The organism is Agromyces sp. NPDC058484 (assembly GCF_042720415.1).
In the GTDB taxonomy this organism is placed as follows: domain Bacteria; phylum Actinomycetota; class Actinomycetes; order Actinomycetales; family Microbacteriaceae; genus Agromyces.
The window spans coordinates 1-111,208 of sequence record NZ_JBHXMP010000009.1 but is presented as its reverse complement, the minus strand read 5'-3'; the positions used below and the strand labels follow the sequence as shown (position 1 = coordinate 111,208).

Annotated in this window: 110 protein-coding genes, 1 tRNA gene and 3 pseudogenes (1 of these 114 cut by a window edge); 57 read left to right on the top strand and 57 right to left on the bottom strand. The window is 68.8% G+C overall.

Annotation, left to right across the window (positions count from 1 at the left end; genetic code table 11):
* From ACFWN7_RS09470 to ACFWN7_RS09460, 3 genes are all read right to left on the bottom strand, one after another.
* Positions 1-142: the start of a CHRD domain-containing protein gene (locus tag ACFWN7_RS09470; protein ID WP_376938561.1), read on the bottom strand. The gene continues 284 nt to the left of window position 1, outside the view; 142 of the gene's 426 nt are visible here — the first part of the coding sequence; its start codon is at positions 140-142; its stop codon lies off the left edge, out of view.
* Positions 143-393: 251 nt separating this feature from the next.
* Positions 394-681 carry a DUF1905 domain-containing protein gene (locus ACFWN7_RS09465; protein WP_376938560.1) on the bottom strand — a complete coding sequence of 96 codons (288 nt, stop codon included), beginning with the start codon at positions 679-681 and terminating at the stop codon, positions 394-396.
* 28 nt (positions 682-709) lie between these two features.
* Positions 710-1,087: a DUF1761 family protein gene (locus ACFWN7_RS09460; protein WP_376938559.1), complete on the bottom strand. Its 378-nt coding sequence runs from the start codon at positions 1,085-1,087 to the stop codon at positions 710-712.
* 80 nt (positions 1,088-1,167) lie between these two features.
* Here ACFWN7_RS09460 and ACFWN7_RS09455 point away from each other — a divergent pair, with 80 nt between their 5' ends.
* The 4 genes from ACFWN7_RS09455 (at position 1,168) to ACFWN7_RS09440 (ending at position 3,354) form a co-directional block, all read left to right on the top strand.
* The gene (locus ACFWN7_RS09455; RefSeq protein WP_376938558.1) at positions 1,168-1,857 is read left to right on the top strand and encodes a TetR/AcrR family transcriptional regulator; all 690 of its coding nucleotides are present in this window, start codon (positions 1,168-1,170) and stop codon (positions 1,855-1,857) included.
* Between the two features lie 77 nt (positions 1,858-1,934).
* Complete coding sequence (locus tag ACFWN7_RS09450) at positions 1,935-2,273, top strand: ArsR/SmtB family transcription factor (protein WP_376938557.1); 339 nt, start codon at positions 1,935-1,937, stop codon at positions 2,271-2,273.
* Positions 2,270-2,794: an SRPBCC domain-containing protein gene (locus tag ACFWN7_RS09445; RefSeq protein ID WP_376938556.1), complete on the top strand. Its 525-nt coding sequence runs from the start codon at positions 2,270-2,272 to the stop codon at positions 2,792-2,794. The genes ACFWN7_RS09450 and ACFWN7_RS09445 overlap by 4 nt, the downstream gene beginning before the upstream one ends.
* Positions 2,794-3,354 (top strand): dihydrofolate reductase family protein, encoded by a 561-nt coding sequence (locus ACFWN7_RS09440; protein ID WP_376938555.1) that lies wholly within the window; start codon positions 2,794-2,796, stop codon positions 3,352-3,354. Before ACFWN7_RS09445 ends, ACFWN7_RS09440 begins: the two co-directional genes overlap by 1 nt.
* 57 nt (positions 3,355-3,411) lie before the next feature.
* On the opposite strand, the gene ACFWN7_RS09435 is transcribed toward ACFWN7_RS09440, so the two are convergent.
* The gene (locus ACFWN7_RS09435; protein WP_376938554.1) at positions 3,412-4,815 is read right to left on the bottom strand and encodes an MFS transporter; all 1,404 of its coding nucleotides are present in this window, start codon (positions 4,813-4,815) and stop codon (positions 3,412-3,414) included.
* A 189-nt stretch (positions 4,816-5,004) separates the two neighbouring features.
* On the opposite strand from ACFWN7_RS09435, the gene ACFWN7_RS09430 reads away from it, so the two are divergent.
* The 7 genes from ACFWN7_RS09430 to ACFWN7_RS09400 all read left to right on the top strand — a co-directional run bounded on the left by ACFWN7_RS09430 (position 5,005) and on the right by ACFWN7_RS09400 (position 10,412).
* Positions 5,005-5,667, top strand: a complete 663-nt coding sequence (locus ACFWN7_RS09430; RefSeq protein WP_376938553.1) for an ArsR/SmtB family transcription factor — start codon at positions 5,005-5,007, stop codon at positions 5,665-5,667.
* Positions 5,664-5,876: a hypothetical protein gene (locus ACFWN7_RS09425; protein ID WP_376938552.1), complete on the top strand. Its 213-nt coding sequence runs from the start codon at positions 5,664-5,666 to the stop codon at positions 5,874-5,876. Before ACFWN7_RS09430 ends, ACFWN7_RS09425 begins: the two co-directional genes overlap by 4 nt.
* A gap of 38 nt (positions 5,877-5,914) precedes the next feature.
* A complete protein-coding gene (locus ACFWN7_RS09420) occupies positions 5,915-6,313 on the top strand; it encodes a dihydrofolate reductase family protein (protein ID WP_376938551.1) in 399 nt (132 codons plus the stop codon).
* Positions 6,310-6,930 (top strand): TetR/AcrR family transcriptional regulator, encoded by a 621-nt coding sequence (locus ACFWN7_RS09415; protein WP_376938550.1) that lies wholly within the window; start codon positions 6,310-6,312, stop codon positions 6,928-6,930. The genes ACFWN7_RS09420 and ACFWN7_RS09415 overlap by 4 nt, the downstream gene beginning before the upstream one ends.
* Before the next feature lie 89 nt (positions 6,931-7,019).
* Positions 7,020-7,904, top strand: coding sequence for an ABC transporter ATP-binding protein (locus ACFWN7_RS09410; RefSeq protein ID WP_376938549.1), 885 nt, complete (start codon positions 7,020-7,022; stop codon positions 7,902-7,904).
* Positions 7,901-9,112, top strand: a complete 1,212-nt coding sequence (locus tag ACFWN7_RS09405) for an ABC transporter permease (protein ID WP_376938548.1) — start codon at positions 7,901-7,903, stop codon at positions 9,110-9,112. The genes ACFWN7_RS09410 and ACFWN7_RS09405 overlap by 4 nt, the downstream gene beginning before the upstream one ends.
* Positions 9,113-9,323: 211 nt before the next feature.
* On the top strand, positions 9,324-10,412 hold the full coding sequence (locus tag ACFWN7_RS09400) for a threonine aldolase family protein (RefSeq protein WP_376938547.1): 1,089 nt from the start codon (positions 9,324-9,326) through the stop codon (positions 10,410-10,412).
* A gap of 41 nt (positions 10,413-10,453) precedes the next feature.
* On the opposite strand, the gene ACFWN7_RS09395 is transcribed toward ACFWN7_RS09400, so the two are convergent.
* The gene (locus ACFWN7_RS09395; protein ID WP_376938546.1) at positions 10,454-11,503 is read right to left on the bottom strand and encodes a zinc-dependent alcohol dehydrogenase family protein; all 1,050 of its coding nucleotides are present in this window, start codon (positions 11,501-11,503) and stop codon (positions 10,454-10,456) included.
* A gap of 118 nt (positions 11,504-11,621) precedes the next feature.
* Between ACFWN7_RS09395 and ACFWN7_RS09390 the strand changes: the two genes are divergently transcribed.
* The gene (locus ACFWN7_RS09390; protein ID WP_376938545.1) at positions 11,622-12,884 is read left to right on the top strand and encodes an MFS transporter; all 1,263 of its coding nucleotides are present in this window, start codon (positions 11,622-11,624) and stop codon (positions 12,882-12,884) included.
* 30 nt (positions 12,885-12,914) lie between these two features.
* Here ACFWN7_RS09390 and ACFWN7_RS09385 read toward each other — a convergent pair whose 3' ends face one another.
* Positions 12,915-13,121: a hypothetical protein gene (locus ACFWN7_RS09385; protein ID WP_376938544.1), complete on the bottom strand. Its 207-nt coding sequence runs from the start codon at positions 13,119-13,121 to the stop codon at positions 12,915-12,917.
* Positions 13,122-13,135: 14 nt separating this feature from the next.
* Here ACFWN7_RS09385 and ACFWN7_RS09380 point away from each other — a divergent pair, with 14 nt between their 5' ends.
* From ACFWN7_RS09380 to ACFWN7_RS09370, 3 genes are all read left to right on the top strand, one after another.
* Positions 13,136-13,771 carry a Fic family protein gene (locus tag ACFWN7_RS09380; protein WP_376938543.1) on the top strand — a complete coding sequence of 212 codons (636 nt, stop codon included), beginning with the start codon at positions 13,136-13,138 and terminating at the stop codon, positions 13,769-13,771.
* A 164-nt stretch (positions 13,772-13,935) separates the two neighbouring features.
* Positions 13,936-14,217 (top strand): type II toxin-antitoxin system Phd/YefM family antitoxin, encoded by a 282-nt coding sequence (locus ACFWN7_RS09375; RefSeq protein WP_376938542.1) that lies wholly within the window; start codon positions 13,936-13,938, stop codon positions 14,215-14,217.
* Positions 14,214-14,612 carry a type II toxin-antitoxin system VapC family toxin gene (locus ACFWN7_RS09370; protein ID WP_376938540.1) on the top strand — a complete coding sequence of 133 codons (399 nt, stop codon included), beginning with the start codon at positions 14,214-14,216 and terminating at the stop codon, positions 14,610-14,612. The genes ACFWN7_RS09375 and ACFWN7_RS09370 overlap by 4 nt, the downstream gene beginning before the upstream one ends.
* A 43-nt stretch (positions 14,613-14,655) precedes the next feature.
* Here ACFWN7_RS09370 and ACFWN7_RS09365 read toward each other — a convergent pair whose 3' ends face one another.
* Positions 14,656-16,896 (bottom strand): ATP-dependent Clp protease ATP-binding subunit, encoded by a 2,241-nt coding sequence (locus tag ACFWN7_RS09365; RefSeq protein WP_376938594.1) that lies wholly within the window; start codon positions 16,894-16,896, stop codon positions 14,656-14,658.
* A 165-nt stretch (positions 16,897-17,061) separates the two neighbouring features.
* Here ACFWN7_RS09365 and ACFWN7_RS09360 point away from each other — a divergent pair, with 165 nt between their 5' ends.
* On the top strand, positions 17,062-17,769 hold the full coding sequence (locus ACFWN7_RS09360; protein WP_376938539.1) for a YceI family protein: 708 nt from the start codon (positions 17,062-17,064) through the stop codon (positions 17,767-17,769).
* 101 nt (positions 17,770-17,870) lie between these two features.
* Positions 17,871-18,311 (top strand): nitroreductase family deazaflavin-dependent oxidoreductase, encoded by a 441-nt coding sequence (locus ACFWN7_RS09355; protein WP_376938538.1) that lies wholly within the window; start codon positions 17,871-17,873, stop codon positions 18,309-18,311.
* Between the two features lie 73 nt (positions 18,312-18,384).
* Here ACFWN7_RS09355 and ACFWN7_RS09350 read toward each other — a convergent pair whose 3' ends face one another.
* The 6 genes from ACFWN7_RS09350 to ACFWN7_RS09325 all read right to left on the bottom strand — a co-directional run bounded on the left by ACFWN7_RS09350 (position 18,385) and on the right by ACFWN7_RS09325 (position 24,863).
* Positions 18,385-19,542, bottom strand: coding sequence for an FAD-dependent oxidoreductase (locus tag ACFWN7_RS09350; protein ID WP_376938537.1), 1,158 nt, complete (start codon positions 19,540-19,542; stop codon positions 18,385-18,387).
* A gap of 107 nt (positions 19,543-19,649) precedes the next feature.
* Positions 19,650-20,363: a methyltransferase domain-containing protein gene (locus ACFWN7_RS09345; RefSeq protein WP_376938536.1), complete on the bottom strand. Its 714-nt coding sequence runs from the start codon at positions 20,361-20,363 to the stop codon at positions 19,650-19,652.
* A 54-nt stretch (positions 20,364-20,417) separates the two neighbouring features.
* Entirely contained in the window at positions 20,418-21,560 is a 1,143-nt protein-coding gene (locus tag ACFWN7_RS09340) for a type III polyketide synthase (protein ID WP_376938535.1), read from the bottom strand.
* Between the two features lie 91 nt (positions 21,561-21,651).
* Positions 21,652-22,026, bottom strand: coding sequence for an SHOCT domain-containing protein (locus tag ACFWN7_RS09335; RefSeq protein WP_376938534.1), 375 nt, complete (start codon positions 22,024-22,026; stop codon positions 21,652-21,654).
* Positions 22,027-22,030: 4 nt separating this feature from the next.
* On the bottom strand, positions 22,031-22,459 hold the full coding sequence (locus ACFWN7_RS09330; RefSeq protein WP_376938533.1) for a DUF6325 family protein: 429 nt from the start codon (positions 22,457-22,459) through the stop codon (positions 22,031-22,033).
* 37 nt (positions 22,460-22,496) lie between these two features.
* On the bottom strand, positions 22,497-24,863 hold the full coding sequence (locus ACFWN7_RS09325; RefSeq protein WP_376938532.1) for a sulfatase-like hydrolase/transferase: 2,367 nt from the start codon (positions 24,861-24,863) through the stop codon (positions 22,497-22,499).
* Positions 24,864-25,088: 225 nt separating this feature from the next.
* Between ACFWN7_RS09325 and ACFWN7_RS09320 the strand changes: the two genes are divergently transcribed.
* The gene (locus ACFWN7_RS09320; protein ID WP_376938531.1) at positions 25,089-25,307 is read left to right on the top strand and encodes a hypothetical protein; all 219 of its coding nucleotides are present in this window, start codon (positions 25,089-25,091) and stop codon (positions 25,305-25,307) included.
* On the opposite strand, the gene ACFWN7_RS09315 is transcribed toward ACFWN7_RS09320, so the two are convergent.
* Entirely contained in the window at positions 25,279-27,912 is a 2,634-nt protein-coding gene (locus tag ACFWN7_RS09315; protein ID WP_376938530.1) for a LuxR C-terminal-related transcriptional regulator, read from the bottom strand. The genes ACFWN7_RS09320 and ACFWN7_RS09315 overlap by 29 nt on opposite strands.
* Before the next feature lie 210 nt (positions 27,913-28,122).
* On the opposite strand from ACFWN7_RS09315, the gene ACFWN7_RS09310 reads away from it, so the two are divergent.
* The 3 genes from ACFWN7_RS09310 to ACFWN7_RS09300 all read left to right on the top strand — a co-directional run bounded on the left by ACFWN7_RS09310 (position 28,123) and on the right by ACFWN7_RS09300 (position 31,439).
* Positions 28,123-28,515 carry an SHOCT domain-containing protein gene (locus ACFWN7_RS09310; protein WP_376938529.1) on the top strand — a complete coding sequence of 131 codons (393 nt, stop codon included), beginning with the start codon at positions 28,123-28,125 and terminating at the stop codon, positions 28,513-28,515.
* A gap of 72 nt (positions 28,516-28,587) precedes the next feature.
* Positions 28,588-29,742, top strand: a complete 1,155-nt coding sequence (locus ACFWN7_RS09305) for an AI-2E family transporter (protein ID WP_376938528.1) — start codon at positions 28,588-28,590, stop codon at positions 29,740-29,742.
* Between the two features lie 53 nt (positions 29,743-29,795).
* A complete protein-coding gene (locus tag ACFWN7_RS09300) occupies positions 29,796-31,439 on the top strand; it encodes an MFS transporter (protein ID WP_376938527.1) in 1,644 nt (547 codons plus the stop codon).
* A 52-nt stretch (positions 31,440-31,491) separates the two neighbouring features.
* Here the strand turns inward: ACFWN7_RS09300 and ACFWN7_RS09295 are convergent, their stop codons facing one another.
* The 5 genes from ACFWN7_RS09295 to ACFWN7_RS09275 all read right to left on the bottom strand — a co-directional run bounded on the left by ACFWN7_RS09295 (position 31,492) and on the right by ACFWN7_RS09275 (position 38,281).
* Complete coding sequence (locus ACFWN7_RS09295) at positions 31,492-32,586, bottom strand: AI-2E family transporter (RefSeq protein ID WP_376938526.1); 1,095 nt, start codon at positions 32,584-32,586, stop codon at positions 31,492-31,494.
* Position 32,587: 1 nt separating this feature from the next.
* Complete coding sequence (locus ACFWN7_RS09290) at positions 32,588-33,259, bottom strand: GAP family protein (RefSeq protein WP_376938525.1); 672 nt, start codon at positions 33,257-33,259, stop codon at positions 32,588-32,590.
* A gap of 4 nt (positions 33,260-33,263) precedes the next feature.
* Positions 33,264-34,940, bottom strand: a complete 1,677-nt coding sequence (locus ACFWN7_RS09285) for a SulP family inorganic anion transporter (RefSeq protein WP_376938524.1) — start codon at positions 34,938-34,940, stop codon at positions 33,264-33,266.
* A 70-nt stretch (positions 34,941-35,010) separates the two neighbouring features.
* Positions 35,011-36,879, bottom strand: a complete 1,869-nt coding sequence (locus ACFWN7_RS09280) for an alkyl/aryl-sulfatase (RefSeq protein WP_376938523.1) — start codon at positions 36,877-36,879, stop codon at positions 35,011-35,013.
* Positions 36,880-36,970: 91 nt separating this feature from the next.
* Positions 36,971-38,281, bottom strand: coding sequence for an ion channel protein (locus ACFWN7_RS09275; RefSeq protein ID WP_376938522.1), 1,311 nt, complete (start codon positions 38,279-38,281; stop codon positions 36,971-36,973).
* Between the two features lie 177 nt (positions 38,282-38,458).
* Here ACFWN7_RS09275 and ACFWN7_RS09270 point away from each other — a divergent pair, with 177 nt between their 5' ends.
* The gene (locus tag ACFWN7_RS09270) at positions 38,459-38,875 is read left to right on the top strand and encodes an SHOCT domain-containing protein (protein ID WP_376938521.1); all 417 of its coding nucleotides are present in this window, start codon (positions 38,459-38,461) and stop codon (positions 38,873-38,875) included.
* A gap of 499 nt (positions 38,876-39,374) precedes the next feature.
* Here ACFWN7_RS09270 and ACFWN7_RS09265 read toward each other — a convergent pair whose 3' ends face one another.
* Genes ACFWN7_RS09265 through ACFWN7_RS09255 form a run of 3 tightly spaced genes read right to left on the bottom strand, consistent with a single transcriptional unit; the run spans position 39,375 to position 41,008 of the window.
* Entirely contained in the window at positions 39,375-39,869 is a 495-nt protein-coding gene (locus ACFWN7_RS09265; RefSeq protein WP_376938520.1) for a DUF2017 family protein, read from the bottom strand.
* Positions 39,866-40,156 (bottom strand): ATP-dependent Clp protease adapter ClpS, encoded by a 291-nt coding sequence (gene clpS, locus ACFWN7_RS09260; protein WP_376938519.1) that lies wholly within the window; start codon positions 40,154-40,156, stop codon positions 39,866-39,868. The genes ACFWN7_RS09265 and clpS overlap by 4 nt, the downstream gene beginning before the upstream one ends.
* A 57-nt stretch (positions 40,157-40,213) precedes the next feature.
* Positions 40,214-41,008, bottom strand: a complete 795-nt coding sequence (locus ACFWN7_RS09255) for a methyltransferase domain-containing protein (RefSeq protein ID WP_376938518.1) — start codon at positions 41,006-41,008, stop codon at positions 40,214-40,216.
* Between the two features lie 109 nt (positions 41,009-41,117).
* Here ACFWN7_RS09255 and ACFWN7_RS09250 point away from each other — a divergent pair, with 109 nt between their 5' ends.
* Entirely contained in the window at positions 41,118-42,773 is a 1,656-nt protein-coding gene (locus ACFWN7_RS09250; RefSeq protein WP_376938517.1) for a LuxR C-terminal-related transcriptional regulator, read from the top strand.
* Positions 42,774-42,824: 51 nt separating this feature from the next.
* Here ACFWN7_RS09250 and ACFWN7_RS09245 read toward each other — a convergent pair whose 3' ends face one another.
* Genes ACFWN7_RS09245 through ACFWN7_RS09235 form a run of 3 tightly spaced genes read right to left on the bottom strand, consistent with a single transcriptional unit; the run spans position 42,825 to position 44,702 of the window.
* Positions 42,825-43,229, bottom strand: coding sequence for a PIN domain-containing protein (locus ACFWN7_RS09245; protein WP_376938516.1), 405 nt, complete (start codon positions 43,227-43,229; stop codon positions 42,825-42,827).
* Positions 43,226-43,426, bottom strand: a complete 201-nt coding sequence (locus ACFWN7_RS09240) for a type II toxin-antitoxin system VapB family antitoxin (protein WP_376938515.1) — start codon at positions 43,424-43,426, stop codon at positions 43,226-43,228. The genes ACFWN7_RS09245 and ACFWN7_RS09240 overlap by 4 nt, the downstream gene beginning before the upstream one ends.
* A 22-nt stretch (positions 43,427-43,448) precedes the next feature.
* Entirely contained in the window at positions 43,449-44,702 is a 1,254-nt protein-coding gene (locus tag ACFWN7_RS09235) for a class I SAM-dependent methyltransferase (protein ID WP_376938514.1), read from the bottom strand.
* Between the two features lie 185 nt (positions 44,703-44,887).
* Here ACFWN7_RS09235 and ACFWN7_RS09230 point away from each other — a divergent pair, with 185 nt between their 5' ends.
* Entirely contained in the window at positions 44,888-45,622 is a 735-nt protein-coding gene (locus tag ACFWN7_RS09230; RefSeq protein WP_376938513.1) for a hypothetical protein, read from the top strand.
* A gap of 78 nt (positions 45,623-45,700) precedes the next feature.
* Here the strand turns inward: ACFWN7_RS09230 and uraH are convergent, their stop codons facing one another.
* The 6 genes from uraH to ACFWN7_RS09200 all read right to left on the bottom strand — a co-directional run bounded on the left by uraH (position 45,701) and on the right by ACFWN7_RS09200 (position 49,792).
* Positions 45,701-46,027, bottom strand: coding sequence for a hydroxyisourate hydrolase (uraH, locus tag ACFWN7_RS09225; protein WP_376938512.1), 327 nt, complete (start codon positions 46,025-46,027; stop codon positions 45,701-45,703).
* On the bottom strand, positions 46,024-46,518 hold the full coding sequence (gene uraD / locus ACFWN7_RS09220) for a 2-oxo-4-hydroxy-4-carboxy-5-ureidoimidazoline decarboxylase (RefSeq protein ID WP_376938511.1): 495 nt from the start codon (positions 46,516-46,518) through the stop codon (positions 46,024-46,026). The genes uraH and uraD overlap by 4 nt, the downstream gene beginning before the upstream one ends.
* Positions 46,515-46,967, bottom strand: a complete 453-nt coding sequence (locus ACFWN7_RS09215; RefSeq protein WP_376938510.1) for a type II toxin-antitoxin system VapC family toxin — start codon at positions 46,965-46,967, stop codon at positions 46,515-46,517. The genes uraD and ACFWN7_RS09215 overlap by 4 nt, the downstream gene beginning before the upstream one ends.
* Positions 46,964-47,188 (bottom strand): hypothetical protein, encoded by a 225-nt coding sequence (locus ACFWN7_RS09210; RefSeq protein WP_376938509.1) that lies wholly within the window; start codon positions 47,186-47,188, stop codon positions 46,964-46,966. The genes ACFWN7_RS09215 and ACFWN7_RS09210 overlap by 4 nt, the downstream gene beginning before the upstream one ends.
* Positions 47,189-47,250: 62 nt before the next feature.
* A complete protein-coding gene (gene allB, locus ACFWN7_RS09205) occupies positions 47,251-48,618 on the bottom strand; it encodes an allantoinase AllB (protein WP_376938508.1) in 1,368 nt (455 codons plus the stop codon).
* Between the two features lie 34 nt (positions 48,619-48,652).
* Positions 48,653-49,792, bottom strand: coding sequence for a glycerate kinase (locus ACFWN7_RS09200; protein WP_376938507.1), 1,140 nt, complete (start codon positions 49,790-49,792; stop codon positions 48,653-48,655).
* Positions 49,793-50,025: 233 nt separating this feature from the next.
* Here ACFWN7_RS09200 and ACFWN7_RS09195 point away from each other — a divergent pair, with 233 nt between their 5' ends.
* From ACFWN7_RS09195 to ACFWN7_RS09185, 3 genes are all read left to right on the top strand, one after another.
* Complete coding sequence (locus ACFWN7_RS09195; protein WP_376938506.1) at positions 50,026-51,714, top strand: GAF domain-containing protein; 1,689 nt, start codon at positions 50,026-50,028, stop codon at positions 51,712-51,714.
* Positions 51,715-51,724: 10 nt separating this feature from the next.
* Entirely contained in the window at positions 51,725-52,372 is a 648-nt protein-coding gene (locus tag ACFWN7_RS09190; RefSeq protein WP_376938505.1) for a response regulator, read from the top strand.
* A 189-nt stretch (positions 52,373-52,561) separates the two neighbouring features.
* The gene (locus ACFWN7_RS09185; protein WP_376938504.1) at positions 52,562-52,822 is read left to right on the top strand and encodes a hypothetical protein; all 261 of its coding nucleotides are present in this window, start codon (positions 52,562-52,564) and stop codon (positions 52,820-52,822) included.
* A gap of 27 nt (positions 52,823-52,849) precedes the next feature.
* On the opposite strand, the gene ACFWN7_RS09180 is transcribed toward ACFWN7_RS09185, so the two are convergent.
* From ACFWN7_RS09180 to ACFWN7_RS09160, 5 genes are all read right to left on the bottom strand, one after another.
* Complete coding sequence (locus tag ACFWN7_RS09180; RefSeq protein ID WP_376938503.1) at positions 52,850-53,266, bottom strand: heat shock protein transcriptional repressor HspR; 417 nt, start codon at positions 53,264-53,266, stop codon at positions 52,850-52,852.
* A 4-nt stretch (positions 53,267-53,270) separates the two neighbouring features.
* Positions 53,271-54,266 carry a DnaJ C-terminal domain-containing protein gene (locus ACFWN7_RS09175; RefSeq protein ID WP_376938502.1) on the bottom strand — a complete coding sequence of 332 codons (996 nt, stop codon included), beginning with the start codon at positions 54,264-54,266 and terminating at the stop codon, positions 53,271-53,273.
* 80 nt (positions 54,267-54,346) lie between these two features.
* A complete protein-coding gene (locus ACFWN7_RS09170; protein ID WP_376938501.1) occupies positions 54,347-55,024 on the bottom strand; it encodes a nucleotide exchange factor GrpE in 678 nt (225 codons plus the stop codon).
* A 3-nt stretch (positions 55,025-55,027) separates the two neighbouring features.
* Complete coding sequence (gene dnaK, locus ACFWN7_RS09165) at positions 55,028-56,914, bottom strand: molecular chaperone DnaK (protein WP_376938500.1); 1,887 nt, start codon at positions 56,912-56,914, stop codon at positions 55,028-55,030.
* A gap of 286 nt (positions 56,915-57,200) precedes the next feature.
* Positions 57,201-57,629, bottom strand: a complete 429-nt coding sequence (locus tag ACFWN7_RS09160; protein WP_376938499.1) for a MarR family winged helix-turn-helix transcriptional regulator — start codon at positions 57,627-57,629, stop codon at positions 57,201-57,203.
* Between the two features lie 95 nt (positions 57,630-57,724).
* Here ACFWN7_RS09160 and ACFWN7_RS09155 point away from each other — a divergent pair, with 95 nt between their 5' ends.
* Positions 57,725-58,174: a DUF6069 family protein gene (locus ACFWN7_RS09155; RefSeq protein WP_376938498.1), complete on the top strand. Its 450-nt coding sequence runs from the start codon at positions 57,725-57,727 to the stop codon at positions 58,172-58,174.
* Between the two features lie 36 nt (positions 58,175-58,210).
* On the opposite strand, the gene ACFWN7_RS09150 is transcribed toward ACFWN7_RS09155, so the two are convergent.
* On the bottom strand, positions 58,211-59,617 hold the full coding sequence (locus tag ACFWN7_RS09150; protein ID WP_376938497.1) for an MFS transporter: 1,407 nt from the start codon (positions 59,615-59,617) through the stop codon (positions 58,211-58,213).
* Positions 59,618-59,765: 148 nt separating this feature from the next.
* On the opposite strand from ACFWN7_RS09150, the gene ACFWN7_RS09145 reads away from it, so the two are divergent.
* The 3 genes from ACFWN7_RS09145 to ACFWN7_RS09135 all read left to right on the top strand — a co-directional run bounded on the left by ACFWN7_RS09145 (position 59,766) and on the right by ACFWN7_RS09135 (position 62,177).
* Entirely contained in the window at positions 59,766-60,272 is a 507-nt protein-coding gene (locus ACFWN7_RS09145) for a MarR family winged helix-turn-helix transcriptional regulator (RefSeq protein WP_376938496.1), read from the top strand.
* Between the two features lie 277 nt (positions 60,273-60,549).
* Positions 60,550-61,380 carry a serine protein kinase RIO gene (locus ACFWN7_RS09140; protein ID WP_376938495.1) on the top strand — a complete coding sequence of 277 codons (831 nt, stop codon included), beginning with the start codon at positions 60,550-60,552 and terminating at the stop codon, positions 61,378-61,380.
* A gap of 182 nt (positions 61,381-61,562) precedes the next feature.
* Positions 61,563-62,177 carry a DUF2165 domain-containing protein gene (locus ACFWN7_RS09135; RefSeq protein ID WP_376938494.1) on the top strand — a complete coding sequence of 205 codons (615 nt, stop codon included), beginning with the start codon at positions 61,563-61,565 and terminating at the stop codon, positions 62,175-62,177.
* A 271-nt stretch (positions 62,178-62,448) separates the two neighbouring features.
* Here the strand turns inward: ACFWN7_RS09135 and ACFWN7_RS09130 are convergent, their stop codons facing one another.
* From ACFWN7_RS09130 to ACFWN7_RS09120, 3 genes are read right to left on the bottom strand one after another with little or no spacing between them, the layout of a single operon-like run.
* Positions 62,449-62,811 carry a nuclear transport factor 2 family protein gene (locus ACFWN7_RS09130; protein ID WP_376938493.1) on the bottom strand — a complete coding sequence of 121 codons (363 nt, stop codon included), beginning with the start codon at positions 62,809-62,811 and terminating at the stop codon, positions 62,449-62,451.
* 23 nt (positions 62,812-62,834) lie between these two features.
* The gene (locus tag ACFWN7_RS09125) at positions 62,835-63,266 is read right to left on the bottom strand and encodes an SRPBCC domain-containing protein (protein WP_376938492.1); all 432 of its coding nucleotides are present in this window, start codon (positions 63,264-63,266) and stop codon (positions 62,835-62,837) included.
* Positions 63,259-63,594 carry an ArsR/SmtB family transcription factor gene (locus ACFWN7_RS09120; protein ID WP_376938491.1) on the bottom strand — a complete coding sequence of 112 codons (336 nt, stop codon included), beginning with the start codon at positions 63,592-63,594 and terminating at the stop codon, positions 63,259-63,261. Before ACFWN7_RS09120 ends, ACFWN7_RS09125 begins: the two co-directional genes overlap by 8 nt.
* 221 nt (positions 63,595-63,815) lie before the next feature.
* On the opposite strand from ACFWN7_RS09120, the gene ACFWN7_RS09115 reads away from it, so the two are divergent.
* Entirely contained in the window at positions 63,816-65,147 is a 1,332-nt protein-coding gene (locus ACFWN7_RS09115; protein WP_376938490.1) for an MFS transporter, read from the top strand.
* An 8-nt stretch (positions 65,148-65,155) separates the two neighbouring features.
* Here ACFWN7_RS09115 and ACFWN7_RS09110 read toward each other — a convergent pair whose 3' ends face one another.
* The 3 genes from ACFWN7_RS09110 to ACFWN7_RS09100 all read right to left on the bottom strand — a co-directional run bounded on the left by ACFWN7_RS09110 (position 65,156) and on the right by ACFWN7_RS09100 (position 70,722).
* Positions 65,156-66,721 (bottom strand): PQQ-binding-like beta-propeller repeat protein, encoded by a 1,566-nt coding sequence (locus tag ACFWN7_RS09110; RefSeq protein ID WP_376938489.1) that lies wholly within the window; start codon positions 66,719-66,721, stop codon positions 65,156-65,158.
* A 149-nt stretch (positions 66,722-66,870) separates the two neighbouring features.
* On the bottom strand, positions 66,871-67,464 hold the full coding sequence (locus ACFWN7_RS09105; RefSeq protein ID WP_376938488.1) for a nucleoside deaminase: 594 nt from the start codon (positions 67,462-67,464) through the stop codon (positions 66,871-66,873).
* 33 nt (positions 67,465-67,497) lie between these two features.
* Entirely contained in the window at positions 67,498-70,722 is a 3,225-nt protein-coding gene (locus ACFWN7_RS09100; RefSeq protein ID WP_376938487.1) for an ExeM/NucH family extracellular endonuclease, read from the bottom strand.
* A 279-nt stretch (positions 70,723-71,001) separates the two neighbouring features.
* Between ACFWN7_RS09100 and ACFWN7_RS09095 the strand changes: the two genes are divergently transcribed.
* Both ACFWN7_RS09095 and ACFWN7_RS09090 read left to right on the top strand, forming a co-directional pair.
* Positions 71,002-71,556 (top strand): hypothetical protein, encoded by a 555-nt coding sequence (locus tag ACFWN7_RS09095; RefSeq protein ID WP_376938486.1) that lies wholly within the window; start codon positions 71,002-71,004, stop codon positions 71,554-71,556.
* 54 nt (positions 71,557-71,610) lie between these two features.
* Positions 71,611-73,512 (top strand): substrate-binding domain-containing protein, encoded by a 1,902-nt coding sequence (locus ACFWN7_RS09090; RefSeq protein WP_376938485.1) that lies wholly within the window; start codon positions 71,611-71,613, stop codon positions 73,510-73,512.
* A 43-nt stretch (positions 73,513-73,555) separates the two neighbouring features.
* Here the strand turns inward: ACFWN7_RS09090 and ACFWN7_RS09085 are convergent, their stop codons facing one another.
* Positions 73,556-74,206, bottom strand: coding sequence for a TetR/AcrR family transcriptional regulator (locus tag ACFWN7_RS09085; RefSeq protein WP_376938484.1), 651 nt, complete (start codon positions 74,204-74,206; stop codon positions 73,556-73,558).
* Between the two features lie 125 nt (positions 74,207-74,331).
* Here ACFWN7_RS09085 and ACFWN7_RS09080 point away from each other — a divergent pair, with 125 nt between their 5' ends.
* From ACFWN7_RS09080 to fdxA, 12 genes are all read left to right on the top strand, one after another.
* The gene (locus tag ACFWN7_RS09080; protein ID WP_376938483.1) at positions 74,332-75,270 is read left to right on the top strand and encodes an alpha/beta hydrolase family protein; all 939 of its coding nucleotides are present in this window, start codon (positions 74,332-74,334) and stop codon (positions 75,268-75,270) included.
* A gap of 4 nt (positions 75,271-75,274) precedes the next feature.
* Entirely contained in the window at positions 75,275-76,024 is a 750-nt protein-coding gene (locus tag ACFWN7_RS09075; protein ID WP_376938482.1) for a sirohydrochlorin chelatase, read from the top strand.
* Between the two features lie 380 nt (positions 76,025-76,404).
* Positions 76,405-78,375 (top strand): nitrite/sulfite reductase, encoded by a 1,971-nt coding sequence (locus ACFWN7_RS09070; protein ID WP_376938481.1) that lies wholly within the window; start codon positions 76,405-76,407, stop codon positions 78,373-78,375.
* Positions 78,372-79,091 carry a phosphoadenylyl-sulfate reductase gene (locus tag ACFWN7_RS09065; protein ID WP_376938480.1) on the top strand — a complete coding sequence of 240 codons (720 nt, stop codon included), beginning with the start codon at positions 78,372-78,374 and terminating at the stop codon, positions 79,089-79,091. Before ACFWN7_RS09070 ends, ACFWN7_RS09065 begins: the two co-directional genes overlap by 4 nt.
* On the top strand, positions 79,088-80,011 hold the full coding sequence (gene cysD / locus ACFWN7_RS09060; RefSeq protein ID WP_376938479.1) for a sulfate adenylyltransferase subunit CysD: 924 nt from the start codon (positions 79,088-79,090) through the stop codon (positions 80,009-80,011). The genes ACFWN7_RS09065 and cysD overlap by 4 nt, the downstream gene beginning before the upstream one ends.
* On the top strand, positions 80,011-81,366 hold the full coding sequence (locus ACFWN7_RS09055) for a sulfate adenylyltransferase subunit 1 (protein WP_376938478.1): 1,356 nt from the start codon (positions 80,011-80,013) through the stop codon (positions 81,364-81,366). Before cysD ends, ACFWN7_RS09055 begins: the two co-directional genes overlap by 1 nt.
* Entirely contained in the window at positions 81,363-82,487 is a 1,125-nt protein-coding gene (locus tag ACFWN7_RS09050) for an ABC transporter substrate-binding protein (protein ID WP_376938477.1), read from the top strand. The genes ACFWN7_RS09055 and ACFWN7_RS09050 overlap by 4 nt, the downstream gene beginning before the upstream one ends.
* Before the next feature lie 8 nt (positions 82,488-82,495).
* Positions 82,496-83,239, top strand: a complete 744-nt coding sequence (locus tag ACFWN7_RS09045; protein WP_376938476.1) for an ABC transporter ATP-binding protein — start codon at positions 82,496-82,498, stop codon at positions 83,237-83,239.
* Entirely contained in the window at positions 83,229-84,176 is a 948-nt protein-coding gene (locus tag ACFWN7_RS09040) for an ABC transporter permease (RefSeq protein ID WP_376938475.1), read from the top strand. The genes ACFWN7_RS09045 and ACFWN7_RS09040 overlap by 11 nt, the downstream gene beginning before the upstream one ends.
* Positions 84,173-85,021 carry a uroporphyrinogen-III C-methyltransferase gene (gene cobA, locus ACFWN7_RS09035; RefSeq protein ID WP_376938474.1) on the top strand — a complete coding sequence of 283 codons (849 nt, stop codon included), beginning with the start codon at positions 84,173-84,175 and terminating at the stop codon, positions 85,019-85,021. The genes ACFWN7_RS09040 and cobA overlap by 4 nt, the downstream gene beginning before the upstream one ends.
* A complete protein-coding gene (locus ACFWN7_RS09030) occupies positions 85,018-86,490 on the top strand; it encodes an FAD-dependent oxidoreductase (protein WP_376938473.1) in 1,473 nt (490 codons plus the stop codon). The genes cobA and ACFWN7_RS09030 overlap by 4 nt, the downstream gene beginning before the upstream one ends.
* Complete coding sequence (fdxA, locus tag ACFWN7_RS09025) at positions 86,487-86,837, top strand: ferredoxin (protein WP_376938472.1); 351 nt, start codon at positions 86,487-86,489, stop codon at positions 86,835-86,837. The genes ACFWN7_RS09030 and fdxA overlap by 4 nt, the downstream gene beginning before the upstream one ends.
* A gap of 61 nt (positions 86,838-86,898) precedes the next feature.
* Here the strand turns inward: fdxA and ACFWN7_RS09020 are convergent, their stop codons facing one another.
* Positions 86,899-87,636 (bottom strand): hypothetical protein, encoded by a 738-nt coding sequence (locus ACFWN7_RS09020; protein ID WP_376938471.1) that lies wholly within the window; start codon positions 87,634-87,636, stop codon positions 86,899-86,901.
* A gap of 327 nt (positions 87,637-87,963) precedes the next feature.
* Positions 87,964-88,569 carry a dCTP deaminase gene (gene dcd / locus ACFWN7_RS09015; RefSeq protein WP_376938470.1) on the bottom strand — a complete coding sequence of 202 codons (606 nt, stop codon included), beginning with the start codon at positions 88,567-88,569 and terminating at the stop codon, positions 87,964-87,966.
* 73 nt (positions 88,570-88,642) lie between these two features.
* Here dcd and ACFWN7_RS09010 point away from each other — a divergent pair.
* A tRNA-Gly gene (locus ACFWN7_RS09010) sits at positions 88,643-88,713 on the top strand.
* Positions 88,714-88,855: 142 nt separating this feature from the next.
* On the opposite strand, the pseudogene ACFWN7_RS09005 reads toward ACFWN7_RS09010, so the two are convergent.
* The 9 genes and pseudogenes from ACFWN7_RS09005 to ACFWN7_RS08965 all read right to left on the bottom strand — a co-directional run.
* Positions 88,856-89,316 (bottom strand): annotated as a pseudogene (locus ACFWN7_RS09005) (IS5/IS1182 family transposase); the annotation flags it as partial.
* Between the two features lie 274 nt (positions 89,317-89,590).
* Positions 89,591-90,418 carry a carbohydrate ABC transporter permease gene (locus ACFWN7_RS09000; RefSeq protein ID WP_376938469.1) on the bottom strand — a complete coding sequence of 276 codons (828 nt, stop codon included), beginning with the start codon at positions 90,416-90,418 and terminating at the stop codon, positions 89,591-89,593.
* A complete protein-coding gene (locus ACFWN7_RS08995) occupies positions 90,415-91,191 on the bottom strand; it encodes a carbohydrate ABC transporter permease (protein ID WP_376938468.1) in 777 nt (258 codons plus the stop codon). Before ACFWN7_RS08995 ends, ACFWN7_RS09000 begins: the two co-directional genes overlap by 4 nt.
* A gap of 142 nt (positions 91,192-91,333) precedes the next feature.
* Complete coding sequence (locus ACFWN7_RS08990; protein ID WP_376938467.1) at positions 91,334-92,614, bottom strand: extracellular solute-binding protein; 1,281 nt, start codon at positions 92,612-92,614, stop codon at positions 91,334-91,336.
* A 167-nt stretch (positions 92,615-92,781) separates the two neighbouring features.
* Complete coding sequence (locus ACFWN7_RS08985; protein WP_376938593.1) at positions 92,782-93,546, bottom strand: Gfo/Idh/MocA family oxidoreductase; 765 nt, start codon at positions 93,544-93,546, stop codon at positions 92,782-92,784.
* A 208-nt stretch (positions 93,547-93,754) separates the two neighbouring features.
* The gene (locus ACFWN7_RS08980; protein WP_376938466.1) at positions 93,755-95,203 is read right to left on the bottom strand and encodes an NAD(P)/FAD-dependent oxidoreductase; all 1,449 of its coding nucleotides are present in this window, start codon (positions 95,201-95,203) and stop codon (positions 93,755-93,757) included.
* Positions 95,204-95,292: 89 nt separating this feature from the next.
* Positions 95,293-95,988 (bottom strand): aldehyde dehydrogenase family protein, encoded by a 696-nt coding sequence (locus ACFWN7_RS08975; RefSeq protein WP_376938465.1) that lies wholly within the window; start codon positions 95,986-95,988, stop codon positions 95,293-95,295.
* A 97-nt stretch (positions 95,989-96,085) separates the two neighbouring features.
* Positions 96,086-96,775: pseudogene (locus ACFWN7_RS08970) on the bottom strand (aldehyde dehydrogenase family protein); the annotation flags it as partial.
* Complete coding sequence (locus ACFWN7_RS08965; RefSeq protein WP_376938592.1) at positions 96,772-97,779, bottom strand: glycosyltransferase; 1,008 nt, start codon at positions 97,777-97,779, stop codon at positions 96,772-96,774. The gene ACFWN7_RS08965 and the pseudogene ACFWN7_RS08970, both read right to left, overlap by 4 nt.
* Positions 97,780-98,212: 433 nt before the next feature.
* On the opposite strand from ACFWN7_RS08965, the gene ACFWN7_RS08960 reads away from it, so the two are divergent.
* From ACFWN7_RS08960 to ACFWN7_RS08915, 10 genes and pseudogenes are all read left to right on the top strand, one after another.
* Complete coding sequence (locus ACFWN7_RS08960; RefSeq protein WP_376938464.1) at positions 98,213-98,845, top strand: TetR/AcrR family transcriptional regulator; 633 nt, start codon at positions 98,213-98,215, stop codon at positions 98,843-98,845.
* Positions 98,846-98,990: 145 nt separating this feature from the next.
* Positions 98,991-100,214, top strand: a complete 1,224-nt coding sequence (locus tag ACFWN7_RS08955; protein WP_376938463.1) for a hypothetical protein — start codon at positions 98,991-98,993, stop codon at positions 100,212-100,214.
* Positions 100,184-101,230 (top strand): SIS domain-containing protein, encoded by a 1,047-nt coding sequence (locus ACFWN7_RS08950; RefSeq protein ID WP_376938462.1) that lies wholly within the window; start codon positions 100,184-100,186, stop codon positions 101,228-101,230. The genes ACFWN7_RS08955 and ACFWN7_RS08950 overlap by 31 nt, the downstream gene beginning before the upstream one ends.
* Before the next feature lie 4 nt (positions 101,231-101,234).
* Entirely contained in the window at positions 101,235-101,840 is a 606-nt protein-coding gene (locus ACFWN7_RS08945; RefSeq protein WP_376938461.1) for a hypothetical protein, read from the top strand.
* Positions 101,837-103,339, top strand: coding sequence for an aldehyde dehydrogenase family protein (locus ACFWN7_RS08940; protein ID WP_376938460.1), 1,503 nt, complete (start codon positions 101,837-101,839; stop codon positions 103,337-103,339). The genes ACFWN7_RS08945 and ACFWN7_RS08940 overlap by 4 nt, the downstream gene beginning before the upstream one ends.
* Complete coding sequence (locus ACFWN7_RS08935) at positions 103,294-104,490, top strand: CaiB/BaiF CoA transferase family protein (RefSeq protein ID WP_376938459.1); 1,197 nt, start codon at positions 103,294-103,296, stop codon at positions 104,488-104,490. Before ACFWN7_RS08940 ends, ACFWN7_RS08935 begins: the two co-directional genes overlap by 46 nt.
* Entirely contained in the window at positions 104,487-105,683 is a 1,197-nt protein-coding gene (locus ACFWN7_RS08930; RefSeq protein ID WP_376938458.1) for an acyl-CoA dehydrogenase family protein, read from the top strand. The genes ACFWN7_RS08935 and ACFWN7_RS08930 overlap by 4 nt, the downstream gene beginning before the upstream one ends.
* Before the next feature lie 141 nt (positions 105,684-105,824).
* Positions 105,825-106,217 (top strand): annotated as a pseudogene (locus ACFWN7_RS08925) (IS1595 family transposase); the annotation flags it as partial.
* A gap of 360 nt (positions 106,218-106,577) precedes the next feature.
* Positions 106,578-107,534, top strand: a complete 957-nt coding sequence (gene galU, locus ACFWN7_RS08920; RefSeq protein WP_376938457.1) for a UTP--glucose-1-phosphate uridylyltransferase GalU — start codon at positions 106,578-106,580, stop codon at positions 107,532-107,534.
* Positions 107,535-107,578: 44 nt separating this feature from the next.
* Positions 107,579-108,829, top strand: a complete 1,251-nt coding sequence (locus tag ACFWN7_RS08915; protein WP_376938456.1) for a nitrate/nitrite transporter — start codon at positions 107,579-107,581, stop codon at positions 108,827-108,829.
* Positions 108,830-108,911: 82 nt separating this feature from the next.
* Here ACFWN7_RS08915 and ACFWN7_RS08910 read toward each other — a convergent pair whose 3' ends face one another.
* Positions 108,912-109,271: a hypothetical protein gene (locus tag ACFWN7_RS08910; RefSeq protein WP_376938455.1), complete on the bottom strand. Its 360-nt coding sequence runs from the start codon at positions 109,269-109,271 to the stop codon at positions 108,912-108,914.
* A 1,281-nt stretch (positions 109,272-110,552) separates the two neighbouring features.
* Complete coding sequence (locus ACFWN7_RS08905) at positions 110,553-111,023, bottom strand: hypothetical protein (protein WP_376938454.1); 471 nt, start codon at positions 111,021-111,023, stop codon at positions 110,553-110,555.
* Positions 111,024-111,208 lie beyond the last annotated feature (185 nt).

Below are 111,208 nucleotides of genomic sequence, written 5' to 3'. Positions count from 1 at the left end.
GCCCGTCCGGGTCGCCGGGTCCCGGCACCTCTGCGGCACCGGTCAGGCGAGTGAACGAGAAGGGCACGAAGTCCGTCGACGAGTGGGCGCCCGCGGCGGTCGGGACCGCCAGCACCGCCACCACACCGAGTGAAGCTGCCATTGCTGCCAGAGAGCGTGTACGCATGTCAGTCCCTTTCCGTATGTTCTTGTGTTGATGGGTGTTCGGAGCGCGAACGGCGCCGGATGGGTCCGATCCGTGTACGCAGGAAATGCGGGTTCACCACAGCTGCTACGGATTGTGCCCACGACGACGGAGTCGCGCGGAACTCCCCTAGGACCTGTGCTACACCCGTACCGCAGCAGCGTCAACCGCTCGGCGAACTCAGGGCGTGATCTCCCCTGAACGACCGCTCAGGTCAGCCGGCGCTGCAGGTGCACGACCACGTCGTCGCCGTCGGCCTTGCCGATCTTCTTCCGAACAGCCGCGGTGATGGGGAGTTTGTGCGTGCCGTCGCCGAGCGCCATGAAGGCGCCGTGGAAGGGCTCGCCATCGACGGTGCCTTCGACCTTGACCAGGCCGCGGGTGCCGAAGATCTCTGCCGAGTCGGGGAGCTGCACGCAGGTCCAGGTGTCACCGTCGCGCACCTTGCCGAGGGTGGCGGTGAAGCTGATGTCGAGGGGACGGGTCTTGTCGGTCATGTGCGCATCCCTTTCTTGATGGAGCGATTCAGAGGAACCAGCCGACGACGGCGCCGACGATGACGAGCTTGAGGAGCCAGTCGAGCAGGTGGGTCGCCGCGACGGGGACAGGAGTGCCTTCGTGGACCACCGCGCCGAGCAGCAGCACTGCGGGCAGGACCGTCAGCGCGAGGCCCAGCAGGGCGCCCGGACCGGCGCCGTGCCAGTCCGCAACGGCCATCAACCCGGCCACGAGCACCGCGGTGATGAGGCTTCGCAGCGCGACCGACAGCATCTGCACGGTTGCCGGCACTCCGGGGCGAGGTGTGCTTTCGCGCGTGATCAGCCGGGAGATGGGCGGAAGCGAGTACAGCCCTGCACTGATGAGGAATGATGCGGCCGTCGCCAGGACGATGCCGAGAACCATGATGAGCCTCTTTCAGTACTAGTCCGTACTCATTACGGTAGAACGATCATTGAGTCCTGTCAAGTACTAAACTCAACGACATGGACGATCATCACGTGCCCCGCCGTCGCGGACGACCCGCCGGCATGTCCGGGAGGGAGCTGCTCGCGGTCGCTCGGGAGGTTCTGCTCGAGCGCGGTTATGCGGGAACCACGATGGATGAGGTCGCGGCCCGAGCGCGCGTCTCGAAGGCTTCCCTGTACCGCGCTCACCCTTCCAAGGCGGAGCTCTACGCCGCCGTGGTCTCCGACTGGGCGGCATCGGGCCGAGATTCCATGCGCCCTGCGCTGCAGCGCCTCACCGAGGGATCGGACGTTCGGAGCGACCTGCTGCGGCTGACGACCACGATGCGGGATGGCATCCTCGGCCCTGACGTGTTCAGGATGCGACGACTGGTCACCGCGGAAGCGGCGACACACGCGCAGGTCGCTGCTTCCTATCTTGCCGACAGCTGGAACCGCAACATCGACGCCTTGGCCGACGCCCTCGCCGATCTCGACCGGCAGGGCCGTCTCGACATCACGGAACCGCGGGTTGCGGCCGATCAACTCACCTGGCTGACCGTCGGCGCCCCGCTCAATGCGCAGTTGCTCACCGACGGCGGCAACACGACACCAGACGAGCAGGCGCTCAGCGCCGCCGTCGATCTCTTCCTCGCCGGCTACGCTGCCGACCGCGGCCCGGGAGACGACGCAGGCCCAGGAGTCGGCAGGCGTTCCGCCGCTCGCTGACCTCATCGGGCGACACCCTTGACGCGGCATCCGCTTCGCCGTAAAGTAAGCGAATCGTTACATAAGGAGTTGCTTACATGCCGCAGGCGGCCGACGAGCTCAGCCTCGTCTTCCAGGCACTCGCCGACCCGACCAGGCGCGCCATCCTCTCGCGCCTGCACAGCGGGCCGACGACCGTTGGAGAACTGGCCGAGCCGTTCGCGATGAGCCGGCCCGCCATCTCGCAGCACCTCAACGTGCTCGAGCGCGCGGGGCTCATCGAGCGCACGGCCAACGCGCAGTGGCGCACGTGCACCCTCCGCACCGAGCCCCTCGACGAGGCATCCGCCTGGGTCGACCGGCATCGCGGCGAGTGGAGCGAGCGGTTCGATCTGCTCGACGAGCATCTCCGCACGATGAAGGAGAGAACGAAGTGAACGAGCAACGAGCATCCATGGCCGAGGCCACGACCGGTGCGAGCACGAACGACCAGGCCCCGCCCCAGTTCACCATCACCCGCATCTTCGACGCCCCTCGCGAGCTGGTCTGGCAGGCCTGGACCGAGGAGGCGGATGCCGCGGAGTGGTGGCACCCGCGCGGCATCTCGATCAAGCCCGGCAGCGTCGCGATCGACGTGCGCGTCGGCGGGCGCTACGCCTACACCATGGTCGACGACGCCACGGGCGACGAGTACCCGACGGCGGGCGTCTACCGCGAGATCGTCGCCCCTGAGCGGCTCGTGTACACGTGGAGGTCTCCCGGCGACGACGACGCCATCGCGCCCGTCATCACCGTGACCCTGCGCGAGCTCGGCGGCGACCGCACCGAGATGCAGTTCCACCTGCGCGGCATCGCGGCCCGGCCCGGCGACGAGAACGTCTACGACGGGTGGGACTCCGCGTTCGACCTGCTCGCGGAGCACCTCGCGAGCCGCGGCACGGACGGGGGCGACCGCTGATGGGCCGCCTCATCGTCGAGCAGATCGTGAGCGTCGACGGGTACGCGGCCGACGCCGAGGGCGGCATCGGGTTCATCGAAGCCGCCGAGGCGGGCAACCCCGACGACGCCGACCAGCTCGAGTTCCTCGAGCACGTCGATGCGATCCTCCTCGGCGCGAACACATACCGGATGTTCGCCGACTACTGGCCGCACGCCGACCCTTCGGTCGAAGTCGTCGCCGAGCCGATCAACCGCCTGCCGAAGTTCGTCGTGTCGAACTCGCTGACGGATGCCCCGTGGGGCGACGGCTCCGTCGAGATCCTCAGTGGCGACGGGGCCGAAGCGGCCGCAGCGCTCAAAGGGCGCTTCGAGGGCATCGTCGTGTGGGGGAGCCTCACTCTCGCCGACGCGCTGCTCGAGGCGGGACTCGTCGATGAGTTGCGACTGCGCGTCGTGCCCGTGCTCATCGGCGCCGGCCGCTCGTTCACGCCGGCAAGCCTCGGCGAACGCCGCCTCGCGCTCGACCACGTCGCGTCGCACCCGAGTGGGCATGTCGGCCTGACGTACCGGGTGGGCTGACTGGCGCCGCCGCACGACGGAGCCGCACATTCCGTCGCGTAACGGATGCCCCGGGCACTACTCAGCGGCCGCGGAGTCGTGAGGCACGCCTGCTTGCACCTCCGACGGCTCGTCGCCCTGGTATTCCGCGGACAGCACCCGGTACGAACGCGTCGTGAACGCGAGCAGCGCGAGCACGGCCAACACGAGCCCGCTGAAGAAGAACACCAGCGCGATGCCGCGGGCATCGCCTTCGCCGAGCAGCCAGCCCCACGTCGTCCGCCCGTCGTCGGAGTCGACGTAGGGGATGATCCAGAATTCCGCGATGGGGGCGATGAGGAAGGCGGTGATCGGCGCGGCCGCCGCCTCGAACGCCTGCGCGAAACCGAACACGCGACCTTGACGCCGGAACGGCACCACCTTCTGGATCACCGTCTGCTCCGCCGCCTCGACCGCGGGGATGAGCGCCATGTAGAGCCAGATCCCGGCCGCGTACAGCCACCACCACTCGCGGATCGTGAAGAACGCGCCCAGAAGTCCCATCACGACGACCACGAGCAGCATCGTGCGGATCGGGTTGCGGCCGAGGCCCCATTTCGCGATCGCGATGCCGCCGAGGATGAACCCCGTCGACGCGATGCCGAACACGACTCCCCACGCCTCAACCGGGAACAGGGTGAGGCCGTACGGGTCCATCAGCGCGATGTACACGCCGCCGATGAGATTGTTCAGCGTCGTGAACAGGATGAGCGCGAACAGGCCCGGAGCTGCCCGGATCGCGGCGACGCTGCCCCGAAGATCCACCGCGGGCGGACGCCCCCCTTCGGCGACGGGCTTCGCCTCGGGGATACGGATGAAGAGCAGATGCACGAGCGCGACGAGCGTCGCCGCAATGGCGATCGCGAGCGTCCACCCCATGCCGACGAGGCCGATCGCCAGACCGCTGAGCACACTGGTGACGACGAACGCCAGGCCCTGTACCGTGCCCACCATGCCGTTGGCGTTCGCGTGCCGCTCGACCGGCACGAGCAGCGTCACCGTGGTCGACAGCGCGATGTTGCGCATGTTCTCGACGACCGAGCCGAACAGGATCACGCCGGCGAACACCCAGAACCACGGCCCTCCCAAGTCGAGCAGCGTCGCCTCGGGCTGCGTGAGATACATCAGCCCGCCCGCGACGAACGATGCCAGGGTGACCACGCTGGAGAGCACCATCACCTGGTGCTTGCGGTGCCGGTCGACGATGGTGCCGAACACGATGCCGAACACGGCGATGAGCAGCATGTAGGCGCCGCCGATGATGCCGGTCGCGAGCACCGACCGCGTCTCGAGGTACACCCAGAAGGTGAGCGCGAACCAGAGGAAGCTCGTCGTGACGTTCGCGATCATCGTGTTCGCGAGCACGTGCACGAACGTGCGCGCGCCTCCCGGCGGAGGTGCCGCGTCGGGAACCGATGGTCTCGGCGCCGGGACGGTGCTCATCGAATCCTCCTCGAACTTAAGGCTGTGCGATTCATGTCACATCGTCAACGACACAGCTGCTTCTTCTAATCCGAACGGTGATGTTCGAGTTATTGACTCGACAGTACCGGTTCGAACTCCTCGAGGGAAGGAGTGGGCGGCTGCAAAGACATCCTTGCAAAGCACTCTTTGCAGCGGTATCTTTGCATCATGGCCACGATGAACCCGGACGACCTCGAAGCCCAACCGAGCAGCTCCCGCCACCCCGGCATCGATCACGTGCTGCCGAGTGCGAGCCTGAAGTCCCTCGCCCACCCGTTGCGTGTGCGCATCTACGACGAGCTCTCGGCCTACGGCCCGCTCACCGCGACCGGACTCGCCGACCGCCTCGGCGAATCGAGCGGGGCGACGAGCTACCACCTGCGGCAGCTCGAACGCGCCGGGCTCGTGCGCGAAGACACGACGCGCGGAAAGGGTCGCGAACGATGGTGGGAGCGCCCACCGGGCTCGGTCGCGATCCCCGATGCGCGCTCCCTGCCACCGGGGAGCGCCGAGCGCCTCGCGGTCAGGCTCGTCGAAGACGAGTGGCTCCGCTCCCGCGAGCAGAACTTCCACGAGTTCATCGCCGAGGGTGATCAGGTGTTCGGCCCCGAGTGGCTCGACATCGCCACGAGCGACACGATCAATCTGCGCCTCACCCCCGAGCAGCTGAGCGCGCTCGTCGCCGACCTCGACATCGTGTTCAAGAAGTACATCGACGCACACAAGCGCACCCCGTCGCCGGCCTCGCGTCCGGTGCAGATCCACCTCAACGCATTCCCCCTCGTTCGAGGGGAACCCACTGACGACACCTCTCCGAAGGAGCAACGATGAACACCGCGACCCTCTCGTCCGGATCCGGCATCCTCGCCGACTGGGCCGTGCGCGGCGGTCTCAGCCTGGCCGGCTGGGGCCTGCAGCGCGCGACACGCCGGAACGACCGCGACCGCCAGCTCGGCCGCCTCGATGCACGCGCCGCCGCCGAAGCTGCCCTGGAAGAACGAGACGCGCTGATCCGAAGGGCCGGATACCTCCCGCTCTGACGACGTGTGCCGGCGAGGCGTACTGTTGTTGAACATACATGTTCGAGTTATGGTTGGACCACCGATCGAACCTGCGCCGTGGACTGGCCCGGGCAATGCGCCGGCCTTCATCGGCGACAGAAGGGAGCGAACACGATGAGCAACGTGATCGTCGGTGCCGTACTGATGGGCCGTCGCTCCTACGATCTGGCCGAGGGCGAAGGCGGATGGGGCGATGCCGGCCCGGTCGGCACGGTGCCAGCGCCGCCCAGCAGTGTCTGGCCGCCGGGCTCATGGACGAGGTCCAGATCCATCTCGCACCCGTCTTGCTCGGAGACGGCACGCGACTGTTCGAGCACCTCGGCGGCCCGATCGCCCTCGAGCGCACGGACGCCGTCGCGACTCCGAACGCAACGCATCTGAGATTCAGGGTGCTCACCCGGGAAGGTGACACGTGACGAACACGACTCATGCACCCGCCAAACGTGCCGACGCGCGGCGGAACATCGCGTCGATCCTGGACGCCGCGGCGATCTGCCTGAGCAGAGACCCGAATGCCAGCATCGGGGAGATCGCCGAGGCGGCCGGAGTCGGCCGGGTGACCCTGTACGGGCACTTCTCCTCGCGTGCCGAGCTCATCGATGCCGTGGTCGCCCGCGCGATCGACGAGGGCAACGAGTCGCTCGAGGCGGTCGACCTGAGCGGGGATCCGCGTGCTGCGCTCGTGCGCCTGATTGATCCGAGTTGGCTGTCGATCGTCCGGATCGGCGCACTCATGACCGCTGCCGGCGCGGTGCTGTCGCCCGAGCGGATGCTCGAGCTGCACGAACGGCCGGCGTCGCGAGTCGAGCGGCTCGTCGAACGAGGCCGGTCCGAGGGGGTGTTCCGAGTCGACCTGCCCACATCGTGGCTGGTCGGCATCCTCCACCGGGTGATGCACGGAGCCGCCGCCGAGATCGATGCCGGCCGTCTCAGCTCAGATGACGCGGCCGCGGTGATCGCCGCGACCGTCCTGGCGGCCTACACCCCGCCCGGACACACGGTGCCGCGGGCAGACACGCGGGTGCGGCAATAACGGTCGCAACGCCTCCCCCGCGCGACGGAGCCGCACAACCAGTCGCACGACGGATGCCCCGGGCCCCGCGGCATCCGTAGCCTGAGGCCATGTTCGAACTCAGCGGAATCACCAAACGCTACGGCGAACGCCTCGCCCTCGACGACGTGGGCTTCACCGTCGGCGACGGACGTCTCACCGGCTTCGTCGGCGCCAACGGCGCGGGGAAGACCACCGCCATGCGGATCATCCTCGGCCTGCTCACCGCCGACGCCGGCACGGTGACCCTGAACGGCGCGTCGCTGAACGCGGTCGATCGGCGCCGGTTCGGCTACATGCCGGAGGAGCGCGGCCTCTATCCGAAGATGCGCGTGCTCGAGCAGACCGTCTACCTCGCGCGCCTGCACGGCTGGTCGCCCGCGGCCGCACACCGCAACGCCGTCGACCTGCTCGACCGGCTGGGCCTCGGCGAGCGCGCGAACGACACCATCGAGTCGCTCTCGCTCGGCAACCAGCAGCGCGCGCAGATCGCGGCCGCCCTCGTTCACCGGCCCGAGGTGCTGGTGCTCGACGAGCCGTTCTCGGGGCTCGACCCGATGGCCGTCGAGACGGTGCAGTCGGTGCTCGCCGAGGCCGCGGCATCCGGCGCCCCCGTGCTCTTCTCCTCGCACCAGCTCGACGTCGTCGAGCGGCTGTGCGACGACCTCGTGATCATCGCCGACGGTCGCATCCGTGCGGCCGGCAGCAGCGACGCGCTGCGCACGGAGCACGCCACCGAGCGGTGGGAGCTGCTCATGTCGGGCGACGCCGGATGGCTGCGTCAGGAGCCCGGCATCCGGGTCGACGAGTTCGACGGCGGCTGGGCGGTGTTCGAGGCGGAGTCGGATGCCGCGAGGCAGGCCGTGCTCGCAGAGGCCGTCTCCCGGGGCGAGGTCGTCACGTTCACCCGCGAGCGCACGTCGCTCGCCCAGATCTTCAAGGAGGTCGTGCGATGAGCAGCACATCTTCGGTCCCTGAGCCCGTCGAAGGGACGACGCGCGCTTCGACAGGCTCAGCGAGCGGCTCGAACTCGGCGACCGCTTCGACAGGCTCAGCGAGCGGAACGAGCTCAGCGACCGAACGCACCGCCCCCCGGTTCATCGACAGCGTCGCGCTCGTCGCGCGCCGCGAGATCAGCATGCGGATGCGCAGCAAGGCGTTCCTCTGGTCGACTGCGATCCTGATGCTCGCCGTGCTCGCCTCGGTGATGTTGGGCAGCATCTTCGGCGGGCAGTCCGAGCCGGCGAAGGTGGCCGTCGTGGCCGGGGCATCCGCCGTCGTCGACGGCAACGAGGCACTCGACCCGGTCGCGGCATCCGATCTCGACGAGGCCGAGGGGATGCTCCGTGCCGGCGACGTCGACGCGATCGTCGTGCCCGCGGCATCCAATCCGCTCGGCATCACCGTGATCGGGCTGGACTCGCCGCCGAACTCGGTGGTGCAGGCGCTCTCGGTGCAGCCCACCGTCGAACTGCTCGATCCCGCGGCGGTCCCGCCCGGGCTGGCGTACCTCGTCGCGATCGGGTTCGGGCTCGTGTTCTTCATGTCGGCGCTCACGTTCGGGCAGACGATCGCGCAGTCGGTCGTCGAGGAGAAGCAGACCCGCGTGGTCGAGATCCTGCTGTCCACGGTGACGTCACGGGCGCTGCTGACCGGCAAGGTGATCGGCAACAGCGTGATGGCTCTCGGGCAGATCGTGGCCATCGCGGTGCTGGCGATCCTCGGGTTGATCCTCACCGGGCAGCAGGTGCTGATCGGCGGGCTCGGGACATCCGTCATCTGGTTCGTCGTGTTCTTCGCGATCGGGTTCGTGATGCTCGCGGCGCTCTACGCGGCGACGGCCGCGCTCGTCTCGCGCGCGGAGGACATCGGCTCGGTCACGTCGCCGGTGATGATGCTCGTGATGATCCCGTACTTCCTGGTGATCTTCTTCTGGAACGATCCGACCGTGCTCGCGATCATGAGCTACGTGCCGTTCTCGGCACCGGTGGGCATGCCGATGCGGATCTTCCTCGGCGAGGCGGCGTGGTGGGAGCCGGTGCTCTCGCTCGCGATCCTCGTCGCGACCACGGCGCTCGCGATCGTCGTCGGCGAGCGGGTCTACCGCAACTCGCTGCTGAAGACGGGCTCGCGGGTGAAGGTAGGCGAGGCGCTGCGCGGCTGAGCGGATGCCGCGAACGCGTCATCCTGCGCCACGCGGTCACGTCGTGTCGCATTGCGTCATGGGCGTCTCGTTCCGCAAACACCGAACGGGCGCCCGGTCTCATGTTCCGTTCGGCTCGTGTGAGATGCGCCTCACGTGCGGCGCATCTCACACGACGAGAACGGATGACGGCTTGGGCGTGCCGGCCTGCCGGGTCTGGGAGAATCGTCCGGTGACCCACGAGTTCCAGCCCCTCCACGACGCCGCCACCCGCGGCTTCGCCTCCGACAACTACTCCGGCGTGCACCCCGAGGTGCTCGCCGCGATCGCCGCCGCCAACGGCGGCCACCAGGTGGCCTACGGCGAGGACGTCTACACCGAGCGTCTGCACCAGGTGTTCGCGGGGCACTTCGGCGAGGGCGCCGAGGTGTTCCCGGTGTTCAACGGCACCGGCGCGAACGTGACCGGCCTGCAGTCGATGCTCCCCCGCTGGGGCGCGGTGATCTCGGCGTCGACCGCCCACATCAATGCCGACGAGGGCGGCGCGCCCGAGCGCGTCGGCGGCATCAAGCTGCTCACCGTGCCGACGCCCGACGGCAAGCTCACACCCGAGCTCATCGACCGCGAGGCATGGGGCTGGGGCGACGAGCACCGCGCGCAGCCGCTCGTCGTCTCGATCACGCAGGCCACCGAGCTGGGCACCGCGTACACGGCCGACGAGATCCGCACCATCGCCGACCACGTGCACGAGCGCGGCATGAGGCTGCACCTCGACGGCGCACGCCTCGCGAACGCGGCCGCGACGCTCCGCCTCCCCTTCCGCGCCTTCACCCGCGACGCGGGCGTCGACGTGCTGAGTCTCGGCGGCACCAAGAACGGTGCGCTCGGCGCGGAGGCGATCGTGGTGCTGAACCCCGAGGCATCCGAGGGCCTGAAGTACCTGCGCAAGTTCAACATGCAGCTCGCCTCGAAGATGCGGTTCGTCTCGGCGCAGCTCATCGCGCTGTACGAGGGCGATCTGTGGCTGCGCAGCGCGTCGCACGCGAACGCGATGGCCCGGCGCCTCCGCGACGCGCTCGACGCCGGCATCGCCGCGGGCGACCTGCCGGGGCTCGGCTTCACGCAGCAGACGCAGTCGAACGGCGTGTTCGCCACGCTGCCTGCGGGCGTCGCCGACCGGCTGCGCGAGCGCGGGTTCCGGTTCTACGACTGGGATGCCTCGCGGGGCGAGGTGCGCTGGATGTGCTCGTTCGACACCAGCGAGGCCGACATCGACGCGTTCGTGGCGGGGATCCGCGAGGAGCTGCACGCGACGGCGTAGGGTGCCCGTGGTGCGTCGGAGTACCGCGCTCCCGGCCGCATTCAGGGCCGCAGCAGCACCTTGACCGCACGACGCTCGTCCATCGCGGCGTACGCCTCGGCGGCCTCGCGCAGCGGCAGCTCGAGGTCGAACACGCGGCCGGGCTCGATCGCGCCCGAGAGGACGTCGGGCAACAGCTCCTCGATGTAGCCGCGCACCGGCGCGACGCCGCCGTTCACGCCGACGTTGCGGTCGAAGAGCGGGCGCACCGGCAACTCGGGCCCGCCGTTCGGCGCGCCCACGTAGCCGACCATGCCGCCGGGCCGGGTGGAGCGAATCGCCTGGTCCATCGACTCCCTCGTGCCGACGCACTCGAGCACACGGTCGGCGCCGATGCCATGGGTGATCTCCTGCACAGCCTTGATGCCGACGGCGCCGCGCTCGGCGACGAGGTGCGTCGCACCGAACACCCGGGCGAGCTCCTGGCGTTCCGGATGCCGCGACATCGCGACGATCGTCGTCGCCCCGAGCCGGCGCGCCGCGATGATCGCGCAGAGCCCGACCGCGCCGTCGCCGACGACCGCGACCGAGTCGCCTGCCTGAACGCCCGCAGACACGGCGGCATGGTGCCCGGTGCCCATCACGTCGGACAGCGTGAGCAGCCCCGGCACCTGCTCGTCGGAGACCGGGCCCGGAACCGGAACCAGGGTGCCGTCGGCGAGCGGCACGCGCACCCGCTCGCCCTGGCCGCCGTCGGCGAATCCGCCGAGCCGGTCGTCGCCGCCCCACCACCCGCCGTGCAGGCACGAGGTGCTCACGCCGTTGCGGCAGTTGACGCACGTGTTGTCGCAGACGTAGAACGGCGCGATCACGAAGTCGCCGACCTCGATGCGCGAAACCTGGTCGCCGACCGCCTCGACCACGCCGACGAACTCGTGCCCGATGCGATGCGGCTCATGCGTCGGGGTGACGCCGCGGTACGGCCACAGGTCGGACCCGCAGACGCAGGCTGCGACGACGCGCACGATCGCATCGCCTCCGGTCGACAGCACAGGGTCGGGCACGGTTTCGACGCGGATGTCGCGGGGCGCGTGGATGATCGTCGCAAGCATGGTTCCAGTCTGCCGTGAACGGCGCGACGACGCCCGAGTCGGAGTCCGTCGAGACGGCCCGGCGCCGAACGGAAGGCGTCGCGTGCCCGATGTCGGTGGAGTTCGGCAGAATACTCAGGTGATCGGCATCAGGACGTTCTGGAGCGCGCTCCCCACCGAGGGTCGGTGGCTGCTGTCGACGGTTGCGATCCAGACGCTCGGCCGCGGCCTGACGCTGCCGTTCACGATCATCTACCTGCACGAGGTGCGAGGCTTCGATCTCGACCTCTCGGGCCTGCTGATGAGCCTGATCGCCATCGTCGGGCTGGTCGTGACCGGCCCGGGCGGCACGCTCATCGACCGATTCGGCGCCCGAATCGTGCTGCTCTTCGGGCTCGCGGCGATGATCGCCGGTTGCACCCTGCTCGCGTTCGCGACCCACCCGGCCATCGCGGCCGTCGGCCTGGTGCTCATCGGCGTGAACTTCGGCGTCTCCTGGCCGGGCTTCAACGCCCTGATCGCAGCGGTGGTCGACGGCGACCTGCGACAGCAGTACTTCGGCGTCAACTTCGCCCTCATCAATCTCGGCATCGGAGTGGGCGGCATCATCGGCGGGTTCTACGTCGACGTCGACTCCCCCGCCACGTTCACCGTGATCTTCCTCGTCGACGCGATCAGCTGCCTCATCCCGGTGGCCCTGCTGCTCGGCCCGCTCCGGCATGTTCGCACGCAGGCCGAACCGACGGGCGAGACCACGCCGGCCGGCGGCTACCGCGAGATCCTCCGGCAGCCGGCGGTGATCTGGCTCTCCCTGCTCACCTTCCTCGCGATGTTCATCGGCTACGGCCAGATGGAGGCCGGCTTCCCCGCCTACGCACGCCAGGTGGCCGAGGTCTCCACGCGCGTGATCGGCTTCGCGTTCGCGGTCAACACCGCGGTGATCGTGCTGCTGCAGTTCGCCGTGCTCGCGCGCATCAGCGGACGACGCCGTACCCGGGTGATGTGGGTGATGGCCCTGGTGTGGGCGGGTTCGTGGCTGATCCTGGGTGCCGCCGGGCTGCTGCCCGATTCGTTGGCGGCGGCGATCGGCGTCCTGGCGTTCATGGGGGTGTTCGCATTCGGCGAGACCCTGCTGCAGCCGACGGTTCCGGCGATCTACAACGACCTCGCATCCGATCACAACCGCGGCCGCTACAACGCGATCAATTCTGCGGCATTCCAGGGTGGTGCGATCGCCGGGCCGATCGCCGCGGGCCTGCTGCTCGACCGGGGCCTGACCGTGGTGTACATCGCCATCATGGTCGTCGGATGCCTCGGCATCGGCGTGCTGGCCACCGCGCTCGAGCGGCGCATCCCGGCGAGCGTGAACGGCGTGCGCGAGCCCGAGTCGGTCGGCGGCTGAGGCGGTGCCCCGAGACCGATGGAACCGACCTCAGGCCGCGTCATCCTGGTGCCGGTAGAGCAACCGCCCGATGATCTCGACGAAGCGCGCGAGCTTCTGATCGCTGCCCAGCAACTCGTCGTTCGATGCCTGACAGAAATGACAAGTCGATTGACATGTCAATGTCACGTAGCAAATTTCGACCGATTTCTTTCCGTGTCGGGCAGACATGCCGATCGACCAGGCGGCGCAGCGCATCCCCAACCCGGTACATGGAACGTCGACCGCTCTCCGCGAACACGGCGATCGAAGTCTGCTCGCTCATCCACGGCCGCGAGGTGGGTGTGCGCCTCGACCCGTTGATTCGGATGGCCATCGCGCATTACCAGTTCGAGGCGATTCATCCGTTCACAGACGGCAATGGTCGCACGGGCCGCATCATGAACGTGCTGTTGCTCATCGAAGCAGGACTGATCCGCCAGCCGATCCTGTACCTCTCGCGCTACTTCATCGAGCACCGCAACGACTACTACCGTCTGCTTCTCGACGTCACCGCAACGGAGGCTTGGGAGCAATGGATCCTCTATGTTCTCGAAGGGGTGGGGCGCACAGCAGCGTCAACGGTCGCCAAGATCGACGCGATCTCCGAGCTCCAGCAGTCGGTGACGCGGGCGATTCGCAACACCAAGGCCGGAGCGAATGCCGACTTGCTCGCCGTGCTTTTCGAGCAGCCATACAGCCGCATCTCCAACGTGATGGACCGATGCGACGTGTCGCGACCGACGGCTGCCTCGTGGCTGAACGCCTTGATCGACGCTGGAATTCTCTTCGACGTGCGGGTGGGCCGCGAGCGTCAGTTCATCAACTCGGCGTTCGTGGATCTGTTGATGCGCGACGAGATCATCTGAGAACCAGCGTCGGCTCCCAGGCCGCCCGTCCACGCCCCTCGACGAGTTCCACGTGCGGGGTGCACGCTGTCGAGTTCGAGGCCCCAGTACTCGAAGCCGGAGATGTTCGTCGTGCAGCGTCCACATGTGTAGACGCGCGTCTACACAACTGGGACAATGGGCAGATGCGAACCATCACCTCTCGCGAACTGAAGCAGAATCCCGCCGAGGTGTACCGGCGCGTGCTCGACAGCGGCGAAGAGCACGTGATCACCTCCCACGGCAGGAGCGTCGGGGTCAAGCTCGTGCCTGCAATTCCAGGCGACCCGCAGCGCTGGGTACCGGCATCCGTGCTCGCGGCAGCACTCCCCAGGCTGCCGCGAGAGAACGTCGATGACCTCCTGCGCGACCTCGACACGCTCCGCGACGCCGAACCACTTCGCGACCCCTGGGAGGACGCACGATGATCCTCCTCGACACCGACACGCTCATCGACATGCCCGGCGACGGCGTGCTCGGCGATGAGACGCTCGGGGCCAGCATCCTCAGCCGTGCCGAGCTCGAGTTCGGCATCCGCATCGCGCGAACCGACGCGATCGCCTATGCCCGTTCCGACTATCTCGCGACCCTCGACACGCTCATCGATTGGCTGCCATTCGATCTGCGTGCGACCCGGGCGTACGGTTTCCTGGCCGCGACGATGCACCGCGATGGGGCCAAGGGTCGCGCGCGGAAGACCGACACCTTCATTGCGGCACAGGCCTACGAACTCGGTGTGCCATTGGTCACCCGCAACGTCGGCGACTTCGATCGCATTGCGCATCTCGTGCGGATCATCGACCCTGGCCCTCCGGGTTCATAGGGCACCACGGCTCAGCGATGAGAGCGGATGCCGCGCCATCCGCCTACTCGATGATCTCGGCGTCGATCACCTCGTCGTCGTCGGGGCCGCCCACGTCGCCACCGCCGGCGACGACGGGGACATCCGCCCGCTCCACCGTGAGCGTCTCCCCATCGGAGTCGAGCCCCACCACGACGTTGTCGCCATCGCGGACCTCGCCGGTGAGCAGCGCCCGCGCGAGCCGGTCGTCGATCTCGTGTTGCATCAGCCTGCGCAGCGGCCGCGCGCCGTAGAGCGGGTCGTAGCCGCGCTCGGCGAGCCACGCCCGCGCGTCAGGCGTGACGCCCAGCTCGAGGCGCCGGTCGTGCAGCCGGGCCGTCAGCCGGTCGATGTACAGGTTCACGATCTCGCCGAGCTCCTCCTCGGAGAGGGAGGAGAACACGACGATGTCGTCGAGCCGGTTCACGAACTCGGGCTTGAACGCCTGCCGCACGGTCTGCAGCACCGCCGCCTCCTTCTCGGGCCACGACAGCGACGGGTCGATGAGGTATTGCGACCCGAGGTTCGATGTGAGGATGAGGATCGTGTTGCGGAAGTCGACGGTGCGGCCCTGGCCGTCGGTCAGGCGTCCGTCGTCGAGCACCTGCAGCAGCACGTCGAACACCTCGGGATGCGCCTTCTCGACCTCGTCGAACAGGATCACCGAGTACGGGCGCCGCCGCACGGCCTCGGTGAGCTGGCCGCCCTGGTCGTACCCGACATAGCCGGGAGGCGCGCCGACGAGCCGCGACACCGAGAACTTCTCGCCGTACTCCGACATGTCGATGCGCACCATCGCGTGCTCGTCGTCGAAGAGGAACTCCGCCAGCGCCTTCGCCAGCTCGGTCTTGCCGACGCCGGTCGGCCCGAGGAACAGGAACGAGCCGGTCGGCCGGTTCGGGTCGCTGATGCCGGCACGCGAGCGGCGCACGGCATCGGCGACGGATGCCACGGCTCGCTTCTGGCCGATGAGGCGCTTGCCGAGCTCCGTCTCGAGGTGCAGCAGCTTCTCGGTCTCGCCCTGCAGCAGCTTGCCGACGGGGATGCCCGTCCACTGCGCGATGACCTGCGCGATGTCCTCCTCGGTGACCTGCTCGTTCACCATGCGACCTTCGTTCGCTGAGCCTGTCGAAGCGAGCGAAGCATCCGCCTGCTCCGCAGCCTCGAGGTCGCGCTCGAGCTGCTTGATCGTCTCGTACTCGAGCTTCGACGCCCGCGCGTAGTCGGCCTCGCGCATCGCGCGATCGCGCTCGGTGACCGCCTCATCAAGCTTCTTCTTCAGCTCACCGACACGGTTCAGGCCCATGCGCTCGCGCGCCCACCGCTCCTCGAGGGCGGCGAGCTCACGCTCGTGCTCGGTGAGCGTCTCGCGCAGCTTCGCGAGCCGCCCCTTCGACGCGTCGTCCTTCTCCTTCTTGAGGGCGAGCTCCTCGATCCTCATGCGGTCGACCTGGCGCTTCAGCTGATCGATCTCCACGGGGCTCGAGTCGATCTCCATCTTCAGGCGGCTCATGGCCTCGTCGATGAGGTCGATCGCCTTGTCGGGCAGCTGCCGGGCCGTGATGTAGCGATTGGAGAGGGATGCCGCGGCGACGAGCGCGGCATCCGAGATCGTGACCCCGTGGTGCGCCTCGTACCGCCCCTTCAGCCCACGGAGGATCGCGATGGTGTCTTCGACCGACGGCTCACCGACGTACACCTGCTGGAAACGGCGCTCGAGCGCGGCATCCTTCTCGATGTACTCGCGGTACTCGTCGAGCGTGGTCGCGCCGATGAGATGCAGCTCGCCGCGCGCGAGCATGGGCTTCAGCATGTTGGATGCCGCGACCGAGCCCTCGCCGCCGCCGGCCCCCATGAGCAGGTGCAGCTCGTCGACGAACGTGATGATCTCGCCCTCGGAGTCGTTGATCTCCTTGAGCACGGCCTTCAGCCGCTCCTCGAACTGGCCCCGGTACATGGCGCCGGCGACGAGCGCCGAGATGTCGAGCGCCACGAGCTGCTTGTGCTTCAGCGACTCGGCGACATCCCCCTCGACGATGCGCTGCGCGAGCCCCTCGACGACGGCCGTCTTGCCGACGCCGGCCTCGCCGATGAGCACCGGGTTGTTCTTCGTGCGCCGGGTCAACACCTGGCTGACCCGCCGGATCTCGGAGTCGCGACCGATCACCGGGTCGAGCTTGCCGGCCTTCGCGAGGTCGGTCAGGTTCACGCCGAACTGTTCCAGCGCCGACTTCTGCTCCTCTTGCGAGCCCGGCGCACCCTGCATGTTGGCCACGACATCCCTTCCTTCCCCCACCGATCACGCTAGACGGATGCCGCGGCCGCCGCCACCGACGCGCAATCGCGGCCGATTCGTGATCCACGGCATCGGGACACCTGCCGGCGCTCCGTGCAGAATGGAAGCAAGCCCCCGACACCGAGTGGATCCGCCGTGCGCAAGCGAACCGTCATCATCGTGTCGATCATCGCCGGGGTCGTGCTCCTCGGCGGCGTGGCCGCTGTCGCCGGCCCGATCGTGTACCGCGACCTCATCGTCGGCGAGGCCGAGGCGGTGCCGACGGTGACGGCCGCGCCCAGGGCCTCGGCCGGCGCGAGCGCGCGCGCGCTCGACCCGACCGAGCTCACCGGCGCGTGGACGGTGGCCGAGGGATCCTTCGCGGGCTACCGGGTCGACGAGGTGCTCAACGGCACGGATGTCACGGTCGTCGGGCGCACCGAGCAGGTGACCGGTTCGCTCGAGGTCGACGACCTCACGCTCACGACTGCCGAGTTCACCGTGGACGTCGCCTCGATCACCACCGACTCGAGTTCGCGTGACGCGTACTTCCGCGACAACGCGCTGCGCGTATCGCAGTACCCGACGGCGACGTTCGCGCTGACCGGACCGATCACCGCGGCGTCGGCACCGGTCGTGGGCGAGGTGCAATCCCTCACGGCCACGGGCGAGCTCACGATCGCAGAGGTGACCCGCGACGTGGCCGTCGACCTCGAGGCCGTGCTGAACGACGACGACGGCCAGGTGGCCGGCAGCATCCCGATCACCTTCGCCGACTTCGGCGTCGAGGCCCCGAGCCTGGGCTTCGTCCTGGTGGAGCCCGACGGCTTCGTCGAGTTCTCGCTCGTGATCGTTCCGGCGTGATCGGCGAAGGAGAGCCGGAACGCGCTGGTCCACCCTGCGGTCGGAATGCCCCGGGTCCACGACGGCGTTAGCCTCAGTGGGCCCACACGACAGGAGGACGGATGCCGCTCGAAGGAGAATACGCGCCGAGCACGTCGAGCTGGGCGCGCACGCAGGCCGAGGCGTTCGAGGCGTCGAACGGCGCGAAGTCGAACACCCTGCAGGGCAAGCCCATCGTCGTGGTGACGAATGTCGGTGCCAGGTCGAGCAAGCTGCACAAGACCGCGCTGATGCGCGTCGAGCGCGACGGCGAGTACGCCGTCGTCGGCTCGAAGGGCGGATCGAGGGAGCATCCGCGTTGGGTCTTCAACCTTCGTGCCCACCCGCACGTCGAACTGCAGGACGGCGCCGAGAAGCACGACTACGAGGCGCGAGAGACGTCGGGTCCAGAGCGCGATCTCTGGTGGGAGCGAGCGCTCGAGGTCTGGCCGGCCTACGCCGACTACCAGAAGAAGACCGACCGGGTGATCCCGGTGTTCGTGCTCACGCGCATCGCGCTCTGACGTCGCTCGCTGAGCCCGTCGAAGCGAGCTCACCGCGACCGGATTCCCTTCGACGGGCTCAGCGAACGGCGGCTCAGAGCCACCGCATGGTGAACGCCCGCGCGAGCAGCGCCCGCAGCGGCGGCACCCCGAGCACGCGCACGGCCGCGTTCCGCACACGGAGCCGCAACCCCGACGCCGGCGCGCCCATCGCCATGTTGAACGCCGCCTGCCGGATGGCGCGCGCGGCCGATGCGCGCCGCACGCGGTCGTAGGCGTCGAACGCCTCGAACGGCGCCCCCACCTTCAGGGCGGCCGCGAGATCGCGGTCGAGGCGCATCGCGTCGAGCCAGCCGAGGTTCATGCCCTGTCCGCCGATCGGGCTGATCTCGTGCGCGGCGTCGCCGGCGAGCGCGACGCGGCCCTGCGACATCCGCTCGGCCAGGTGCTGCCCGGCCTCGAACGCGCTCGGTGCGTCCGCGGCATCCGGGTCGAACGCGCCGCCGGTGCGCGAGCGCACGATCGTCGCGAGCGCGGCCGGCGTCGGTACGGCGGGCGGGCGCCGCACCCACGCGACCCAGCGGCGCTTCCCGCCGGGCATCGGGAACGACTCGACCACCCCCGCCGGCTCGAAGTGCAGCAGCGCCGCCGACGGTTCGCCGGTGTCGTCGCGCGTGTCGCCCATCAGGTAGTGCGCGCGGCCGCGACACTCCTTCCAGCCGATGCCGAGTCGGTCGCGGATGCCGCTGCGCACCCCGTCGGCCCCGACGGCGTACCGAGCGCTCACCGACACCGGCGCCCCGCCCGCGTCGCCCGTGACCTCGACGTGCCTGCCCCGATCGTGGATGGCGTGCACCTCCACCCCGCGGCGCAGCGCCCCGGGACGCAGCTCCCCGAGCCGGCGCTCGAGGAGCGCCTCGGTCTCGAGCTGCGGCAGCGAGAGCACGGTGCCCGCGCGTGCGAACGACATGGCGCCGAGCACGCGGCCCTCGCAGGTGACGCGTCCGCCGGTGATGGCGGCGGCGCGGCGGCGCACCTCGTCCTCGAGCCCTGCGGCGGCGAGCGCACGCAGCCCCGGCGGGTGGATGCCGATCGCACGCGAGCGCCCCGACCTGCCCGTGCGCCGCTCGAGCACGACGGCGTCGATGCCGCGGCGGGCGAGGAGGCATCCGAGCAGCAGGCCGACCGGGCCGCCGCCGACGATGACGACGTCGTGGCGCGGGTCGGGCGCGGGAGCGACCGGCTCAGGCATCCGCCGGCGTTCCTCGGTCGTCGAACCGTCGCAGATTGCGGGTGCGGCGATCGAGCACTCGCATGTTGCGACGGTTCGATGCCGCGTCGGGCGGGGGTACGGCCGGCTCAGCCATCCGCGTCCCAGATCACCTCGAGCCGCGACGGGAATCCGCGACGCACGCGCCACCCCGGCGGCAGCACGGCCGCGAGCTCGGCCGCCGTGTGGCTGCGGCGGATCGACGTGAGCCCGTCGGGGCGGATGTACGATCCCGCGAGCAGGTTGCGTGCGAATGGCAGCGTGCCCAGCCAGAAGCCGAGGTAGCCCGCCCGGCTGCGCTCGATGTCGCCGTGCACGGCGAGGCCCCCGCCGGCCGCGAGCCGCTCGGAGTCGGCGAGCAGGGCGCCGAACTCGTGCCCGTCGAGGTGGTGCAGCACGTGGTTCGACGTCACCACCTCGTACCGCTCGTCCGCGGCGGCGAGCTCGCGGCTGGTCTTGCGGCGCAGCACGAGACCCGGCTCCGACGGTTGACGGAGCACCCAGTCGAGGGCGCGCGAGTCGGGGTCGATCGCGGTGACCTCGAGGCGCAGCCCGTCGGCTCGGGCCCACCGGAGCAGCGCCCGCGGCAGGTCGGCGCCGCCCGTGCCGATATCGAGCACCCGCCGGGTCTCGCTCGCCGAGAGGCGCGGGCGGATCCACCGGGTGTACACCGCGCGCTGGTTCGACACGACCGCGTTCACGAGGCGGAACCGCTCGTACGTCTTCGCGAGCATCCCGGGGTCGGCACCCGGATCGTCCATGAGCTCGTGCGCGTCGGCATCGCGCTCTCGCAACCCGGTCACGTCCTGCCGCCCATCACGCCCGCCACCGCCCAGGCGCACGCACGAACACGCACCTCAGCCACGCACCGTCATCAGCGACGACTCGACGGTCAGCCCCGGGCCGAACGCCATCGCCGCGACACGGTCGCCGTCGGCGGCGGCATCCGAGTCGAGGATGTTCCGCATCACGAACATCACGGTCGCGCTCGACATGTTGCCGAAGTCGCGCAGCGTCTCGCGCGCGGGCAGGAGTTGCGCCTCGGTGAGCCGCAGCCGCGACTCGACCTTGTCGAGGATCGACCGCCCGCCCGGGTGGATCGCCCAGTGCTCGACGGCGCCGCTCGAGGCATCCGTCGCCAGGGCGTCGGCGAGCGCGGGATCATGCGCGAACAACGGCTGGAGGGCGCCGGTGATGTGCTCGTCGATGATCGACGGGATCGCGTTCGAGAGCACCATCTCGAAGCCGTGGTCGCCGATCTTCCACGCCATGTCGCCCTCGCCGTCGGGCGTGATGCGGGTCGCGAACCGGTCGAGGTCGAAGGCCCGCTCGCCCGGCTCGAGCGGCAGCGCGGTGACGATCCCCGAACCGGCGCCGTCGGCGAAGAGAGATGACGCGACGATCGTGTCGGGATCGTTCGACGAACGCAGGTGCAGCGTGCACAACTCGACCGAGACCACGAGCACGACGGCAGCGGCATCCGCTTCGCAGAGCTGCTTCGCGATGCGCAACGCGGGGATCGCCGCGTAGCAGCCCATGAACCCGAGGTGGTAGCGCTCGACGTCGGCGCCGAGGCCGAGGTCGCGGGCGATCACGTAGTCGGGGCCGGGCGCGTAGAACCCGGTGCACGACACGGTGATCACGTGCGTGATGTCGGATGCCTCGACGCCGGGCGTCGCGTCGATGGCCGCCCGGCCCGCATCGAGGTACATGGTCGTGGCGTGCTCGGCGTAGAGCTCGTTGCGCGCCTTCGTGCCGGGCAGCAGCAGCTCCATGCGGGCGATGTCGAAGAACACGGGTTCATCGGGACGCATGTCGCGGCTCAGCTCGGCGAGCACCGTGTGGCGGGTGTCGATGCCCGAGACGTTGAAGGAGGTGGCGACGATGCGCTGGGCCAGCCGGTTGAGCCCCGGCTGGCCGGCGAACACGTCGCGCACCTCCTCCTGGATGAGCACGGTGGGCGGAACCACGGTCGAGAGGCCCCTCAGCGCGACGGTCATGCCTCACCCTAGGCAGAGCGACGGATGCCGCAACAGGGGTCAGTTGTGAATTCGCGATGCGGCGGCATCCGTTCGCCGAGTGCTGACGGGGCTAGCCGAGCAGCTTCGCCTTCGCCGCGGCGAACTCGTCGTCGCTCAGGATCCCCTGCTCCTTCAGCGCGCTGAGCTTCTGCAGTTCGGCGACGAGGTCGACGCCGCCCGCCGGTGCGGCCGGCGCGGCCGGCGCGGCAGCGGGCGGTGCCGCGGCCTGCTGCGCCGCCTGCTGCTCCGCCACCGACTGCTGCGCCGCGGCCTGCATCTGCGCCTGCTGCTGCTGCGCCTCGTACTGCTGGGCCTCGTACTTCTGATCCGCCTTCTCCTGCTGGTGGCGCTGCACGCTGCCGCTCACCGCGGTGGCGGTGCCGGCGACGACAGCCGTACGGGCCGCCATGCCGATCAGTCCCGGTCGTCCGATTCTCCTGAGCATCTTCCTACTCCTGTTCTGCCTCGGCCATCGCGGCATTCACGACCGGCGCGGGAATGCGCTCGGTCTGGAGCACGACGCCGCCCGACTGGGCGAACCTCGACGCGAGGCGCTTCGCCCAGAGCAGCTCGACGGCGAGTAGTGCGCCCGACGTTCCGGGCGGAATGCCCTGCGCCAGCTCTGCCGCGTCTTCGTCGGCCACGAGCCCGATCGTCTCGATCTCCACGGCCTCGAAGCCGTAGTCGCCGCGGATCTCCTCGAACTCGGTGACCCGCACCCCGCCGTCGTGCTCGCGTGAGACCACGAGCAGGTCGAGCAGGCGGATCTCCCCGCCCTCGATGAGCTCCATGATCGCCTCGACCACGCTGGGATCCGGCCGGTCGCCCTCGAATCCGACGAGATACAGCTCCACCGGTCCGTACTCGAATTCCGTCATCAGTGTTCCTCCCCTGTGCTCGAACCTACTGTCTGACTCACTGTCTGGCCATGGCGATGCGCAGGCGCTCGTCGGGATCGATCAGGTGATCGTGATCGTCGTCGCCCGTGTCGATCTGCACCCAGTTGATCCTGCCCGTGAACCGGCTCGACTGCGGGGTGTAGTCGGCGCTGACGGGCGTGCCGGATTCGTAGCCGACATCGGTGGTCTCGTCGGCGGAGAAGACCATCGGCTGCGTGGCACCGACCCGGCCGGCGCCGACCTGATCGCCGTCGTAGTACAAGGTGACGTCGCCGCCCTTGGCCAGCCCGCCCCCGTCGTAGGCGAACTCCATGCGCACCTGATGCGTGCCCGCCGGAATGGGCCGATCGGCCTCGATCTCGAACGACTGGATGCCGAGCACGTTGTAGACGAACTTGGCCTTGTCGCCGCTGACGAAGACGCTCCACCCGCCGAAGCGGCCGCCCTGGGCGATGATCACGCCGTTCGCGCCGCCCTCGGGGATCTCGAGCTCGGCGGTGACCGAGAACGACTTGTTCTTGATGCTCACCACGCTGTTCTCCGAGAGCCGTCCCATACCGGCGAAGAGCAGCTGCGCGTTCCCGCGCACGAGGGTCGGCCGCCCCGCCAAGTCGGGATTCAGTCGTTCACCGGTGCGATCGTCGATCGGCAGCACGTTGTACTTGACCGCCTCGATCAGCCAGAGCCGCTGCAGCGCGTGCAGCTTCTCGGGCTGCTCGGCCGAGAGGTCGCGCGCCTGGCTGTAGTCGCTGCTGCCGTCGTAGAGCTCCCACACGTCGTCGTCGAATGCCGGGATGTTCGCCTCGGTCAGCAACCACGGCGTGCGGTGCTTGGTGACCGCACTCCAGCCCTTGTGGTACACCCCTCGGTTGCCGAACATCTCGAAGTACTGCAGGTCGTGGCGTTCTGCGGCATCCGCTTCATTGAAGCTGTACACCATGCTCGTGCCCTCCATGGGCGACTGCTGCACGCCGTTCACCATGGTGGGCTCGGGAAGCCCGGCCGCCTCGAGAATGGTGGGCGCCACGTCGATGACGTGCGTGAACTGCGACCGCAGCCCGCCCTTCTCGGTGATGCCCGCCGGCCAGTGCACGACCGTGCCGTTGCGGGTGCCGCCCCAGTGCGAGGCGACCTGCTTGGTCCACTGGAACGGCGTGTCCATCGCCCAGGCCCAGCCCACCGCGTAGTGGTTGTACGAACTCGGGGTGCCGAATTCGTCCATCTTCGAGCGCATGAACTCCGGCGTCTCGAGGGCGGCCATGCCGTTGAAGTTGGCCATCTCGTTGAAGGCGCCGTTGACGGTGCCCTCGGCGGATGCCCCGTTGTCGCCGATGATGTAGTAGATGATCGTGTTGTCGAGCACCCCGAGGTCTTCGATCGCGTCGATCACCCGCCCGACGTGGTGGTCGGTGTGCTCGAGGAAGCCCGCGTAGACCTCCATCTCGCGTTCGAGCACGGGCTTCAGCTCGTCGGGCATGTCGTCCCACGCGGGGATCGCGTCGTGCCGAGGCGTGAGTTCGGCGTCGGCGGGGATGACTCCGAGCTCTTTCTGCCGCGCGAACGTGCGCTCGCGCTGCACGTCCCAGCCGTGGGCGAACTCGCCCTTGTACTTCTCGGCCCATTCCGGCGGAACGTGGTGCGGCGCGTGGGTCGCGCCGGGCGCGAAGTACGCGAAGAACGGCTTGTCGGGCATGAGCGCCTTCTGCGTGCGGATCCAGCTGATGGCGTGATCGGCGAGGTCCTCGGTCAGGTGGTAGCCCTCCTCGGGCGTCGCCGGGGGCTCCACCGGCGTGGTGCCCTCGTACAGGGCCGGCTCCCACTGGTTGTTCTCGCCGCCGATGAAGCCGTAGAACGTCTCGAACCCGCCGCCGGCCGACGGCCACGCGTCGAACGGGCCCATCGGCGACGACTGCCACACGGGCACCTCGTGGCACTTGCCGAACTGCGCCGTCGAGTACCCGTTCAGCTTCAGCGTCATCGCGAGCGGCGCCTTCGTGTTCGGCCGCAGCGAGCTGTTGCCCGGCGCCGAGGTGGCGGTCTCGGTGATGCTGCCCATGCCGACCGAGTGGTGGTTCCGGCCGGTCAGCATCGCCTGGCGGGTCGGTGCGCACAGCGCGGTGGTGTGGAAGCGGTTGTACTTCAGCCCCCCGGCCGCGAGCTTCTCGGCGTTGGGCGTCGCGCACGGGCCGCCGAAGGCGCTGGACGCGCCGAAGCCCACGTCGTCGAGGAGCACGATCAGCACGTTCGGCGCACCCTCGGGCGGGCGCAGCGGCTCGATCGGCGGGTACGCCGTCTCGGGATCCTTCGCATCGTAGGTGGTGTGGCCGGGCGCGGGCCGATCCGGAATCGGCAGCATGGTGCGCGCGTGGCGATCAGGAGTCATGACGTTTCCCCTTGTCCAGTGTCGGCCGACGTGTCGTCGCGGCCGCGAACGGGGTCACGCTAACCGAGTGGGCACGCATCCGAATCATCCACATCGGGTGATCAGAAGCCCAGCACCCAGAGCAGGCCGAATCATCCGGTTGGGGTGATGCGTCGCCACCCGACAACGAGGAGCCTGAGCTGAACGCACCGACGTCGGTCGTCGTCGCGGGATCCGGGGGAGCGCATGAACGCCGAGACGTTCGAGATCATCGTCCGGGGCGAACTGGGCCCGAGGATCACCGACGAACTCGAAGGCTTCGCCGTGGTCTCATCCGAGTCGGGATCGACCCGTCTGCGCGGACTCGTGCCCGATCAGGCCCGACTCGTCGGCGTACTCGACCTGCTGCGCAGCCTGAACGTCGACATCGAATCGGTCACACACGTGCATGCGCCGTCGGGATGACCGGATCGAGCAGACCGAGCTCGCGCGCCCGTGCGATCGCCTCGCTCCGGCCCGTGACCCCGAGCTTCCGATAGATGTGCATCACGTGCGTCTTCAGCGTGTTCACCGACACGAAGCACAGCTTCGCGAGTTCAGCCGTGGTCGAGTGCCCGGGGAGATAGGCGAGGATCTCGAGTTCACGCTCAGTGAGCGGTTCGGGAAGCCCGGCGTTCGCGTCGCGCGGCTGCGCCTGCCGCCACCGCGACAGGATCGTCGCGGTGAGACCGCCGCGCACCGACGAGAGTTCTGCAATCAGGTCGAGGACGACGGGGTCGGTTCCGATGAAGACCTCGACGAGCCCGTCGGCCTCGGCCCGGTCGAGCGCCACGCCGATCTGCTCGAGGGCGACAGGATGTTCGCCACCGAGTTCGGCGGCCCATGCCAGCGCGATCGACCGCAGGATGTCGCCGCGCGGCCCCGCTTCGTCGAAGAGGTCATCCATCGTGGGGAGCATGAGCTGCGCGGGCTCGCGACGCCCGAGCGCGAGTGAGGCGGCGACCGTCTCGAAGGCGAGATCAGCCGACGTGGGAGGGGCGCCGCCGCGCAGACGCAGCGCCTCCTCACTCCTCCCGGTGCGACGGAGCACCGACATGTGCAGCGCCACGATCCGGTCGAGGATCACCGGCGCCGGCGCGGAGGCGGTGTCGTGTGTGGAGAGATCGACGAGCTCGAGCGCCTCGTAGGGCCGGCCATCGGCAACGGCCAGGAGCGCCTGCAAGTACCACGAGATCCACATCAGCTGCGTGCGGTGGTTGGACTCGGCGCGGATCATCCCGTTCCGGAGCGGCGCAGCAGCGGCATCCGGAAGTCCGCGCTCGTACGCCAGCATCGCCTCGGCGAAATACGCGTCGGCGGCGATCGGATGCGTCGGCAGGCCGCTCGACGCCGCGGTCTCGAGGGCTTCGGCAACGAGACGTTCTGCATCGCTCGCACGACCGCACCAGATGCGCAGCAGGGCGAGCGAGCCGAGGAGCCCGACTCGGAACGGCGGATAGGCGATGCCTTCGGTGCCGAGAGTGCGCATCATCCATTCATCGGCTCGGGCGAGGTTCCCGGCGAAGAACTGGGAGCGGCCGCCTGAGCCCATCGCCACGGTCGTCAGAAGTTCCGGCGTCGTAAGATGCATGAGATCGGGGAACTCGGCTCCGGGATCGGACTCCAGCAACGCGAGCGAGCGCTCGGTGGCGCGGATGGTCTCAGCCGGATGGGGGTTCCACTGCGCGGTCGCCGAGATCCACGAATGGGCGATGATGCGCTGCCCGACGGTGACTCGCGGATCGTTCGCCACCCTGGTCAGCGTATCCACGGCGCGCGCGGCCTCGCCCCGCATCCCGACCAGCACGCCGAACTCGAGTGCCACATCGAGCCGGTCGTTCCGGATCGCCTCGGGAACGGTGGAGATCCAGCGGATCACCGTATTCATCTCGCCTCGCTCGAAGACATCGCTTCCGCGCGTCATGATCGCGTCGAGCGCGCGATCCCAGTCGCGCGCACGGAGCAGGTATTCGACCGCCGGCGCCGGCTCCCCGTGTGCGAGATGGAATTCCGCTGCGCGACCCAGCAGCCTGGCCTCCTCCCCCGGCTCCTCCGCGTGAAGGTGGTGCCGCAGCAGATCTCGGAACAGGTGATGGAACCGGAACTGCTCACGGTGGGCATCCAGGGCGACGATGAACATCGACTCGCGTTCGAGGCGCTCGAAGAGCCCCTGTGCGTCGGATCGCTCGAGCACATGGTCGACGAGGTCGGCCGTCATCGAGTCGAGCGGCGACATCCGGAGCAGGATGGCTCGATCCGGCTCGGCGATCGCAGCGAGAACCTCCTCTGCCAGGTAGTCGGCGATGAGCCGGTCGGTGCCGCCGAACTCGGTGACGAAGCCCTCGGCGTCGGGATGAAGCCTGAGCGTGAGACCAGCCAGCTGCAACCCCGCGGCCCACCCTTCGGTTCGGGTGATGAGCACGTGGAGGACCTCCACGGGGATGTCGCGACGGCTCACGCTGGTGAGAAGTTCCGCCCCCTCCTCCTCGGACATGGACAGGTCGGACTGCCGGATCTCGAGAAGCTGGTTCCGCAGACGCAACCTGCTCCACGGAATCGGAGGATCCACGCGCGTCGACATGACCACGTGCACGTTCGGCGGCAGGCCGGCGACGAGCCGACCGAGATCGTCGAGCAGCCGTGTGCTGGAGAGGTGGTGCAGATCGTCGAGCACCAGCACGAGATCGGGAAACGACTCCAGCTCCACCTGCAACGCATCCAGCAGCGGTCGCCCGAGCCCGCCGGCGCTCAACGCCGACAAGTGGGTCAGCGCCATCACCTCGGGTCGCACCGTCGCGAGCGCTGCAAGCAGCCTGCGCGAGAATCGCACCGGGTCAGCGTCTGCCGCATCGACTTCGAGCCAGACGAAGGCGAGCTCGGGATGCGCCGCCGCCCACTGATTCAGCAGCACTGTCTTGCCCGCGCCCGCCTGCGCGACGACCAGGGTCAGTGGAAGCGACAGCGCAGCATCCAGTCGACGCCTCAGCGCCGGCCGGTCGACCAGGTATTCGGATGACAGGTGTTCGGCCACTCGCGCCCCCACGGGCAGTTCACGATGCTCCCCTCGGTCAGTATGGCACCACCCGAAGCACGCGACTACGCGTGACGAGCCCCCAGAACGCGGGCCTCATGCCGGCGTGACGCAGCATCATCCGATCGGGGTGATGCGCACCCGAACGCCGCGCAATAGCTTTCGAGCGAGCGGGCGTGACCTGCACACCCACGATCGGAAGGAAGCGCCGTGAACAACTTCTGGGATTTCCTCGTCTGGCTGTTCTGGTTCTACATCCTGATCGCCTGCATCTGGATCTTCATCACGGTGATCATCGACATCTTCAGGGATCACACCCTCAACGGCTGGGCGAAGGCGCTGTGGGTGCTGTTCCTCGTGATCCTTCCGTTCCTCGCCGCGTTCATCTACCTGATCGCGCGTGGCCGCGGCATGGCGGAGCGGAGCGCCGCCACGCAGCGTGAACAGCTGGACGAAACGTCGGACTACATCCGCTCGGTCGCCGGCACGACGACGTCGGCGACCTCCGAGATCGAATCGGCGAAGCGGTTGCTCGACTCGGGCGCGATCACCCAGGCCGAATTCGACACCCTCAAGGCCAACGCCCTTCGCACGCCGGCCTGACGGGCGGCACGGCGGGCTGGGCAACGACACGACCCTCGGATCGGAGACGCTCTCGTGTGGAGGTACAGGCGAGTGGTACGTCCCGACACCGAGGATGACCGGGCATCGATGGACGACGCGAGGTCGGGGGGCCATCGCAACGCGTTCATCATGCTCGGGCTCGGGGGCGCGGTCGTCGCGGCGTTCGGCATCTCCGCCGCCGCGGCGATCGTCGCCCCCGTGTTCTTCGCCCTGGTGCTCACGATCTGCGTGCACCCGCTCCGCGTCGCACTCGAACGGCGGGGGGTGCCGCGCGGCCTCGCCACCGGCTCGGTGATCGTCGCCGTCACGTTGCTGCTCCTCGCGTTCGGCTACGCCGTGCTCGTCGCGTTCGGCCAGTTCGCGACCCTCCTGCCCCAGTTCGCCGATGAGATCCGCGAGTGGGGTTCCGACGTCGCCGCCTGGCTCGGGTCTCTCGGCATCGGCGCCGACGGCGTCGAGTCGATGTTCGCCGACTTCGACCCGTCAACGCTGGTCACCTTCGTCGGCGGCCTCGTCGGCGGCCTCGCCGGCGTGACGTCGGCATTGGTCATCATCTTCACGATGCTGCTGCTCATGGCGATGGATGCCGGCTACCTGCCCACCCTCCTCCGTCAGACCACGCCGCACCGCCCGTTGCTCGTCACCGCCTTGACAGGTTACTCGCACAACGTCCGCCGGTACATGGTGGTCACCACCGTGCTCGGCCTCGCACAGGGTGCCGTGAACTGGCTGGCCCTCGTGCTGCTCGGTGTGCCGGGCGCGTTCATCTGGGGCCTCTTGGCGTTCCTCTGCAGCTTCATCCCGAACATCGGCTACTTCATCGCGATCATCCCGCCGATCATCTTCGGCGGCCTCGTCGGCGGCTGGCCGACCGTCATCGCCGTGATCGTCGTGTACGCGCTCATCAACGCGGTGATCCAGTCGATCATCCAGCCCAGGGTGGTCGGCAACGCGGTCGCGTTGAGTCAGACGATCACGTTCTTCTCGGTGCTCCTCTGGGCCGTCGTGCTCGGCCCGATCGGCGCGATCCTCGCCATCCCGCTGACGCTCCTCCTGCGCGTGGTGTTCGTCGATTCGAATCCGGCGGTGGCCTGGGTTCGCCCGCTGCTCGGAGAGCTCGACGAGACCAAGGCGCTCATCGCAGAGTCGGATGCCGCGGCCAAAGCAGCTCGCACGGCCCGGCGCGCGTCAGCAGCATCCGAATGATCTCAGGTGCCCGTCATGGATGCCGCGACTGATCGAGTGGGGAAGTCCCGCTCATGACCACCGTGCCGACGGGTGTCCCGGCACGCTCCCGTGCGGTCCTGCCGCTCGCGATCGCGCAGTTCATCATGGTGCTCGACAGCTCGGTGATGAGCGTGTCGATCAGCCAGCTCGTCGAGGAGTTCGACACGACCGTCTCGACGATCCAACTCGCGATCACGCTCTACGCCCTGGTGATGGCCGCCCTCATGCTCACGGGCGGCAAGCTGGGCGACCTGTACGGCCGGCTCCGGATGTTCCGGATCGGGCTCGTGATCTACGGGATCGGTTCCCTGATCACGGCTCTCGCGCCGACCGTCGGCGTGCTCATCGCCGGCTGGTCGTTCATCGAGGGTGCAGGGGCGGCTCTCGTCCTGCCGGCACTCGCGGCACTCGTTGCCGGGAGCTATCCCGACGGCGCCGCCCGGGCGCGGGCGTACGGTCTCATCGGCGGCGTCGCCGGGGCGGGCATCGCCATCGGCCCGCTGCTCGGCGGATGGCTGACGACGGAGTACTCCTGGCGCTGGGTGTTCGCGGGCGAGGTCGTGTTCGTCGTGTTCGTGATCGCGGTGAGCGGCTGGATCACCGAGGACCGCGCGTCGCTCCGGCGCTTCCGTCTCGACGTCGTCGGGGCGCTGCTCTCGGCCTCCGGACTGGCGCTCATCGTCATCGGCGTACTGCAGAGCGGGGTGTGGGGCTGGATCCAGCCGCGGCAGTCGCCGATCACGCCGTTCGGGTTCTCCCTCACCCCCTTCGTGGTCGGCGGAGGATTGCTCGTGCTCTGGGGTTTCGCCGCGTGGGAGCGACGGGTCGCACGACGCGGCGGGACGCCGCTCCTCGACCTGCGGAACCTCGGTATCCCCGCACTCAGGGCCGGTCTCGCGAGCCTGCTCGCGCAGAACTTCGTGCTCCTCGGCCTCTTCTTCGCCATTCCGCTGTACCTGCAGGTCACCCAGGGATTCGACGCGTTCGAGACCGGCCTCAGGCTGCTGCCGACCTCGATCGCGATGCTCGTCGCCGCCGCACTCGGGGCACGCTTCGGTCAGCCGTTCGGGGCGCGGACCGTCACGCGCGCCGGGCTGGGCACGATCTGCCTGGCCTGCGTCGTGCTGCTCACCACGATCGACCCCGAGCTCTCAGGGGTGCCGTTCGCGATCGGGATGGCTCTACTGGGGCTCGGCACCGGGCTCCTCGCATCGCAGCTCGGCAACGTCGTGCAGTCGGCGGTCGAACCCGAGGCCCGCAGCGAGGCGGGCGGCCTGCAGTACACCGCGCAGAACCTCGGCTCCTCGCTCGGGACCGCACTCGTGGGAGCGCTCATGGTCGGCGCACTTGCTGCCGGCGTGACCTCGCTCATCGCGGCCGACCCCGACCTCGAGTCATCCGTCGCCGAGCAGGCGACCGTGCGCGTCTCCCAGGGCATCGAGTACCTCCCGCCCGCGCAGGCTGAGGAAGCGCTCCTCGCGGCGGAAGTTCCCGAAGACCAGGTCGACGACCTCATCGAGAGCTACGCGAGCGCCCAGCTCGCGGGCGTGAAGATCGGCATCCTCGTGTGCGCGGCCGCCACAGTGCTGGCCCTGCCGGCGACCCGCCGCCTCCCCGGCCGGTCGTCCGCAGCCGAGGGTCGGCCGGAGCAGGACGAGGTCGGCTTGCGGCCCTGAGGTCCCGCTCCCGGCTCCCAGAGAACGCTCCAGGGCGAGGTTCTCCACCCGATCAGAGGGTTCGTTCCGTTCCCCGGTCGCCGCTCAGTCGGCGCAGCACCCGCAGCTCCGCGTCGGGCTCGACGAGCAGCGCGCGAACCAGCAGGGTGAGCGGGATCGACAGGATCGCCCCGATCGGCCCGATCACGAACGCCCAGAACACGACCGAGAAGAACGACAGGGTCAGGCTGAGGTCGACGGCGTCGCTCACGAACTTCGGCTGCACGAGCACCTGCAGCGTCACGTTGATGACGCTGTAGGCGAGCACCACCACGAGCGCGAGCGGCCACCCGCCGACGACGAGCGCGAGCACGGCGGGCGGGATGAGCCCGAGCACGAACCCGATGTTCGGCACGAAGTTCGTGACGAACGCGAGGATCGCCCACACGATCGGGATCGGGATGCCCAGGGCCCAGAGCAGCAGGCCGTCGAGCACCGCCACGATCGCACCGAAGCTCGCGTTCACCACGTAGTACCGGCGCACGCCGCTGAAGTAGCGACTCCCGATGCGGTCGGCGCGGGGGCTGCCGAACACGCGGTCGAGGCGGCCGAAGCGCGCGGCATCCGCGGCCATGAAGATGACGTAGGCCAGCACGAAGAAGAAGGCCGCCGCGAGCCCGAGCACCGCATTGGCGATCCCCGTGGCGACCCCCACCAGCGTCTCCGGGTCGAGCATCGATGAAGTGGCGTCGGATGCCTCATCCGCGAGCCCCATCGACGCGAGCGTGTCGGTGACGGATGCCGCGGCGGCCCGCAGCTCGTCGGCGTAGTCGGGCAGCATCAGGGCGAACTGCGCCGACGCGAACAGCAGCAGCGCAGCGAGGCTCGCGAGGATCAGGTAGGCGAGCACGATGACAATGGTGGTCGCGACCCAGCGGGGCCATCCGCGCCGCTCCAGCGGGTGCCGGACGGGATGGGAGATGATCACCACGACCGCGGCGACCGCGACTGGCGCGAGCACGTCGCGGGCCAGCCACACGCCGCCGAAGACGACGACCGCCGCGGCGAGCGTCAGAAGCACGCGCGTGCCGTGCGCGAGGCCGGGTCGCGGCGCAGGCGCATCGCTCGCGACATCCGTCGCCGGAGCATCCGCAGCCGGCTCGTCCATGTCAGAAGCTCCCGATGCCCTTGCCGATGACGACCACGCCGATCACGAGCAGCAGCACGGCCATGACCGTCGCGTTGTTGTGCATCAGCCAGCCGCGAAGCGACTCGAGCGGCGCTGCCATGCGAGCGGATGCCACGAGGTAGGCGATCACGGGAACCGCCACCGAGCACGCCGCTATGAGCGTGAAGACGACGATCGCGACCGTCGACTCGCCGGCGCTGAGCCCACCGGTGCCGATGGTGACGCCCGCGCCGATCGCCATCAGCAGGTTCTTCGGGTTCACCGCCGAGAGCAGGAACCCGAGCACGAACCCGCGCCCGGCCGTCATGGTGTCGATGGCGGCCATCCACTTGGGCAGGGCGGCTTCTTCCCCGGGCTTCGGGCGGGTCCGCCACTGCCGGGCGGCGAGGAACAGCAGGCCCGCGCCGAGCAGGAGCTTGATGACGCCCGAGACAGGGTTCGAGGCATCCGGATCCTGCTCGGGAATGATGCCGCTGAGCAGCGTGAACAGCACGACGGCGACGACGATGCCGAGCACCCACCCGATGAGGAAGCCGACGCTCGTGCCCCTCGCCATCGGCGACAGCAGCATGAGGATCGCGGCGATGATCGGGATCGGGCTGACCGCGATGCCGAGCGCGAGGGGGAGGATGTCGCCGATGACGGAGTTCATGATGCTATCCCTTCTCGACGGCGGCGCCCTCGGGGTTCACGAGCGCGACGATCGCTGCCCGGTTGGTCTCGTAGGCCTGCCGGTCGCCGAGGAGACCGAGCTCGACCAGCCGCGTCCGCATCTCCGGCCGAACACGGCTGAAGCCGAGCTCGATCCCATGCCGGTCGAGCCACGCGAGCAGGGCCTCGAAGGTCTCGGCGCCCGTGACGTCGAGGTCGGTGACGGCCTCCATGTCGATCACGACGTGTCGCACGGGCCCGTGCCCCGCGGCATCCGCTGCCCCGACCGCGCGCTTCACGGCGTCGGCGAACACGCTGCCGTTCGCGAAGAAGAGCGGGGCGGCGAGGCGGATCACGACGATGCCCGGCGCGGTGACGGCACCCGACGGCGCCTCGTCGAGGAGGGAGTCGGTCGGCTCGCCGCTGGTCGCCAGCACGTCGATCGCGGGGTTCGCCGCGCGCTCGGCGAGGTTGACGAGCGCGAGCACGAACGCCACGAGGATTCCGGGAATCGCGCCGATGAACAACGTGACGAGGAAACACGCCGCGCCGACCACGAACTCGAACCGGTCCTGACGCCACAGTGCGGCGAACTCCCGCACGCCGAGAAGCGGCAGGATGGCGACGCCCACGATGGCGCCGATCGCCGGGGAGGGGATGTCGGCCAGCAGCGCCGTTCCGAAGAGCAGGAGCAGGAGTGTGCCGGCCGCGAGCACCAGCGACGGCAGTTGGGTGCGAGAACCCGCCTGGTCCATCGCGGCGGTGCGCGAGGTGGACGAGCCGACGGCGAAGCTCGCGCTCGCGCCGGCGGCGATGTTGCCGAGGCCGAAGGCGAACAGGTCCCGGTTCGGGTTCGTCGGGTAGGCGCGCTTCTCACCGTACGATCGCGAGACGAGCAGGCCCTCGGCGGTGGTCACGAGCGTGAGCGCCATCGCCGAGGGGATGAGCATGAGCCACGTCGTCCAGTCGATGATCGGCCACGTGATCGCCGGGGGGCCGGCCGGGACGGCACCGAGCACGTCGACGCCCGCGTCGTCGAGGTCGGCGATCACCACGGCGATCGTGGCGAGGACGAGTACGACGAGCGCCCAGGGCACCACGGCGAGGAACCGCTTGCCGAGGAGCAGGATCGCCACCGAGATCGCCGAGATGGCGAGCGAGACGAGGTTCGTGGTGCCGAGGCCGGTCACGAGGCCGACGACCTTGTCGACGAACTCGCCGCCCGAGTCGATCTTCACGCCGAGCATCTTCGCCACCTGGCTGACGAGGATGTCGAGGGCGAGGCCGCCGACGAAGCCGACCAGGATCGGCTTGGAGAGGAAGTTGGCGAGGAAGCCGAGCTTGAGCACGGCCAGCGCGATGAACAGGATGCCGCAGATGATCGCCTGCGCCATCGCCAGCGTCGCATAGTCGGCACTGCCCGCGGCGGCGAGGCCGCCGATCGACGACGCGACGAGCGCGGCCGCCGCGGCATCCGGTGACGCGACGACCTGGCGGCTCGACACGACCAGGGCGTAGACCACGGTGGGAACGATGAGCGCGTAGAGTCCGGCCGTCGGCGGCAGTCCGGCGATCTGGGCGTACCCGATGTTCAAGGGGATGGCGATCGCGAGCAGCGTCACCCCCGCCGTCAGCTCCCTGACCAGATTCCGACGCGTCAGTCCTGCCAGCGGTGGCGTCATCGGTGTTCCCTCCTGATACCGGTGGCCTCGGCGCAGTGCTCGATACGCCGTGGGGCCGCTCCGAGCGGACCTACGGCAGCACGATCTCGAACGACGGGTCGCCACGGTCGAGCACGCCGAGCAGCGACCGCAATACACCGGAGTCGCCGTCGAGTTCCACTCCTGGGCCGTCGGCGTCACCGCCGAGCATCGCGATCATGCGCGCCTTCGTGAGCCGCATGGTGAGCTCGGCGTCGGCCGCGGCGGGCTTCTCGACGTACACGAGCACACCGTTTCGCACGGTGACCCGGTAGTTCACGTCGAGGTCGGTGAACGTCAGGTCGAACGCGAGGTCGAGATCCCATGCCTTCGGCCCGTCGACCGTGATCGCGATCGCGTCGAGCAGCTGAGTCGGCGAGAGCTGCGCCACGATCGCCGGAGCGGCAGTCACCGTGGGCGTACCGAAGTTGCCCTCGCGCAGCTCGGTCGCACCCGAAAGGAAGAAGTTGCGCCACGTGCCGTTCTCGGCACCGTAGCCGAGTTGCTCGAGCGTGTCGGCGTAGAGGGCGCGGGCGCCGGCGTGGTCGGGCGAGTCGAACACCGCGTGATCGAGCAGCGTCGCCGCCCAGCGGTAGTCGCCCTCGTCGAACGCGGTGCGGGCGATGTCGACCACCGCTTCGACGCCGCCGAGCGCGTTCACGTACCGCGCCGCCAGCTCGGCCGGCGGGTGCGGCCACAGCCGCGCCGGGTTGCCGTCGAACCAGCCCATGTAGCGCTGGTAGATCGCCTTCACGTTGTGGCTCACCGAGCCGTAGTAGCCGCGCGCGTTCCACGCCGCTTCGAGCGCCGGCGGCAGCTCGATGAGCTCGGCGATCTCGGCGCCGGTGAGGCCCTGGTTCAGCAGGCGCAGCGTCTGGTCGTGCAGGTAGGCGTACAGGTCGCGCTGCGTCGAGAGGAACTCGAGGATGCGATCGGCACCCCACGTCGGCCAGTGGTGCGAAGCGAAGGCCACATCGGCACGGCCGGCGAACGTCTCGATCGCCTCGGTGAGGTAGGTCGCCCAGATGTGCGGGTCGCGCACGAGTGCCCCGCGCAACGTCAGCAGGTTGTGCAGCGTGTGCGTCGCGTTCTCGGCCATGCAGAGGGCCCGGTAGCGCGGAAAGTAGAAGTGCATCTCGGCCGGCGCCTCGGTGCCCGGCGCCATCTGGAACTCGATCTCGACGCCGTCGATCGTGTGCGTCTCGCCGGTCTCGCGGATGTAGAGCGTCGGCACGATGAGGCCGGCCTCACCGACCGAGGTCGTCTGCCCGAGGCCGGCGCCGACCTGTCCCGCGGGACCCTTCGCCAGCACCGCGCCGTACATGTATCCCGCCCGCCGACCCATCGCCGTGCCGGCGTAGACGTTCTCCGACACGGCGTGCTCGACGAACCCCTCGGGCGCCAGCACCTGGATCCTGCCCGCTTCGACGTCGGCGACGGATGCCACGCCGAAGACACCCCCGAAGTGGTCGACGTGGCTATGCGAGTAGATGACGGCCACCACCGGCCGATGGCCGCGGTGCTGCCGGTACAGGCCGAGCGCGGCCGCGGCCGTCTCGGTCGAGATGAGCGGGTCGATCACGATCACCCCGGTGTCGCCCTCGACGAAGGTCACGTTCGACAGGTCGAGCCCGCGCACCTGGTAGATGCCCTCGACCACCTCGAAGAGCCCGTGCTTCGCCACGAGCTGCGACTGCCGCCACAGGCTGGGGTTCACCGTGTCGGGCGCATCGCCGGTGATGAACCCGTAGGCTTCTGCGTCCCAGACGACCCGCCCGTCGGCGGCGTGCACGACCCCCGGCGAGATCGAGCCGAGGAACCCCCGATCGGCGTCCTCGAAATCGCGCTGGTCATCGAACGGCAACTGCTCGCGCAGTCTCGCGTTCGCCGCCGTCACCGATTCGCTCGCTGGATTGGTCATCGCCCGCCCTTTCGTGGTCACGTGACCCGAAGCCTGCCGGGTCCCGCCGTCTCTCACAAGCCTTCGATCGGCGCGCCGTTGCGGAACGGGGCTACCCATTCGGTGTCTCCGTCGCGGCCGCTGCTGCCTTCGCCGGCGGCGGCGGCTCGATGCGGAACTCGGGTGCGCCCGAGACGAGCAGCCACGCCGGCAGCACGATGACGCAGAGCACGGGAAGGGTCGTGATGTCGCCCGAGATGGCCACGGCCACGAACAGGGCGATCCACCCGTCGCGGGTGACCACGAGCACGATGCCGAGCACGCCGCACGCGACGGCGAGGCCGATCGGCAGCGACGGGATGAGCGCGTGCGCGAGGAGGCCCAGCGCCACGCCGATGAAGGTCGCCGGGAAGACGCGACCGCCCCGGAACAGCGCGCTCGCGGACACGAGGAGGGCGACGACCTTGATGCCCGCGATCACCGCGAGCTGCCCGGCGTCGTACTCGTCGGTGTTCTTCAGCAGCTCGCCGATCTGGTCGAGCCCCTTGAACATCGTGATCGGGCCGCCGATGAGGCCGAGCAGGCCCAGCACGAATCCGCCTGTGGTCGCGATGATGAGCGGATGCCGCAGCGCATGCAGCGCGCGGTAGACCACCGGGAACGCGGCGAGCGCGGCGAGGCCGATGACCACCGCGCCGCATGCGACGAGCGATCCCGTCACGAAGTCGATCGCCTGCGGCGGGCCGTACGGCGGCATCTCGAACGCGAACGGCGGCGCACCCAGCAGGTGCATCGTCGTGGCACCGGCACCGGCGGCGGCCACCGGGAGGAACAGGCGGTCCCACAGCGATCCGCCCTCCTTCACCGCTGCGACGATGCCGGTGAAGACGAGGGCGGCCGCGACGGGGGTGCCGAAGAGTGCGCCGATCGTCGCCGAGGCGGCGAGGAGCATCGAGATGCGCGCGGGCACCTGCGGCAGCATCCGGGCGAAGATCGTCACGATGATCGCCGTGTTGATCGCGATGATGGGGTTCTCGGGGCCGAGGCTCACGCCGCCGGCCAGGCCGAGTACCGTGACCACGGCGAGGCCGGGCAGCGCGCGCACGGGCAGCGGATCGCCCACGAGCTCGGTCGTCGCCGAGTCGGGGCCGCCGTGCCCGGGCAGGAACGTCAGCGCCAGGCCGACCGCGAGACCGGTGACCGTGAGCACCAGCACGATCCACCACCCCGAGGCATCGACGCCGAGCGCGCCGGGAACCGTGTCCCACAGGAGCCCCTCGAGCGCCGCGGCGAGCTGGTCGAGCGCCCACAGCACGAGCGCCGAGACGACGCCCACGACGATCGCCGGCACCGAGAGCACGAGCAGCCGGCGGGCCGAGACATCCGGATCCCGCGACGGTACGGCGAGGCTCATGTCGACCATCCCCCGAAGTCGATTTCAGTGTCGCTGTAAGTGTCGAGCGCGGGTCGGCCCCCAGCGGCGAGACGTCCCGCGTCGAGCGTAGCCCCGCGCGGCTATGGACGGCCGGATACGCCACGCGATAGGTTCGCCTCAGCAGCGCTCAATCTGGGGGGCGCTCTTCGATATCGGAGGCCGTACATGAGTTTCTGGGAGAGTTTCTGGGATCTGATCTGGTGGTTCATCTGGGCGTTCGCGTTCATCGCCTACCTGTTCGCGCTGTTCGCGATCATCGGCGATCTGTTCCGCGACCGGCAGTTGAACGGCTGGTGGAAGGCGGTGTGGATCATCTTCCTGATCTTCGTGCCGTTCCTCACCGCGCTCGTCTACCTCATCGCCCGCGGCAACGGCATGGCCGAGCGCTCGCAGAAGGAGTACCGGCAGGCGCAGGCGGCCACCGATGACTACATCCGCCAGGCCGCCGGCACCTCGGCGAGCCCGTCCGACGAGATCGCGAAGGCGAAGAGCCTGCTCGACGCCGGCACCATCAGCCAGGGCGAGTACGACCTCCTCAAGGCGAAGGCGCTCGCGCACCCGACGCAGAACGTGTCGGCGTAGTCCTCGAGAGTTCGAGACGAGAGAGGGTCGGATGCCGCGGCATCCGACCCTCTTCATGTGCTGCCGCTGTCCATTCCGCTGCCTATCCGGTCACGGATGCCTCGGGCACGAGCGTTCACGCTCCGGTCGCGCCTGCTCGACCGCTCCGACGCTGCGGAGGAACACGATGATCCAGCTGAAGACCAGCCGGCCGAGACGAGTTCGAGGGCGGTGAGGTTGTCACCACTGGAGGCCGCACCCTCGTCCATCGCGTCGCGCCGCGCGAAGCGCGCCCCGCCCGGAGCCCCACCCGTGGCGTGTATCGAGATCGCGGCGCCCGTCGAGATGGCGGCGCGTTGTGAGCGGCGGGAAAGAGGAGGTCGGCGCAACGAAAATGGTTCGCGCCCGGAGCATCCTCGGAATCGCCGATCTCCTCGCTGCTGCGGGTGCGATGGCGGCGGCATAGCCGGCGCGGCAGCGCCACGCGAAACGCAGCGCGTCTCGAAACGCGACCCGCCCCTCACCGGTCGGTCGGGTCGAGCACCTCGAGCATCGAGCCCTGCACGAACCCGGCCCACTCATAGGCGGCGCGCAGGTAGTCGTCGCGGGTCTCGTCTGCGGCGTCGTCGCCCTCCTCGACGACGCCGACGCGCTCGGCGAGGATGAGCCTGAGGTCGGTGAGGAACGTGAGCCAGCCCCACGCCTCGGACTGGTCGAGCTCGATCTGCACGACGCCGTCGTCGCCGTCGTCGACGGCGGTCGCGTCGCGAACCCGTTGCGCCGCCTGGCGCTTGCCGTCGACGAGGCTGCCGCGCGTGTAGCGGGCGAACTCCTGCGCCGCCGGAGCGTCGTCGGGGTAGGCGTTCGGCAGCAGCCGGCCGAGCGCAGGGTCGTCGGCCTCGCCGAGCAGCAGCACCGAATCGACCTGGTCGGCGAGCTCGGAGAGCAGCATCGCCTCCTCGGCCTCGAGCACCAGGCGCACGCCCTCGCCGCCGCTGCGCCCCGCGACGATCACGACTCGCCCCTCGAGACGGTGGCCTGCAGCCCGTAGCCGTGCATCGCCTCGACGTGCCGCTCCATCGCCTCGCGGTTGCCGGTCGCGACGATCGCGCGCCCCTCGGTGTGCACCTTGAGCATGAGGCGCTCGGCCACCTCGCGCGGGTACCCGAAGTAGCTGCGGAACACGTAGCTCACGTACGTCATGAGGTTCACGGGGTCGTCCCACACGATCGTGCGCCACGGCTCCTCCGAGACGACACGGGTGGTCGTCTCGGAGTCGAGCTGCTCGAGTGTCGAGGTCACGCCTCCAGCCTGACACGACCGCGGGCGAGACGAAACCCGATGATCGCCCGCTGTCGACTACGGGAGCCGACCGGCGATCAGGTGCGCCCGGATCGGCAGGTTCAGCGAGCCGTCGGCCCCTTGATGCCGACGCAGGAGGTCCTCCGACTCGGCCCGGATCTCACCGATCTGGTCGTCCGTGAACCGGTCGACGAGCGGAGTGTTCTTCACTTCCGTCTCGATCAGGTCCTCCCATGAGCCGTACGCGGCGACGCCCATCCGGCTGCTGACACGCTCGACGCGCAGGCCGGCGCGCTCGAAGGTGGCTCGGAGGGCGGGCAGGTCGCCTTGCGAGAAGTACGTGTCGATCAGGCTCCGCGCGTCTTCTCCGGAATGCCGGAGCACGGTCTCGATGAACCGGCCGTAGACCGGCTGGTCGTCGAGGCCGGCGAAGGTCTGGATCGCGACGACGCCGCCGGCCCGAGCCACCCGCGCCATCTCGGCGATCGCTGCCGGGACGTCGGGGAAGAAGAACACCGATGCCTGGCAGAGCACGGCGTCGAACCCGTCGTCGTCGAACGGCAGCACCGCCGCGTCGCCCTGCCGCCACTCGAGGTCGGGGCGCAGCCGGCGCGCCACGTCGATCATGGCCGGATTGAGGTCGACGCCCACGACGTGCCCTTCCGATCCGACGCGTCGGGCGGCGGCGCGGGCCAGCACTCCGGTGCCGCAGGCCACGTCGAGCACCCGCTGGCCGGGCGCGACGCCGGCGATGTCGAGCATCGGATCCGTCCACTGGGCCGTGAGGGCGGGCACGAGGAACTCCTCGTAGGCCTCAGCCTGTTCGGGCGTGATCTGGAACGTCTCGGTCATGGTCTCCTCCTCTGTGCTGCACTCCTTCCACAATCGCCCCTCACGTGGGCGTGAACATCGGTCAGATGGCCCATTCGAAACGCCGAACCGATGGGAGGAAGATGGTCATGTGGCATCCGCGGAGCTTCACATCGCGGCCCGGCAGGCACTCGTCGCCGGCCGTTGGGGGGAGGCGCGCGACCGGTTCGCCTCGGTGCTCTCCACGGGCGAGAACGCAGATGCCCGGGCCGGCCTGGGAGCCGCGCTGTGGTGGCTCGGCGACGTCAAGGAGAGCCTGCGTGAGCGAGAGCGCGCGTACGCCGGGTATCTCGCCGACGGGTCGCACGCCGAGGCATCCGTGATCGCACTCGCCATCGGCACCACCTACTTGAGCAATCTCGGGAACGACGCCGCAGCGGTGGGATGGATCGCCCGCGCCGACCGCGCAGCACAGACCAGTGGCGACCGCCGCCTCGCGGGGTGGGTGTGGCTGATGCAGGGGTACACGTCGACCAGCCATGAACAGCGGCTAGAGCTTCAGTCCCGGGCGCTCGACCTCGCGCGAGAGACCGGGGATGCCGACCTCGAGTTGACTGCGCTGGCCGACTTGGGACTCTCCCTGGTCGGCGGCGGCGAGAGCACGAACGGCCTGAGGCTGCTCGACGAGGCGATGGCGGGCACCCTGGGCGGTGAGTGCGAGCACCTCGAGACCGTGGTCTGGAACAGCTGCAGCATGCTGGCGGCGTGCAGCATGCTCGGGGACCTGAAGCGCGCGGTGCAGTGGTGCGCGGCCGCGGACGATTTCACCCGGCAGTACGGTTGCCCCTTCCTGCAGGCGACCTGCCGGTCTCACTACGGCCGGATCCTCGTGTCGACAGGCGATTGGGACCGCGCCGAGTCCGAGCTCCAGCACGCACTGTCGATGGCTGAGGACTGCGGTCGCGGATCCCAGCTCGAAGCACTGGCCGGGCTCGCGCAGTTGCGGCTGCGACAAGGACGGCTGGAGGAGGCGGCCGTGCTCGCGACCGACCTCGGGGATGGCCCCGACAACGCGGTCGTCGTCGCAGAGGTGCTCTGCGCGACCGGTCATCCGGAGCGCGCTGCGGCGGTGCTGACCGCGGCACTGGATCAGGCGCGTGCGCGGGAGATCCTCTTCCCCGTGCTGGCCGCCGGGCTGGTGGACGCTCAGCTCGCCTGCGGGGAGCCGACGCGCGCGGAGTCCACGGCACGATTACTGGAGGAGACGGCCCGGGGCGGGCACGAGCATCCGCAAGCCCAGGCGCTGTGCGATCGGGCGCTCGGACTTCTCGACGCCGTCGCCGGCCGGCCCGAGGCGGCCGCCCGCCGGCTCCGCGCGGCGATCGCGGAGCTCGACGAGCTGGGCCTGCCCTTCGAGTCGGCACGAACCCGGCTCGAGCTGGCGCAGTTCGTCGCGCCGCCCGATCCGCCGCTCGCCATCATCGAGGCCGACCGGGCGCGGAACGCGCTGGAACGCCTCGGGGCTGCTCGTGAGTCAGCGCGTGCCGCCGCGTTGCTGCGCACGCTGGGCGTCGCCACCAAGCCCGGCGCACGCCGGCTCGGCGTGCTCTCGCATCGGGAACAGGAGGTGCTCGCGCTGGTCAGGCAGGGGCTCACCAACCCCCAGATCGCCGAGGATCTGTTCATCAGCCGGCGAACCGTGGCCCACCACGTCAGCAGCATCCTCGCCAAGCTGAACCTCCGCACCCGGTCGGAAGCCGCAGCGTTCGCCGCCCGCGAGGACGCGCGGCAGCCGACGCGCGTCTGACGCGGGCATCAGATGAGGGGCCGGCGACCGGACTGGCTCACCGCATCCGGGTCAGGCCTTCCAGAGCCGGATGCCGATATGCGGTTCGGCGTGCATGAAGTCGCGGTCCGTGGTGAGAAGTGAATGACGGTGACGGATGCACAGTTGCGCGAGCAGCGCGTCGATCGTGCCGAGCTGCACCCCCGCTCTGCGACAGGCATTCCGTAGGCCTGCTGCCGCAATGTGGTCGTCTCGATCGGGCTGGATCAGCGGCACGTGGGTGAAGCGCTCGATGATCTGCGTGCGCGCCTGCTCGGGGACGAAGCCCTGGACCAGCTCCTGCAGGATCAGTCCCGTCGTCACGACGATGTCATCGCCGGCGAGTGCGCGTCGCAGCTCGGCGACTTCGGGGGAATCCGGGGGAGCGTCACGGCGGAACGCGAGCGACCACACGCTGGTGTCGACGAGGAGCGTCATCCCCGCGAGCGCTCAGCCTTGTAGTCGTACGAAGGGTCCCACTCCAGGGCGCCCATCAGGTCGAGGAGCTTCGCCTGCTCCCGGCGCGCGATGAACTCCTGGAGAGCGAGGGTGACGGCCGCCTTCTTCGTCTTCTCGCCGCTCACCTCCAGGGCGTGCTCGAGAAGGTCGGGATCGATCGCGAGATTCGTGGCCATGTGCATCACCTCACACAGAGTATTACACACGATCTGGTCGTTCTCGACGGCTCGACGCCGTGACCGTGAACTTCGCGTTGCGCGCGACCTGCCGAGTGGGCCCGACGACGCGCGCGAGCAGCGGCCGGTAGCGCAGGTGCGAGTTCCACACGCACCACAGCTCGCCGCCGGGTGCGAGCACGCGCGCGGCGTCGGCGAACAGGTGCGCGGCGATGCCGGTGTGCAGCGCGGCATCCGAGTGGAACGGCGGGTTCAGCACGACGAGCCGCTCGCTCGCGTCGGCGAGCAGCTCGAGGCCGTCGGCTTGCGTCACGGTGATGCGGTCGGCGAGGCCGTTGACCTCCGCGGTCTGACGGGCGGATGCCGCGGCCGCCGCCGAGCGGTCGGTCGCCGTCACCCGCAGCGCGGGCCGCTCGCGGGCGAGCCACGCGGCCACCACGCCCGAGCCGCACGCGAGGTCGACGGCGGACGCGGCATCCGGAACGGCATCGCCGAGCTGCTCCAGCAGGAACCGTGTGCCGATGTCGACACCCGTGCCCGCGAAGACGCCGCCATGCGCGACGAGGGTGAGGCCGAGGTCGTCGTGCCGCTCGCCGCGCGGCCAGCCGGGCGCGGGCGGGAGCCGCTGCGGCCGCCGCCCGCGGGCGAAGAGCACCCGCGACTTCTGCCGCGCGTGCGACACGTCGACGCGCTCGAACCACGCGCCGAGCACCTCGTTCATCGCGAGTGACATGTGCTTGACGCGGCCGCCCGCGACGACCGTCACGTCGGATGCCGCGTGCCGCGCGATCAGGCCCGCGACCTCGTCGAGGCGGTCGAGCGAGCGCGGCAGGCGCAGCAGCACGAGCCGCGCCCCGGTGAGCAGCTCGGCGCCGAGCGGCATGGAGCGGATGTCGCCCGCGTACACCCGGCGAGGCTCCGCGCCTTCGCCAGTGCGGGAAGATCCGTCGGGGTGACCCGGCACGTCGCGTGCGACACGCCGACGATCGACGGATTCTTCCTGCACTGGCATTCCGACGCGCGCGGCGTTCGCGGCGAGCGCGCGCTCGCCCGTGATCAGGTCCTGGTGCACCCGGATGCCGCGGGCCCCCGCCACGGCGGATCCGAGCGCGAGCGCCCCGTATGCGTCGTCGATCACGACGAGCTCGCCCGCCCCGAACGCGTCGGCGAGCGCGGCGGATTCGTCGAGGATCAGGCGGTCCGCGGCATCCGACGCCTCGAGCCCGTGGCCCTCGATGTCGGGATGCCGGCGCAGGCCGCCGAGGTCGAGGGGCATGGCCCAAGCGTACGCGGCTGCGCTCACCGCGAAGCGGGCCCCGCGACCCTTGTGTCGCCGTACGACCCTTCCGAAGAGTCGTAGGACGAGAATGAGGTCGTACGGCCTGATCCGTTCGCTGGATTCGACAAGGGTGCGCGGGCGAGTGTGCGGCTCTCGGAGCGGTTTGGTACCCTCGACTCCGCATGCGCCACACGGATCGGCCGAGAGGACGGCGCGCGGCCCGCCGCAGGGTCGCGGCATCCGTCGGTGATTCCCGGGAGCCGGGCCCGACCCGCCCGGCGGCGCCCTGCACCGTGCGCCGTGCGTTGGCGCCGTTCGCCGCAACCGCCGCCGTGCTCTCGCTCGGATTGACCCTCGCGCTGGCGCCCGAGCCCGCTCCCGTCGCCGCGCCGGGCGCGGCCGGCGGCGCGCTCGTGGGTGAGGCCCAGGCCCTGAATGTCGCAGCGGATGTCGCTGCGCGGCCGGTCTCGCACGAGTCGTATGCGGCGACGACCGGAGCCGAAACACTCGTCGCCTCGGGCACGAACGCGGATTGGGCGAAGCTCGTGCTCATCGCCGGCGACTGGCCGGTCACGGAGCAGAACGTCACCGTGATGCTGCAGTGGATGCGCGAGGAGAACGGCGTCGACAACTGGTGGAACCGAAACAACCCGCTGAACAACGGCCACGGCTCGGGCGGCGGCAGCGGCCTCGGCAGCTACGACAGCCTCGTCACCGCCGCCGAGTACGCGGCCGACAACCTGCTGAAGCGCTCGTTCTACACCGCGATCGTCGTCGCGCTCGAGGACGGCACCTCCGCGCACGCCGTGGCGCAGGCGATCTGGGCATCGCCCTGGGCGTCGAGCCACTACGGCAACGGCGCGTGGTGGTCGACGTCGCCCGTGCTCATCGTGGAGGCGCCCGAGTCGGCCTGGTGAGGGGACCGTGCTGTCGGCCCCGCGGAGTCTCGTCGCGCGGGGGCCGGCAGGTCAGAGGCCCTCGAAGTCGCCGTGCGGTCAATTCCCTCTGTAGGTCGAGTATGAGAATGGGCTGATCAGGAGCGGTACGTGATAGTGCTGCTCGGAGTCGGCAACCGTGAAGTCGATCGACACGACGGGGTAGAACGTGTCCCGGCCCGTGCCGGCGAAGTAGTCGCCGGTGGCGAAACTCAGCCGGTAGTCACCGGCCGCGAGGCCGTCGGGGCCGAGGTCGGTGATCCGGCCGGCCGCGTCGGTGACGCCGGTGGCCACGGTCGCTCCCGCTCCATCGAGCAGAACGACCGAGACGTCGGTCGCCGGTCGCCCGGTCGCCGCATCCAGGACGTGCGTGGTGATCTGGCTCATCCGAGGATCCCTTCGAGTCGGAGCACGGCGATCTCGCGAAGTTGCTCTGCCACGACCATGATCTCGGCCTCCGGCGTGTTCTGCATCCGCTCTGAGAGCGCCTCGAGGATCTCGGGGGCACTCCGGCCGGCTGCACGGATGAGGAACACGCGCGCGAACTTCTCCTCGTACGCGCGGTTCCCCGCGACGAGCGCCGCTGCGACGGACTGGTCCGCCGGATCGACCCCCGCCTGCTCGGACCGCGACAGGTTCGCCTCGGCATTCGCCCCGTCGGCGCGCTCCCCGATGCGGGGGTGGTGCGCCAGCGCACCGTCGATCTCGGCCTCGGTCCATGGTGCCGCGGCACGCCGCGCCACCTCGACGACTTCCTCCACGTTGGAGTAGGGACGGGCATCGACGACGGCGTCGACCCAGCGGTCGATGTCGACGCAGGGGCGCACGATGGCTTGTGCGGCATCCCGGTCGGCCAGGTTGAACGCGTCGAGCTTCACTGCTCCCCCTTCGCTTCGTTGCGCAACCTGAGGCGGGCGACGGCGTTGCTCGGTGATTCGGCAAGTCCCGACGCCAGCAGCTGCCGGTCGGCACTGATCAGGGGCATGTTCAGCTTGTCCGCCGTGGCCGCCCAGCACGCGTCGTAGAAGGTGAGGCCGTGGCGGTGGGCCAGCGCCGCTGCATGGCGCAGCCAGTCGACGGACATGACCAACGGGGGGCCGAGGATGGTGTTGAGGTCGTCGAGTTGGTCCGCGACCTCGGAGGGTTCCCAGTGCAGCGCGCGTACGAGGACGTTGCCGACCTCGTAGGCCGCCAGATCGAGCATGTGGGCATCGACGACACCCGAGAGATGCGCCCTGCGCAGCGTGCGGGACTCAACCAGCTCGCCCTCCCCCTCGCTGTGGAACCACTTGATGAGGACCGAGGTGTCGACCAGCAGATGGGTCACCGTCGCACGTCTCGGTCGGCACGCACGAGGTCAGCGGCCTCGAACGCGCCGGAGTCGCGGAAACGCTGCTCGGAACGCTCGATCGCAGCAGCGACGAGGTCGTTGTCCCTTCGGGCCAGTTCGCGCCTGGCTGCAGCGGCCAGCAGAGCACTCCGACTCGTGGATCGCCGCTTGGCCTCGGCATCGATCTCGGCCAGCAGCTCGTCAGCGAAGGAAACCATCACCTTGGACATATCTCAGTATAGCTCGAGGTAATGCCTTGCCGTGGGGCCGGCGCTCCGATTCACACGCCGCCGCGGCGGATCAGGCGGCCCGTGGGGGTGACGCCGTCGACGCGCTGCCCGCGAAGGAACGTCTGCCGCACGATGCCCGAGAGGGTGCGCCCGGCGTAGGGCGTGATCGGGTTCTTGTGGTGCAGCGTCGTCGCGTCGACAACGAAGGCGTCGTCGGCCGCGAAGACCGACAGGTCGGCGTCGTAGCCGAGCGCGAGCCGCCCCTTGCGCGTGAGTCCGGCGAGCTGCGCCGGGCGCGCCGACATCCATTCGACGACCTGCTCGAGGCCGAGGCCGCGCCGGCGGGCTTCGGTCCAGACGACCGCGAGGCCGAGCTGCAGCGACGAGACCCCGCCCCAGGCCACCGCGAAGTCGCCGTTCTCGAGATCCTTGAGCTCGAGCGTCGACGGCGAATGGTCGGTCACGATGAAGTCGATGGTGCCGTGCTCGAGTCCTTTCCAGAGCAGTTCGCGGTTGGCCGCCTCGCGAATGGGCGGGCAGCACTTGAAGGCGGTGGCGCCGTCGGGGATCTCCTCGGCGATGAACGTGAGGTAGTGCGGGCAGGTCTCGACCGTGACCCGCACCCCGTCGCGCTTGGCGCTCTCGATCATCGGCAGGGCATCGGATGACGAGAGGTGCAGGATGTGGGCACGCGCGCCCGTCCACCTGGCGCGCTCGATGACTTCGGCGATCGCGATGTTCTCGGCCCCCCGCGGACGCGAGGCCAGGAACCTGCCGTAGCCATCGCCCTCGGCCCTCGGCGCCCGGTCGATCGCGCGGGAGTCCTCCGCGTGCACGAGCATGACGGAGTCGAACGTGACCAGCTCGGCGAGGTTTTCCTCCATCTCGTCGGCCTCGAGATAGGGGAACTCGTCGACGCCGGAGTGCAGCAGGAAGCACTTGAAGCCGAAGACGCCGTCGTCGTGCAGGGCACGGAGCGCGGCCGTGTTGCCTGGGATCGCGCCGCCCCAGAATCCGACGTCGACGAACGCCTGGTCGCGCGCCACCGCGCGCTTCTGCTCGAGCGCGTCGACCGTGACGGTGGGCGGGATGCTGTTCAGCGGCATGTCGATGATCGTCGTCACGCCGCCGGCCGCGGCCGCCCGCGTCGCCGAAGCGAATCCCTCCCACTCGGTGCGCCCGGGCTCGTTGACGTGCACGTGCGTGTCGACGAGGCCGGGCAGGAGGGTCTCGTCGTCGGCAAGGGTCACGATCTCTCGGCCAGCGAGGCCGTTGCCGAGCGGCTCGATCGCGACGATGACGCCGTCGGCGATGCCGACCTCACGGGCCACGATGCCCGCCGTCGTCATGACGCGCTCACCGCGGATGACGAGGTCGAACTCGCCGCCGGCAGCTGATTCCGGACGATCTGCGGTCATGCTGAAGCTCTTTCGGTGCTGGTGCTGATCCTGGTCAATGGCGGACGTGCGCGCCGAGGTCGGCCGCGACGAGCGCCCCGATCCGACGGAGGATCCGCCCGGGGGCCCGCATGCACACGTCGGCGTCGGGCTCGAGGTCGGTCAGGGCCAGCGTACGCTCGAATCCGGCCTCCCGTAGGCGCGCCGAAGAGAGCGTGGTGCGGCCGCACACGGCGATCACGGGCACGGATGCCGCGGCCGCCGCCCGTGCGACGCCGATGGGGGTCTTGCCGCCGAACGATTGCTCGTCGAGGCTGCCCTCGCCCGTGATCACGAGGTCGGCGCCGGCGATGCGCTCGTCGAGGCCCGCGAACTCGAGCACCACGTCGATGCCGGGCCGGCGTTCGGCGCCGAGCACGGCGAGCGCCGCGAAGCCGACGCCGCCGGCGGCGCCCGCGCCGGGCGAGGAGACCGCGCGGGCGGCGGCATCGCCGAGGGCTGCGCTGAGCAGGCCGGCGTAGTGGGCGAGCGCGACGTCGAGGGCAGCGACGGTCGCGGCATCCGCCCCCTTCTGCGGCCCGAAGACCGCGGCAGCTCCGGAGGGGCCGAGCAGCGGGTTGTCGACGTCACTGGCCAGCACGAACCGGGTGCCTGCGATCCGCGCGTCGAGCGCCGACAGGTCGACCGCGGCGAGTCCGGCGAGGGCCTCGCCCCCGTCTGGCAGGTCGGCGCCGTCGGCGCCGAGGAGGCGTGCGCCGAGACCCTGAATGAGCCCCGCGCCTCCGTCGGTCGTCGCGCTGCCGCCGACCCCCAGCACGATGCGGGTCGCCCCGGCGTCGAGCGCGGCGGCGATGAGCTCGCCGGTTCCGCGGCTCGTGGCGCCCGCGGCATCCGTCACTCCGCTAGGAAGCACGGCAAGCCCCGAGGCGAGGGCCATCTCGATGACGGCTTCATCGCCGCGCACTGCGAAGGCCGCCTCGACGGGCTGTCCGGTCGGGCCGGTGACGCGCACGATCCGGGGCTCGAACCCTGCGCCGAGCGCGGCATCGAGCGTGCCCTCTCCCCCGTCGGCGACGGGCACCCGATCGACGACGACGGTGTCGTCGACCGAGTGCACCCCTTCAGCCAGGAAGCTCGCCACCTCGGACGCGTCGAGGGATCCCTTGAACTTGTCCGAGGCGATCACGATCCTCATGGCGATCTCGTTTCTCAGGCCCGATCATGGTCGTCGGGGATCGTGCCCCAGCCCATGGGGTCGGGATGACCCGTACGGTGCACGTCACGGACTTCCTTCGACTCATTCCATCTTACGGAATCGAGATCCTGCAGGACTCGAGGTCGCTCATCGGGCACCGCGTAAGCTGGCAGCGAGACACCGCCTCTCGCCACCGTGCCGGAGACCGGCGGCGCGAAGGGATGGTTACCGACGTGTCCAAGGACGACTCCCTCACCTTCTCCGCGGCGCCTCATGCCGAGTTCGAGCATGCTCGGGGCGAACGCGCCGAGCACGCGAGCAATGCGCCGGCCGAGGGTCGGCTGCGTGCACTGCTCCGAACCGACCGCGCCGTGGGCTCGCATCTCGACCTCGCCACCATGCTGCGCGCGATGGTGGATACCGCGATGGACCTGGTCGACGCCCGCTTCGCCGCCCTCGCAGTGCTCGATGAACACGGCGGTCTCGAGGAGTTCATCCATGTCGGGATGACCGGCGAGCAGGCCCGCGCGATCGGGCACCTTCCCGAGGGCCGCGGGTTGATGCGCGCGCTGATCGACGATCCGGAGCCGATTCGCATCGAATCCATCGCCGACGATCCCCGCTCGGTCGGCTTTCCCGACGGTCACGTGAAGATGAGCTCGTTCCTCGGCGTCCCCATCCGAGTCGGCGACGCGGTCTACGGCCACATCTACCTCGCCGACCACGCCCGGGGGCGATTCAGCCTCGAAGACGAGGAGCTGATCACGTCGTTGGCTGCCGGAGCGGGGTTCGCAATCGCGAACGCCCGCGCGTTCTCCGAAGCCGAGGCAGGCAGGGCATGGGCCGCCGCGGCCGCGGAGATCACCTCCGCCCTGCTGTCGGGCGACCCGCACGATGCCATGGTCGAGCTGGTCGACGGGGTGGAGCGCCTGTCCGACGCCGACCTCGTGTGCGTGCTCTCCCCCGCCCGCGAAGGCACGGCGCTGACCGTCGTCGCCGCGCGCGGAAGCGGGGCGAACCGCGTCCCGGGCACCCGCCGGCGCATTGCGAACCCGCATCTGAACGACGCCCTCGAGACCCTGCGATCCCGTCGCGTGGACGCCTTCGGCGACGGCGGCACGGCGGAGGACCACGGCTGGCCGAGCGGTCCCGCCCTGATCGTGCCGTTCGGCTCGGGAGGCGAGCACCCCTCGATCCTGCTGGCGCTGCGCCGGCAGGGTTCGCGACCGTTCAGCCGATTCGAACTGGAACGGGCTGCGGATGTCGCGGTGCAGACCGGCCGGGCGATGGAGCTCGCATCCACCCGCTCCGACCGGCAGAGGATGCGGCTCCTCGAGGACCGCGCACGCATCGCCCGCGACCTCCATGACCACGTCATCCAGCAACTGTTCGCCATCGGTCTCGATCTGCAGAACGTCGAGAATCTCATCGGTCCGGGCCAAGCTGCGGAGCGCATCGATGCCGACATCGGCCGCATCGATGATGCGATCGGTCAGATCAGGACGATCGTCTTCGCACTCTCCCAGCGGCCCGACGACCTCGCCGGTGTGCGGCGCCGCGTGCTCGACATCGCCGATGAGGTGAACGCCATCCTGGCGCATCCCGCGCACGTCACGTTCTCCGGACCGGTGGACCTCGTCGTCGACGATGACATCGCTGATGACCTGCTGGCCGTCGTGCGCGAGGGACTCACCAACGTCGCCCGACATGCGCGGGCGGCGGCGGCATCCATCAGCGTGGGAGTCACCTCCGATCAGCTCGTCGCGACCATCCACGACGACGGCATCGGCATCGGCACCGCCACCCGGCGCAGCGGGCTCGCCAACTGCGCCGGGCGCGCGCACCGCCACGACGGCACCTTCACCATCGACTCGGATGCCACGGGCACGCGCCTGAGCTGGGCTGTCCCGCTCGCACCATGAGGTCGGGATCATGAGCGCCATCCGTGTCTTCCTCCTCGACGACCATGAGATCGTGCGGCGGGGTCTCGCAGCCCTGCTGGACGCCGAGCGCGACATCGAGGTCGTCGGCGAGGCCTCCACAGCCGCCGAGGGCCGCGTCCGTATCCCGATGGTGCGGCCCGACGTCGCCGTGCTCGACGTGCGTCTGCCCGACGGCAGCGGCATCGACGTCTGCCGCGACGTGTGCCAGACGGATCCTCGCATCCGCTGCCTGATCCTGACGGCGTACGACGACGAGAATGCGTTGAGATCCGCCGTCATCGCGGGTGCCGCCGGCTACGTGGTCAAGGATGTGCGTGCGAGCAACCTCCTCCACGCGGTGCGCACGGTCGCCTCGGGGGTACGACTGATCGACCCGCGCACGAGCGAGAAGGTCATCGATCAGCTCAAGCACTCGCGCCGCGACCCCACCTTCGACGTGCTGAGCCCGCGGGAGCACCAGGTCCTCGCACTGATCGCCGATGGCGCGACGAACCGCCAGATCGCGGGGCGCCTGGGGCTCGCCGAGAAGACCATCAAGAACAATGTCAGTTCGCTGCTGGCCAAACTCGGCCTCGAAAGCCGCACCCAGGCGGCCGTGCTGCACGTCGAGCACGAGCGGAAGGCGGATTCGCCGTAGCCCGTCGACCGAATTCGAGACTTCCTCGGGACCTTTGGCCCTCGTGCGAGGGCATACCGCCCCCGTACCGTTGATGCAACAGTACGATCACGCACCGGGACGATGAGGGACGACATCCGGCTGCGTGCAGTGGCGGGGGGAACCGGTATGGCGAGTCTGGACGAGCGGGGGGCGGATTCGGTCACCGGTATGGCCCTTCGAACCGTCGGAGAACGGGACGCCGTCGAGACGTCCCAGATCGTCGTCTCCGCGATCGAGTTCGATCTGGACGAGGTCTCGTTCGAGGGTGAGACCGTGGGGTTCGTCCAGCGCGCCGGCCATGTCTTCGTCGCACTCGAGGGGGCACGTCACGACCGTGCCGAGGAGTGCGGCCAGTACCTGCTGTGGGATCTCGCTGCGACACGGTTGCTCGAACGCAGCCGTGTCCGCAGCCACGGACTCGCCGCCTAGGTCGCCGAGCCTGCCGCTCCTGCTGACCTAGTCGCGGTCGAGCGGCCGCCACACGACGACGGCGTTCTCGCGGCGCACGCGCGTGCCCGCGCGCAGGGAGACCACCTCGCCGGCCGAACCCGCCGCGAAGACGCGACGGCCCGGCCGATTGAGCATCTCGTCGGCGAGCATCCTCTCGAGTTCGCGCACGCGCTCGCGAAGCGTCGACACCTCGTCTTCGAGGCCGAGCACGCGGCGGATGCCCTCGAGGCTCACGCCCTCGCTCGAGAGCTGGGCGATCTCGCGGAGCTGCACGACGTCGCGCATGGAGTAGCGGCGCGACTTGCCGGCGGTGCGGGTGGGCGAGACGAGGCCGAGCCGGTCGTACTGCCGGAGGGTCTGCGGGTGCATTCCGGCGAGTTCGGCGGCGACCGAGATGACGAACAGCGGGCTCGTCTCGTTCATCGCGTCAGCCCCCGGCCTTCCCGAGCAGCTCGGAGCGCGGGTTCTCGTCGGGAAGGAGGGCGGAGAACTCCTCGAGCTTCTGCTCGGCCTCCTTCGAGAGGTGCGACGGCACAGCCACCTGCACCACGGCGAGCAGGTCGCCCTTGCCCTTCGACGTCTCGACGCCGCGGCCCTTGACGCGCAGCACCCGGCCGCTGGGGGTGCCGGGGGCGACCTTGAGCTTCACCGGGTTTCCGCCGAGGGTCGGCACCTCGATGGTCGCGCCGAGCGCCGCCTCGGCGAAGGTCACGGGCACGGTGACCCGTAGGTTCAGCCCGTCGCGCTCGAACACCGGATGCTTGCGCACGTTGACCGTGAGGATGATGTCGCCTGCCTCGCCGCCGTCGGGCGACGGATGTCCCTTGCCGCGGAGCCTGATCTTCTGCCCATCGGCGACGCCGGCCGGAATGCGAACGGTGATCGGGCGCCCGTCGGAGGTCTCGAGGGTGATCTGTTCGCCCTTTGTGGCCGTGATGAAGTCGAGGGTCGTGGATGCCACGACGTCGCGACCTGGCGTCGGGCCGCCGAATCCGCGGTATCCGCCTGACGGCTGCCCGAACCGGCCGCCGCCGAAGAGGCCGCCGAGCAGGTCGTCGTAGTCGCCGCCCTGCTGGAACGTGTACGACTGGCGACCGCCCGGCGCGCCCTGGCCGAACATCCCGCCGAACACGTCCTCGAAGCCGCCCGCGCCGCCCGCGCCGCCGGGCGCGGTGAACCGCGCGCCCGAGCCCATCGCGCGGATCGCGTCGTACTCCTTGCGCTGCTCGGGATCGGCGAGCACCGAGTGCGCCTCGCTGATCTCCTTGAACTTCGCCTCGGCGGCAGCGTCGCCGGGGTTCGAGTCGGGGTGGTACTTGCGCGCGAGCTTGCGGTAGACCTTCTTCAGCTCCGCGTCGCTCACGTCCTTGGAGACGCCGAGGACCTGGTAGAAGTCCTTGTCGAACCAATCCTGACTGGCCATCGGCACCTCCTCTGAGTCTGAATGTAATCGGTGATCGAGTAGCGCCGCCCAAGGCGGGCGCTACTCGATCACCGAAAGGGTCACTGCTGCGGCGTCTTCACGACGACCTTCGCTGCGCGAAGCAGCGAGCCGCCGAGCGTGTAGCCCGTCTCGACGACGTCGGCGACCGTGTCGGTCTCGACCTCGTCGGACGGCTGCTGGAAGATCGCCTCGTGCCGCTGCGGGTCGAACGGCTCGCCGACCTCGCCGAAGGGCGAGAGCCCGAGCTTCTCGACCGACGCACGGAGCTTGGCCGCGATCGTCGCGAACGGAGCGTCGCCCTCGAGGTCGCCGTGCTTCTCGGCCCGGTCGAGGTCGTCGAGCACCGGCAGCAGCACAGCCACCGCCGCGCCGATCGCCCGCTCGCGCTCCACCTCGCGGTTCGCCTCGGTGCGCTTGCGGTAGTTCGCGTACTCGGCCGTGACCCGCTTGAGGTCGGCGAGGTGCTCGTCGCTCGGCTCCTGCACCTCGGCTTGGGCCGCGTTCAGGATGTCGTCGACGGTGAGCACGTCGTCGTCTTCGCCACCGTTCGCTGAGCCTGCCGGAGCGGATGCCGCGGAGTCGCCGCCTGTCCCTTCGACAGGCTCAGGGACCTCGGGCTGCCGAACCTCACCGGTCTCGGGGTCGATGCGCCGCGACGGCTTGCCGTCGGCCTGCCCTGAGCTTGTCGAAGGGTCGCGGATCACCGGCTCTTCGTGGTTCTGGTTCTCGTCCGACACGGACTACCTCCCCTGCCCTGAGCTCGTCGAAGGGTCCTCGTCGTCGATGACCTCGGCGTCGACCACGTCCTCGTCGGAGGCGGCCTGCTCGCCGGTCGGCGTCGCGTCCTCACCGGGGTTCGCCGAGGCATCCGCCGTCTGCGACTGGGCGTAGATCGCCTCGCCGAGCTTGCCCTGCGACTGCGAGAGCTTCTCGAACGCGCTCTTCACGGCGTCGTCGTCATCGCCGGCGAGGGCCGACTTCAGCGCGTCGACGTCGCCCTGCACCTCTGACTTGACGTCTTCGGGCAGCTTGTCGTCGTTGTCCTTGATGAGCTTGTCGACCGAGTAGGCGAGCTGCTCGGCGGAGTTCCGGGTCTCGGCGGACTCGCGGCGCTTCTTGTCTTCGGCGGCGTGCTCCTCGGCGTCGCGCACCATGCGCTCGACGTCCTCCTTGGGCAGCGCCGAGCCGCCCGAGATGGTCATCGACTGCTCCTTGCCGGTGCCCTTGTCCTTCGCGCCGACGTGCACGATGCCGTTCGCGTCGATGTCGAAGGTGACCTCGATCTGCGGGATGCCGCGGGGCGCCGGTGCGATGCCGGTCAGCTCGAACGTGCCGAGCGGCTTGTTGTCGCGGGTGAACTCGCGCTCGCCCTGGAAGACCTGGATCGCGACCGACGGCTGGTTGTCGTCGGCGGTCGTGAAGGTCTCGCTGCGCTTGGTCGGGATCGCGGTGTTGCGCTCGATGAGCTTCGTCATGATGCCGCCCTTGGTCTCGATGCCGAGACTCAGGGGGGTCACGTCGATGAGCAGCACATCCTTGCGCTCGCCCTTGAGAACGCCCGCCTGGAGCGCGGCGCCCACGGCGACGACCTCGTCGGGGTTCACGCCCTTGTTGGGCTCCTGGCCGGCCTCCTGCTTCACGAGGTTGGAGACGGACGGCATGCGCGTCGAGCCGCCGACGAGCACGACGTGCGCGACATCCGACAGCTTCAGGTTCGCCTCGCGGATGACGTCTTCGAACGGCTTCTTCGTGCGGTCGAGCAGGTCGCTGGTCATGTTCTCGAACTGGGCGCGGGTGAGCGTCTCGTCGAGGTTCGCCGGGCCGTTCTCGGTGAGCGAGAGGTAGGGGAGCTGGATGCTCGTGCTCATCGAGCTCGAGAGTTCCTTCTTCGCCTGCTCGGCGGCCTCCTTGAGGCGCTGCAGCGCGATCTTGTCCTTCGAGACGTCGACGCCCGTCGAGTCCTTGAATCGCTTGATCAGCCACTCGACGATGCGCTGGTCCCAGTCGTCGCCGCCGAGGCGGTTGTCGCCGGCGGTCGCTTTGACCTGAATGGTCGAGAAGTCCTCGTCCTTGCCCACCTCGAGGAGGGAGACGTCGAACGTGCCGCCGCCGAGGTCGAAGACGAGGATGAGCTCGTCCTCCTTGCCCTTGTCGAGGCCGTATGCGAGCGCCGCCGCCGTGGGCTCGTTGATGATGCGCAGCACGTTGAGGCCCGCGATCTCACCGGCCTCCTTCGTGGCCTGGCGCTCGGCGTCGTTGAAGTACGCCGGCACCGTGATGACCGCGTCGGTGACCGTGTCGCCGAGGTACTGCTCGGCGTCGCGCTTCAGCTTCTGCAGGATGCGCGCCGAGATCTCCTGCGCCGTGTACTTCTTGGCGTCGACCTCGGACGACTTCCAGTCGGTGCCCATGTGGCGCTTGACCGACGAGATGGTGCGGTCGACGTTCGTGACGGCCTGGCGCTTCGCGGTCTCGCCGACGAGCACCTCGCCGTCTTTCGTGAACGCGACGACCGACGGGGTCGTGCGGAAGCCCTCGGCGTTGGCGATGACCGTGGGCTCGCCGCCCTCGAGGACCGACACGACCGAGTTGGTCGTGCCGAGGTCGATTCCTACTGCTCGTGACATGTGTGTTTCTCCTTCTCTCGCGTCGGTGGTCGAGGTGCGCCGCGGAGCGCGACGCTGCTCGATGCCGTTCAGACGGATGCCGGTTCGGCCGTGCCGGCCCGCCCTTCGACGAGCTCAGGGACCGAACCGAAGTCAGTGTCGCCGGAACTTGAGTGCCAGCGGCTCAAGTGTTTCAGGGGCATCCGGACCTGTCAAGTCGCGGGCGCAAAACCTGAGCGTACTCGACTCAACTCACGGCTGGTTCCCAGTATTCCCGGGCCAGTCGTGTCAGGTCACCAACTCGGGCTCAGTCGCCAGGCGCGAGCAGCCGCTCGAGGAGCGGCGCAAGCGCGGCCCGTTCGGCATCGGTGAGGCGCTTCGACACCGTCGCGCCCTCGGCGACCGCGTCGGCGATCCGATCGCGGAGCTCGGCGCCCTCGTCGGTCAGGCGCAGCAGCTTCACCCGCCGGTCTTCGCCGGGTGAGCGTTGCGCGAGACCGCGTTCCTCCAGGGTGTCGGCGATGTTCGTGACGTACGACGGATCGCACGCAAGCCGATCGGCGAGCTCGCGCATCGGCCTCGGCTCGCCGAGCATCAGGATCGCCCTCGCGATCGGAACGGGGAGGCCGAACGGCGCGACCGCGGCCGCGAAGTCGGCCTTGCTGCGTTCCGCCACGAGGAAGAACATGCGGGAGAGCCGACGTGATTCGACGAGCCGTGCCTCTCGATCCTGCATGGCGCCATACTAGTGCGTTGAATCAACGATTGACTTTCTCAATGATTCGGAGCATTCTGGAATTACTTGAGCTACCCAACTATTGAGGAGTCGCAATGAGTACCGACGGTCGTACGCCAGCCACTGCAACGGATGCCGCGGCCCGGGCATTCATCCCCGTCCGCGTGCTGATCGCGGCGGGCGCTGCCGTGGTCCTCGACCTCATCGTCCTGTGGATCGCATCCGCGGGCGGTGCGTCGCTGATCGTCACGCCGCCGGGTGCGCCGGGGAGCATCCAGGTCGACGCCGTCGCAGTCACGCTCACGGTCGTCGTGCCGATGGTCGTCGTCGGCGCCGGGGTATGGCTCCTCACCCGCCGCTGGCCGGCGATCCGCCTCTGGGCCGCCTGGGCAGGACTCGCCTTCGGGGTGCTCTCCGCGGCACTCCCGCTCACGGTCGAAGCCGACCTCGGCACCAAGCTCGCCCTCGCGTCGATGCACGTCATCACCGGCGTCGCCTGGTTCGTCGCCCTCGTACGAGGTCCGCGGCCGAGCCGCGACTCGTGACGACGCGATCCGCGCGCTGCCGACGCATTGCCCGGCTCAGGTGGTCGGCACCTGGGTCGTCGGTGGTTCCTCGCGGACGCGCGACTCCGCGGGTGCGCCGCGCGCACCGCGCGCACCGCGCGCACCGCGCGCACCGCCCGCACCCGACGCCGCGAGCGCCCGCTTGACTCGCCAAGCGGCGAACACGGCGACGGCGCTCACCGCGAGGTGCATCCCGAGGAACACGTCGGCGAGTCCGGCGCCGAGCAGCACGCCCGCGACGAGCGGCCCCGCCGCCGAGAAGGCGGTCTGCAGGGCGCCGATCGTGCCGAGGGTCTGGCCGACCATGCCCTTCGGGGCGAGCTGCGCGGTCAGCGGATTCAGCACCGGGCTGTAGATCGTCTCGCCGACGGCGAAGATGCCGTACGTCATCACGAACAGGGCCGCGGCGATGCCCGGCGCGAACTGCGCCGCCGAGATCACGAGCCAGGAGACCACCCAGATGGCGCCGACGGCCATGAGCAGCGACGGGGCGCTGCGCTTGGCCGTGAGCCGAACGACGAGCACCTGCAACGCGACGATCACGACGCAGTTCACCGCGGCGGCGATGCCGATCGCGCCCGGGTCGACGCCCAGCACCGTGAGGCCGTACGCGGGCAGCCCCGACTCGAACTGGGCGTAGAAGCCGAGCGCCAGGGTGATCGTCACCACAGCGGTCCATCGCAGCGCGGGCGTGGCGAGGATCGCCCGCACGACGCTGCGGTCGCGACGCTCGACGGGCCCGTCGATCACGGTGATCGCCCCGGTCGCCGCCTCGATCGCACCCATCGAGCCGGTCGCCGCCGCAGACCGCGGCGCGCCCGTCCCCGGGGCATCCGCCGCCGGGGTATCCACCGCGAACTCGGCGGGCACCTGCGCGCCCCGGCCCGCGAGCGCGATGATCGCCGACGACAGCACGAAGCCGGCCGCGGCCATCGCGAAGCCGATGTCGAGGCCATCGGCCCGCTCGAGATCGACGATCTGCCCGGCGAGGAAGGCGCCCACGGCCATGCCGAGCGATTCGCCGGTGAACTTGTAGGCGAACACCTTGCGGCGGTCGTCGCTCGACGACCACTGCAGCGCGAGCACCTGCTTGGCCGGCACCGCGGCCGCGAGCCCGAGTCCGAACACGAGCATGCCCGCGAGGAAGCCGCCGGGCACGTCGACGAAGACGAGCGAGGCGACGCCGGCGGCGCCGAGCAGCTGCGCGGCGACGGCCACGTGCACCGGGTTGAAGCGATCGCTCAGGCGCCCCGCGATCGGCGCGGCGACGAGCGCGCCGACCGAGAACAGCGAGGAGGCGCCCGCCGCGATGAGCGCGCCCCAGCCGCGGGTGTCGGCCGCATAGGCGTACTGGAAGGGCAGCACGGCACCCCAGCCGAGCATGCCGATCGCAGATGCGAAGATGAGCAGTTTCGCGCGCACAGTACGGGCCCCCTTTCAGGCCTGAGACGGTCGGTCGCGACGACGGATGCCTCGCGCCGACGTGCGGCCGAGGCATCCGTGCGCTTCGAATACGAACTATTCGATATCGAAATATTAGCAACCGAAGAACGCATGCGAGAATTCCCGCATGGCCAGACGCACCGCGACCGCACCCGAGCTGCACCGCCGCGCGGTCGCGACCTACGTCGCCGCGGGCGGCGAGGAATCGGTGCAGCGGGTCATCACCGCCGTGCAGAGCCTGACGAAGAAGCTCGATCAGTGGTATGCCAGGCAGCTCGCCGACCTCGACGTGACCGCCGGCGAGTGGGCCGTCGTCACCTCGCTCGCGAAGGCCGGCGAGGCGCTCACGCCGAGCCAGCTCGCCGACCTTACGAACGTCGCCCCTTCGTCGATGACCCACCGGCTCGACAAGCTCGCCGACCGCGGGCTCGTCGAGCGCACTCCCGACGCGGGCAACCGCACGCGCATCTTCGTGAGCCTCACCGAGGAGGGCTGGCAGCTGTTCAGCCTGGCGATCCGTGGCTCCGACGTCGTGGAGTCCGACGTGCTGCAGGACCTGGGCGACGCAGAGCGCGGCGAGCTCGCGCGCCTGCTCGAGGTCGTCATCGCGCGCCTCGACGACATCGACGCCTGAACGTGGCCCTTTCGGCGACCGCGGGCACCGAGTATGCTCGCCCACGGACCGAACCACGCGGCATCCGTTCGCCACGGAACGGAACGAGACCGGAAGGAGAGCCTGATGAACGCCGTCATCGTCGTGCGCATCGCAGACACCCTTCCCGGTGAGGCCGCCCCCTAGCAACGCGACGGTGGCCTCCTGATCTCGGAGAGCCACCGTGACCTTTCTCTCGTCGCTTGACGACGCCGTACCGAATGACGCTGTCGCCGCGCGCTTCGACGCGCCAGACGACATGAACACTGTCGACGCCCTCATGTTCCAGGCCGCCGAGCCCGGTGAGGGCCAGCGCTGGTCGACCTGGCCGGCGACCATCCCCACCGAGCGCGGCCCCGAGCCGCGCCCCGACTGGCTCGTGACCTCGGCCGCGGCGATCGACACCGAGCTCGGCGTCGTGAAGACCGGCAAGGAGGCGAACCTCGATCTCATCGAGCGTGCGATTCCGGATGCCGCGCCCGACGTGCCCGGCAACGCCGTGCTGCTCGCCGCGAAGCGCTATCGCGGCAGCGAGCACTCGGACTTCCACCGCTCGTCCGTCTACACCGAGGGACGCGGCATCCGCCGCACCCGCGACGTGCGCGCCGTCGCGAAGGGCACGTCGTTCGGCCGAGCCGTCGCGCGCGTGCAGTGGGCGTCCGCCGAGTTCGACGCGCTCAGCCGCCTGACCGAGCTCGGGGCATCCGTGCCGTACCCGGTGCAGGTGCACGAGACCGAGGTGCTCATGGAGTTCATCGGCGACGGCCGGGTCGCCGCGCCCCGGCTCGCGCAACAGCGAGCGGATGCCGCGGAACTGCGCGCGCTGTTCCACCAGGTGATGGACTTCATGCGGCTGCTCGCGCGCTCAGGGCTCGCGCACGGCGACCTCTCGCCGTACAACCTGCTCGTGCACCACGGACGCATCGTCGCGATCGACCTGCCGCAGATCGTCGACCTCGTGTCGAACCCGCGGGGCTTCGACCTGCTGCACCGCGATTGCGTGAACGTGTGCGAGTGGTTCACGAGGCAGCGGCTCGAGTGCGACGCCGAGGAGCTGTTCGGCGAGCTCGTGGGGGAGGTCGGGTTCTGAGGGGATGCCGCGGGGCGGGCTCGTTCGTCGAGAGTGCGGCTCGCGCCCGGATCCGGGCGAGACGTGCACGCTCGGCACGAACGTCGATGCGTTCGCGCAGCGCGATTCGTGTCGACGCGGCATCCGTCGGGCGATACAGTGCCCGCGGATCGACGACGATCCGATTCGAGTGAGGAGACGCCATGTCCGAGCACCGCTCCGCCCCCGACACCCCTGCACCCGGCAACGCCGTCCCCGCGGCCGACGAGGCCCGGCGTGGATGGCTCGCGCTCGGCACGCTGCCCGTCGTCGCCGCGGTGCTCGTCGCGCTGAACGGGTTGTACATCCTGCTCGTCGCGTTCGGCAACATCACCGACTTCGGCACGAACCAGGCGTTCGTGCAGCACGTGCTGGCGATGGACACGACGAACTTCGGCGCACCGGCAGGTGAGGACCTCGATCCCGACGTCATGTGGCGGGCGATCACCGACCCCGTGCTGCAGAACGTCGCCTACATCGGCCTCATCGCGTGGGAGTCGGCCACCGCGATCGTGCTCGTCGCCGCCGTGGTGTTCTGGATCCGCGAACGCCACCACGGCTACCGCACGGCGCGCGCCATCTCCACGATCGGCCTGCTCATGCTGATCGCACTCTTCATGGGCGGGTTCATCACGATCGGCGGCGAGTGGTTCCAGATGTGGAAGTCGACGTCGTGGAACGGCCTCGACCCGGCGTTCAACAACTCGGTGCTCGCACTCATCGCGCTGGTGCTCATCCACCTGCCGAGCCTGCATTGGACGGCGCGCGACCGCGCATAGCCGAGCGGATGTCGCGGCGGGGCATCCCGGCTGACCATGTGCCCTCAGTCGGTTCCAAGGTGCCCGGAGTAGATCCGCACCATGCGGATCACGCGCACGCCGTCCTCCACGTTCACCGTGCCGTCGGCCACGAACCCGTGCTTGCCCGCGGTACGCCTCACACCACGACTGCACATTCACGCGCGCCATCTCGGAAGCGTCATCGACGCGTGCGCGACGAACCTGACCGGGGCACCCACAGGCGAAACCCTACCGACGGCGGCGTTGCCGGCTACCGTTCCCGCGGGACGTAGCCCAGGCGGTCGAAGGCGAGGCGGATCTCGACGATCTGCCCGTCTTCGACGGTGAACAGCTCGCTCGCGAGGGTCGTCGTCGTCACCGCGGTCTGCGGGAAGTACCACAGCGCCACCCGATTCCCGTTCGTCATTCGGGCGTGCTCGGGAGCGCCGGTGAGCATCGGCACGAAGCCGGCCAGGTACTCGCGCCAGTCGTCCTTCGTCGAGACGTTCTCGTCGGGTGCGAAGCAGCGGACGTCGTTCGAGATGTGTGTCAGGGCTCCATCGACGTCGCCGCTCGTCCAGGCCAGGTGATAGGCCTCCACGATCGACAGCGCATCGTGATCGATGTTCGGCATTGCGACTCCTTCGTTCTCAATGTTCAGGGTCTCGGTACCCACGTATCCGGATGGAGTCGCTCGCCCACGACGACGCGCACGAGTCGGGGAAGGAAGTGGCTCCAGCCTTCGATGTGACCGGCGACTTCGGCGTCGGGAAGATCGGTGTGCACGAGCTCGACCCGCGTTCCAGTGGCAATCGCCGTCAGCTCGAAGGACACCGTGGACGCACCGGGAGGCAGACTCTCGCTTCCGGCGAACCCCCACGAGACGGTGACCCGGCGTGGCGGATCCACCTCCAGGAACATGCCCCGCGCAGGGTATCCGGCGATGTCCACCGCGAACTCGCCGCCCGGCACCGGGTCGAGGGAGGCCCACTGGCCCATCCACGAGGTCATCCCCCGCTCAGTCACCAGGAACTGGAAGACGGTCTCGGGGCTGGCATCGATGTCGATCGAAGTCCTGTATTCAGCCATCACCGCTCCCGGCCGAAGACTCCTCCACCGCTTGCTTCAACAGACTCAGCCGCTCGGGCCAGAAATCGTCGAAGAACGCCTTGCCGACGGCGAGCCCTTCGACACGCACCGCGAAGAGGTGACGAGTGCCCGACCGAGAGCCGGTCACCAGCCCTGCCGTGCGAAGCACCTTGAGGTGGTGGGACACGTTCTGCTGCGACATCCCCAGCGCGTCGGAGAGTTCGCCCACCGCACGACGGCCGTTGCGAACGGCTGCCAGGATGGCGCGACGGTTCGGGTCGGAGAGCGCATGGAACGTTCGATCGATCGCAGCTGTCGGATCGCTCATCGTCGGCCACCTCCTTGCGATCGAGACTATCACAAATACACGTTTGTACAAATGAACTTGATGGGTGCGTGGTCGGTATCGGGCCGCCCGCACACGGCGCGGTGCGCTACCGCCGCGGCATCCGCTCGCGTTACAGTGCAGCGAAGATCGCCGCCGATCCAGCGGGATGCCGAACCGAGGCTCGTCATCCTCCGTTCATCCGACCGAACGAGGCTTGCGTCATGACCCAGCACCCCGCAACCCCGACCGACGCGACCCAGCCCTCCGGCGGGGGCTCGGACGTAGGCGCGAGCAGGAGGCGCATCCTCGCATGGGGGCTCTGGGACTGGGGCTCGGCGGCGTTCAACGCCGTGGTCACCACGTTCGTGTTCACGGTCTACCTCACGGGCGAGTCGTTCGGCCCGACGGGCACCGTGGAGGCGCAGCTCGGCTGGGCGCTCGCCATCGCGGGGCTCCTCATCGCCGTGCTCGCGCCCATCACCGGCCAGCGCTCGGACACGAGCGGGCACCGCAAGCTGTGGCTCGCGGTGAACACCTACCTCGTCGTCGCGCTCAGCCTCGCTATGTTCTTCGTGTACCCGGCCGCCGAGTACCTGCTGCTCGGGCTCTTCCTCGTCGCGGCCGGCAACGTGTTCTTCGAATTCGCCGGCGTCAACTACAACGCGATGCTCGTGCAGGTGTCGACGCCGCGCACGATCGGCAAGGTCTCGGGTTTCGGCTGGGGCATGGGGTACGTCGGCGGCATCGTGCTGCTGCTCATCGTGTACTTCGGCTTCATCCAGCCCGAGGTCGGCCTGTTCGGGGTCACCGGCGAGAACGGCCTCGATGTGCGCGTCACCATGATCGTGTCGGCGCTGTGGTTCGGGCTCTTCGCGCTCCCGGTGCTGATCGCGGTGCCCGAGTACCGCAACCCCGCGGCGATCGACCGCGGCAAGGTGGGCTTCTTCGCGTCCTACGCCCGGCTCGGGCGCGACATCAGGCGACTCTGGGTCGAGCAGCGCAACACCGTGTGGTTCCTGCTCGCGAGCGCGGTGTTCCGCGACGGCCTCGCCGGGGTGTTCACGTTCGGGGGCGTGCTCGCGGCATCCGTCTTCGGATTCTCGGCCGGCGAGGTGATCATCTTCGCGATCGCCGCCAACGTGGTGGCCGGCATCTCGACGATCGCGGTCGGGGCGCTCGACGACCGGCTCGGTGCGAAGCCCGTGATCATCACGGCGCTGACCGGGCTCGTCGTGAGCGGATTCCTCGTGTTCCTGCTGCACGACGGCGGCCCGATCGTGTTCTGGACCGCGGGACTCGCGCTCACGCTCTTCGTCGGCCCGGCGCAGTCGGCGAGCCGCACGTTCCTTGCGCGGCTCATCCCGCCGGGCCGCGAGGGCGAGGTCTTCGGCCTCTACGCCACCACGGGGCGAGCGGTGAGCTTCCTCGCGCCGACGGCGTTCGCCCTGTTCGTCACGATCGGCGGCGCGCCCTACTTCGGCATCCTCGGGATCGTGCTCGTGCTCGCGCTGGGGCTGGCGCTGCTCATTCCAGTGCGGGCGACGCGCAAGTAGGCCCTGCGTCAGAACCGGTAGCCGAGGATCGCGTCGGCGGTCTGCAGCACACGCCACCGGTCGACGTCGCGTTCGAGACGTTCCGTCTGCTCGGTCGACGCGAGGTCGAGCGGATCGTCGTCTCCCGGGCCGTCGGCGAGCGTACGCCAGGCCTCGTCCTGCTCGGCCCACGATGTGCCCACCGAACGCACCGCGGCAACCGAGAGCGGCTCATCGACCGGGCCGTCGGGCCCGCACGCGGTCGCCACCGAGCCAGACGTGAACGTCACGATGTCGTTCGTCGGGTTCGAGTCCTCGTGCGCGTCGAAGGTGGCGTCGAGCAGGCACCCGACGCGCTCGGCTTGTGCGAGGTCGCGCGCCGCACCGGTCTCCTTCTCGACGAATCGTGCGCTGCCGCCGTCGCCGATGATCTCGTACCCGTCGACGGAGGCGAACGCGTGCGAGGCCGCATCCTCGTCGGTGTAGTCGGCCACGTCCAGGTCCCACCTCGACGTGCCCGTTCGCGGGTCGATGCGCTCGAGTCGCGCGGCCCCCGCCTCCAGCTCGAAACTGCTTCTCCCGCCGAACGCCGCGGCATCGTTGCGGCGATAGCCGATCTCACCCGTGCAGAACGTCGCCCACCCGCACAGCATCTCGCCGTCGCGCTCCCACAGCCGCTCGCCGGTCTCGACATCGAGTGCGACGACGGATGCTCCGGCGAAGTCCGTGAAGCCGTCGGAGTCCGGGGCCGACGGCATGTGCCAGATGAGCAGCGTGCGCTGATCGCCGTCGATGTGCAGTTGCCGCGTCGTCAGCGAGGTCGTGAAGCGTGTGCCATCGCCGAGGAGCTTCTCGACCGGCATGCGCCACACCGGGTCGGCGACGACGTCGCGACTCTGCGTGTCGATGTTCGAGTCGTCGAGGCCGAGTAACACCTCCTCCTCGCCGTTCGCTGCCAGAAACACCCCGCCGCCCATCGGCATCGAGTACTCGTATCCGGGAAGCACGTCGTCGAACGGCTCGAATTCGCCGGTGTCGGGATCGAGCCGCATCGCAGTCGCCTGTTCGACGTCACGCTCGCGTCCGTCGAAGCAGAGGCCGTCGGTCGTTCTGCACGTGTGCGGGTCGGCGATCCAGATGCTGTCGCTCTCGCCCACCACTGCACCGCTCCGCAGGTCGCGGAGCTGCACCCGGTGCCCATGCCCTGGTCCCGCCGCGAGTGACGGCGGCGTGATCACCACGGCACGCGGATTCCGTTGCTCGTCGCGCAGCACGACCGGTGTGATCCTCACCTCTGTGCCGATGCTCGCCGTGCTGGCGGGAGACGACCAGAGTTCTCGCCCGGTCGTCGCATCGAGAGCGAGCAGCTGGAGTCGTTCCTCGGCGTCGAGCGTGTAGGCGAGCGCAACGCCGTCGGTCACGGCGACGCTGCTGCCCACCGGTCGCGCGGCGGCCTTCCACACGGGTTCGGCCGTGCGCCGCATCTCAGCGTCGCTGCGCTCTGCGTCGCCGGTCGGCGCCGCGCAGGCGCTGAGGCCGGCGGCTGACGCCAGCAGGATCATCGAGGCAGCGAGGGAACGGCGCATCCGGGTCATGTCGAGCGAGCATAGGGATGTCCCGAGGTGTGCCGACCGCGTTCTCCACAGCGGTTCGCGGGGCATCCGGACTGTGAAGAACTCCGGATGCCGACCGGTCGACCCCGCTATCGTTCGCACGCCCACTGTTGGACGCGGATGGAAGACGATCAGCTGCCCCGCGCGTTGTAGACCACGGCGTCGGATGCCCCGAATGCGCGGAACACTTCGATCGCGTCGTCGTGACCGACGCCGACGGAGACACGGATGCCTCGCCGCTCGAACTCGCCTGCCCAGTCCGAGGGCATCGGCCCCTCGTCGAAGCCGGTGAGCGCTTCGACCTCGGCGCCTTCGCCGGCGATCGTGAGGGCACGCACACCCGACCACATCGTCGCGCCGTAGCACATGACGCACGGGCGCCAGTTGACGACGAGCTCGAGCTCCGCGCCGTCGGCGCCGAGGTCCCACCTGCCCAGCGCCCGCTGCGCGAGGCTCAGCGCCATCACCTCGGCGTGCGTCGCGCTGAGTCCGCTCTCGAGTACGACGTTCACACCCACCGAGACGAGCGCTCCGGATGCCGCATCCACCACGATCGCCGCGAACGGGCCGCCGTTGCCCGCACGCCAGTTGCGGTCCGCGAGCTCGTTCGCAAGAGACATCCGTTGCGGGGCGGTGGCGAGCGGCCTGGCCGAGATACCGTCGAGATCGTCGACGAGCCATGCCGGAAGCGCGACGGAGAAGGCGGTGGCGAGCGCGGCATCCATGCTGCCCATTCTGCCGCGCCCGTGACATTCGCATCAGAACCGGTGCCACGGCAGCAGCGTGACCCGCACCTTCACCTCACGCGTCGTCGTGTTGCCGCTCGGATCCGTTGCCTCGTAGACGAGGGTGTAGGTCGACCAGATCGAGGCGCGCACCCTCACCTCGGTGTCGGAGACGACCTCGATCGCCGCCTTCCTGTTGCCCGAGGCGCGTGTCTCGACGAGGGCCCACGACACCTCGCCCGAGTCGTCACTCGCCTCGACGTCGATCGTGACCGTGCGCCACTTGTTGTTCGGCGGCCAGATGACCGACGGGTCTGCCCTGACCGTGAGCTCGGGCGCCGTCGTGTCGGGCGGCGTGAGGTCGAGGCCGATGAGCACCGGGTCGTGGTCGCTCGAGCGGAACGCGTCGGGCGCGAAGAGCGCGTCTTGGGCATCCTTCTTGAACGTCATGTCATAGTCGATCAGAGTCGGCTCGTCGGCGTTGATGTGCCAGGCGGCCGCCCCCGTCACCTCGTCGACCAGGTCGGCGCCTGCGAGCGCGTAGTCGAGGTATCCGAGCTGGCCGTCGAACACGTAGGAGTACGCCTCCTCGCCGTGGAACTGCTTCTCGAGATCGGTGAACCCGGCAGCCGTGAGCACCTGGATCGGGTCTTCGTGGTCGTACGAGTTCAGGTCGCCGATGATCAGCTCACGGCCCGCGCCCTGACCCGTCGGGTCGCCGGCGAGCCAGTCGACCATGGCCTCGGCCGCGGCCGTGCGCACGCCGTTGCAGTTGCCCTGCCCGTTCGGGTCGGTCGGATCGCCGACATCTTCACAGGAGGAGCCCTTCGACTTCAGGTGGTTGACCGCCACGGTCATCTCGCCGCCGGTGCCGAGGTCGGTGAACGTCTGCGCCAGCACCGGGCGGTTCTTGTCGTCGAGGAACCGCGGGTCGACCGAGGAGTCGAGCACCGCGAAGTCGCCGACCGGCGCAACCTCGGCCGGCTTGTAGATGAGCGCGGTCGTGATGGCGTCGGTGCCGAGCACGCCGGTGTCGATCGCGGCGTACGTGCCCGCGCCCATCACCTCGTTGAGCGCGTCGACGAGCGTGTTCAGCGCGGTGCCGCCGTTGTTCTCGATCTCGATGAGCCCGAAGATGTCGGCGTCGAGCTGCGACATCGCACTGACGATCTTCGCCTCCTGGCGATCGAACTCGACCTGGTCGTCTGCGCCGCGCGAGCCGAACGTCGTGAAGTAGTTCAGCACGTTGAAGCTCGCGACCGTGGTGGTGCCGCCGACCTCGGGCACCTCGGGGCGCGGGTTCGCGACCGTGAAGTCGGCGCCCTCGGTGGGCTGCACGGCCCACAGGTCGAAGCGGAAGTCGAGCACGCCGGTGGCGTTCTGCACGACGTCGCCGCTGCGGAACGTGTTGTCGAGGGTGAAGACCTCGCCGTTCGGGTGGATGGCCGGGTCGGGGTTCTGTGCACTCCGCCCGTCGTCGATCGTGATCGCGTTGCGTGCGTTCGCCTCGGCCAGCGCGATGGCCTCAGGAGACCCGGCGTCATGGATCGCCGTGGGCTGGTTCAGCCGTTCGGTGCCGAGTGTGAGCTGGCCGAAGCGGGCGAACTCGAAGGTCTCGCCGATCACGAGCGGCTGCGGCAGCGTCACGCGCATGCCCTCGAGGGGCTCGTAGGCCTCGGGGCCGGCGGGGAGCGTGAACTCGACGGGGTCGGGCAGGGCCGCTCCGGTCTCGCAGACCGCGACGGCGTCGGCCGTGACCTCCGTCATGCCGAAGAACTCGCTGACCGAGCCGACGACATGCACGACATCGCCCATGGCCACATCGACCCCGCCGGGCGCGAAGACGAAGACGCCGTCGGATGTCGCGGCATCCGCGTCACCCGCATCCTGCAGGTAGTACCCGTCGAACCCGCCGGTCTGGAAGTCGCCGACGACGACGCCCTCGATCTCGACGGTCTGACCTGCCACCGGCGAAACGTCGCCCGAGCCCTGCACCGACCCGACGGAGACGACGGATGCCTCGCAATCCGCCTCGTCGGGCGGGTCGACCACGATCGTCGTCGAGTTCTCGGCGCCGGGAGTGTTCACGGCTTCGCCGTCGATGAGGGTGCCGACGTTTCCGGGGATGCCGGCGAGGTCGAAGTCATTGCGCACCCAGTCGGCGGTCGAGTCGGTGTCGGTGCCGTCGGGGATGCGGGATGCGCCGCCGGGGGCGAAGGCGAGCCCGTCGTACGAGACCCCGAGGGTCACGCCGCCGTACGTCGCGTCGCCCGTCGTGCCGTCGTCGACCGCGACCGCGTCGACGAGGGCGACGCCGTCGGGGAGCTCGAGGACGCCGTCGTCGTTCGCGTCGAGGTCGTCTCCGACCGCACCGGCGAAGCCGGTGACCAGCAGCAGCGAGATCGTGCCGTTCTCGAGGGTGTTCGCGGCGAGGGACGCGAGCGCGCGACCGTCGGCGTCGGGGGCGCCGAATGTGATCACCTCGTCGGCGGTGCCGGGAGCCGTCGGGGTGGGCGAGCCGTTCGAGCTCGTCGTGTCGCCCTCGATCTCGAGCACGGCGTAGCCGCTGACGTCGGTGCCGGGCTCGACGAGCAGCTCCACGTACTCGACGTCGGTGCCCGCGGTGCTCGCCGAGAACTCGTTGATCACGGGGGCGGCGGGCTGCGCGTCGCCGCAGTCGGCGGTGTGGGAACCGAGCCCGTCGAAGGTGTCCTGTGCGTGGCCCTCCCACTCGGCTGCCGGATCGAACGCGTCGCTCGGGTCGGTGTCGCCCGCGCACACCGACCCGGCTCGCCGGAGCGTATTGTCCTGCGTCGAGACGAGGTCCGCGCCCCATTGCGATCCGGGGTCGACCCCCACCTGGCCGAGTGAGTCGACGACCGCGGCGCCTCGTCTCAGCACGACCGCGTCGTCGCCGTTCCACAGGCCGGCCCCGGTGGTCTGGTCGGCGTATGCGGCGAGGAGGTTGTCGGCGAACACGAAGGTGCCGCCGGCGGCGACCGCGCCGGCCAGCGCGTGGTCGGTGCTGGTGGTGCTGCCGTTGAAGTACACGCTCAGCGCGTACTGCGTGAGATCGATGCTCGTGTCGGTCGGGTTGTACAGCTCGACCGCCTTGTTCGTCGAACTGCCCTCGACGTACTCGCTGATGATGAGATCGCTCGGCGGGTCGGCCGCCGCGGCCGGGGCCGCGTACAGGCCGACCGTTAGCAGCGATGCCGCGGCGATGGTGACAGTGGAACGACGGACGAAGCGACGCATCTGGACTCCCCAGCCTCACTGCACGGGCACCCTCGTTGGCCCCGCAATGTTCGCCAGACTATGGGAGCGGCGACGCGATGCGGAAGGCCTACGCGCGTGAACGGTCGATGAAGCGATCAGATGTGCAGGATGCCGCGGCGGTGATGCACATCTGAGCAATGCGGGCCCGGGCTCGTCAGACGAGGGCCGCGGCATCCGCTCATCCCCCGCCGACGCTTCGGTAGTGTGAACGTGGGGGCGGAAACACACGAGCGCGAAGAGCGGAGAGGTCGGGCCCCGGTGACCATGACCCTCAAGGCGAAGCAGCGACGACGGCAACGCCGGCGGGCGATCGCCTATGTCGTGATCACCGCCGGATGGGCGGCCTCGATCTGGCTGGGCGCCACGCTGACACCGCCTGGATGGCTGCATGCCATCGCGCTCTTCATCCACCTCGCCTCGCTCGTCGTCAGCCTCGGCGCGGTGCTGGCGGTGGAATGGTACGGGCTGCTCTGGGCGACCGAGTGGCGTTCCGTGCGCGACGTCGCGAGGATCGACATCACCATGAAGCTCCCGATCTGGACCGGACTCGTCGGTCTGCTCGCGAGCGGCGCCTTGCTGCAGCCCGACCTCGCATCACCGGCCACATTCGTCAAGCTCGGCGCCGTGCTCATCGCGTCACTGAACGGCGTGGCGCTCACGCGGTGGACCGATCGCCTCTCCCGGTTCCCGCGGAAGCTGCGCTTCCGGGCGCTGCCCCGGAAGGCTCGCACCTGGTACGTCGCGAGCGCCGTCGTTTCCCAAGTCGCGTGGTGGACGGCCGTGATCATCGGAATGCTCAATTCGACGACCTGAGCGACGGACGGGTCGGCTTGGGCCGGCCCTCCTACGGGGGATAGGCTCGGCGATATGAGCACCGAGGGCGCGCACCTGCGGCGCGACCGCCGCCGGCAGCAGCAGCAGCAGCAGCGACGCCGCCGCAACGGGTGGGCGATCGTGGCCGGCGCCGTCGTGCTCCTCCTCGCCGCCGGCGGCGTGACCACCGCACTGATCGTCGGGGCTCAGAGCGGAGCATCCGATACGGACGCCACAGCCGAGCCGGCGGAGCCGATCGCCTTTCCCGATGACGAGCCGGCCACGGCAGCCGGCGACGCCCCGTGCACGACCGTGACGGTGCTCTCCTCGTACGAGAACGCCGAGATGGTGTCGAGGCTCGCGGAGGGCTACAACGCGCAGCCGCGAGACATCGACGGGAACTGCGTGACGGTCGTCGCGACGAAGGAGAAGTCGGGTGTCGCCGCCGAGAACGCCGCGGAGGCGTTCAACGTGCTGCCCGAGGATCAGCGCCCGATCGTGTGGGCACCCGACGCGAGCTCGTGGGTCTCGATCGCCCGGAACACCGGCGGCGGCGTGACCGTGCCGCCCGAGAGCACGAGCCTCGGGGCATCCGACATCGTGCTCGCCATGCCCGAATCTCTCGCATCCGCGATCGGCTGGGACGCGGAGCCCCCGAGCTGGGACGACGTCTTCGCGGCCGCCGCGAACGAGAATGCGTGGAGCGACCTCGGGCATCCCGAGTGGGGGGCGTTCAAACTCGGGAAGACCAGCCCGCTCATCGCGAGCTCCGGCGAGGCGGCCCTGCTCACGTCGTACGGTTCCGAGGCGGGCTCCATCGGAGAGCTGACGGTGAGCCAGATCGCCGACGACGAGGTGACCGAGGGGGTCAGGCAGCACGAGCTGGCGACGAGCCACTACATGGCCACCCCCGAGCACTTCCTCTGGCACGCGCGGCAAGCCGAGGAGCAGGGTTCCGCGGCGGACTTCCTCTCGGCCGTGATCGTCGATGAGAAGTCGGTGTGGGACTACAACCGCGGTATCACGAGCCGTGACGGCGTTACCCGGGTCGAGGGCGAGCCGCCGGCGGAGAAGCTCGTGCCGATCTACCCGGCCGACGGATTCTATGTGGCCGACAACCCCGCCGTGCTGCTCACCGGCTCGTGGATCGACGACCGCGAGACCGCTGCCGCAGAGGACTTCATCCGATTCACCGGCACGCAGCAGGGGCAGCAGATCGTGCGCGAGTCCGGCTATCGCGACCTCAACAATGAGCTGGACCCCCTGGTCGCAGAGGTCGGCGGATTCACCGCGGACCCGTCGGGGGCCCTGCCGTTCCCTGGAGCCGGCGTGCTCCGCGAGGCGCATGCCGCGTTCCCCGAGGTGCGCAAACGCGCCCAGGTGCTCTTCCTCCTCGACGTCTCGGGCTCGATGGAGGAGCCGATCGTCACGGGCGACACGAAGCTCGCCGCGGCGAAGGACGCGATCACGCAGGCGCTCGGTCACTTCACGCCGGGCGACAACGTCGGCCTCGCGGCGTTCTCGGCCGACGACGTCGGCCCCATCGCCCCGGGACTGGTGAGCCCGGTCGAGGACATCGGCAGCGGGCGTGCGGGATTCCTGCGGGCGCTCGGCGCCCTTCGGCCGATCGAGTTCACGCCGCTGTTCGCGGCGGTCGACGAGTTCGCGCGTCAGCGCGCCGCGGATTGGGACCCCGACCGCATCAACGCGATCGTGCTGCTCAGCGACGGCAAGAACGAGTACTTCGGTCCCTCGGTCACCGCCGAGCAGATGATCGCGAACCTGAACGAGCTGCACCACCACAGCCCGGTGCTCATCTTCACGCTCGCCTACGGCGCCGACGCGGATGTCGCGACGCTGCAGTCGATCTCGAGCGCGACCGGCGCCCACTACTACGACGCGACCGATCCGACGAAGGTGAGCGAGGTGCTCGGCGACCTCGTGACGAGCTTCTGACCTGTCATGCGGCGAGCTTCCCGCCCGCGCTGACCGCAGCGCCTCAGTCGCCGTGCTCGGCGAGCGGCCGCAGCACGTCGAGATCGGCGCCGACGGCGAGCAGGCGTGACACGAGCGCGCGGCGCGCGAGACGGTATGGCTCGTTCGACCCGGTCATGACCGAGCGGGAGTTCGCGGACTCGAGGAGCGCCGTGAACTCGAACGCGAGCTGCGCCGCGTCGGCGTCGGCGTCCAGCTCGCCGAGCTCGACCGCGTAGCCGAGCGAGAATCGCAGGTAGCCGTTCCAGCTCTCGAGCGCATCGGCGATGGCATCGCGCACCGGCCCCGGCTTGGCGTCGAAGTCGGCCACGGCGGTGTTGAAGAAGCATCCGCCCGGGAACACCCGGTCGCGGGAATACGCGATCCAGGCGTCGAGCAGGGCGACGATGCGACGGATGCCGCGGGGCCGGGCCCGCGCGGGCTCGAGCACGGTCTCGCGGAACCGCTGCGACGCCGCCTCGACCGTGGCGAGCTGCAGCCGCTCCTTCGTGCCGAAGAGCGTGGCGACGCCGCTCTTGCTGACCCGCGCCGCCGTGGCGAGGCGGCCGATCGACAGCCCGTCGAGGCCCTCGACCGAGGCGATGTCGACCGCGTTCGCGAGCACGACGCGGCGCGAGGCAGCTCCTCGCAGGCGTCGTCCGTCGATCTCGGTCATGCTCTTTATTTTACGCACGAACGTTCGTATAGTGTAAGCACGATCGTTCGTATTCATTGAACGGATGTCGCGAGGCATCCGGCATCCGCCAGATATCCGCCTGACATGCACCACCGGAGGCCGCCATGAACGCCACCACCGTCGCCGTCACCACCGTCGCCGTCACCACCGTCGCCGTCACCGCCGTGCGCGCCGCCGACCGCATCTCCCCCGCGCTCGCGGGGCGTCTCGCCCTACCCCTCTTCCGGCGGGTGCGCCCGCCGTTGCCGGTGCGCCCGACCGACCGCGCGGTGCACGACCACGCCGAGCGCGGCACGATCACCGTTCGCGGACGCGACATCGCGACCTACGCCTGGGGACACGGCCCCGAGACGGTGCTGCTCGTGCACGGTTGGCGCGGCCGGGCATCGCAGTTCGGCGCGATCGTGCGCGAGCTCCGGGCCGAAGGGTACCGCGTCGTCGCGTTCGACGCGCCCGCCAACGGCGACTCGGCGGGCCGGCGCACCGACATCCGCGACTATCGCGCCGCGATCGACGAGCTGCAGCGACGGCACGGCATGTTCCGGCTCATCATCGGCCACTCGTTCGGCGCGCTCGCCGCGCTCACCGCGGTGCGCGAGGGCACCGCGACCGGGGGCGTCGTCGCCATCGCCGGCATGGCCGACGCCCGCTACCTCGTGGACTCCTTCGCCGCTCGCGTCGGCATCGGGCGCGCGAGCGCCGACGTGCTCGCGCGCGAGTTCGCACGACGGGTGCTCCCCGACATCGACGAGCCGTACGCTCGCTTCGACGCGGTCGCCGACCCGCTTCCGGCAGACGTGCCGCTGCTCGTCGTACACGACCGCGGCGATCGCGAGGTCGCCGCATCCGAATCGCTGCGACTGCACGAGGCGCACGGCGAGCGCTCGCGGCTCGTGCTCACCGACGGCGCGGGCCATTCCCGCGTGCTCGGCGTCGATCCGACGCTCGACGCCGTCACCGCGTTCGCCACGGGCGGGCTCGCCGCGCTCGATGTCGCACTTCGACACAACGATGCCGAGACGGTCGTCCGCTTGCCACGATGAGTGGATGCATCGCCAGCCCGCCCTCGTCGGCATCTCCCACGGCACCTCATCGCCCGACGGCCGGCGCGCCGTGCGCGGGCTGCGTGACGCCGTCGCGGCGGAGGTGACGATGCGGTATCCGGATGCCGCGCCGTCGGTGCGGCTCGGACACGTCGACGTCGAGCAACCCGACGTGCCCGCGACGCTCGGCTCGCTCGACCCGGGCGAGCCGACGGTCGTCGTGCCGCTCCTGCTCTCGGCGGGCTACCACGTGCACGTCGACCTCACCGAGGCGGTCGCCGCGGCATCCGACCGGCCGGTCGTGCTCGCCGCCGCGCTCGGACCCGACGACCGGCTCGCGACCGTGCTGCTGCGGCGCCTCACCGAGGCGGGGCTCCGCGACGACGACCGCATCGTGCTCGCCGTCGCAGGGTCGAGCGACCGGCGCGCGGTCGAACACTGCCGTGACATGGCCGGGCGCCTCGCTGCGGCATCCGCTCGCGAGGTCACCGTCGGATTCCTCTCGGCCGCCGAGCCCGCCCTTCCCGGCGCGGTGGACGCGGCGCGGCGGGCGGCGGGCAGCGGCGCGCCTCGCTCGCCTCGTGTCGTGCTCGCGAACTTCCTGCTCGCTCCCGGATACTTCGACGACCTCGCTCGTCGCGCCGGAGCGGATGTCACGGCCCGGCCGCTGCTCGTGCCGGGCGAGCCGGCGCCCCCCGAACTCGTCGAGATCGTGCTCGACCGCTACGCCGCGGCATCCGCTCGCCTGAGCTGACCGGCCTCGTACCCGGTTCGGCCCTCCCTCGCCTGCGACCCGTCGGCCGCTCGCCCAAGCCCTCCGGCCCGCTCGCCGGAATCTGCCAGCCGATTTCATCGTGTGAGACCCGCCTCACGTGAGGCGGACCTCACATGAGCCGGCCGGAACAGCCTGCCGGAACAGCCTGCCGGAACAGCCTGCCGGAACAGCCGGCCGGAACAGTCAGCCGGAACAGGGAACCCCGGGTACCGCTCGCTGGTTGCGATTCGCGACGCCGTGTGACGCTATGCGACACGACATGACCGGGCATGACACACGGGCTGTCGGCGGCGACCGACGTCGCCTAGCTTCGACCCCACGCACCCGCTCGGGTGCCCGGCCGAGGAAGGAGAGCGACCGTGACGACACCCACGACGGATGCCGCGACCACAGAGACGACGACGGATGCCGCGACTGCGCGCACCCGCACCGAGCGTGCTGTCGGCCCCGCCCGCCCGGGCCGCGACGCCCACGCCGAACGCCCCGCGCGCGCCGACCGCCCCACGCACGCCGACCGCCCCGCGCGCGCCGACCGCCCCACGCACGCCGACCGCCCCGCGCGCGCCGACCGCCCCACGCACGCCGAACGCCCCACGCGCGCCGACCGCCCCACGCACGCCGAACGCCCCACGCGCTCCGACCGCCCCACGCGCCCCGCCCGCCCCGCCTCCCGCCCCCACGGCCAGTGGAAGATCGACGGCACGGCCCCGCTCAACGCGAACGAGGTGTGGAAGCAGGAGGACGGCGGCCTCGCCGTGCGCGAGCGCATCGAACGCATCTACGCGAAGGGCGGGTTCGAGTCGATCGACCCGACCGACCTGCACGGCCGGTTCCGCTGGTGGGGCCTCTACACGCAGCGCAAACCCGGCATCGACGGCGGCAAGACCGCCACGCTCGAACCGCACGAGCTCGAGGACGAGTTCTTCATGCTGCGCGTGCGCATCGACGGCGGGCAGCTCACGACCGCGCAGCTGCGCGTGATCGGCGAGATCTCGACCGAGTTCGCCCGCGACACCGCCGACCTCACCGACCGCCAGAACGTGCAGCTGCACTGGGTGCGCGTCGAGGACGTGCCCGAGATCTGGCGCCGCCTCGAGGCCGTGGGGCTCGGCACCACCGAGGCGTGCGGCGACGTGCCCCGCGTCATCCTCGGCTCGCCCGTGGCCGGCATCGCGGCCGACGAGCTCATCGACCCGACGCCCGCGGTCGAGGAGATCCAGGCGAAGTACATCGGCGACCCCGCCTACGCGAACCTTCCGCGCAAGTTCAAGTCCGCGATCACCGGGCATCCCAGCCAGGATGTCGTGCACGAGATCAACGACGTCGCGTTCGTGGCCGTCGAGCATCCGACGCTCGGCGTCGGGTACGACCTGTGGGTCGGGGGCGGACTCTCGACGGCGGCCCACCTCGCCGTGCGCGCCGGCACGTTCGTCGAGCCCGCCCGCGTCGCCGAGGTCTGGGAGGGCGTCGTCTCGATCTTCCGCGACTACGGCTACCGGCGCCTGCGCAACAAGGCCCGCCTCAAGTACCTCGTCGCCGACTGGGGCGCCGAGAAGTTCCGCGAGGTGCTCGAGACCGAGTACCTCGGGGCTGCGCTTCCCGACGGCCCGGCGGCACCGAAGCCGCGCGCGCAGGGCGACCACGTGGGCGTGCACCGTCAGAAGGACGGCCGCTTCTACATCGGCGTGACCCCGTTCGTCGGCCGAGTCTCGGGCTCGACGCTCACCGCGGTCGCCGACCTGCTCGGGCGCCATGGCTCGACGCGCCTGCGCACCACACCGCACCAGAAGCTCGTGCTGCTCGACATCGAGGAAGCCGCGGTCGAGCAGGTGATCGCCGAGCTCGACGGGCTCGGACTGCAAGCGCGCCCGAGCCTGCTGCGCCGCGGCACGATCGCGTGCACGGGCATCGAGTTCTGCAAGCTCGCAATCGTCGAGACGAAGCAGACGGCGACCGAGGCGGTGCTCGCGCTCGAGGCCCGGCTCGCGGGCATCGACCTGCCGCATCCGATCAGCCTGCACGTGAACGGATGCCCCAACTCGTGCGCACGCATTCAGACCGCCGACATCGGGCTGAAGGGCCAGCTCCTCCCCGACGGCGACGGCGGGCAGACGCCAGGGTTCCAGGTGCACCTCGGCGGCGGCCTCGCATCGGCCACGCGCGAGGAGGCCGGCACCGGACGCACCGTGCGCGGCCTCAAGGTCACCGCGGAGGGCCTGGCCGACTACGTCGAGAAGGTGGTGCGGCGCTTCCTCCAAGACCGCGACGCGACCGCCGACGAGACCTTCGCCGAATGGGCGCACCGCGCCGACGAGGAGGCCCTGCGATGAACACTCGCCGTTCCGCCGACGCGCTGCGCGCACTGGCTGAGTCGGGCAGCGCGCTGCTCTCTCCCGAAGGCGGGCCCGAGGCATCCGCCGACGAGGTCGTGGCCTGGGTCGCCGAGAACTTCCAGGCGGATGCCGCCGCGGTCGCCTGCTCGATGGCCGACGCCGTGCTTCCGCACGTGGTCGCCGCCCGGCTGCCCGGCGTCGACGTGCTGTTCCTCGACACGGGCTACCACTTCGCCGAGACGCACGTGACGCGCGACGAGGTCGCCCGCTCGCTCGACGTGCGAGTGGTCGACGTGCTGCCCGAGCAGACCGTGGCCGAGCAGGACGCGGAGTTCGGCGCCGGGCTGTTCGCACGCGACCCCGGGCTCTGCTGCGCACGCCGCAAGGTCGCCCCGCTGCAGCGAGCGCTCGGCGGGTACGAGCTGTGGTTCACGGGCGTGCGCCGCGAGGAGGCGCCGACGCGCACGAGCACGCCGCTCGTGACGTGGGATGAGCGCAACGGCCTCGTCAAGGTGAACCCGCTCGCGGCGTGGACCTTTGACGAGCTGCTCGACTACGCCGGTGCGCACCAGGTGCCCGTGAACCTCCTGATGGCGCACGGCTACCCCTCCATTGGCTGCGAGCCGTGCACGAAGCCCGTCGCGGCGGGCGAGGATCCGAGGTCGGGCCGCTGGGCCGGCCTCGCCAAGACGGAATGCGGGTTGCACTTATGAGCGTCACCGACACGATCCTCACCGGCGAGCGCCTCGACGCGCTCGACACCCTCGAATCCGAAGCGATCCACGTCATCCGCGAGGTCGTCGCCGAGTTCGAGCGGCCCGTGCTGCTGTTCTCGGGGGGCAAGGACTCGGTGCTCGTGCTGCACCTGGCCGCGAAGGCGTTCTGGCCGGCGCGCGTGCCGTTCCCGGTGCTGCACGTCGACACCGGGCACAACTTCCCCGAGGTCATCGCGTTCCGCGACAACACCGTCGAGCGCCTCGGGCTGCGCCTCGAGGTCGCGAGCGTGCAGGACTACCTCGACGACGGCCGCCTGCACGAGCGCGCCGACGGCACCCGCAACCCGCTGCAGACGCTGCCCCTCCTCGACGCGATCGCCGCGGGCCGCCACGACGCCGTCTTCGGCGGCGCGCGGCGCGACGAGGACAAGGCTCGCGCGAAGGAACGCATCCTGAGCCTGCGCGACGAGTTCGGCCAGTGGGATCCGCGCAACCAGCGCCCCGAGCTCTGGGACCTCTACAACGGCCGCCACACCGTCGGCCAGCACGTGCGGGCCTTTCCGATCTCGAACTGGACCGAGCTCGACGTGTGGCGCTACATCGAGCGCGAGGGCATCGAACTGCCGCCGCTCTACTACGCGCACGAACGCGAAGTGTATGCCCGCGACGGCATGTGGCGCGCCGTCTCCGAGGTGTCGCCGCCGCGGCCCGGCGAGCAGGTGGAGCGCCGCACCGTGCGGTACCGCACCGTCGGCGACATGAGCTGCACCGGCGCAGTGGAGTCGGACGCGGCATCCGTCACCGAGGTCGTCGCCGAGGTCGCCACCTCGACCCTCACCGAGCGCGGCGCGACCCGCGCCGACGACCGCATCTCGGAGGCCGCCATGGAGGATCGCAAGAAGGACGGGTACTTCTGATGAGCGACTCGACGCTGTTCCGCTTCGCGACCGCCGGCTCGGTCGACGACGGCAAGTCGACGCTCGTCGGCCGGCTGCTGCACGACTCCAAGGCGATCCTGGCCGACCAGCTCGAGCAGGTCGCCCGCACGAGCGCCGAGCGCGGATTCGGCGGCGAGCCCGGAGCGATCGACTTCGCGCTGCTCACCGACGGCCTGCGTGCGGAGCGCGAGCAGGGCATCACGATCGACGTCGCCTACCGCTACTTCTCGACCGGTCGGCGGTCGTTCATCCTCGCCGACTGCCCCGGCCACGTGCAGTACACCCGCAACATGGTCACCGGCGCGGCAACCGCCGACGCCGTCGTCGTGCTCGTCGACGCGCGCAAGGGCGTGCTCGAGCAGACCCGCCGCCACCTCGCGGTGGTGCAGCTGCTTCGCGTGCCGCACGTCGTCGTCGCGGTGAACAAGATCGACCTGCTCGGCTACGACGAGGCCGCATTCCAGGCGGTGGCGACGGATGTCTCCGCGCTCGCGCGCGACCTCGGCCTGCCCGAGGCACACGTCATCCCGGTCTCCGCGCTCGCGGGAGACAACATCGTCGAGCGCTCGGCGAACACGCCCTGGTACGACGGCCCGAGCCTGCTCGAGCTGCTCGAGACACTGCCGTCGCTCGACGAGCTCGAATCCGAGCTCGAAGCGTTGCGGATGCCGGTGCAGCTCGTCATCCGCCCGCAGGGCGCGCTGGCGCACGACGTCGACGACACCGAGTCGTACCGCGACTATCGCGCCTTCGCCGGACGCATCGCGTCGGGAACCGTGCGCGTCGGCGACGAGGTGGCGGTGTTCCCCGGCGGGGCGACGACGGTCGTCACGGGCATCGACGCGGGGCACGTGTCGCTCGAATCCGCGTCGGCCCCGCAGTCGGTGTCGCTGCGCCTCGCCGACGACCTCGATGCGGCCAGGGGTGCGGTGATCGCGGCATCCGGATCGCTGCCCGCGCCGCGGCGCGAGCTCGAGGCATCCGTGTTCCAGCTCGACCCCAGGCCGCTCGCGCCCGGAGCGCGCGTGCTCGTGAAGAGCGGCACGCAGACCGTGCAGGCGCTCGTCACCGCCGTGCGCGGCCGTCGCGACCTCACCACGCTCGCGCTCGAGCCCACCGACCACCTCGAGGCGAACGACATCGGGCAGGTCGAGCTCAGGCTCGCGGCCGAGCTCGCCGTCGAGCCGTACGCCGACCACCGACGTGCGGGTGCGTTCCTCGTGATCCACCCCCAGGACGGCGCGACCCTCGCGGCCGCGATCGTCACCGACCCCGCCGCATCCGCGACGGCCACCCCCGCCCGCACCGCCACCACCGAAGGAGCAGCAGCATGAACGCGACATCCCGCGTCCGCACTCGCTTGGGCCTGGTCGGCGGCATGATGCTCGCCACCGCGATCGTCGCGGTCGCCGTGCTCGCTCTCAGCGGCTGCGCGCCGCAGGCGGCGGCCGGTCAGGCGACGGATGCCTCGGGCTCGGCCGGCCCCGCCGAGGAGCTGCGACTCGGCTACTTCGCGAACGTCACCCACGCGCCGGCGCTCGTCGGACTCGAGGAGGGACTCTTCGAGGGCGCGCTCGGCGACACGAAGCTCACGACGCAGGTCTTCAACGCGGGCCCCGCCGCGATCGAGGCGCTCTCGGCCGGTGCGATCGACGCGGCGTACATCGGGCCGAACCCGTCGATCAACACGTTCATCCAGTCGGGCGGCGAGTCGGCGCACATCGTCGCCGGTGCCGCCACGGGCGGCGCCGCACTCGTCGTGCGCGACGGCATCGACTCGGTGAGGGACCTCGATGGCGCCACGCTCGCGACGCCGCAGCTGGGCAACACGCAGGATGTCGCGCTGCGCTCGTGGCTCGCCGACGAGGGCTACACGACCGACACGACGGGCGGCGGTGACGTGCACATCACGCCAACCGAGAACGCGCAGACCCTCACGCTCTTCCAGCAGGGCGGCCTCGACGGGGCATGGCTGCCCGAGCCCTGGGTCTCGCGGCTCCTCGCCGACGGCGGCAACGGCGCGCACGTGCTCGTCGACGAGACCGACCTCTGGGAGGACGGCGAGTTCCCGACGACGGTGCTGCTCGTGCGTGCCGAGTTCCTCGCCGAGCACCCCAAGACGGTGCGGGCGCTGCTCGAGGGGCACGTGGCATCCGTCGACTGGCTCGCCGAGCACGCCGACGAGGCGGCCGGTGTCATCAACTCGGTCATCGAGGCCGACACCGGAAAGCCGCTCGCCGACGCCGTGATCACCCGCGCACTCGAGCACGTGACCTTCTCGTTCGACCCGCACGCCGAGACGTTCGAGACCCTCGTCGAGAACGGCCTCGAGGCGGGCACGCAGAAGGAGGGCTCGATCGACGGGCTGTTCGACCTGCGGCTGCTGAACGAGCTGCTCTCGGCGTCCGGCGACGGGGCAGAGCCGGTCTCCGCCGGCGGCCTCGGCGAGGAGTAGGGCGCACCATGAACGGTCAGACGGCCATCCGCATCGAGCAGCTCGGCAAGCGCTTCGGCGCCGGTCCGCTCGTGCTCGACGACGTGAACCTGTCGATCGAGGCGGGTGAGTTCGTGTGCCTCCTCGGCGCCTCGGGCTGCGGCAAGTCGACGCTGCTGAACCTCATCGCGGGCCTCGACCGGCCGACAGCCGGCACGATCGACGTACCCGCCGAGGGCGCCGCCGTGATGTTCCAGGAGTCGGCGCTCATGCCGTGGCTCACCGCCCGACAGAACGTCGAACTCGCGCTGCGCCTTCGGGGCGTCGCGCGGGCGGCCCGGCGAGGCGAGGCGCTCGAACTCCTCGACACCGTCAACCTCGCCGATGCCGCGGAGAAGCGCCCGCACGAGCTCTCGGGCGGCATGCGCCAGCGCGTCGCCCTCGCCCGCGCCCTCGCACAGGACCGGCCCGTGCTCCTCATGGACGAGCCGTTCGCCGCCCTCGACGCGATCACGCGCGACCTGCTGCACGAGGAGCTCGAACGCGTGTGGCGCCGCACCGGCCGCACGATCGTGTTCGTGACGCACAACGTGCGCGAGGCCGCGCGCCTCGGGCAGCGCGTCGTGCTGCTCTCGAGCCGGCCGGGCCGGGTCGCAGGCGAGTGGCGCATCGACTCGACGGCCGGGCGCCGCATCGAGTCGCCCGAGGTCGCGGCGCTCTCGATCGAGATCACCGCCGAGCTCCGGAAGGAGATCCGCCGAAATGCCGCATGACACCGTATCGGTCGCTGAGCCCGTCGAAGCGACCCCCGACGCCACGCTCCCTTCGGCGAGCTCAGGGAGCGACGACCACGACCTCCGCAGCCTCGAAGCCGGCCTCGACCGCCTGCAGACCGACCCCGAGCGCGCGCCGAACCCCTGGCGTCGCTTCACCACGAGCGTCGTGCCGCCGATCGTCTTCGTCGTCGCGCTCGTCGCCGCGTGGCAGGCCTACGTGGCGATCGCCCAGCCGCGCCCCGACATCGTGCCCGGCCCGCTCGACGTCGTGACCGCGATCTCGCAGGCGTGGGAATCCGGCCGCCTGCAACTCGCCGTCGCCACGAGCCTCGAGCGCGGCGTGCTCGGATTCCTCATCGCGATCGTCGTCGGCACCCCGCTCGGCCTCCTCCTCGCCGAGGTGAAGCCCCTGCGCCGCGCGATGGGCCCGATCATCTCGGGCCTGCAGGTGCTGCCGTCGGTCGCGTGGGTACCGGCCGCGGTCATCTGGTTCGGGCTGTCGGATGCCACGGTGTACTTCGTCGTGCTCATGGGCGCGACGCCGTCGATCGTGAATGGACTCATCGCCGGCGTCGACCAGGTGCCGCCGCAGCTGCGGCGGGTGGGCACGGTGCTCGGCGCGGGACCGGGACGCCTCGCGACGCTCGTCGTGCTCCCCGCCGCCCTTCCAGGCTATGTCGCGGGCCTCAAGCAGGGCTGGGCGTTCTCGTGGCGCTCGCTGATGGCCGCCGAGATCATCGCCGTGGGCGGCACGATCGGCTTCGGCCTCGGCTCGATGCTCGACCAGAGCCGCGAGCTCGCCGACCTCGCCGGAGTGCTCGCGACCATTCTCGTGATCCTCGCGATCGGCATCCTCATCGAACTCGTCTTCTTCGCCCCGCTCGAGCGACGGATGCTCCGTCGCCGCGGCCTGCTCCAAGGAGGTGCCAAGTGACCCACACCCCGAACACCCCCACCGAGTTGCCCGAATTTGCACAAACTCGGGCAACTCGGGAGGGGGGCGCGCCAGGGCGGGTCACCCTCGTCGGCGCCGGCCCCGGCGACCCGGGCCTGCTCACGATCCGGGGCCTGCGCGCGATCGAGTCCGCCGACGTCATCGTCGCCGACCGGCTCGGCGCCCGCGGCGTGCTCGACGGCCTCGCCGCCGAGGGGGTCGAACTCCGCGCCGAGGTCGTCGACGTCGGCAAGCTCCCCGGCCACCATGCCGTGCCGCAAGACGCCATCAACGAACTGCTCGTCGCCCTCGCCCGCGACGGCAAGCAGGTCGTGCGCCTGAAGGGCGGCGACCCGTTCATCTTCGGACGCGGCGGCGAGGAACTCGCCTTCTGCCGCGACGCCGGCGTCGACGTCGAGGTGGTGCCGGGCATCACCAGCGCGATCTCGGTGCCCGCGATCGCGGGCATTCCGCTCACGCACCGCGGGTTCGCCACCACGTTCACCGTCGTCACCGGCCACGACCAGATCCAGTCCCTCGGCGGCGGGCGCGACCACACCGTCGTGCTCCTCATGGGCATCGGCACGCTCGCGAACTCCGCGATCACCCTCGCGCGCGGCGAGCGCGGCGGCGGATGCCCCGTCGCGATCATCGAGGACGGCTACGGGCCGCGCCAGCGCGTCACCGTCGGCACGCTCGACACGATCGCGCTGCAGGCGGCGCGTCGCGGCATCCGTTCGCCCGCCGTGGTCGTAGTCGGCGACGTCGTGACCCTCAGCCCCTACGCCCCCGAGGCCATCAGCACCGAGGCGCTCTCCCTCAACCGAAAGGCACAACAGCAATGACCCTCTCCCTCCGCATCGCGATCGTCGGAGCCGGCCCCGCCGGCATCTACGCCGGCAACATCCTGCACCGCCAGGTGACCGAGTCGGGCGGCGAGGTCGCGATCGACCTGTTCGAGTCGCTGCCCGCGCCGTACGGCCTCATCCGTTATGGTGTCGCGCCCGACCACCCGCGCATCAAGGGCATCGTGAACTCGCTGCACGAGATGCTCGACGCGGAAACGATCCGCCTGATCGGCAACGTCGAGGTCGGCCGCGACGTGACGGTCGACGAGCTGCGTGCCCGGTACGACGCCGTGATCTTCGCGACCGGCGCCCTGAAGGACGCCCCGCTCGACATTCCCGGCATCGACCTGCCGGGCTCCTACGGCGCCGCCGATCTCGTGGCCTGGTACGACGGGCACCCAGACGTGCCGCGCGAGTGGCCGCTCGAGGCCGAGCAGATCGCGGTCATCGGCAACGGCAACGTCGCGCTCGACGTCGCGCGCGTGCTGGCGAGGCATCCGAAGGACCTGCTTTCGACGGATGTCCCGGCCAACGTCGTCGCCGGACTCGAGGCGTCGCCCGTGACCGACGTGCACGTGTTCGGCCGGCGCGGCCCCACCCACGTGAAGTTCACCCCGATCGAGCTGCGCGAGCTCGGCGAGGTGCCGGGCGTCGACGTGATCGTCTACGACGACGACTTCGAGCGGGCCGCCGACGATCCGCACGCCGACCAGTTGCTGGCCTCGAACAACCAGGTCAAGGTGATGACCCGCACGCTCAACGGCTGGCGCAAGCCCGCCGAGGTCCCTGAGCCTGCCGAAGGGACCGGCCGCGGACCGCGACGTCGCCTGCACCTGCACTTCCTGCACGCGCCGGTCGAGGTGCTCGGCTCGTCGCGTGTGGAAGGCGTGCGCTTCGAGCGCACCCGCCCCGTCGGCGACGGCTCGGTCGAGGGCACGGGCGAGTTCGTCGACGTGCCCGTGCAGGCCGTCTACCGTGCGGTCGGCTACGCGAGCTCGCCGGTGCCGGGTGTGCCGTTCGACGAGCGCACCGCGGTCATCCCCAACGACGGCGGACGGGTGACGGATGCCGCGGGCACCCCCATCCCGGGCGTCTACGCCACCGGCTGGATCAAGCGCGGTCCCGTCGGCCTCATCGGGCACACCAAGGGCGACGCGCTCGAGACCGTCACGCACCTGCTCGCGGACTTCGGGTTCCCTGAGCCCGTCGAAGGGAACGCTCCCCGCCGCGCGACGCTCGCTTCGGCAGGCTCAGCGAGCGAGGACATCTTCGAGCTGCTCGAGGCCCGCGGCATCCGCTTCACGACCTGGGCCGGATGGCTGGAGCTCGACGCGCACGAGCGCCGGCTCGGCGAGGACTTCGAGGCACCCGCCGCGTACGCCGATGTGATTCGCGAGCGCGTGAAGGTCGTGCCCCGCGACGAGCAGGTCGAGATCTCGCGCGCCGACGTCCTGGCCCTGTCGTGACGTACGTCATCGCGCTGCCGTGCGTCGACGTCAAAGACCGCGCCTGCATCGACGAATGCCCGGTCGACTGCATCTACGAGGGCGAGCGCTCGCTCTACATCCACCCCGACGAGTGCGTCGACTGCGGCGCCTGCGAGCCGGTGTGCCCGGTCGAGGCGATCTACTACGAAGACGACCTGCCCGACGAGTGGTCCGACTACTACAAGGCCAACGTCGAGTTCTTCGAGATCTCGACCGGCTCAGAGCGAGCGCTCGGCTCGCCCGGCGGCGCTGCGAAGGTGGGGCCCCTCGACTTCGATCACCCGCTGGTGGCGGCGCTGCCGATGCAGGCGGGGACACACGCCTGAGCCAGAGCCTCGGCGTTTCGCTGGACACCCGGGGCTGCTCGATCCTGCCCGCCGCATGGCGTCACGCCCGGCGCCGCCCCCGCGGGCGCGGCCGTGCGGCATCCGCACCCGCGACCGCATCCGCCTCAGCATCGGTATCCGCAGGCACTCGCTGCGCACCGCCGAACGAGAACTCCGCGGCCTCGGCTGCAGCATCGTAGGCAGCGACCTCGGCGGGCGGCATCCCGAACAGCGACTGTGCGACGCGGGCGAGCGGCGGCACCTCCTGGCGCACCATGAGACGAAACGCCTCGTCGCCCTTGCCCTGCGGGTCGATGATGTCGTCATCACCGTGGGCGGTGCTCCTGACCGACCGTTTCTCGGCGATCGACGTGACCAGGGCGCGCATCTCGTCGACCGAGTCGGGCGCCGATCGCTCGGTCAGGCTATCGGCGATCCGGCCCGCCTCGCGGATCGTGAACGTGGAGCGCAGCACCGCTGGAACGAGCCGGAGCACCTCGTCGCGCTGATCACTCGAGGAGACGAGGACGAGGTCAGCCGCGCGAATCGCGCGCTCCGTGATCTGGGCGGCCCGATGCGCGGAGCCGTCGGTCCCGAGCGCTTCGGCGATCGCACGGGAGCGACGGCTCATCTTCGCTCCCACCGGTGCGCCGAGCCCCGCGCTCGTCACCCGTACCTGCGCGGCGACCGGCGCGGGCAGGTACCATCCGGCCCACCTCTCGAGCAGCACAGCGCCGAGCGCCGAACGGTTGACGTTTCCGGTGCACACGACGAGCACTGTGAACACATCAGTACTCACCAAGCAGCCTTCCGCCGATTCGGCCCACGAACCGGGCCCGTTCCCCGAACAGGGTTTCTCCGGTAGGAGTCTACGAGGCGGGATGCAGGTGCGGTTACTCAGGGTGCCGCACAGCGCCGTCGTCGACGAGTTGGTGGGGTCGCGAACGCGGCTCACGGCGGTGGGCGTCGGCGTCACGGTGCTGAGCGCGCAGCGCTGGCTCGACGAGCGGCTCTTCCTCTACGCCCAGTGGCTCGGGGCGATGGCGCGCTCGGTCGCGCTCACCGGCGCGGCGACGGCATCCGCTCGCTCAACGCCCGGCCGAGCCGGCCGCGGCATCCGCCTCGCTCAACGCCCGGCCGAACCCGCCTCGGTCACGCCAACGTCGGTGCGGTGGAAGTTCTGGAACGAGCGCGACGCGGTGGGCCCGCGCTGTCCCTGGTAGCGGTTCGCGTACTCGGCCGAGCCGTAGGGCCGCTCGCTCGGCGACGAGAGACGGAAGAAGCACATCTGGCCGATCTTCATGCCGGGCCAGAGCTTGATCGGCAGGGTCGCGACATTCGACAGCTCGAGCGTCACGTGCCCTGTGAAGCCCGGGTCGATGAAGCCCGCCGTCGAGTGCGTGAGCAGGCCGAGCCGGCCGAGCGAGCTCTTGCCCTCGAGCCGCGCGGCGACGTCGTCGGGAAGGGTGACGGCCTCGAACGTCGATGCGAGCACGAACTCGCCCGGGTGCAGGATGAACGGCTCGTCGGGCCGCACCTCGATGAGGCGGGTGAGTTCGGGCTGGTCTTCGGCCGGGTCGATGAACGGGTACTTGTGGTTGTCGAAGAGGCGGAAGTACCGGTCGAGCCGCACGTCGATGCTCGACGGCTGGATCATGCCGGGCTCGTACGGCTCCAGCCGGATGCGCTGCTTGTCGAGTTCCGCCCTGATGTCGCGATCCGAGAGAAGCACGTGTGCCAGCGTAGCAACGCGGGCCGGCATCGCTTGCTACGATGGTCAGCGCTGCATCCAACGGATGCCGCACGCCGATGTAGTTCAATGGTAGAACTTCTGCTTCCCAAGCAGACAGCGCGGGTTCGATTCCCGTCATCGGCTCTGAGCGGATATTACCTGATCAGGTCGAGGTTTTCGATGCCACATCGACGCCCCCGAGTTTGGTTTGTTTCGTGAGCCAGCTCCGCTCAACTTCGTGGGCTGACCACCCCGTGGTTATGTAGGTTGATCAGCTCAGCTGAGCAGGCGGGTCCGCGGCATTCGTGTTCGAACCGAGTGGGATGCCCCGCCCGTCGACGAGGACGGAGCGTTTCGTGCCCTGTTTGCCGCGATCCACGGGGGAACGGCCGCCGCGTCACCACCGCAGGGTGCTTTCACGATGCACCCGTCGACGGCGAGGTTCTCCAGTTCGAGGCCGATCATCTGGTCGTACGCGTTCGGGCAGAGCTGTTCCAGTTCGGTGAAGATGTCGGCGTCGATCCACTCGTCCCGGCGGTGCCGCAGGGTCGTCGCTGAACAGCTGGTGTCGGCGATCTTCGCGTACGCGGCGCCGAACACGAGGACCTGCACGAGCTTGTCGAAGATCACCCGGTCCGGGATCCGCGGCCGGTGACAGCCCAACGGGTGAGCGTCGATCACCGGCGGGATCAACGCCTCGAACTGGGTCCAGATGGGTTCGATGATGGAAGATGAAACAGCAGGCACGAGGCTCCTGGGACAACGACGATTTCTTCGTCGAAACCGTGTTTTACAGGCCTCGTGCCTGCCCTATCCGAACGCCACGCCGTCACCTATCCGCGCAACCTGTAACATCAAGGTACGCGCAGAACTCCCATCGACCCTCCCGGTGGACCCGTCATCTGCCCGACACTACCGGGTGCGGGATACTCGCGAGCACAAGCCTCGTCCTGCCCGAAACACCTACCGCGGCGACGCCAGCGTCGGGTACACCTTATCCAGGCTTAGGTTCGGATGCCCGTCACTTCAGGCCAGTCGTCGCGACGCTCTGGATAAAATACCGCTGCAACACGAGGAAGAGCGCGAGCATCGGCACCACGACCACCACGGCACCTGCGATCAACAATCCATAGTTGGTCGAGTGCTGCCCGACTGCGTATAGCGCCAGTGCCACAGGAAGTGTGTACGAGTCTTCGTTAGAGGCGACCACGGCCGGCCACATTAAGCTGTTCCACGAGGTGAGGAACGTGAGCACTGCGAGCGTCGACAGTCCCGGTAGGCACAACGGGGTGACGATTCTGCTGAAAATCCTCCATTCCCCGGCCCCGTCGATACGAGCCGCCTCGAGCATCTCATCCGGGATCGACATGATGAACTGGCGCATCAGGAAGACACCAATGGGTGCCACGATGAACGGGAGGATCAGCCCTGCCAGTGTGTCTACGAGACCAAAATTGCCCACCAGCACGAATAGGGGCACAAGTGTCACGACTGGCGGCACCAGTAGGGTGAGCATGACCAGATAAAACACCCACCGCGACCCCCTGAATCGCAGCTTCGCGAGAGCGTAACCGCACATGGTACAGAACACCAGGTTACCGACGGTAGTCACCACCGCTACGACGACGCTATTGAGTGCGAAGGTGCCGAACGACATCCGCTGGAAGAGCAGATGGTAGTTGTCCCAAGTAGGCTCAATCGGGAAAAAGGCGGGATTGAAGGTGACGATCTCGCTGTTCGGTTTGAAGGAACTCACAAGGAGCCACGTGAACGGCACGATGATCACCAGGAGCCCAAGAGCGAGCCCCAGCGAAATGACCAACCTCGACATCGAGCTGAACTGCTTCATGTCTTCGGCCTCAACAACCTGAATAGCAGGATGACGCCGGCGAGTACGCCAACAAAAAGTACATAACTAGCGGCAGATGCCGAACCGTAGTTCCCGAAGCCGAACTCTTCGAAGGCGTAGAGGGAAAGCGAGGATGTCGAGTCCAAGGGCCCGCCACGCGTCATGACATACGGCTCCTCGAATACCTGCCATACCCAGAGGCTCATGGCCACAGCCGCGAACAGGGTCGTCGGTCTGAGCATTGGGAGTGTCAGTCGATAGAAGCGCTGCCACGCATTAGCTCCATCGATCCGCCCGGCTTCGAGCATCTCATGCGGCACATCCTGCAGCCCCGCGAGAAAGACGATCATTATCATGCCGACATTGCGCCAGATCACGATGAAGATGAGCGAGGGTAACGCGGTCCCTTCGTTCTGCAGCCAAGCCTGACCGCCAACTCCAAAAAGGGCGAGTGCCTCGTTGAGGAGCCCGGAGTCAGGTGCGAGGATGAATCGCCACATCACTGAGATGCCGACGATGCTGGTCACGAAAGGAAGGTAGAATCCCACCTTTACCACCGTGCGGAACCGCGTGATACCACTGTTGACAGCCAATGCGAGCGCCAGCGCGAGCGCCAGAGTCACCGGTACCGATACGCCGACGTAAAGCAAAGTGTTCAATGCAGACCGCACGAACACCGGATCGGCTAACAGTTCGATGTAGTTCTCAAAGCCGACGACGTTGACGTTAAGAGGATTCCGTGTGTCACGACTACTCATGTCCGTCAGGCTCATCGCTAGGGAGCCAACTACCGGACCCAGCACAAACAAGAGGAAGAGTAGAACGAATGGAAGCGAGAAGCCCCAGCCGGCCAGTGATGAGCGAAAAGCGCTGCTGGGCCGGGCAGGGGGTTCGCTATTTCGGGAGGCCGTCTGGTTAGTTGCCTGTGCCAATGCGGGTAGCTTTCGCCTGGAGATCGCTGACAGCGTCTGTGACCGGGGTTCCACCCTTGACTATCGCCGCCACAGCCTCGTCGACCGCGGCGGTGATCTCCGTGATCGTGGGGATGGAGGGCATCGGTGTCGTCGCCTCCAACTGCTTACGGAACACGAGAAGTTCGGGATCGTTGAACACGGGTAGTTCCCACGCCTCGACGGATGCCGGGATGCTACCGGCGAGTTCGTAAAGTTTCTGCTGCGCCTCGGGCTGCGACAGGTAGTCGACGAATTTCCAGGCTGCATCGCGGTTTTCAGTGTCCTTGAACACGGCGAGGTTGCCACCACCATAGTACGAGTGCCCATTGACCTCGCCCGCGGGGAGCACCGTCACACCGAACTTGCCGTCCTCGAACCCTCCCTGAGTCAGACCCTCCAGCGTGCCGATGTCGTCAGGCCCTGCGATGAAGGATCCGATTACGCCTTCGCCCATCGCAGATTCCCACTCACCCCAGGCGTACTCGCGCGGTGCCGCAACTCTCTCCTCGAAGAATGAGCTGTAGAACGACAGGGCCTCTCGCCACTCCGGTGTGTCGAATGCGAACTCAGTGCCGTCGTCATTGAGCACTGCACCCCCTGCCTGCCATCCCATCGGGATCGCCGTGAATGCGGGCCAGTCCCAGCCCGACGGCGGGAGATAGATTCCGTACTCTGCGCCCGCGCCCTGCAGCGCCTTCGTGAAGGTCATCAGTTCCGCCCAAGTAGTGGGAGGCTTGACACCAGCCTTCTCTGCGAGATCAGCGCGGTAATAGTACGCGAAGGTGTCGGCGTACCAGGGGTAACCGTAGTTCGTTCCGTTTACGCCGATCATCTCCCAAGCGCTATCGAAAAACCGCGTGGGCGTCTCCATGCTGCTTGGAGTGATGTCGAGCGCCCCCGTGCCGGCGAACTCACCCATCCACGTCGTACCGATTTGGGTGACATCGGGGGTGGTACCGCCGGCAATGGCGGTTGCGATCTTGTCGTGTGCTGTTTCCCACGCGAGCGAGGTGACGTTGACCTTGACTTCCGGGTTGATGGCTTCGAAGTCCTCCGCGATCTCCTTCAGCGCATCGCCGCCAGCGCCAAGCGCCCAGACAGAGAGTTCACCGGTCGCCGGGCCGTCCGAGATCGGACCCGCCGCGGCAGAGTTCTCATCCGCTTCAGTCCGCCCGCATCCCGACACCGCCAGAAGAGTGATAGTTGCGAGCACTACAACTGTGGATTTCCTCCACTTGACCATCTCTGTTCTCCTCCCGGGGGAATGGCCGCATCATTGCGACCGCTGAGCAGCGCCATCGGACAGCTCCAGCGAATTATTGCACGTTCATTCAAAGATCGGGAATGGTCACGATCGAATGTTACAAGACCGTAATCTAATTCCTTGCACTCATCATCAAACCACGTACGTCAGGGCAGGGGATCGTCCATCAGTTCGCGAGCCCGCTCCATTAGGCCGATCGTGGCCAACGTCTCATCGAGCGGGCGCAGAGGTGATTCGATGAGCCCAGCACCGATGCAACGGGCAACTTCGAGCGCCTCCCAGAAGAGTTGCGTGTGCTCGAGTGCGGGCTCGTCGTACCTCAGTTCCTCACCATTGTGGAAACGAACGACCACCGGGCCAGGTTGGTAGAAGGGTGCCTCAAGCAGGAGGGTCGCCTTGGTCCCCGCGATGTATGCGGGCGTGGGAGTCGTGGCGAGCATAGAAGCGCCGACCGTCGCCAGACGATCAGCATCGTCGGGCATCAAGACGTCGAACTGTGCGATCACGCCGCGCCCAGGGTGACGCCGACCATGCGCCGCGACAACGCGTAGGCCCGGTATTGCCTCGTTCGCAAACATCATTGTGTAAAAGCCAAGATCGTTCATCGCACCGCCGCCCTGGTCGGGATCCATGGCGCGATGATCGTCTGGGTGCCGGTCGCCGAGGTTCGCGTGTGCCTCGACAACTTCTCCGAGCAGGCCAAGCTTGAGTACCTGCCGGACCACAGAATAGCGAGAAAGCGCGAGGGTCCACGCGGCCTCTATGGCAAAGAGTCCCTTCGCGCGTGCGAGGGCCGCGAGAGCCCGCGCTTCATTGAGTCGCGGTGTCATCGGCTTCTCGACCAGCACCGGGCGCCCAGCCTCGAGGGCGAGCGCGGCGTGCGCGAAGTGATCGAGATGACCCGTCGCCACGTACACGACGTCGACATCGGAGGCAACCAGTTCCTCATACGATCCATGAGCACCTCAATGTCGTGGTCGAACGCGAATGCCTCGGCGCGCTGAGAATCTCTAGATCCGACGGCTACGACCCTCTGAGCAGTGAACTCCTTCAACGAATCGACGAATCGAGCGGCGATCCAACCGGATCCAAGTATCCCCCACCACAGGGAACCAGAACCTAAGAGTCGAACCCCAGCCGGCACTTCTCGAGCAGCCAGAGCCAGAACCCCTGCTTGCCCTCGCGCCGATCCGAGCGCGCCATCATCGCTGAGGTGAAGCTTATGGCCGGCCACACGAACGGTTCGGGAGGGAAGGGCGTCGGTCGGCGGCGGACGAGCTTCGTACGCACGCGCTCGCTATCCTCTCCGTTCAGGAGATCGAGTACAACGTCGGCTGAAAAGCGGGTCGCTGCGACTCCGAGCCCGGTAAATCCAGCTGAGGTCGCGATCTGCCCGTGACCGGCCTGGGTGAAGAAGGAGAAGAATCGGCTGCAGGTGTCGATCATTCCGCCCCAGGCGTGTGTGTAGTGGATGCCTGCAAGCTGCGGGAAGATCACTCCCATGTGAATGGCGAGCCGCTCGAAGGAAGACTCACTGACATCGTATTCAGGCTTGACCTTCCTGCCGAAGTAGTAGATCGCGTCATAGCCGCCGAGCAGCAGGCGCGAACGCCCCTCGCGATCCTGGAGGAGCCGCATGTAATGGAAGCGGTTGTTCAGGTCGGCTACGCCCTGTTCGGTCGCCCAGCCGAGGCTCTCCCGCTGCTCGACAGTGAGAGGCTCCGTCACGATGGCGTAGTCGTAGACCGGCACGGTGAACAGCCGCGAGCGGCGCAACAACGAAGGGAATCCGTTCGTCGCCAGCGCGGCCCGACGTGCGCTGATCCGCCCGCCGGGGGTCTCTACGACGACCCCGGCCCCCCGACCGCTGCTCCTCACCCGAAGCGCGGGGGTGTGCTCGTGGATCCTGACGCCCAGCTCTTCGCAGGCGCGCACGAGGCCCTCAGCAAGTTTGACCGGGTGGAGCACGACACCCTCCTTGGTCGCCCACCCTCCGACGCGAGCCGCAGCCGTGCGCACCTGCTCCTGAAGCTTCTCGCCCTCGAGCAGGATCACCGATTCGTCTGATTCCGCGAGTTCTCGCAGCGACCTCTCCTGGTGTGGTTCGGTGGCCAGCTTGATCACACCGTGGGGCCGCACATCGCAGTCGATGTCGTAGCGCTCGATCGTCTCGAGCAGCTCTTCGAGATTCTGCTCGCCGAGGCGTTTGAGGAGTCGCTCCTCTCCGGGAACATGGATCTTGGCGTTGGCGCTCCCGTGGGTGAGGCTCGGCTCGCAGAATCCGCCGTTCCGGCCGGAGGCCGCCCACCCGATCCGCTTCGCCTCGATCAGCACCACGTCCTGTTCCGGGTAGCGCTCCTTCGCGCGCAGCGCCGTCCACAGGCCGTTGTAGCCGCCGCCGACGACCACAAGGTCGGTGACCGTGTCGCAGGAGAGTGCGGGCGAGTCCGCCGGAAATCCGCGGTCATCGAGCCAGAAGGGCGTGTGCGCCGCATCTGCGAGACGCGAACGGATCTCTCGGATGTCGGCGGCCGCTTCGGCCATCTCAAAACTGGTCGGACGCTGCAAGAGTTGCCTGCTCTCCTCGGATCGGGCTTGCGGACAACCGGCTGCTCGCGAGTCGAGCAGCCGGTTGATGCGGGTTGGTGCCGGGCCGCTTAGGCCGGGCGGAATCCCGTGGTTTCCGGCGGAAGGGCGTGGCGAATCATGAGGTGCCTGGTGACCGAGTAGTCGAGCAGCGGCTCGATCGACATGTCCTTGCCGAAGCCGGAACCCTTCACTCCGCCGTGTGGTGCTTCCGAGGCGATCGGCAGGTGATCGTTGATCCAGGTGACGCCGACGTCGAGCTGGTGGCTGACCCGGATGGCACGGGCGACGTTCTCGGTCCAGATCGAGGATGCGAGGCCGTACGCGCTGTCGTTGGCGAGGCTGAGCGCATCCTCTTCCCCTTCGAAGGGGAGAACGACGAGGACAGGGCCGAAGATCTCGCCTTGGACGATCTCAGAATCCTGAGCGGCGTCGACGATAAGGGTCGGCGGGTAGAAGTTGCCAGGGCCTTCGGGCACCACACCACCGGTAACAACCCGCGCGCCTGCCTCGACGGCGCGGCTGACGAAACCGTGCACGCGGTCGCGGTGATCGGAGGTGATGAGCGGGCCGATGTCGGTAGTCGGGTCCTCCGGCGGGCCCACCTTGATCTGCTCGAGCTTGCCACGCAGAGCGTCGACCGCCGCATCGTATTGCGCGCGCTGAACGTACACGCGCGTCGCCGCGGTGCAGTCCTGCCCGGTGTTGTAGGTCGCGCCCATCGCGACTGCGTGCGCCATCGCGTCGATGTCGGCGTCGTCGAACACCAGCACGGGGGCCTTTGCCGCCCAGTTCCAGGTGCACTCGCTTGACGCCATCGACCGCACCACGCATGACGGCCTTGCCGGTCTGCGTCGACCCAGTCACGCTCACCATGTCCACTTCGGGGTGGGCGACCAGCGCCGCACCGATCTCGGCATCGCCGGTCACGACGTTGAACAGACCCTTCGGAAGTCCGGCCTCGATTGCAAGCTCGGCGAGACGCAGCGTGGTCCGGGGGGTCATCGGTGCTGGCTTGACAACCACCGCGTTACCCGCGGCGAGCGCGGGGGCACATTTCCACATACCCATCATGAGCGGGAAGTTCCACGGGGCGATGCCGGCGATGACACCGACCGGTCTCCGGGTGAGAATCGACGTGAAGCCCTCGCTGAACCGACCGGCACCCGTGCCGTCGAGCGATCGAGCCGCGCCCGCGAAGAAACGCAGATTGTCGACCGCGAACGGAATCTCGCCGTCATGGATTGTAGTAAACGGCACACCGCGTTCTTCAACCTCGAGACTGGCAAACTCCCTGGCATCACGCTCCAGAAGCTCAGCGAGCTTCAGCAGAACCCGTGCTCGGACGCTTGGCGTCGTGTCACCCCAGGCGACCTGGGCCTCGGCAGCGGAGCGGACGGCGGCCTCGACGTCTTCAGTGCTTGACTGAACAATGGACGCGAATGCCTCACCGGTCGCCGGGTTTACCAAATCACGGACGGGTCCGTTACCGACAAATTCTCCTGAGATGTAAGTGCCGAGAATTCGGCCAGAATAGCGGTCTTGTGTGCTCATGATGCGATCCTTTCGAGGAGGGTTGCCGCGCGGCCGAGACCGTCGCGTTTGCGGATTGACTCGCCGATCCCGCGCAACCGCTGGCGCAGGTCGGTGTCAGCGAGCAGCTCTTCGGCCGCCCGCCTGAGTTCTGGGGCGGTGAAGCCGTAGGTCGACAGCCGGCGGCCGAAACCGCACTCACTCACGCGTTGCGCGTTGTCGTGCTGATCCCAGAAGAGGGGCAGCAGGATCATCGGCTTGCCGAAATGCATCGCCTCGGTCACCGTATTGTTGCCGCCGTGGGTGATGACCAGATCGACCAGGGGGAGGATCGTGGTCTGCGAGAGGAAGTCGGCGCCCCACATGTTCGATGCGAGCTCGATCTCCTCGCCGAGCGGCCCCTTCGAGACGATGATGTTCATCGGCACACCGGCGAGCGCGTCAATGACCCGCCGCATGAGCGCGACGTCAGCGCTTCCGAGAGATCCGAGCGAGAAGTAGACGAGCGGAAGGCTGCCGTCGGTGAAGGAGTCGGGGAGCTGCGGTGCCTCCTGCTCCGTCTGGCGCACCGAGGAGTCCAGTCGCTGCCAGGTCGAGTCGAGGGGGCGCTCCTTCGTGTAGTCGAGTTCCTCGGGGTAGACGTAGAGATTGAGCGCCCCGGAATGGATGAACTCCATGTCTGGCAGCGGCCGCGTTCCCTGGGACTGGACCCATTCGTTGTAGTTCTCCCAGAGCTCGCGGTGAGTGCGACGATAGGATTCCCGGAACGCCGGCCATTCCTCGGCGCGGTCCATGGCGAGGCCGCCGAGCAGCGGCGGGATCCGGTCGCAGGGCTCGACCTCGAGCGGGTTGCAGGAAACGATGCGCACATAGGGCACGCCGGCGGTGACCATCGCCGGGAAGGTCAGTACGTTGTCGATGATGGTCACATCGGGCTTCACGCGGTCGACGATGGCACGAAGCTGAGGCTCGCAGTATTTCGCACCATCGATCAGCGCCTCCCAGATCGGTCTGACCACCGTCACCAACTGCTCGTCGGTGGGCTTCTGGAGTTCGGGTGATATGTCTCGGATGTAGTTCTTCCAGAACTGCCCGGCGTCTTCCTCGACCGTGCTGTCGGGCGGAGGCTCAAGGTCTACGAGATCCTCTTCGAACCCGTGCGCCGCGAGCTTCCCCTCCCATGACGACTCCGATGCGAAGACGACCCGGTGTCCACGTTCCAACAGCTGCTGGCCGATTCCGATGCAGTTGTTGGTCGGGCCGTATGCGCTCTCGGGCATGAAGAGGAACGTCCTTGGTCCACTCATTACTCAGCTCCTGTCCTTTTCTTCCACGAATGTTCAGGGTCGGTACCCTCGGGCTCGCCAAACGTTGGTAAGCGTCTTCCTGTAGCATCTGTGATGCGTTCAGTGAATCCGCTCGCCGGCGCGCGTATACGAAGCTGCGATTCGGAGAGACATGGCCCGGCCCAAACAACAGGACAAGCGCCGTAGCGAGTTGATTCTGGCAACCCAGCGGGTGATCGGGCAGTTCGGACTCGATGGAGCGAAGCTGGCTCGAATCGCCGGCGCAGCGGGCCTCACCCCGGGTGCGGTGCTCTACTACTACCCGGATACCGAGGAATTGGTGCTCGAAGCGATCAACTCGAGCATGGCCCGCTTCTACGAAGAACGCGCACGGATGCTCGAGAGTCTGGATGACGACCCCCCGCAGCGAATGGTGAGCATGATCGAAAACGGTCTTCCGGGCAGCCGGGACGACGTCGATGTGCGGCTCTTCTGCCAGCTGGGAGGCGCCGCAGGCGCGAATCAACTCGCGGCGACCCTGATTACGACGCTCTACGATCGGCAGGTGAGCCTGTACCAGGTGATTCTCGAGCAGGGCCGTGCGCGCGGCATCTTCGGAGGGAGCAATCCGTCGCTCGAGGTCGCCCGAAACATCGTCGCACTCGAAGACGCCTACGGATACCGGATCGTGGCAGACCATCCGACGATCACCAACGAGGTCGCTGCGAACCTCTTGCTCGGTTATGTCCGCGCCGAGACCGGGCATCCACTTCCCCGGACGGGAGCCGAGGGTCCACGCAACTGAGCGCAAGATGCACACCATCGGGCAAACCTCCTGAACATCTTCGAATGCCGATTATTGCATGAGTATGCAAATAACTGCAATCCCACGAAAACGCGGAATTTCAACCAGTTTGTGACGCTCACTGAAGTCATGTTAAATGTAAAGGGTGAGCACGATCACATTCCTCGGCACAGCCGCCGACGGACCAGAGCAGACGTTGCAGGGCGACTCGCCGATGCTGGGACGCGTGGGCGTCGAGCTTCACGGCGAGCGACTCCAGTGGCGAGTTGACGGCGTCGAGTCGCCCCCGAGCGCAGGTACCGGCATCCCCTCGGCCATCCTGGATCGCGTCCTCCGGACGAGCTCGGCTCGGCCCCCACGTCTGAGGGAGCGCGCCATCACCGCCGACCAGACACACACATCCGTGATCGTCGATGAGAGCTGGGTGGTCAAGATCGTCGGCCTCTGGGGCGCCGCAGATCGCTCCGCAACGGTGCTCTCCCGACTCCAAGCTTCCGAAGCAAGCATCACACCCGACTTCGCAGGCGCACTGGCTTGGCAGCATCCGGAACATGGCGACAGCGTGATCGCGCTCGTCTCCGCATTCGTGCCTGGCTCCGCAGACGGGTGGACATGGGCGGTCGACGATGTGCTCGCCTTCCTCGAGCACCGGGCCGACCGCCCGACCTGGCCGGCGGAACTCGGTCGCATCACCGGCCGGCTTCACGGGAGGTTGCTGCTGCCGGAGGCGGAACCGGGAGGACCGGCCGATCCTCGGGGTGGCGACCGCAGCCGCGCCTCGCACATGCTCGAACGAGTCCTCGACCAGTCCAACCCGACAAGCGCATCGGGGAGGCGCCTGCATGCACGCAGACCCTCACTCACCTCGGCGATCGCCACTATCCCGAGCTGCTCCTCCTCGCCGCTTCTCATCTCCCACGGCGACCTCCACGTCGGGCAGTTTCTGCGGACTTCATCCGGCGAGTACTTTGTCATAGACTTCGACGGCAACCCCCAGTGGACCGCTGAGCAGCGGCTCGCCCCCGACGGCGCTGCTCGCGATGTCGCCCACATGATGGCCTCCATCGATCTGGTGGCCGCGGCGGTACAGCGCAGGCTCGGCAGGGCAGACGACCGAGCTTGGACCTGGAGCAAGGACGCCCAGCAGGATTACCTGGGTGCATATCTGTCGGTAGCCGACCCGGAATGGCTCGACGCAGCTGCGCTCCCCGGATACATCGCAGAGCAGCTGCTCACTGAGATCGACTACGCCACCGTGCACCTGCCGGCGTGGCACTACGCCCCGGATGGCGTCATCAGCGCACGATACCCAGCCACCACCGACAGTTCGGAGCAAGCATGGAACCCAGTAGCTTCATCGACGACCTGAACAGGGTCCCCGAGGAGCTTCATCGCGTCGCCGACGCGCTCGAGGCCGGGCTCCCGCGCCTCGCCGAGGTCGAGCGGATCGGCCGCGACGCCGCCGCGCGGGGGAACGGAGTTCCGCGCGTGCTGCTACTGGGCATGGGGTCGAGTAACTATGCCGCCGACATCGTCGCGCGCGAAGCGCGCGAATCGGGTGCGCACGTTGTGGCAGAGCTCGCCAGCACCCGCCTCCTTCCCTCTGCAGCTGAAGACCTCGTCGTGGTCGCTATCTCGGCGACCGGCGGCAGCGTCGAGATTCTTGAGGCAATGCAGCCCTACGACCGGTCGGGGCGGCTGATAGCCATCACGAACAAGCCGCAGTCGAAGATCGCCTCGATCGCAGGTCTCACCATCGAGCAGCACGCAGGGGTCGAGGTCAGCGGCATTGCGTGCCGCACATTCCGGCACACCTTACTCGTCCTGCGGGCAGTCGTCGCAGCCTTGCATCCAGCTGGTCATCCGCTCCGCCAGTGGATCCCCCAGCTCCCTCCCCTTGCCCGCGCGGCGGCGGCCGCGAACGAGTCGCTGCTCAACACGAAGGACGACTGGATCCGGCCCGTTGCGAATGCTCTGGCCTCTCAGACCGGAACCTGGGTGCTCGCCCCAGTCGAACGGATCAGCTCTGCTCGCCAATCCGCGCTCATGATACGAGAGGTGCCCCGGCACACAGCCTACGCCTCTGAGACCGGCGATTGGTCGCACGTCGACGTGTACCTCACCAAGACGCAGGACTATCGGGCACTCGTCTACGCCGGTTCGGCATGGGACGAGCAGGCACTGGGCTGGATGAGGGAGCGCAGGTCACGATGGGTCTCGGTCGGCGGAGATCTTCCCGGTGCCGAGGCGACGGTGCGCTACCCGGGCGACGACGACCCACGCATCGCCCAGCTCTCCGAGCTTCTCGTCGCCGAGCAAGTCGCGGCTCACTGGTTGGAGCATCCCGATGTTCCAGCGAGCACGCCTGAGCGACGGGCAGGCTGATCTCATGCACGAGCGCACCGGACTCCAGGCGGAACCGAGAGACCTGATCGACCTCGACCGGCTTCTGCGATCGTTCTCCGAGGTGACATCCGATCCCTCAGACCCCTCCCAGCTGGTGGTGTTCGGCACCTCCGGGCATTGCGATACCTCGTTGAACGGGTCATCGAACGAGGCCCACATCGCGGCGCTCTCAGCAACAGACGTCGCCGATGCAGAGCCCGCGGGAGATCAGATCACGGCTGTGCTGGCGTCGGCTCCCCACAACGGCGCACCGGTCGGAGGCCGAAAAGTGCAGGCCGAACACGCCTGGTTCGCGGGCCGACCGAGCGGCACCGAGGACGTGATGAAGATCCACGCCGAGTCATTCAGGAGCGAGGTGCGTGGTCGGGGCGCGATGCTCGCGATCGAGTTCGCAAAGCCGAGGATCGTCGAACCTGCTCCGGACGCTGCCAAACAGGTCGCCGCGTACGCCAACGCCCGAGGCGTGCTCACCCTCACCGCTGGTGCGTACGGGAACGTCGTCGGGTTGCCGCTACCGCTGGTCATCGCCGAGGACCTGCCCGCCGATGGGATCGACGTGCTCACCTCCAGGATCGAGGCTCTCCAATGACTACCCGCAGCTTCGCGCCACGAGACGGTGCCCTGGTCGGTGTCGCCGAGGACACGACGGTCGACGAGCTCTTCGCGATCGTGGACCGCGCGACCGCCGCCGCACCGACTTTGGCCGGTGTCGCGCCCGCCGAGCGCCGGGGATGGCTGGACGCCATCGCCACAGCCGTCGAGGCCCACGCAGACGAACTCGTCGAGGTCGCTGACACCGAGACCGCGCTGGGCGCTGCACGGCTCCGGTCCGAGGTTGCGCGCGTGGCCGCCCAGCTGCGCTTCTACGGGCAGGTCGCCGCCGACGGCGGCTACCTCGGCGTCACCATCGACCCGGCCACGGCGACCTCGCCACGCCTGGTGCGCGTCAACCGTCCGTTGGGCCCCGTGGCCGTGTTCGGATCCAGCAACTTCCCGTTCGCGTTCGGCGTACTCGGCAACGACACCGCCTCTGCTCTCGCCGCCGGCTGTCCGGTGGTGGCCAAAGCGCACTCCGCCCACCTGCTCACCTGCCTGCGGCTTGCCGAGATCGCCCGCGACGCGCTCCACGACGCCGGTGCACCTAGAGACGCCCTGTCGATCGTCGTGGGCCGGGAAACGGGGGCACGGCTAGTGGCCGTGCCGGGCATCAAGGCGGTCGGGTTCACCGGCTCGCAAGCAGTCGGCCTCACGCTGTGGCGCATCGCGAACGATCGCCCCGAGGTCATCCCGGTGTACGCGGAGATGGGAACGGTCAACCCCGTGGTCCTCACGGCCGCCGCCGCACCACGCCTCGAGGAGATCGCCGCCGGTTTCGTCAGCTCGTTCACGCTCGGCGCCGGACAGTTCTGCACGAAGCCCGGCCTGATGTTCACGCCCGCCGGTCTGCGGACGGCCGAGGCAGTGGCGGCGGCGCTGTCCGCCGCGGAACTGTCGACGACGATGCTCACCGCGGCAATCGCCGACAGCGTGCGCACCGGGTGCGACGAGTTGGTCGCCGCCGGCGCAACGATCGGCGCACGCGTGCGAGGCACGGGCCAGGGCTGGTCCGCCGGCGCAGCTGTGCTCACCGCTCCGCTGTCGGCGCTGAAGGCGGGCAGCCGGCTCCTCGAGGAGGTCTTCGGCCCGGTCGCGGTCGTCGTCGAGTATGCCGACCAGGTGGAGCTGACCGCCGGGATCCGAGCCTTGCAGCCCAGCCTCACCGCCGCCGTGTTCGGCGGCGGACCGGAAGATCCCGACATCCCTCCCGTTGTGGCGACTCTTGCTGAGAAGGTCGGACGGGTCACCGTGGGGGACTGGCCCACCGGAGTCGCTTGGACGTGGGCGCAGCAGCACGGCGGCCCCTGGCCGGCCACCTCCGCGCCCGCCGCCACGTCGGTCGGCGCCGCCGCCCTTTCCCGGTTCGTGCGCCCGGTCGCGTTCCAGTCGGTACCGGACGAGGCCCTGCCCACACCCGAGCGCACCGCGACCGCGGCCAGCAACCCGTGGCGCGTCCCGCGTCGCATCGACGGACGGGTGGTGGCACCGTGACCCTCCCTCTGGACGGCGTTGTCGTGGCCGACTTCAGCCGAGTGCTCGCGGGCCCTTTCGCGACCGCGACACTGGCTGATCTAGGCGCACGGGTCATCAAGGTCGAACGCCCTGGAACCGGCGACGATACACGAGCGTGGGGGCCACCGTGGACTCAGAACAGCGCGTCGTACTTCGAGAGCGCGAACCGCACCAAGGAATCGGTGCTGCTGGACCTGTCCCAGCCCGGCGACCAGACTCTGGCCCGTGAGCTGGCCGGCCGCGCCGACGTACTTGTCGAGAACTTCCGCACCGGGGCCCTCGACAAGTACGGTCTCGGCTACGAGCAGGTGCGCCAGGCCAACCCGGGCGTCGTGTACTGCTCGATCACCGGCTTCGGCAGCGGCAAAGGCGCAGGGATCGCCGGGTACGACTTCCTCGTCCAGGCTGTAGGCGGCTTGATGTCGATCACCGGCGAATCGGACGAGCGGGGCGGGTCCCCGGTGAAGGTCGGCGTCGCGCTCGTCGACGTGCTCACCGCGAAAGATGCCACCATCGGCATCCTCGCCGCTCTGCACGCGCGTCGATCCACCGGCCTCGGGCAGCAGGTCGAGGTCAACCTGCTGTCCAGCCTTCTCGCGTCATTGGCGAACCAGGCGTCGGCCTATCTCGCGACCGGCACCAATCCTGGACGGCTCGGCAACGCGCACCCATCGATCGCCCCGTACGAACTGCTGTCGTGCAGGACCGGATCGCTGGCGGTTGCCGTGGGCAACGACGGGCAGTTTCGCCGACTCGCCGAGACCCTCGGCGACGAGGGTCTCGCCGATGACGAGCGGTTCGCGTCCAACGCGGCACGCGTGCAGCACCGAACCGCGCTCATCACCGCCCTCGAAGTCCTGCTCGCCCGAGACGACGCCACGACATGGACCGACCGGCTGACGGCGGTCGGCGTCCCCGCAGGAACCGTCGGCACCATCGCTGACGGCCTCGCGCTGGCGACCGAGCTTGGGCTCAATCCCGTGGTCGAGGTAGGAGGCGATCAGCCGCCGCAGGTGCGGCACCCCATCACCTACTCTGACACCCCCGTCACCCGGTACACGGCGCCGCCGCGACTGGGCCAACACGACGACGACGTACGCCGCTGGTTACAAGAGGAGTTGCACCCATGAGCCGCACAGACCCTATGAAGCTGCCCGCCCTCGACCCCACCGACCCGGCGGGCCTGGACGACCTGCTCACCGATGACGAGAAGCAGATCCGCGGCGCCGTCCGCGACGTGCTCGACAAGATCGCGGAACCCTATATCGCGGACTGGTTCGAGAACGGCTCAATCCCGAACATCCGCGAGCTGACCCGAGAGCTCGGCTCCCTCGGCGTACTCGGCATGCACCTGGACGGGTACGGGTGCGCGGGCATGTCTGCCACCGAGTACGGGATCGCTTGCCTCGAGATCGAGGCCACCGACTCCGGCCTGCGCTCCCTCGTGTCCGTGCAAGGCTCGCTGGCGATGTTCGCAATCTGGCGGTGGGGCAGCGAGGAGCAGAAGCAAGAATGGCTGCCGCGGATGGCTGCCGGCGAGGTTATCGGATGCTTCGGCCTCACCGAGCCCGACGCCGGCTCCGACCCCGCCGCCATGACGACCCGAGCACGCCGCGACGGTGACGACTGGATCATCGACGGCCGGAAGATGTGGATCTCCAACGCGCCCTATGCCGACGTCGCGATCGTTTGGGCGCAGACCGACGATGGCATCCGCGGGTTCGTCGTCCCTGCCGAAACCCCCGGGTTCTCCGCACCCGAGATCAAGCACAAGCTCTCCCTGCGCGCCTCAGCTACCGGAGAACTCGTCCTCGACGGGGTACGCCTGCCCGGCTCAGCCCTGCTGCCGGAGGCGCGAGGACTCAAAGGACCCCTCTCGTGCCTGAACGAAGCACGATACGGGATCGTGTGGGGAGCGCTTGGCGCGGCACGTTCCAGCTTGGAAGCCGCCCGCCGCTACTCCCTGGAGCGCACGCAGTTCGGCAAGCCCATCGGCGCCTTCCAGCTCACCCAGCAGAAGCTGGCCGATATGTCTCTCGAATACATCAAGGGATACCTGCTCGCCCTGCACCTGGGCCGCCGCAAGGACGCCGACAACCTCCGCCCCGAACAGGTCAGTATCGGAAAGCTCAACAACGTCCGCGAAGCCATCGAAATCTGCCGCACCGCCCGCACTATCCTCGGCGCCAACGGGATCTCCCTCGAATACCCCGTCATCCGCCACCAGAACAACCTCGAGTCCGTCCTCACCTACGAAGGCACCGTCGAGATGCACACTCTCGTCCTCGGGCAGGTCCTGACCGGTGAAGCTGCATTCCGCTGACCGATCACGGCGGAACGTGCGTAGCGGCAGCGTCCCTACCTGTCAGGATCCGAGGACTCCGTCGAGGATGTCGATGGTGTCGGATCGACCTCGACGGCGGAGACGACGTAGCTCGCACCGGTGATCTGCTCATTGGAGTGGCTGCACGGCTTCATCACCGATCACGTCGAGCCGGGGGCAACGGTCATCACTGATGGCTGGAAGGGATACCTCGGCATCGACAAGCTCGGGTACGTCCACGATCGGCGCAGCCAACGCGCCGCGGCCGCCCGCGGCGAAGACCCTGGCGCGTTGCTGCCCGGCGTTCACAGGCTCGCCGCTCTGGTCAAGCGATGGCTGCTGAGCACGCACCAGGGCGCGGTCGAGCCCGCTCACCTGCCCAGCTACCTGGACGAGTTCGTCTTCCGATTCAACCGCCGAACCTCGCGCAGCCGCGGCCTGGTGTTCATGCGCGTGCTGGAACTGACCGTCGGCCACGACCCGGTCCGCTACCGACAACTCGTCAAGGCGCACCGGCCCCGCAGCATCCCGCCGATGCCGCCCGGCGCGACGGGGCACCCACCCAGCCTGGAACGCCCCCAGCAACGGCCCTGGCCCACGCGGCCCATACCGAACTCCGGCTAAATGGAGAGCCCAATGCCGCTATATCCCGTGAACGCAGGCATCCCGGATCTCTCAGACTCCTTTGGCTCCACCGTGTCCCTCATGCTCCGCAATTTGCACTCTCAATGAAAGATAGTGACTTGTCAAGTAGTGATCATCTCTATCGTCGGGTCCATGGACTGGGAAGGAGCGAAGTCATTCCGTTTGGCGCGGTGAGGAAATTGTTTCAACACAAATTTAGAGAAATGCTCTATGGTGTCGGTAGTGTCTGATTTTCGATGCGGAGGTTCAATGGCGAACACGATCAAGTCATCCGCGGTGACGAAGGCGGTCATCCCGGCCGCGGGCCTCGGGACCCGGTTCCTCCCCGCGACGAAGGCGATGCCCAAGGAGATGCTACCGATCGTCGACAAGCCGGCGATCCAGTACGTCGTGGAGGAAGCCGTCTCTGCCGGACTCGACGACGTGCTCATCATCACGGGCCGCAACAAGGGCAATCTCATGAACCACTTCGACGGCGTGCCTGAGCTCGAGGACACCCTGAAGCACAAGGGCGACGCGGCGAGGCTCGACAAGGTGAACCGGGTGACGGGTCTCGCCGATGTCCACTTCCTTCGACAGGGGAGGCCGCTCGGGCTCGGCCATGCCGTGGCGTGCGCTCGGCAACACGTCGGTCGGGAATCGTTCGCGGTGTTGCTGGGCGACGATCTGATCGATGAGCGCGACCCGCTCCTCGACCGTATGATCGCTGAGCACGATGCTCGCGGCGCGAGCGTGATCGCACTGATGGAGGTGCCCAAGAACTCGATCCATCTGTACGGCTGCGCCGCCGTCGAGACTACGGAGGATCGCGATGTCGTGCGCGTGACTGGCCTCGTCGAGAAGCCCTCGGCAGAAGATGCACCGTCAAGCCTCGCCGTGATCGGACGGTATGTGCTGCGCCCCGAGATCTTCGACGTTCTCGATGTAATTGAGCCGGGGAGGGGCGGCGAGATCCAGCTGACCGATGCGCTCAACCTCCTTGCGGAGGGCCACGGCGACGATCCGGTCTACGGAGTAATCTTCCGCGGTCGCCGCTACGATACGGGCGATCGAGCCGATTGGATCAAGGCGAACGTGCTGCTCGCCATCGATCACCCCGAACTCGGAGCTGAACTCGAGGAGTGGATCCTGGAATTCGCAGAGGCGCTGGGCGCGAACCGTGGCACTTCGTTGAACAACAACTCACTGCTGAGTTCGTTCAGGTGAGCTCGACGATGAATATCGAGAACATAGAATAGAAAGGTCGCGACATGACAACGACACGCCCCACGACGAAGTGGGTGATGCTAGGGCTTTCCTACTTAGTCCTCATCGCGGCGTTCATCCCCTACATCGGCTGGAGCGTCAGCCTCATCGAGATCTCCGACGAATTCTCACTGAGCGCGACGCAGGCGGGATTGCTCGGCTCTATTACCGCACTCGTCGGCGGCCTGATTCTTCCCTTCGCCGGCGTCATCGGCGACCGAGTCGGCATCAAAAGGATCATCCTATTCGGCATCGTCGTCTCGCTCGCCGGACAGCTGATCTTCGCATGGGCACCCGACTACACTCTGCTGATGCTCGGGCGCGCGATCAGCGGCTTCGGGGTCGGCCTCCTCTTCGTCGGTCCGTACACGATGGCGGTCAACTGGTTCGAGCGCGAGCGCAAGAACGGCATCGCACTCGGCATCATGTTCACCTCTGACGGCATCGGTACAGCCTTTGCACTCTACGCCTTCGCTATCGTGCTCGTCGCCTACGGCTGGCGCACCGGCTCCGTGATCGGCGGAGCCCTTCTTGTGCTCGTATTCCTAATCGCCGCGATCTTCTTGAAGGATGCACCCCGCGACGAGACTGCGGAGACGACTGTAGACGACTCAGCGCACGACGGCCGTTCGACCGTGAGCTGGCTGCTCAGCCGCAACGTGCTCTCCTCCGCAGCCTTCTTCATCGGCGAATGGGGGATCTTCGCGGTCGTCGCAGTGTGGATGCCGACGATCCTTATCGAGGGCGCCGGGTGGGATGCGGCGCTCGCAGGCCTCTTCTCTTCGCTCTACGTGGTCATCGGTATGGTCACCTCGATCGTCTTCGGCCTCATCTCCGACAGGCTCGGACGACGCAAGGCGATCGTCGTCGCGGCTGGCCTCGCTATGACCCTCTTTATGGGGGTGCTCACGGTGAGCCTCGCAAGCGGCAACTATGTACTCGTCGCACTTTGCCTGCCGCTCGTCGGCCTCGGCGTCTACACCGGCATGCCTCTTTCGCTTGCGCTCGCTGCTGAATCCGTGCCCACCCGCATGGTCGGCTCGGTCAACGGCTTCGTGCTCGGCATCGGCTTCATCGTCGGCGGCTTCGTCTATCCTTACGTCATCGGGGCTGTGAAGGACGCGACCAGTGACTACACGGGTGGATTCATTGCAATGGTCGTCTCGACCGGTGTGCTGAACTTCGTCTGCGCGCTGCTCGCGAAGGACGTGCACCGCACCGCACCGCAGAAAGTAGCGGTCGACGTGGCACCTTGACCCGGCCGCCTGCGTGCTTATCTCAGATTCGAACGGATCGTGGTGTTCTTGGCTCTTTGAAGCGTCCTGGGTTTAGTTCCGGTCAGTGCCCCGCGATCGCGAGCTGACGATTTCTAGCGTAGTAGTTCTCTTCGGTCGATCGGGGGTCTGGTAGTCGAGTGCTGCTGGAAGCGATGACCCCAAGCCGAGTTGTAACCTCCACGGCACTCCATTTCGTCTTCTTGTCGATCCAGCGCCGAAGCCGGAATGGAGAGCTGATCCCTCTCGCCTCCCACTGCTTCGCGATACGCGAGATCTCCGCATCTTCCTTCTTTGATCGAATGACGATGCCGAGCTTCGCGACAACTGTGAGGATGGTCAGCGACGACCCAGATGGCTGGGCATCGCTCGCGTTCTCATCGCCTGTAAGCAGTGCGCTGGGTGCGATGCCGGCATCTGTCACGGTTCACTCACGGTTTTGCCGAGTTCACCATGTCTCACCATGCTTCACATTTCGCGGGATCCCGCGGGTCGTGAGCCCGAGTGAAGGACTGTGATACGGCACTTAGGAACTTCTGCTTCCCAAGCAGACAGCGCGGGTTCGATTCCCGTCATCGGCTCCTCACAAATCGCCTGATCAGTCGCGTTTTTTCCGCATCGCAACGCACTGGCGAAATCCTCTGGTCGCCGGATATCGCGCGGAAACAGTCCACGGGAATCGGCGTCAACATGTTCGCCAGGCTGATCAGGGCTTTTCGCTACGACGAATCCGCGACTCTCGATTGCATAATGGCTCTCGCGCTCGTGGTCACTTAATGGTCACAAATTCGAGCGGCTCTCGCCTCAGCGAACTGACAACACCGTCGTCACCACTGCCTCGAGCACTGGATTTGCCGACGATGCGACGAGCTCGCGCGACAGCGGGGTCCGCACTCCCGATCCCTCCGTCGACAAGCAGGATTGCGCCGCGGGTGATCACCAGCAGGCGTCTTGAAAGAGGAGTAGATCCGAACGACGAAGATCGAGCGGCCGATGGTGCGGGAGAGTCGTCGCAGCGACGGTCGAACGATGGGTAACACCCAGAGCCCGAGCATGAACGCCCCGAACGGCGCCACGAGGATGATCATCGGCAGCGGCACTCCCGCGAGCCAGACGGGTCCGTCCGGCTCGGCCGATCGTGACGATGAACACGGTCGTTGTCAGTAGGAGGAACATCGCAACGGCCCGCTGAGGGATCGTCCGTGCGTCCCGGGCGGACCGGCTACCGGGCGGCCGCGCGCCATCGCCGGCGCGGCGAACGTTGTACTCACGCTTGGCGCGTGAGACAGTCGGGCGTGGACTCTATCGCTGTGTGGAACACCTTGGTCATCGGAGGCGCTGCAGTCGCAGCCGCAGGGGTCGTGGGCCTGGCCATATGGGTCAGGAGCCGCAAGCACCAGTCCTAACGGGATCCGTCAATGCGCCGGCGCGGCAGAGCTGCGCTGTCCGCGGATAGGGTCTGATCGTGGCTCGAAGGCGTGAACTCGCGGACGTCGCCGACGGCATCACCGGGCACGTCACCTTGATTCGCCCGCGAACCCGGACTGGCCGCTCGCGATCGAAGTTGCAGGCAACGGCGCTCTCCGAGCTCAGCTGGCTCTTCCGCGAACGACGGTATCTCCGGACGGCGCTCTCCGAGCTCAGCTGGCTCTTCCGCGAACGACGGTATCTCCGGTGTGGCTCGCTCGTGCGGCCGGTACCCGAGCTACTGCCCGGCTGGCGCCCACTTGATCTGTAGCAGCTCCCAGCGCTCGATTTTGATGCGCTCCGCACCGATCGCTATGAGCTTCTCGCGGGTGTGCGGGTGCAGGAAGACAAATGGTGTGCCGCTGCGAGCCAACTCGCGCAGCCGAGCGGCTGTCACGAAGTCCTCAAGTCGACACATACCGCGGGGCATGGAGTTGTTGATGCTCTCGCGGTAAGGCATCGTCGAGTCATACCTGTGGCTCCGAGGAACGAAATGAGCGTCGAACGATTGCTTGTTTTCGTTCCAGGCCAGCACGAAGAGGCCCGCAGGGGATGGCGATGTCCATTTCTCCGCAATGGCAACAACGACATCCGCGGACGCGTTCTCAAGTCGGTCGAAGGCGGGATCCTCTGAGAGACCAGCCGCTGCGGCCGTCACCTTCGCCGTTGCGAAATCACGAACGCAATCCGGGCCGGCCGCAGCCGCCACTGCATGTAGACCTAAGTGGGCAAGGCGACCCAGGATTCCCTCTCCAAATTCATGTGATCCAGGCGTCCGGTTGACGAGAGTATCCCAGCGTGTTGGCGGCCATGGAAAACTGCCCATAGGCGGTCACGAGAACTGCCCATGGATGGCCAGCAGAGTTGCCCGCTGGTGGCCATGAGTTCTGCCCA

Bases quoted from the DNA above. Each gene is read 5' to 3' on its own strand.
- ACFWN7_RS09465 (WP_376938560.1), bottom strand. From the start codon at position 681: ATGACCGACAAGACCCGTCCCCTCGACATCAGCTTCACCGCCACCCTC.
- ACFWN7_RS09460 (WP_376938559.1), bottom strand. From the start codon at position 1,087: ATGGTTCTCGGCATCGTCCTGGCGACGGCCGCATCATTCCTCATCAGT.
- ACFWN7_RS09455 (WP_376938558.1), top strand. From the start codon at position 1,168: ATGGACGATCATCACGTGCCCCGCCGTCGCGGACGACCCGCCGGCATG.
- ACFWN7_RS09450 (WP_376938557.1), top strand. From the start codon at position 1,935: ATGCCGCAGGCGGCCGACGAGCTCAGCCTCGTCTTCCAGGCACTCGCC.
- ACFWN7_RS09440 (WP_376938555.1), top strand. From the start codon at position 2,794: ATGGGCCGCCTCATCGTCGAGCAGATCGTGAGCGTCGACGGGTACGCG.
- ACFWN7_RS09435 (WP_376938554.1), bottom strand. From the start codon at position 4,815: ATGAGCACCGTCCCGGCGCCGAGACCATCGGTTCCCGACGCGGCACCT.
- ACFWN7_RS09430 (WP_376938553.1), top strand. From the start codon at position 5,005: ATGGCCACGATGAACCCGGACGACCTCGAAGCCCAACCGAGCAGCTCC.
- ACFWN7_RS09425 (WP_376938552.1), top strand. From the start codon at position 5,664: ATGAACACCGCGACCCTCTCGTCCGGATCCGGCATCCTCGCCGACTGG.
- ACFWN7_RS09420 (WP_376938551.1), top strand. From the start codon at position 5,915: ATGTTCGAGTTATGGTTGGACCACCGATCGAACCTGCGCCGTGGACTG.
- ACFWN7_RS09410 (WP_376938549.1), top strand. From the start codon at position 7,020: ATGTTCGAACTCAGCGGAATCACCAAACGCTACGGCGAACGCCTCGCC.
- ACFWN7_RS09405 (WP_376938548.1), top strand. From the start codon at position 7,901: ATGAGCAGCACATCTTCGGTCCCTGAGCCCGTCGAAGGGACGACGCGC.
- ACFWN7_RS09395 (WP_376938546.1), bottom strand. From the start codon at position 11,503: ATGCTTGCGACGATCATCCACGCGCCCCGCGACATCCGCGTCGAAACC.
- ACFWN7_RS09385 (WP_376938544.1), bottom strand. From the start codon at position 13,121: ATGCGCTGCGCCGCCTGGTCGATCGGCATGTCTGCCCGACACGGAAAG.
- ACFWN7_RS09380 (WP_376938543.1), top strand. From the start codon at position 13,136: ATGGAACGTCGACCGCTCTCCGCGAACACGGCGATCGAAGTCTGCTCG.
- ACFWN7_RS09375 (WP_376938542.1), top strand. From the start codon at position 13,936: ATGCGAACCATCACCTCTCGCGAACTGAAGCAGAATCCCGCCGAGGTG.
- ACFWN7_RS09370 (WP_376938540.1), top strand. From the start codon at position 14,214: ATGATCCTCCTCGACACCGACACGCTCATCGACATGCCCGGCGACGGC.
- ACFWN7_RS09365 (WP_376938594.1), bottom strand. From the start codon at position 16,896: ATGCAGGGTGCGCCGGGCTCGCAAGAGGAGCAGAAGTCGGCGCTGGAA.
- ACFWN7_RS09355 (WP_376938538.1), top strand. From the start codon at position 17,871: ATGCCGCTCGAAGGAGAATACGCGCCGAGCACGTCGAGCTGGGCGCGC.
- ACFWN7_RS09350 (WP_376938537.1), bottom strand. From the start codon at position 19,542: ATGCCTGAGCCGGTCGCTCCCGCGCCCGACCCGCGCCACGACGTCGTC.
- ACFWN7_RS09340 (WP_376938535.1), bottom strand. From the start codon at position 21,560: ATGACCGTCGCGCTGAGGGGCCTCTCGACCGTGGTTCCGCCCACCGTG.
- ACFWN7_RS09335 (WP_376938534.1), bottom strand. From the start codon at position 22,026: ATGCTCAGGAGAATCGGACGACCGGGACTGATCGGCATGGCGGCCCGT.
- ACFWN7_RS09330 (WP_376938533.1), bottom strand. From the start codon at position 22,459: ATGACGGAATTCGAGTACGGACCGGTGGAGCTGTATCTCGTCGGATTC.
- ACFWN7_RS09325 (WP_376938532.1), bottom strand. From the start codon at position 24,863: ATGACTCCTGATCGCCACGCGCGCACCATGCTGCCGATTCCGGATCGG.
- ACFWN7_RS09320 (WP_376938531.1), top strand. From the start codon at position 25,089: ATGAACGCCGAGACGTTCGAGATCATCGTCCGGGGCGAACTGGGCCCG.
- ACFWN7_RS09300 (WP_376938527.1), top strand. From the start codon at position 29,796: ATGACCACCGTGCCGACGGGTGTCCCGGCACGCTCCCGTGCGGTCCTG.
- ACFWN7_RS09295 (WP_376938526.1), bottom strand. From the start codon at position 32,586: ATGGACGAGCCGGCTGCGGATGCTCCGGCGACGGATGTCGCGAGCGAT.
- ACFWN7_RS09290 (WP_376938525.1), bottom strand. From the start codon at position 33,259: ATGAACTCCGTCATCGGCGACATCCTCCCCCTCGCGCTCGGCATCGCG.
- ACFWN7_RS09285 (WP_376938524.1), bottom strand. From the start codon at position 34,940: ATGACGCCACCGCTGGCAGGACTGACGCGTCGGAATCTGGTCAGGGAG.
- ACFWN7_RS09280 (WP_376938523.1), bottom strand. From the start codon at position 36,879: ATGACCAATCCAGCGAGCGAATCGGTGACGGCGGCGAACGCGAGACTG.
- ACFWN7_RS09275 (WP_376938522.1), bottom strand. From the start codon at position 38,281: ATGGTCGACATGAGCCTCGCCGTACCGTCGCGGGATCCGGATGTCTCG.
- ACFWN7_RS09270 (WP_376938521.1), top strand. From the start codon at position 38,459: ATGAGTTTCTGGGAGAGTTTCTGGGATCTGATCTGGTGGTTCATCTGG.
- ACFWN7_RS09255 (WP_376938518.1), bottom strand. From the start codon at position 41,008: ATGACCGAGACGTTCCAGATCACGCCCGAACAGGCTGAGGCCTACGAG.
- ACFWN7_RS09245 (WP_376938516.1), bottom strand. From the start codon at position 43,229: ATGACGCTCCTCGTCGACACCAGCGTGTGGTCGCTCGCGTTCCGCCGT.
- ACFWN7_RS09240 (WP_376938515.1), bottom strand. From the start codon at position 43,426: ATGGCCACGAATCTCGCGATCGATCCCGACCTTCTCGAGCACGCCCTG.
- ACFWN7_RS09235 (WP_376938514.1), bottom strand. From the start codon at position 44,702: ATGCCCCTCGACCTCGGCGGCCTGCGCCGGCATCCCGACATCGAGGGC.
- ACFWN7_RS09230 (WP_376938513.1), top strand. From the start codon at position 44,888: ATGCGCCACACGGATCGGCCGAGAGGACGGCGCGCGGCCCGCCGCAGG.
- uraH (WP_376938512.1), bottom strand. From the start codon at position 46,027: ATGAGCCAGATCACCACGCACGTCCTGGATGCGGCGACCGGGCGACCG.
- ACFWN7_RS09210 (WP_376938509.1), bottom strand. From the start codon at position 47,188: ATGGTTTCCTTCGCTGACGAGCTGCTGGCCGAGATCGATGCCGAGGCC.
- allB (WP_376938508.1), bottom strand. From the start codon at position 48,618: ATGACCGCAGATCGTCCGGAATCAGCTGCCGGCGGCGAGTTCGACCTC.
- ACFWN7_RS09200 (WP_376938507.1), bottom strand. From the start codon at position 49,792: ATGAGGATCGTGATCGCCTCGGACAAGTTCAAGGGATCCCTCGACGCG.
- ACFWN7_RS09190 (WP_376938505.1), top strand. From the start codon at position 51,725: ATGAGCGCCATCCGTGTCTTCCTCCTCGACGACCATGAGATCGTGCGG.
- ACFWN7_RS09185 (WP_376938504.1), top strand. From the start codon at position 52,562: ATGGCCCTTCGAACCGTCGGAGAACGGGACGCCGTCGAGACGTCCCAG.
- ACFWN7_RS09180 (WP_376938503.1), bottom strand. From the start codon at position 53,266: ATGAACGAGACGAGCCCGCTGTTCGTCATCTCGGTCGCCGCCGAACTC.
- ACFWN7_RS09175 (WP_376938502.1), bottom strand. From the start codon at position 54,266: ATGGCCAGTCAGGATTGGTTCGACAAGGACTTCTACCAGGTCCTCGGC.
- dnaK (WP_376938500.1), bottom strand. From the start codon at position 56,914: ATGTCACGAGCAGTAGGAATCGACCTCGGCACGACCAACTCGGTCGTG.
- ACFWN7_RS09160 (WP_376938499.1), bottom strand. From the start codon at position 57,629: ATGCAGGATCGAGAGGCACGGCTCGTCGAATCACGTCGGCTCTCCCGC.
- ACFWN7_RS09155 (WP_376938498.1), top strand. From the start codon at position 57,725: ATGAGTACCGACGGTCGTACGCCAGCCACTGCAACGGATGCCGCGGCC.
- ACFWN7_RS09145 (WP_376938496.1), top strand. From the start codon at position 59,766: ATGGCCAGACGCACCGCGACCGCACCCGAGCTGCACCGCCGCGCGGTC.
- ACFWN7_RS09140 (WP_376938495.1), top strand. From the start codon at position 60,550: ATGAACACTGTCGACGCCCTCATGTTCCAGGCCGCCGAGCCCGGTGAG.
- ACFWN7_RS09135 (WP_376938494.1), top strand. From the start codon at position 61,563: ATGTCCGAGCACCGCTCCGCCCCCGACACCCCTGCACCCGGCAACGCC.
- ACFWN7_RS09130 (WP_376938493.1), bottom strand. From the start codon at position 62,811: ATGCCGAACATCGATCACGATGCGCTGTCGATCGTGGAGGCCTATCAC.
- ACFWN7_RS09125 (WP_376938492.1), bottom strand. From the start codon at position 63,266: ATGGCTGAATACAGGACTTCGATCGACATCGATGCCAGCCCCGAGACC.
- ACFWN7_RS09120 (WP_376938491.1), bottom strand. From the start codon at position 63,594: ATGAGCGATCCGACAGCTGCGATCGATCGAACGTTCCATGCGCTCTCC.
- ACFWN7_RS09115 (WP_376938490.1), top strand. From the start codon at position 63,816: ATGACCCAGCACCCCGCAACCCCGACCGACGCGACCCAGCCCTCCGGC.
- ACFWN7_RS09110 (WP_376938489.1), bottom strand. From the start codon at position 66,721: ATGACCCGGATGCGCCGTTCCCTCGCTGCCTCGATGATCCTGCTGGCG.
- ACFWN7_RS09105 (WP_376938488.1), bottom strand. From the start codon at position 67,464: ATGGATGCCGCGCTCGCCACCGCCTTCTCCGTCGCGCTTCCGGCATGG.
- ACFWN7_RS09100 (WP_376938487.1), bottom strand. From the start codon at position 70,722: ATGCGTCGCTTCGTCCGTCGTTCCACTGTCACCATCGCCGCGGCATCG.
- ACFWN7_RS09090 (WP_376938485.1), top strand. From the start codon at position 71,611: ATGAGCACCGAGGGCGCGCACCTGCGGCGCGACCGCCGCCGGCAGCAG.
- ACFWN7_RS09085 (WP_376938484.1), bottom strand. From the start codon at position 74,206: ATGACCGAGATCGACGGACGACGCCTGCGAGGAGCTGCCTCGCGCCGC.
- ACFWN7_RS09080 (WP_376938483.1), top strand. From the start codon at position 74,332: ATGAACGCCACCACCGTCGCCGTCACCACCGTCGCCGTCACCACCGTC.
- ACFWN7_RS09075 (WP_376938482.1), top strand. From the start codon at position 75,275: ATGCATCGCCAGCCCGCCCTCGTCGGCATCTCCCACGGCACCTCATCG.
- ACFWN7_RS09065 (WP_376938480.1), top strand. From the start codon at position 78,372: ATGAACACTCGCCGTTCCGCCGACGCGCTGCGCGCACTGGCTGAGTCG.
- cysD (WP_376938479.1), top strand. From the start codon at position 79,088: ATGAGCGTCACCGACACGATCCTCACCGGCGAGCGCCTCGACGCGCTC.
- ACFWN7_RS09055 (WP_376938478.1), top strand. From the start codon at position 80,011: ATGAGCGACTCGACGCTGTTCCGCTTCGCGACCGCCGGCTCGGTCGAC.
- ACFWN7_RS09050 (WP_376938477.1), top strand. From the start codon at position 81,363: ATGAACGCGACATCCCGCGTCCGCACTCGCTTGGGCCTGGTCGGCGGC.
- ACFWN7_RS09045 (WP_376938476.1), top strand. From the start codon at position 82,496: ATGAACGGTCAGACGGCCATCCGCATCGAGCAGCTCGGCAAGCGCTTC.
- ACFWN7_RS09040 (WP_376938475.1), top strand. From the start codon at position 83,229: ATGCCGCATGACACCGTATCGGTCGCTGAGCCCGTCGAAGCGACCCCC.
- ACFWN7_RS09030 (WP_376938473.1), top strand. From the start codon at position 85,018: ATGACCCTCTCCCTCCGCATCGCGATCGTCGGAGCCGGCCCCGCCGGC.
- ACFWN7_RS09000 (WP_376938469.1), bottom strand. From the start codon at position 90,418: ATGAAGCAGTTCAGCTCGATGTCGAGGTTGGTCATTTCGCTGGGGCTC.
- ACFWN7_RS08995 (WP_376938468.1), bottom strand. From the start codon at position 91,191: ATGAGCCTGACGGACATGAGTAGTCGTGACACACGGAATCCTCTTAAC.
- ACFWN7_RS08990 (WP_376938467.1), bottom strand. From the start codon at position 92,614: ATGGTCAAGTGGAGGAAATCCACAGTTGTAGTGCTCGCAACTATCACT.
- ACFWN7_RS08960 (WP_376938464.1), top strand. From the start codon at position 98,213: ATGGCCCGGCCCAAACAACAGGACAAGCGCCGTAGCGAGTTGATTCTG.
- ACFWN7_RS08950 (WP_376938462.1), top strand. From the start codon at position 100,184: ATGGAACCCAGTAGCTTCATCGACGACCTGAACAGGGTCCCCGAGGAG.
- ACFWN7_RS08945 (WP_376938461.1), top strand. From the start codon at position 101,235: ATGCACGAGCGCACCGGACTCCAGGCGGAACCGAGAGACCTGATCGAC.
- ACFWN7_RS08940 (WP_376938460.1), top strand. From the start codon at position 101,837: ATGACTACCCGCAGCTTCGCGCCACGAGACGGTGCCCTGGTCGGTGTC.
- ACFWN7_RS08930 (WP_376938458.1), top strand. From the start codon at position 104,487: ATGAGCCGCACAGACCCTATGAAGCTGCCCGCCCTCGACCCCACCGAC.
- galU (WP_376938457.1), top strand. From the start codon at position 106,578: ATGGCGAACACGATCAAGTCATCCGCGGTGACGAAGGCGGTCATCCCG.
- ACFWN7_RS08915 (WP_376938456.1), top strand. From the start codon at position 107,579: ATGACAACGACACGCCCCACGACGAAGTGGGTGATGCTAGGGCTTTCC.